This is a genomic window from Rhodopseudomonas sp. BR0G17 (genome assembly GCF_010907025.1).
GTDB lineage: Bacteria > Pseudomonadota > Alphaproteobacteria > Rhizobiales > Xanthobacteraceae > Rhodopseudomonas > Rhodopseudomonas palustris_H.
On record NZ_QUML01000005.1, the window covers coordinates 1 to 115,343 of the forward strand.

94 protein-coding genes and 1 pseudogene (1 of these 95 running past the window's edge) are annotated in these 115,343 nt (G+C 65.5%); 40 read left to right on the plus strand and 55 right to left on the minus strand.

From position 1 onward, the window contains the following. The 5 genes from DY467_RS05780 to DY467_RS05800 all read right to left on the minus strand — a co-directional run. Positions 1-567: DUF2478 domain-containing protein (locus DY467_RS05780; protein ID WP_164634543.1), on the minus strand; the 567-nt coding region annotated here is incomplete at its 3' end. 146 nt (positions 568-713) lie between these two features. After that, entirely contained in the window at positions 714-1,835 is a 1,122-nt protein-coding gene (modC, locus tag DY467_RS05785; RefSeq protein ID WP_164634545.1) for a molybdenum ABC transporter ATP-binding protein, read from the minus strand. After that, on the minus strand, positions 1,832-2,518 hold the full coding sequence (gene modB / locus DY467_RS05790; protein ID WP_107346250.1) for a molybdate ABC transporter permease subunit: 687 nt from the start codon (positions 2,516-2,518) through the stop codon (positions 1,832-1,834). Before modB ends, modC begins: the two co-directional genes overlap by 4 nt. Before the next feature lie 147 nt (positions 2,519-2,665). Beyond that, positions 2,666-3,439, minus strand: a complete 774-nt coding sequence (gene modA / locus DY467_RS05795; RefSeq protein WP_164634547.1) for a molybdate ABC transporter substrate-binding protein — start codon at positions 3,437-3,439, stop codon at positions 2,666-2,668. Between the two features lie 160 nt (positions 3,440-3,599). Next, positions 3,600-4,391 (minus strand): TOBE domain-containing protein, encoded by a 792-nt coding sequence (locus tag DY467_RS05800; protein WP_107346252.1) that lies wholly within the window; start codon positions 4,389-4,391, stop codon positions 3,600-3,602. Between the two features lie 98 nt (positions 4,392-4,489). On the opposite strand from DY467_RS05800, the gene DY467_RS05805 reads away from it, so the two are divergent. Beyond that, positions 4,490-4,699 (plus strand): TOBE domain-containing protein, encoded by a 210-nt coding sequence (locus tag DY467_RS05805; RefSeq protein WP_110786639.1) that lies wholly within the window; start codon positions 4,490-4,492, stop codon positions 4,697-4,699. Between the two features lie 44 nt (positions 4,700-4,743). On the opposite strand, the gene DY467_RS05810 is transcribed toward DY467_RS05805, so the two are convergent. Then, positions 4,744-5,313 (minus strand): DUF2478 domain-containing protein, encoded by a 570-nt coding sequence (locus DY467_RS05810; protein WP_107346254.1) that lies wholly within the window; start codon positions 5,311-5,313, stop codon positions 4,744-4,746. Positions 5,314-5,794: 481 nt separating this feature from the next. Here DY467_RS05810 and DY467_RS05815 point away from each other — a divergent pair, with 481 nt between their 5' ends. The 6 genes from DY467_RS05815 to DY467_RS05840 all read left to right on the plus strand — a co-directional run bounded on the left by DY467_RS05815 (position 5,795) and on the right by DY467_RS05840 (position 19,471). Further along, entirely contained in the window at positions 5,795-10,786 is a 4,992-nt protein-coding gene (locus DY467_RS05815) for a 2-oxoacid:acceptor oxidoreductase family protein (RefSeq protein ID WP_164634549.1), read from the plus strand. Beyond that, complete coding sequence (locus tag DY467_RS05820; protein WP_164634551.1) at positions 10,783-13,617, plus strand: sulfide/dihydroorotate dehydrogenase-like FAD/NAD-binding protein; 2,835 nt, start codon at positions 10,783-10,785, stop codon at positions 13,615-13,617. Before DY467_RS05815 ends, DY467_RS05820 begins: the two co-directional genes overlap by 4 nt. A 218-nt stretch (positions 13,618-13,835) precedes the next feature. After that, positions 13,836-16,916: a DNA polymerase I gene (polA, locus tag DY467_RS05825; protein ID WP_164634553.1), complete on the plus strand. Its 3,081-nt coding sequence runs from the start codon at positions 13,836-13,838 to the stop codon at positions 16,914-16,916. 336 nt (positions 16,917-17,252) lie between these two features. Beyond that, the gene (gene pyrE, locus DY467_RS05830; protein WP_013504533.1) at positions 17,253-17,816 is read left to right on the plus strand and encodes an orotate phosphoribosyltransferase; all 564 of its coding nucleotides are present in this window, start codon (positions 17,253-17,255) and stop codon (positions 17,814-17,816) included. A 158-nt stretch (positions 17,817-17,974) separates the two neighbouring features. Then, on the plus strand, positions 17,975-18,718 hold the full coding sequence (locus tag DY467_RS05835) for a DUF2865 domain-containing protein (protein ID WP_164634555.1): 744 nt from the start codon (positions 17,975-17,977) through the stop codon (positions 18,716-18,718). Positions 18,719-19,006: 288 nt separating this feature from the next. After that, on the plus strand, positions 19,007-19,471 hold the full coding sequence (locus DY467_RS05840) for a hypothetical protein (RefSeq protein WP_164634557.1): 465 nt from the start codon (positions 19,007-19,009) through the stop codon (positions 19,469-19,471). Positions 19,472-19,915: 444 nt separating this feature from the next. Here DY467_RS05840 and DY467_RS05845 read toward each other — a convergent pair whose 3' ends face one another. Next, positions 19,916-20,347, minus strand: coding sequence for a hypothetical protein (locus DY467_RS05845; RefSeq protein WP_107357183.1), 432 nt, complete (start codon positions 20,345-20,347; stop codon positions 19,916-19,918). Between the two features lie 286 nt (positions 20,348-20,633). On the opposite strand from DY467_RS05845, the gene DY467_RS05850 reads away from it, so the two are divergent. From DY467_RS05850 to DY467_RS05865, 4 genes are all read left to right on the plus strand, one after another. Next, positions 20,634-23,180, plus strand: coding sequence for a glycogen/starch/alpha-glucan phosphorylase (locus DY467_RS05850; RefSeq protein ID WP_164573206.1), 2,547 nt, complete (start codon positions 20,634-20,636; stop codon positions 23,178-23,180). A 279-nt stretch (positions 23,181-23,459) separates the two neighbouring features. Further along, positions 23,460-24,293 carry an acyl-CoA thioesterase gene (locus DY467_RS05855; protein ID WP_164634559.1) on the plus strand — a complete coding sequence of 278 codons (834 nt, stop codon included), beginning with the start codon at positions 23,460-23,462 and terminating at the stop codon, positions 24,291-24,293. 55 nt (positions 24,294-24,348) lie between these two features. Further along, entirely contained in the window at positions 24,349-25,332 is a 984-nt protein-coding gene (rocF, locus tag DY467_RS05860) for an arginase (protein ID WP_164634735.1), read from the plus strand. A gap of 249 nt (positions 25,333-25,581) precedes the next feature. Continuing rightward, positions 25,582-27,201, plus strand: a complete 1,620-nt coding sequence (locus DY467_RS05865) for an ABC-F family ATP-binding cassette domain-containing protein (protein ID WP_107346262.1) — start codon at positions 25,582-25,584, stop codon at positions 27,199-27,201. Between the two features lie 204 nt (positions 27,202-27,405). On the opposite strand, the gene DY467_RS05870 is transcribed toward DY467_RS05865, so the two are convergent. Then, positions 27,406-28,266: an ABC transporter ATP-binding protein gene (locus DY467_RS05870; RefSeq protein WP_164634561.1), complete on the minus strand. Its 861-nt coding sequence runs from the start codon at positions 28,264-28,266 to the stop codon at positions 27,406-27,408. A 47-nt stretch (positions 28,267-28,313) separates the two neighbouring features. Here DY467_RS05870 and DY467_RS05875 point away from each other — a divergent pair, with 47 nt between their 5' ends. Both DY467_RS05875 and DY467_RS05880 read left to right on the plus strand, forming a co-directional pair. After that, positions 28,314-29,108: an ATP-binding cassette domain-containing protein gene (locus tag DY467_RS05875; RefSeq protein WP_246701466.1), complete on the plus strand. Its 795-nt coding sequence runs from the start codon at positions 28,314-28,316 to the stop codon at positions 29,106-29,108. Then, entirely contained in the window at positions 29,105-30,652 is a 1,548-nt protein-coding gene (locus DY467_RS05880) for an ABC transporter permease/substrate-binding protein (RefSeq protein WP_164634563.1), read from the plus strand. Before DY467_RS05875 ends, DY467_RS05880 begins: the two co-directional genes overlap by 4 nt. A gap of 21 nt (positions 30,653-30,673) precedes the next feature. On the opposite strand, the gene DY467_RS05885 is transcribed toward DY467_RS05880, so the two are convergent. From DY467_RS05885 to DY467_RS05905, 5 genes are all read right to left on the minus strand, one after another. Continuing rightward, positions 30,674-31,525: an SDR family oxidoreductase gene (locus DY467_RS05885; RefSeq protein WP_164634565.1), complete on the minus strand. Its 852-nt coding sequence runs from the start codon at positions 31,523-31,525 to the stop codon at positions 30,674-30,676. A 124-nt stretch (positions 31,526-31,649) separates the two neighbouring features. Next, a complete protein-coding gene (locus tag DY467_RS05890; protein ID WP_164634566.1) occupies positions 31,650-32,882 on the minus strand; it encodes an ABC transporter substrate-binding protein in 1,233 nt (410 codons plus the stop codon). 98 nt (positions 32,883-32,980) lie between these two features. Then, positions 32,981-33,709: a FadR/GntR family transcriptional regulator gene (locus tag DY467_RS05895; RefSeq protein ID WP_164634568.1), complete on the minus strand. Its 729-nt coding sequence runs from the start codon at positions 33,707-33,709 to the stop codon at positions 32,981-32,983. Positions 33,710-33,948: 239 nt separating this feature from the next. Beyond that, the gene (ilvC, locus tag DY467_RS05900) at positions 33,949-34,968 is read right to left on the minus strand and encodes a ketol-acid reductoisomerase (protein ID WP_107343984.1); all 1,020 of its coding nucleotides are present in this window, start codon (positions 34,966-34,968) and stop codon (positions 33,949-33,951) included. 192 nt (positions 34,969-35,160) lie between these two features. Further along, positions 35,161-36,036, minus strand: a complete 876-nt coding sequence (locus DY467_RS05905) for an EamA family transporter (protein ID WP_164634570.1) — start codon at positions 36,034-36,036, stop codon at positions 35,161-35,163. Between the two features lie 211 nt (positions 36,037-36,247). On the opposite strand from DY467_RS05905, the gene DY467_RS05910 reads away from it, so the two are divergent. After that, positions 36,248-36,646, plus strand: coding sequence for a host attachment family protein (locus DY467_RS05910; RefSeq protein WP_107346539.1), 399 nt, complete (start codon positions 36,248-36,250; stop codon positions 36,644-36,646). A gap of 3 nt (positions 36,647-36,649) precedes the next feature. Here DY467_RS05910 and ilvN read toward each other — a convergent pair whose 3' ends face one another. The 3 genes from ilvN to miaA all read right to left on the minus strand — a co-directional run bounded on the left by ilvN (position 36,650) and on the right by miaA (position 40,499). Beyond that, positions 36,650-37,192 carry an acetolactate synthase small subunit gene (gene ilvN / locus DY467_RS05915; RefSeq protein ID WP_107343983.1) on the minus strand — a complete coding sequence of 181 codons (543 nt, stop codon included), beginning with the start codon at positions 37,190-37,192 and terminating at the stop codon, positions 36,650-36,652. A 140-nt stretch (positions 37,193-37,332) separates the two neighbouring features. After that, positions 37,333-39,111, minus strand: a complete 1,779-nt coding sequence (locus tag DY467_RS05920; RefSeq protein ID WP_164572139.1) for an acetolactate synthase 3 large subunit — start codon at positions 39,109-39,111, stop codon at positions 37,333-37,335. A gap of 437 nt (positions 39,112-39,548) precedes the next feature. Then, a complete protein-coding gene (gene miaA / locus DY467_RS05925) occupies positions 39,549-40,499 on the minus strand; it encodes a tRNA (adenosine(37)-N6)-dimethylallyltransferase MiaA (RefSeq protein WP_164634739.1) in 951 nt (316 codons plus the stop codon). On the opposite strand from miaA, the gene serB reads away from it, so the two are divergent. Further along, the gene (gene serB / locus DY467_RS05930; protein WP_107343980.1) at positions 40,498-41,391 is read left to right on the plus strand and encodes a phosphoserine phosphatase SerB; all 894 of its coding nucleotides are present in this window, start codon (positions 40,498-40,500) and stop codon (positions 41,389-41,391) included. The two genes, miaA and serB, sit on opposite strands and share 2 nt — an antisense overlap. 24 nt (positions 41,392-41,415) lie before the next feature. Here serB and DY467_RS05935 read toward each other — a convergent pair whose 3' ends face one another. Next, complete coding sequence (locus DY467_RS05935) at positions 41,416-41,958, minus strand: hypothetical protein (protein WP_349627612.1); 543 nt, start codon at positions 41,956-41,958, stop codon at positions 41,416-41,418. Positions 41,959-42,343: 385 nt separating this feature from the next. Between DY467_RS05935 and DY467_RS05940 the strand changes: the two genes are divergently transcribed. After that, the gene (locus tag DY467_RS05940; protein WP_107343977.1) at positions 42,344-44,095 is read left to right on the plus strand and encodes an ATP-binding protein; all 1,752 of its coding nucleotides are present in this window, start codon (positions 42,344-42,346) and stop codon (positions 44,093-44,095) included. A gap of 4 nt (positions 44,096-44,099) precedes the next feature. Here DY467_RS05940 and DY467_RS05945 read toward each other — a convergent pair whose 3' ends face one another. Continuing rightward, positions 44,100-46,493 (minus strand): TonB-dependent receptor, encoded by a 2,394-nt coding sequence (locus DY467_RS05945; RefSeq protein WP_246701467.1) that lies wholly within the window; start codon positions 46,491-46,493, stop codon positions 44,100-44,102. 301 nt (positions 46,494-46,794) lie between these two features. Between DY467_RS05945 and DY467_RS05950 the strand changes: the two genes are divergently transcribed. Beyond that, on the plus strand, positions 46,795-47,274 hold the full coding sequence (locus tag DY467_RS05950) for an MgtC/SapB family protein (protein ID WP_107343975.1): 480 nt from the start codon (positions 46,795-46,797) through the stop codon (positions 47,272-47,274). Positions 47,275-47,282: 8 nt separating this feature from the next. On the opposite strand, the gene DY467_RS05955 is transcribed toward DY467_RS05950, so the two are convergent. Further along, complete coding sequence (locus DY467_RS05955; RefSeq protein WP_164571417.1) at positions 47,283-47,906, minus strand: ParB-like protein; 624 nt, start codon at positions 47,904-47,906, stop codon at positions 47,283-47,285. 193 nt (positions 47,907-48,099) lie between these two features. Between DY467_RS05955 and DY467_RS05960 the strand changes: the two genes are divergently transcribed. The 8 genes from DY467_RS05960 (at position 48,100) to DY467_RS05995 (ending at position 56,185) form a co-directional block, all read left to right on the plus strand. Further along, the gene (locus DY467_RS05960; RefSeq protein WP_164571418.1) at positions 48,100-48,453 is read left to right on the plus strand and encodes a hypothetical protein; all 354 of its coding nucleotides are present in this window, start codon (positions 48,100-48,102) and stop codon (positions 48,451-48,453) included. A gap of 166 nt (positions 48,454-48,619) precedes the next feature. Further along, entirely contained in the window at positions 48,620-48,901 is a 282-nt protein-coding gene (locus DY467_RS05965; RefSeq protein WP_011157577.1) for an acyl carrier protein, read from the plus strand. Positions 48,902-48,928: 27 nt separating this feature from the next. Further along, positions 48,929-49,399 carry a 3-hydroxyacyl-ACP dehydratase FabZ family protein gene (locus DY467_RS05970; RefSeq protein ID WP_107343972.1) on the plus strand — a complete coding sequence of 157 codons (471 nt, stop codon included), beginning with the start codon at positions 48,929-48,931 and terminating at the stop codon, positions 49,397-49,399. Further along, positions 49,392-50,600: a beta-ketoacyl-ACP synthase gene (locus tag DY467_RS05975; protein WP_164634574.1), complete on the plus strand. Its 1,209-nt coding sequence runs from the start codon at positions 49,392-49,394 to the stop codon at positions 50,598-50,600. The genes DY467_RS05970 and DY467_RS05975 overlap by 8 nt, the downstream gene beginning before the upstream one ends. Positions 50,601-50,610: 10 nt before the next feature. Continuing rightward, positions 50,611-51,891: a beta-ketoacyl-ACP synthase gene (locus tag DY467_RS05980; RefSeq protein WP_164634576.1), complete on the plus strand. Its 1,281-nt coding sequence runs from the start codon at positions 50,611-50,613 to the stop codon at positions 51,889-51,891. A 96-nt stretch (positions 51,892-51,987) separates the two neighbouring features. Beyond that, on the plus strand, positions 51,988-53,010 hold the full coding sequence (locus tag DY467_RS05985) for a zinc-binding dehydrogenase (RefSeq protein ID WP_164634578.1): 1,023 nt from the start codon (positions 51,988-51,990) through the stop codon (positions 53,008-53,010). Then, positions 53,010-53,942 carry a lipid A biosynthesis lauroyl acyltransferase gene (locus DY467_RS05990; protein ID WP_164634580.1) on the plus strand — a complete coding sequence of 311 codons (933 nt, stop codon included), beginning with the start codon at positions 53,010-53,012 and terminating at the stop codon, positions 53,940-53,942. The genes DY467_RS05985 and DY467_RS05990 overlap by 1 nt, the downstream gene beginning before the upstream one ends. A 338-nt stretch (positions 53,943-54,280) precedes the next feature. Then, a complete protein-coding gene (locus tag DY467_RS05995; protein ID WP_246701468.1) occupies positions 54,281-56,185 on the plus strand; it encodes a B12-binding domain-containing radical SAM protein in 1,905 nt (634 codons plus the stop codon). A gap of 14 nt (positions 56,186-56,199) precedes the next feature. Here DY467_RS05995 and DY467_RS06000 read toward each other — a convergent pair whose 3' ends face one another. From DY467_RS06000 to DY467_RS06050, 11 genes and pseudogenes are all read right to left on the minus strand, one after another. Then, positions 56,200-57,333 (minus strand): hypothetical protein, encoded by a 1,134-nt coding sequence (locus tag DY467_RS06000; RefSeq protein ID WP_246701469.1) that lies wholly within the window; start codon positions 57,331-57,333, stop codon positions 56,200-56,202. 119 nt (positions 57,334-57,452) lie between these two features. Next, the gene (locus DY467_RS06005) at positions 57,453-58,568 is read right to left on the minus strand and encodes a polyamine ABC transporter substrate-binding protein (protein WP_164571423.1); all 1,116 of its coding nucleotides are present in this window, start codon (positions 58,566-58,568) and stop codon (positions 57,453-57,455) included. 7 nt (positions 58,569-58,575) lie between these two features. Beyond that, positions 58,576-59,733, minus strand: coding sequence for an aminotransferase (locus DY467_RS06010; protein WP_164634585.1), 1,158 nt, complete (start codon positions 59,731-59,733; stop codon positions 58,576-58,578). Between the two features lie 22 nt (positions 59,734-59,755). Then, positions 59,756-60,082 carry a rhodanese-like domain-containing protein gene (locus DY467_RS06015; RefSeq protein WP_164634743.1) on the minus strand — a complete coding sequence of 109 codons (327 nt, stop codon included), beginning with the start codon at positions 60,080-60,082 and terminating at the stop codon, positions 59,756-59,758. A 210-nt stretch (positions 60,083-60,292) separates the two neighbouring features. After that, on the minus strand, positions 60,293-62,182 hold the full coding sequence (locus DY467_RS06020) for a potassium transporter Kup (RefSeq protein WP_164634587.1): 1,890 nt from the start codon (positions 62,180-62,182) through the stop codon (positions 60,293-60,295). A 236-nt stretch (positions 62,183-62,418) separates the two neighbouring features. Further along, positions 62,419-63,243, minus strand: coding sequence for an OmpA/MotB family protein (locus tag DY467_RS06025; protein WP_011157565.1), 825 nt, complete (start codon positions 63,241-63,243; stop codon positions 62,419-62,421). Positions 63,244-63,273: 30 nt separating this feature from the next. After that, a complete protein-coding gene (locus tag DY467_RS06030; RefSeq protein ID WP_107343961.1) occupies positions 63,274-64,047 on the minus strand; it encodes a motility protein A in 774 nt (257 codons plus the stop codon). 224 nt (positions 64,048-64,271) lie between these two features. Continuing rightward, entirely contained in the window at positions 64,272-64,991 is a 720-nt protein-coding gene (locus DY467_RS06035) for an RraA family protein (RefSeq protein WP_164634588.1), read from the minus strand. A 135-nt stretch (positions 64,992-65,126) separates the two neighbouring features. Next, positions 65,127-65,999, minus strand: coding sequence for a CDP-diacylglycerol--serine O-phosphatidyltransferase (gene pssA, locus DY467_RS06040; RefSeq protein WP_164634590.1), 873 nt, complete (start codon positions 65,997-65,999; stop codon positions 65,127-65,129). Between the two features lie 73 nt (positions 66,000-66,072). After that, positions 66,073-66,774: pseudogene (locus DY467_RS06045) on the minus strand (phosphatidylserine decarboxylase); the annotation flags it as partial. A gap of 45 nt (positions 66,775-66,819) precedes the next feature. Continuing rightward, positions 66,820-68,775: an ABCB family ABC transporter ATP-binding protein/permease gene (locus DY467_RS06050; protein WP_164634591.1), complete on the minus strand. Its 1,956-nt coding sequence runs from the start codon at positions 68,773-68,775 to the stop codon at positions 66,820-66,822. A gap of 194 nt (positions 68,776-68,969) precedes the next feature. On the opposite strand from DY467_RS06050, the gene DY467_RS06055 reads away from it, so the two are divergent. After that, positions 68,970-69,569, plus strand: coding sequence for an LOG family protein (locus tag DY467_RS06055; protein WP_164634745.1), 600 nt, complete (start codon positions 68,970-68,972; stop codon positions 69,567-69,569). Between the two features lie 183 nt (positions 69,570-69,752). Continuing rightward, on the plus strand, positions 69,753-71,822 hold the full coding sequence (locus DY467_RS06060; protein WP_164634593.1) for a c-type cytochrome: 2,070 nt from the start codon (positions 69,753-69,755) through the stop codon (positions 71,820-71,822). Between the two features lie 24 nt (positions 71,823-71,846). Here the strand turns inward: DY467_RS06060 and DY467_RS06065 are convergent, their stop codons facing one another. The 6 genes from DY467_RS06065 to cysS form a co-directional block, all read right to left on the minus strand. Continuing rightward, complete coding sequence (locus DY467_RS06065; protein ID WP_164634595.1) at positions 71,847-73,256, minus strand: FAD-binding oxidoreductase; 1,410 nt, start codon at positions 73,254-73,256, stop codon at positions 71,847-71,849. 11 nt (positions 73,257-73,267) lie between these two features. After that, positions 73,268-74,827, minus strand: a complete 1,560-nt coding sequence (locus tag DY467_RS06070; RefSeq protein ID WP_164634597.1) for an acetolactate synthase large subunit — start codon at positions 74,825-74,827, stop codon at positions 73,268-73,270. A gap of 241 nt (positions 74,828-75,068) precedes the next feature. Next, positions 75,069-76,667 (minus strand): citramalate synthase, encoded by a 1,599-nt coding sequence (cimA, locus tag DY467_RS06075; RefSeq protein ID WP_164571944.1) that lies wholly within the window; start codon positions 76,665-76,667, stop codon positions 75,069-75,071. Next, a complete protein-coding gene (locus DY467_RS06080; RefSeq protein WP_164634599.1) occupies positions 76,664-77,173 on the minus strand; it encodes a GNAT family N-acetyltransferase in 510 nt (169 codons plus the stop codon). Before DY467_RS06080 ends, cimA begins: the two co-directional genes overlap by 4 nt. Next, the gene (locus DY467_RS26695) at positions 77,173-77,304 is read right to left on the minus strand and encodes a hypothetical protein (protein ID WP_011157553.1); all 132 of its coding nucleotides are present in this window, start codon (positions 77,302-77,304) and stop codon (positions 77,173-77,175) included. Before DY467_RS26695 ends, DY467_RS06080 begins: the two co-directional genes overlap by 1 nt. Before the next feature lie 184 nt (positions 77,305-77,488). Beyond that, entirely contained in the window at positions 77,489-78,880 is a 1,392-nt protein-coding gene (gene cysS / locus DY467_RS06085) for a cysteine--tRNA ligase (protein ID WP_164634600.1), read from the minus strand. Positions 78,881-79,279: 399 nt separating this feature from the next. Between cysS and DY467_RS06090 the strand changes: the two genes are divergently transcribed. Continuing rightward, positions 79,280-79,588, plus strand: coding sequence for a hypothetical protein (locus DY467_RS06090; RefSeq protein WP_164634602.1), 309 nt, complete (start codon positions 79,280-79,282; stop codon positions 79,586-79,588). A 185-nt stretch (positions 79,589-79,773) separates the two neighbouring features. Continuing rightward, entirely contained in the window at positions 79,774-80,946 is a 1,173-nt protein-coding gene (locus DY467_RS06095; protein ID WP_164634604.1) for a DUF2865 domain-containing protein, read from the plus strand. A 96-nt stretch (positions 80,947-81,042) separates the two neighbouring features. Here DY467_RS06095 and DY467_RS06100 read toward each other — a convergent pair whose 3' ends face one another. The 8 genes from DY467_RS06100 to rpiA all read right to left on the minus strand — a co-directional run bounded on the left by DY467_RS06100 (position 81,043) and on the right by rpiA (position 88,846). Next, positions 81,043-81,339 (minus strand): cupin domain-containing protein, encoded by a 297-nt coding sequence (locus tag DY467_RS06100; protein WP_246701470.1) that lies wholly within the window; start codon positions 81,337-81,339, stop codon positions 81,043-81,045. A 376-nt stretch (positions 81,340-81,715) separates the two neighbouring features. Further along, positions 81,716-82,276, minus strand: a complete 561-nt coding sequence (locus DY467_RS06105; protein ID WP_164634606.1) for a hypothetical protein — start codon at positions 82,274-82,276, stop codon at positions 81,716-81,718. A 94-nt stretch (positions 82,277-82,370) separates the two neighbouring features. Further along, positions 82,371-84,128 (minus strand): NAD+ synthase, encoded by a 1,758-nt coding sequence (locus tag DY467_RS06110; protein WP_164634608.1) that lies wholly within the window; start codon positions 84,126-84,128, stop codon positions 82,371-82,373. 43 nt (positions 84,129-84,171) lie between these two features. After that, positions 84,172-84,525 carry a diacylglycerol kinase gene (locus DY467_RS06115; protein ID WP_164634747.1) on the minus strand — a complete coding sequence of 118 codons (354 nt, stop codon included), beginning with the start codon at positions 84,523-84,525 and terminating at the stop codon, positions 84,172-84,174. 107 nt (positions 84,526-84,632) lie between these two features. After that, positions 84,633-86,021 (minus strand): class II 3-deoxy-7-phosphoheptulonate synthase, encoded by a 1,389-nt coding sequence (locus DY467_RS06120; protein WP_107343946.1) that lies wholly within the window; start codon positions 86,019-86,021, stop codon positions 84,633-84,635. A gap of 187 nt (positions 86,022-86,208) precedes the next feature. Next, positions 86,209-87,594 (minus strand): glutathione-disulfide reductase, encoded by a 1,386-nt coding sequence (gor, locus tag DY467_RS06125; protein ID WP_164634610.1) that lies wholly within the window; start codon positions 87,592-87,594, stop codon positions 86,209-86,211. A gap of 17 nt (positions 87,595-87,611) precedes the next feature. Next, complete coding sequence (locus DY467_RS06130) at positions 87,612-88,121, minus strand: DUF2059 domain-containing protein (RefSeq protein ID WP_164573587.1); 510 nt, start codon at positions 88,119-88,121, stop codon at positions 87,612-87,614. 26 nt (positions 88,122-88,147) lie between these two features. Then, on the minus strand, positions 88,148-88,846 hold the full coding sequence (rpiA, locus tag DY467_RS06135; protein WP_164573586.1) for a ribose-5-phosphate isomerase RpiA: 699 nt from the start codon (positions 88,844-88,846) through the stop codon (positions 88,148-88,150). Positions 88,847-88,993: 147 nt separating this feature from the next. Between rpiA and DY467_RS06140 the strand changes: the two genes are divergently transcribed. From DY467_RS06140 to DY467_RS06160, 5 genes are all read left to right on the plus strand, one after another. Continuing rightward, entirely contained in the window at positions 88,994-89,671 is a 678-nt protein-coding gene (locus DY467_RS06140; RefSeq protein WP_107355164.1) for an HAD-IA family hydrolase, read from the plus strand. Positions 89,672-89,834: 163 nt separating this feature from the next. Further along, positions 89,835-90,287: a hypothetical protein gene (locus tag DY467_RS06145; protein ID WP_107355163.1), complete on the plus strand. Its 453-nt coding sequence runs from the start codon at positions 89,835-89,837 to the stop codon at positions 90,285-90,287. Between the two features lie 106 nt (positions 90,288-90,393). Beyond that, positions 90,394-91,428, plus strand: a complete 1,035-nt coding sequence (gene moaA, locus DY467_RS06150; protein ID WP_164634612.1) for a GTP 3',8-cyclase MoaA — start codon at positions 90,394-90,396, stop codon at positions 91,426-91,428. Between the two features lie 173 nt (positions 91,429-91,601). Next, positions 91,602-92,198: a TRAP transporter small permease subunit gene (locus DY467_RS06155; RefSeq protein WP_107355161.1), complete on the plus strand. Its 597-nt coding sequence runs from the start codon at positions 91,602-91,604 to the stop codon at positions 92,196-92,198. A gap of 37 nt (positions 92,199-92,235) precedes the next feature. Next, complete coding sequence (locus DY467_RS06160) at positions 92,236-94,077, plus strand: TRAP transporter large permease (protein ID WP_107343938.1); 1,842 nt, start codon at positions 92,236-92,238, stop codon at positions 94,075-94,077. Positions 94,078-94,275: 198 nt separating this feature from the next. On the opposite strand, the gene DY467_RS06165 is transcribed toward DY467_RS06160, so the two are convergent. After that, on the minus strand, positions 94,276-95,367 hold the full coding sequence (locus tag DY467_RS06165; protein WP_107343937.1) for a TRAP transporter substrate-binding protein: 1,092 nt from the start codon (positions 95,365-95,367) through the stop codon (positions 94,276-94,278). Between the two features lie 249 nt (positions 95,368-95,616). After that, positions 95,617-96,729 (minus strand): Mrp/NBP35 family ATP-binding protein, encoded by a 1,113-nt coding sequence (locus DY467_RS06170; RefSeq protein ID WP_164634613.1) that lies wholly within the window; start codon positions 96,727-96,729, stop codon positions 95,617-95,619. 283 nt (positions 96,730-97,012) lie between these two features. Between DY467_RS06170 and DY467_RS06175 the strand changes: the two genes are divergently transcribed. From DY467_RS06175 to DY467_RS06190, 4 genes are all read left to right on the plus strand, one after another. Beyond that, a complete protein-coding gene (locus DY467_RS06175) occupies positions 97,013-97,882 on the plus strand; it encodes an NAD(P)-dependent oxidoreductase (protein ID WP_107343935.1) in 870 nt (289 codons plus the stop codon). Positions 97,883-98,050: 168 nt separating this feature from the next. Continuing rightward, positions 98,051-99,646, plus strand: a complete 1,596-nt coding sequence (locus DY467_RS06180; protein ID WP_107343934.1) for a sensor histidine kinase — start codon at positions 98,051-98,053, stop codon at positions 99,644-99,646. A 44-nt stretch (positions 99,647-99,690) separates the two neighbouring features. Then, on the plus strand, positions 99,691-99,915 hold the full coding sequence (locus DY467_RS06185; protein ID WP_164634614.1) for a DUF1289 domain-containing protein: 225 nt from the start codon (positions 99,691-99,693) through the stop codon (positions 99,913-99,915). Positions 99,916-99,937: 22 nt separating this feature from the next. Then, positions 99,938-100,474 carry a TIGR02281 family clan AA aspartic protease gene (locus DY467_RS06190; protein WP_164634615.1) on the plus strand — a complete coding sequence of 179 codons (537 nt, stop codon included), beginning with the start codon at positions 99,938-99,940 and terminating at the stop codon, positions 100,472-100,474. Positions 100,475-100,485: 11 nt separating this feature from the next. On the opposite strand, the gene dusA is transcribed toward DY467_RS06190, so the two are convergent. From dusA to DY467_RS06205, 3 genes are all read right to left on the minus strand, one after another. Next, the gene (dusA, locus tag DY467_RS06195; RefSeq protein ID WP_164634616.1) at positions 100,486-101,481 is read right to left on the minus strand and encodes a tRNA dihydrouridine(20/20a) synthase DusA; all 996 of its coding nucleotides are present in this window, start codon (positions 101,479-101,481) and stop codon (positions 100,486-100,488) included. A 111-nt stretch (positions 101,482-101,592) separates the two neighbouring features. Next, positions 101,593-104,748 (minus strand): efflux RND transporter permease subunit, encoded by a 3,156-nt coding sequence (locus DY467_RS06200; RefSeq protein WP_164634617.1) that lies wholly within the window; start codon positions 104,746-104,748, stop codon positions 101,593-101,595. Then, the gene (locus tag DY467_RS06205; RefSeq protein ID WP_164634618.1) at positions 104,748-105,866 is read right to left on the minus strand and encodes an efflux RND transporter periplasmic adaptor subunit; all 1,119 of its coding nucleotides are present in this window, start codon (positions 105,864-105,866) and stop codon (positions 104,748-104,750) included. Before DY467_RS06205 ends, DY467_RS06200 begins: the two co-directional genes overlap by 1 nt. A gap of 158 nt (positions 105,867-106,024) precedes the next feature. Here DY467_RS06205 and DY467_RS06210 point away from each other — a divergent pair, with 158 nt between their 5' ends. Both DY467_RS06210 and DY467_RS06215 read left to right on the plus strand, forming a co-directional pair. Continuing rightward, complete coding sequence (locus DY467_RS06210) at positions 106,025-106,657, plus strand: TetR/AcrR family transcriptional regulator (RefSeq protein ID WP_164634619.1); 633 nt, start codon at positions 106,025-106,027, stop codon at positions 106,655-106,657. A 280-nt stretch (positions 106,658-106,937) separates the two neighbouring features. Then, complete coding sequence (locus tag DY467_RS06215; protein ID WP_164634621.1) at positions 106,938-108,926, plus strand: adenylate/guanylate cyclase domain-containing protein; 1,989 nt, start codon at positions 106,938-106,940, stop codon at positions 108,924-108,926. 25 nt (positions 108,927-108,951) lie between these two features. Here the strand turns inward: DY467_RS06215 and DY467_RS06220 are convergent, their stop codons facing one another. The 6 genes in view from DY467_RS06220 to DY467_RS06245 are tightly spaced (at most 59 nt apart) and all read right to left on the minus strand, a layout consistent with a single transcriptional unit that may run on beyond the window. Continuing rightward, on the minus strand, positions 108,952-109,509 hold the full coding sequence (locus DY467_RS06220; RefSeq protein ID WP_164634622.1) for a hypothetical protein: 558 nt from the start codon (positions 109,507-109,509) through the stop codon (positions 108,952-108,954). A 59-nt stretch (positions 109,510-109,568) separates the two neighbouring features. Next, the gene (locus tag DY467_RS06225; RefSeq protein WP_107343925.1) at positions 109,569-110,762 is read right to left on the minus strand and encodes a patatin-like phospholipase family protein; all 1,194 of its coding nucleotides are present in this window, start codon (positions 110,760-110,762) and stop codon (positions 109,569-109,571) included. A 31-nt stretch (positions 110,763-110,793) separates the two neighbouring features. Continuing rightward, entirely contained in the window at positions 110,794-111,075 is a 282-nt protein-coding gene (locus tag DY467_RS06230) for a hypothetical protein (protein ID WP_107343924.1), read from the minus strand. A 1-nt stretch (position 111,076) separates the two neighbouring features. Continuing rightward, the gene (locus DY467_RS06235; protein ID WP_164634624.1) at positions 111,077-114,127 is read right to left on the minus strand and encodes an efflux RND transporter permease subunit; all 3,051 of its coding nucleotides are present in this window, start codon (positions 114,125-114,127) and stop codon (positions 111,077-111,079) included. Then, complete coding sequence (locus tag DY467_RS06240) at positions 114,124-115,197, minus strand: efflux RND transporter periplasmic adaptor subunit (protein WP_164634626.1); 1,074 nt, start codon at positions 115,195-115,197, stop codon at positions 114,124-114,126. Before DY467_RS06240 ends, DY467_RS06235 begins: the two co-directional genes overlap by 4 nt. Further along, positions 115,194-115,343 carry the final stretch of an efflux RND transporter periplasmic adaptor subunit gene (locus tag DY467_RS06245; protein WP_164634628.1) on the minus strand. Its footprint extends 939 nt past the window's final position, so 150 of the gene's 1,089 nt are visible here — the last part of the coding sequence; its start codon lies beyond the right edge, outside the window; the stop codon is at positions 115,194-115,196. Before DY467_RS06245 ends, DY467_RS06240 begins: the two co-directional genes overlap by 4 nt.

The following is a 115,343-nucleotide window of genomic DNA, read 5'->3' on the forward strand; positions in this document are numbered from 1 at the left end:
CCACGCTTCCAGCGCATCCGCCTCCGGCGGCAGCGACACCGACAGCCCCTGGGCGAAATCGTTCCAGACGTCCTCGGCCTTCGGCGTCACCACGCACGCCACCGGCACGCCGGCCGCGATCGCCGCCTGGAACGCCGACATCAACCCGCCGCGCACCGCCTCCTGGCCGCCGAACCGGCTCAGCACCACCAGCGCCGGCTTGCGCGCCACCGCGCGTTCGACCGCCCCCGCCGCCAAAGCCAGCGATGACGAATTGAGATTGCAGGCCTGCGATCCGGAGCCGAGATCCTGATGCATCGCGTAGCGGTCGCCGGTCGCGATATCGATCAGCTCGCTGCGGCACTCGCAGCCTTCGTGACCGCCGCCATGGCCTTCACCGTGACCATGCCCATGCCCGTGTCCCTGATGGCCGCGGCCGGTATCTTCCGGGGGCACGATCACGCCGACGACATCGATGCCCTCGGCCTTGCGGCGCAGCGCAAACGCGGTGAGCACGTCGGCGGCCGGGGTCCCCGGACCGCCGCGCAGCGCCGCGATCGGCATCAGTTGGTTGCTTTCGAACGACATTGTCGATTCTCCTCCATGAGATACGGACGTACGCCGTCGCTGACCCGACACGACAGGTAGTCGCGTAGTCGTCAGCGCCGCCGTTGCAGCGATCAGCAAAGAGAATGCGAAGTTCGTGCCGGCTCGCGGCACATCATCGCCGCCAACTACGCGTGGCCGTCGCGTCCCGGCGCGAGCGCCACGCCCTTGATCTGCGCGTACACGTCGACCCCTTCGGCGAGCCGGAGCAGATCCCACGACCGCCGGCTGAGCCGCGCCAACAGCCGGCCGCCGTCGCCTTCGCGGCCGAGAGCCAGCACCACCAGCATCTCGTTGGCACCGACCGGCGAGGTGGTGACGATCCGCGCCGCCACCGCATTGAGGATCGAGCTCGCCTGCGGCAGCTCGCGCGCCAAGCTGACGTCGCTGGCGGCGATCCGAACCCGGCGGAGCTCGCCGCTCGCCGCCGGCGCCGACGGCACCAGCAGCCGCCCGCCGTCGATCTGCAGCGTCACCAGACCATAGTTGGAGTCGTAGCTTTCGACCTCGGCGTCGAAATTCACCGCGGCGTCCCGCGCAATCGCCAGCGGCAGCTTCGGATCGCTCTGCAGCTCGGCGAGCGGCCCGACCGCCAGCACCTTGCCGGCCTGCATCAGCACCAGATGATCGGCGAGCCGTTCGATCTCGGTGATGTCGTGACTGACGTAGATCACCGGCAGCGACAGCCGCGCATGCAGCCGCTCGAGGAACGGCAGGATCTCGTCCTTGGTGAGCCGATCGAGCGCCGACAGCGGCTCGTCCATCAGCAAGAGTTTCGGCTGCGACAGCAGCGCCCGTCCGATCGCGACGCGCTGACGCTCGCCGCCGGACAGATTGCGCGGCGAGCGTTCCAGCAGCTTCGCCAGCCCGAGCAGTTCGATCACTTCGTCGAACTCGACCGCATCGGCATGGGTCTTAACCGACTCGTGCGGCGCGCCGTACAGCAGGTTGGCTCTTACCGAGAGATGCTGAAACAGGCTGGCTTCCTGAAACACATAGCCGATCGGGCGATGATGCGGTTTCAGGAAGGTCGTGTCGTCCTGCCACACCTCGCCGCTGACTTCGCAGCTACTTCCGGGCAGATGCTGCAGGCCGGCGAGGCAGCGCAGCACGCTGGACTTGCCGCAGCCGGAGGGCCCGAACAGGCCGGTGATTCCGGTGGCCGGCACCGTGAAAGCGGCATCCAGATTGAAGCCGCCGAGCCGGCCGCGAAACGCCGCCCGAATGGTGGGGGGTGACAGCGCCCTCATGCCCGGATCCGCGCAGTTCGTTTTTCCAGCATCATCATGGTGAGGATCACCACGAAGGCGAATGCCGCCATGCCGCCGGCCAGGATGTTGGCCTCACGCCACTGCGAGGTCTCGACGTAGTCGTAGATCGCCACCGACAGCACTTTGGTGCTGCCCGGAATGTTGCCGCCGATCATCAGCACGATGCCGAACTCGCCGACGGTGTGGGCGAAGCCGAGCACCGCGCCGGCCAGAAAGCCCGGCCGCGCCAGCGGCACCGCCACCGTCCAGAATGCCTTCAGCGGCGACGCGCGCAGCGTCGCGGCGACTTCCAGCGGACGATCGCCGATCGCATCGAACGCATTGCGGATCGGCTGCACGACGAACGGCATCGAATAGATCACCGAGCCGAACACCAGGCCGCCGAAGGTGAACGCCACGGTGCGACCACCCCACAGCGCCGCCAGCGCGCCGCCCGGCCCGTCCGGCCCCATCAGCACCAACAGATAAAACCCGAGCACGGTCGGCGGCAGCACCAGCGGCAGCGCCACCACTGCCGCGATGCCTTCCTTCCACCACGCCCTGGAGCGCGCCAGCCACCACGCGATCGGCGTGCCGACGATCAGCAGGATCACCGTAGTAATCGCCGCCAGCTCGATGGTGAGCCACACCGGCTGCCAGATGTCGGGGGGGAGGCTATGCATACGTCCTCAGGACTGAGGTGGTGAAGGAAACGAGGCCTTCCTCCGTCATTGCGAGCGAAGCGAAGCAATCCATGCGGCGAGCACCGGACTGGATTGCTTCGTCGCTACGGTCCTCGCAATGACGGAGAGGCTTCAGCATTGCGAACGTCAGCTCGCCTTCGGCGTGGTGACTTCGTAGCCGAACTTCTCGATGATGGCGCGCGACTCCGGGCCCTTCAGAAAGTCGAGGAACGCCTTGGCGGCGGCGTTGGCTTCGCCCTTCTTCAGCAGTACCGCGTCCTGGGTGATCGGCTTGTACAGGTTCTGCGGCACCATCCAGCGCGAGCCGTCCTTGTCGCCGATCACCTGCGACAGCGCCACGAAGCCGATTTCGGCGTTGCCGGTCTGCACGAACTGATAGGCCTGGGTGATGTTGGCACCTTCAACCAGCTTCGGCTTGAGGTCGTCGTACAGTTTCAGCGCCTGCATGGTCTCGACCGCGGCGGCGCCGTAGGGCGCGGCGGCCGGATTGCAGATCGACACCTTGGCGATCGACGCCTGCTTCAGGGTCTCTTCGCCCTTCACCACGCCCGGCGACTTGCTCCACAGCACCAGCTTGCCGACCGCGTAGGTGAACACGCTGTCCTTCACGCCGAGGCCTTCTTCGGCGAGCTTCTTCGGCCGCGCCGAGTCGGCCGACAGGAATACTTCGAACGGCGCGTCCTGAGTGATCTGGGTGTAGAACTGACCGCTGGCGCCGAACGACAGCACCACCTCGTGCCCGGTCTTGGCCTTGAACGCCGCAGCGATCTCCTTCACCGGCTCGGTGAAATTCGCCGCGACCGCGACCTTGGCGGAATCGGCGAGCGCCGGCACAGAGGCAAGGCCGGTGGCAAAAGCTGCGCCGAACAGGGCGAGCTTGAGAGTGTCAATGGCTTTCAAGGGAAGTCTCCTACTGGTTGAAGTCCGCATTGATGGTGATGGCGACAAGGCGAACGGCACGACGCGGCCCAAGCCTCGTTTGGTGATCAAGCCTCGTTTGGTGATGATGTCGCTCCGCTCGGAATGATGAGATCGGGACGAACATCGTCGCTGCATCGCGTCAGTCGATCGCGACGATGACGTGAGCGGCGTCGAACACCGCGCAGGCCGGATCACCGGGGGCCAGCTTGAGGTCGTCGGCGCTGCGCGCCGTGACGGAGGCGGCCAGCGTCTTGTCGCCGCCGATGTCGAGCACGATCTCGGCGTTGACGGCCGAGACGTCCGCGCGGCGCACGATGCCGCGCACACAATTGCGCGCCGAGACCAGCGGCGGCTGATGGCCCGGCGCGATCATCACGAACGGCGCCTTGATCAGCACGATCGCCTCGCGGCCGACCACGAGGCCGAGGCTGCGCACGCTCTCGGCGGTCAGCAGCGCGTAGATCGTGGTCTCGGGCGACACCGTCACGGCGACTTCGGCGCTGAGCGTATCGGCCTTGATGTCCGTGATGACGCCGCGAAGGGCGTTGCGGGCACTTGTCTTCATGAAGAATCCGGAGACGAGATTGATCGGGGTGATGCCGCTGCCGGCGAGTTCGGGCTCGAGGTTGCGGAACACCCGTGCCATCTCGGCCTCGAGCCGGCCGAAAGCCTCGATCACCTTGACGCCGGTCGGGGTCAGTTGCGCGCCGCCGCCGGCCTTGCCGCCGGTGCGGGTCTCCAACAGCGGCCGACCAAACAGGTTGGTCATCGCGTCGAGCGCGTCCCAGGCGGCCTTGTAGCTGAGGCCCGCCGCCTTGGCGCCGGCGGTAATGCTGCCCTCGCGCGCCACCGCCTGGAGCAACCGGATGCGGTCGCGGCCGACCCCGGAAATCTCCTTCGTTTTCAGTGTGACGGTTGCCTCTATGGACATCCAGGCAGCCTCGTCATTTGGTCGGACTGGTCGTCATGTGCAGGAACTATATAACGGTAAACCCGATCCGGCCAACCTCAACGAAGGAGACGAGAGCCATGAAAATCAGCGCCCGCAATCAGCTCAAGGGCACCATTGTCGACGTCATCAAAGGTGCGACTACTTCGCATGTACGCATCGACATCGGCGGCGGAGCGATCGTAACTGCTTCGATTACCAACGAATCCGCCGAAGAACTGAAGCTCGCCAAGGGCCAGCCGGCGATGGCCGTGATCAAGGCTTCGGACGTGCTGGTCGCCGTCGACTAAGCCCGTCGCGATCGCTTCAAGCGACAACAGGTCGCGCCCACCCATTACTTCAGTGCCTCGCAGATGCTGACGTGAGGGTGGGCGGGACGGCGGAAGCTGCGGCCATGCAGCTTGCCCCACCATTGATCGAGCGCGCGCCGCTCGCATTTCAGCCGGACGCTCATGCCGTCGGCGAATTTGATCCAGGCGTCGAAGCGATGGCTCGGCACCGCGATCACCAGCGGGACGTCGGCGCTGAGCGCCTCGACGATCAGATGCAGCAAGCCTTTGCCTTCGGTCTCCTGCTGGCCGAACCGATTGATGATCAAAAGGTCCGCGCCCTGCGCCAGGGCGCACGCGACCCGCGCGCCGGCATCGAGCAGGCGGCTCGGATCGAGCCGGCAGCCTTCGGCCATCGGGCCGAGATCCTGATACAGCGAAATCTGCTCGCCGGAATGCACCAGCCTGGCGGACAGCCCGCGGGTCTCGTCACCGCGCGGCCCGACCTGCACCAGGCCGACGGCGCGGTATCCCTGTGAATTGAGGTCGGCGGCGAATTCGCCTAGCAGCCGATCCGGGTCCTCGCCGCGTTCATAGACCAGAGCAGCCAGATCGCATTGGGAGTCGAAGGTCATCGGCCCATCGCCGCGGTCTGGCGGCGCTCCGCTGTCGAGAGAGCACGAGCGGCGGGCAGATACCCCTGCGCTCGCCATCGTCATATATGACAGTATATAACGACCCCGCGCCAGCAGAAATTCTGCTTTTGGACCAATGGAAAAGATGCGACCGAGGGGCGGATGCAAACGCAACTGGCACCGCCTGTTGTTTGGGCGATGCGTAATTTTATTGCTCTCTGATCCATATTTTTTGCGCTTTGATGCGCGTCAAATCAGGGGTTTCCCCTGCGTGCTACTGCACCGCACACAACGCAACATCTCTGCCAGCGAGGCCCTGATACCTCGCGAGCAGTCAATCTAAAGGCCACGAGGAGGTTCTGCCCGGCCGCTGCCTCAGCAGCCGCCCGGCATCGATACACCTTTCCCAAAAAATGGCCGACGCAACACGGCGGGTTCGCTCCGCCGATCCAACGCAGACACGCAAAAACGGACGGACCCCATGAACGCAAAATATCCTGGCATTCCCTCAGTGATCCACGGCAACGGCGCGGTCGCGCAGGTGATGGGGCATGTCTGCGGCGGCGTCATCGGCTACCCGATCACGCCTTCGACCGAGATCTCGGAAATCTATGAGGCGTTCCGCTCGTCCGGCGGCTGCAACGTCTGGGGCAAGCATCCGTTCTTCTTCGAACCGGAAGGCGAACACTCGGCGCAGTCCGGCGCGCTCGGCGCGGCGCTGACCGGCGGCAAGTTCATCTCCAACGCTTCGTCGTCTCAGGGCATCCTGTACGGCCTGGAGTCGCACTACGTCACCGTCGGCAAGAAGGTCGGCGGTTTCGTGCTGCAGGTCGCCGCGCGCGTGGTGTCGAAGCACTCGCTGAACGTGATGGCCGGCCATGACGACGTCTATGCGCTGCTGTCGTCGGGCTACACCATCCTGTTCGGCTCCAATCCGCAGGAAGCCGCCGACCTCGCCGCGATCTCTTATAAGGTCGCCGCGATGTCGCTGATCCCGGTCGCCAACGCGATGGACGGCTTTGCGACCTCGCACATGCTGTCCGAAGCCCTGATGCCGGAGCCGGACCTGCTGCGCGAATTCCTCGGCGACCCGGCCGGCCGCATCAAGTGCCCGACCGTGGCGCAGGAGATGCTGTTCGGCGCCAAGGGCCGCGTGTTCCAGCTCAAGCAGTATCTGCTGCGGCACGAATCCGACTTCATGCCGTCCGACCTCGCCTCGCTCAGGAAATTCCTCGACGACAACGCCGACACGATCGAGACCGATAACGCCGGCACCATCGTGGTCGAGACCCTCGCTTACGTGCCGGAAGAACTGCGCGGCCAGTGGAAGCGGCAGTGGATCAACGCGCCCGAGAAGGGCACCCGCCAGCTGGTGCCGGCGCTGGTCGACATCGACAATCCGGGCCTGACCGGCGGCGTGCAGAACCAGCCCGACTTCCAGGCCGGCGCGGTCGACCACCGCACGCACTTCGCCAATTCGGTGCCGCGCTTCGTCACCGAAGCGATGGCCGAATACGCCGCGCTGACCGGCCGCGAATACAAGCCGGTGATGACCTATATGTGCGACGACGCCGAGCACGTCGTGGTCGGCCTCGGCTCGGTCACCGACGACGCCGAAGCGGTCGCGGCTTATCTGCGCTCGCAGGGCAAGAAGGTCGGCGTGGTGTCGGTCAAGATGCTGCAGCCGTTCCCGGAAGCCGAACTGGTCGAAGCGCTGAAGGGCAAGACCGCCGTCACCGTGCTGGAGCGCTCGGAAGTCACCGCGCTGACCCAGCTCGTCACCCAGGCGCTGTGCAAGGCCCGCGAGAACGGCGACGCCGGCGTGCGTCACGCCGGCATCCCGGCGCTGACCAAGCTGCCGAAGATCACCACCGCGATCTTCGGCCTCGGCGGCCACGATCTGCAGCCGCGCGACCTGATCGCCTGCTACGCCAATATGGAGAAGCAGGACTCGGCGCCGTTCGTGTATCTCGGCACCAAGTTCTTCACCGAGAACCCGTCGCCGCGGATGGAAGCGCTGCAGAACCGGCTGAAGGCGGCGTATCCGGAAACCCAGTTCATGGCGCTGCCGACGGGGCAGAACCCGAACCTGCTGCCGCCCTCCGCGTTCCGCATCCGCTTCCACTCGATCGGCGGCTACGGCACCATCGCGTCCGGCAAGCTGCTCACCGACATCCTGGCCGGCGCGCTCGACATGCATTCGAAGTCGGCGCCGAAATACGGCTCGGAAAAGAGCGGCGCGCCGACCAACTACTACATCACGCTGTCGCCGGAGCCGGTGAAGATCACCAACGCCGAGCTGGAAGACGTCGAGATCGTGATCTCGCCGGACCACAAGGTGTTCGTGCACACCAACCCGCTGCGCGGCCTGGTGGCGGGCGGCACCTTCATCCTGCAGACCAACCTGTCGCCGCTCGAAGTGTGGCGTGATCTGCCGGCCAAGGCGCGCCAGACCATCCGCGACAAGAAGATCAAGTTCTACGTGATCGACGCGTTCGCGGTGGCCAAGCGCCACGCACCGACCGCCGAACTCGAAACCCGCATGATGGGCATCGCCTTCATCGGCGCGGTGTGCGGCAACGTCGACCGCGTGGTCGCCGACGCCTCGCAGGACGCGATGCTCAACAAGATCCGTCAGCAGATCTCGAAGAAGTTCGGCGCCAAGGGCGGCGACATCGTCGAGGGCAACATGGCGGTGATCCGCGAGGGTCTCGAGGCCACCCACAAGGTCGATTACGACACCGCCGAATTCGGGGAGGACGCCATCAAGGCCGCCCCGAAGGCCAAGCGCGACGCCTCGATCTCGGCCTCGATGTGCCGCGTCGCGGCGCCGGCTTCGGCCGCGGGCTTCCTCGATCCGGAGTACTATGACGACGTGCTCGCCGCGCCGTTCCGCGACGGTACCATCGCCGAAGCGCCGGTGCTGCCGGGCATCGGCATGTTCATGCCGGCCGGCTCCGCCGCCGCCAAGGACAAGGGCCTGTTCCGCCGCAACGTGCCGGAGTTCAAGGCCGACCTCTGCACCGGTTGTATGGAATGCGCGCTGGTCTGCCCCGACGCTGCGATCCCGAACGCGGTGCATGACATCCACGAACTGTTGCTGACCGCGATCAAGCAGCTCGACATCGCTCCCGCCCAGCAAGACAGCTTGCGCGAGAAGGTGCCGGCGCTGACCGAGGCGATCCGCGACGTGTATCGCTCCGGCAAGGACGACAAGCCATTCCACGACATCGTGGCGCAGGCAGCCGAAGCGCTGAAGCTCGACAACGCCACGCTGAACCGCAACTTCGGCAAGCTGTCGGCGGCGCTGTCGGTGTATCCGGTGGCCCGCACCCGGCCGTTCTTCGACGCAATGGAGAAGAGCCAGCCGGGCACCGGCGGCCTGTATTCGGTGAGCGTCGACCCGTGGAAGTGCTCGGGCTGTCTCGAATGTATCGACGTCTGCGGCCCCGGCGCGCTGGTCGATCGTGAGCAGGACGAGCCGATGCTGGAGCAGCTCCAGGCCCGGTTCGAATTCCTCAGCCGCACCCCGAACACCCCGGCGCGGTTCACCGAGAGCGCTACCAAGCCGGAAGGCGAGACCAAGCGCCTGATGCTGGATCGCGCCAATTACTACGCGACCACCGGCGGCCATGGCGCCTGCCGCGGCTGCGGCGAAGTCACCGCGATCCGTCTGGTCACCTCGACCAACCACGCGATCCACGACAAGCGCCGCAAGGACCACATCCGCGAGCTGGAGACCCTGATCGACCAGCTCAACGCCAAGCGGGCGCTGGTCGCCGGCGACGACGCGCGCGCCGCCCGGATCGACCAGACCCTGAAGACGCTGGAGAAGCGGCTGTATCTCTATGAGAGCGGCCCGACCGGCAACGGCCCGTCCGGCATGGTGATCGCCAACGCCACCGGCTGCTCGAGCGTGTATGCGTCGACCTTCCCGTTCAACCCCTACACCGATCCGTGGGTGAACAGCCTGTTCCAGGACACCCCTGCCGTCGCCAAGGGCATCTTCGAAGGTCTCACCGCCAAGGCGTCGGAAGACTTCCGGGCGCTGCGCATCGCCAAGCTCGAACTGGCCGACGCCTATGATGCGGCCAAGCACGACGGTTACTTCCGCTACTTCGGCTGGAGCGAATTCACGCCGGAAGAGCGCTCGATGCTGCCGACCGTGCTGAGCATGGGCGGCGACGGCGCCACCTACGACATCGGCTTCGGTGCGCTGTCGCGTCTGCTCGCCACCAAGACCCCGATCAAGGTCGTGGTGCTGAACACCGGCGCCTATTCCAACACCGGCGGCCAGACCTCGACGGCGAGCCTCACCGGCCAGGACAGCGACCTGTCGCGGTTCGGCATCGCCCAGCACGGCAAGCAGGAATCCCGCAAGGAGCTCGGCCTGATCGCCTCGTTCCATCCGAACGTGTTCGTGGTGCAGACCGCGACCGCGCTGCAGGGCCACTTCCTGAAGAACGTGATGGAGTTCCTGAACCACACCTCGTCGCCGGCGGTGCTCGACGTCTATACGCCGTGCCAGGCCGAGCACGGCATCGGCGACGCCGTCGCCAACCGTCAGGCGCGTCTTGCGGTCGAAAGCCGGATGAATCCGGTGTTCGTCCACGACCCGCGCAAGGGCAGCAAGCTCAACAACTGGTTCTCGCTCGACGGCAATCCCGAGGCCGACCAGGACTGGGCCACCAAGACGATCGAGTACGTCGATGAGAGCGGCAAGCCGCAGCTTCTCAAGGCCAAGCTGACGCCGGCCGACTTCGCCCATACCGAAGTCCGCTTCCGCAAGCAGTTCAAGCCGCTGAAGAAGGACGATGGCGCCCTGCCGATCGACGAATATGTCGCGCTCGATCCGGCCGCGCGCGCCGGCAAGACGCCGTTCATCTACGCCACCGATGCCGACAAGAAGCTGATCAAGCTTTCGGTCGGCGAGACCGTGGTGGCGCTGGTGGAAGAACGGCGGAAGTACTGGCGCACGCTGCAATATCTCGGCGGCTTCGACGTCCGTGCGCTCGACGAAGCGCACAGCGCCGAACTGGCCGCGCTGCAGCACCAGTACGACGAACAGGTCAAGGCCCGCGAAAGCTCGCTCGATCAGATCGCGCGCGGCATGAGCGAGCTGGCGGCCTCTTCGAACGCGCCGGCCGCCGGCGGGCTCGCCGGCCTGATGGCCGGGCTGGCGCCCGCACCGGCCGCCGCCGCGGCGCAGACCAACGGCGCCAAGCAGGCCAACGGCAACGGCGCCGAGCCGATCCACATCGACGATGCGGACCTCGGCAAGTGCACCAACTGCAAGAGCTGCTACCAGGACGTGCCGGAAGTGTTCGAACTCACCAAGATCGTCGTCGACGGCGCCCCGAAGGACGTCGCCCACGTCATCCCGGGCGTGTTCAGCAAGCTCAAGGTCACGCCTGAACTGTCGGCCAAACTGAGCCGCGCAGCGGCCAACTGCGATGCGGAGATCATTCGATGAGCGACGTCACCGGAACGGTCTCCAGCGACGTGCTGCGCTACCAACAGGCGCGCAGCACGCTGGAAAGCTCCAAGAGCGAGCTAGAGGAGCTGCAGAACAGCGAAGCTGTCGGCATCTTCCAGAAGCAGCTCGCGCTCTTGCAGAAGCGCCTGGTCAACGACCCGGCGTCGCTGCGCAACATGTTCATCGCGGACGGCACTCAGGCGATCATCTGGGAATTCCAGCAGCCGGAGCTCGGTGAAGCCTTCACCACCACGCTGTGGAACCTGCTCGCCCGCGGCGACGACATGTCGACGATCCTGCAGCGCTTCATCTGGGCGCTGCCGCTGAAGTTCAAACGCAAGTTCATCAAGGCGATCGACGTGCACCTGCGCGGTCGCTACCCGATGTTCGAGAACCTGTCGGAAGGCTGGCCGGGCGAAGCGTTCATCCCGCCCTACATCCGTCCGGCGGAAGAGCGCGCGATCGACTTCGAACTCGTGAACCAGGGCTATCTCGGCTACCAGTCGATCGGCTACTCGCTGCGCGAGTGCGAGCTGTTCGTCTGGTTAGAGGTGATGCGCGACAAGCAATGCGACGACAAGCCGTGCGAGCTCGGCGTGCTGATTCAGGGCCGGAAGGAAGCCAAGGGCGGCTGCCCGGTGAAGATCCACATCCCCGAGATGCTGGATCTGCTCGGCAACGGCAAGCATCGCGAAGCCTTGGAGCTGATCGAGAGCTGCAACCCGCTGCCGAACGTCACCGGCCGCGTCTGCCCGCAGGAACTGCAGTGCCAGGGCGTCTGCACCCATACCAAGCGGCCGATCGAAATCGGCCAGCTCGAATGGTACCTGCCCGAGCATCAGAAGCTCACCAACCCGAACGCCAATGAGCGGTTCGCCGGCCGGATCTCGCCGTGGGCCGCGGCGGTGAAGCCGCCGATCGCGGTGGTGGGCTCCGGTCCGTCCGGTCTGATCAACGCGTACTTGCTGGCGGTCGAGGGTTTCCCGGTCACGATCTTCGAGGCGTTCCATGACCTCGGCGGCGTGCTGCGCTACGGCATTCCGGAATTCCGCCTGCCCAATACGCTGATCGACGACGTCGTCGAAAAGATCATCCTGCTCGGCGGCCGTTTCGTGAAGAATTTCGTGGTCGGCAAGACCGCGACGCTCGAAGACCTCAAGGCCGAAGGCTTCTGGAAGATCTTCGTCGGCACCGGCGCAGGCCTGCCGACCTTCATGAACGTGCCCGGCGAGCACCTGCTCGGCGTGATGTCGGCCAACGAGTTCCTGACCCGCGTCAACCTGATGCGCGGCCTGGACGATCGCTACGAGACGCCGCTGCCCGAAGTGAAGGGCAAGAACGTGTTCGTGATCGGCGGCGGCAACACCGCGATGGACGCGGCGCGCACCGCCAAGCGGCTCGGCGGCAACGTCACCATCGTGTATCGCCGCACCAAGAGCGAGATGCCGGCCCGCGTCGAGGAGCTGCATCACGCGCTGGAAGAAGAGATCAATCTCGCGGTACTGCGCGCGCCGCGCGAATTCATCGGCGACGACCACACCCACTTCGTCACCCACGCGCTGCTCGACGTCAACGAGCTCGGCGAGCCCGACAAGTCCGGCCGCCGCAGCCCGAAGCCGACCGGGCAGATCGAACGGGTGCCGGTCGATCTCGTGATCATGGCGCTGGGCAACACCGCCAACCCAATCATGAAGGACGCCGAGCCGGGCCTGAAGACCAACAAATGGGGCACCATCGAGGTCGAAGAAGGCTCGCAGCGGACTTCGATCAAGGACGTCTACACCGGCGGCGACGCCGCCCGCGGCGGCTCCACCGCGATCCGTGCGGCCGGCGACGGCCAGGCGGCGGCGCGCGAGATCGTCGGCGAGATTCCGTTCACGCCGGCCGAGATCAAGGACCGGGTCGAACGCGCCGCGAAGTACACCGAACTCGGCCAGGTGGCGCAGACCATCGTCAACAAGGTGCCGCTCGCCGGTGGCATCGTCGAGTTCACCGTGCGGGCCCCGATGGTGGCGCGCTCGGCGCAGGCCGGACAGTTCGTCCGCGTGCTGCCGTGGGAGAAGGGCGAACTGATCCCGCTGACGCTGGCCGATTGGGACGCCGAGAAAGGCACCATCGATCTGGTGGTGCAGGGCATGGGCACCTCGTCGCTGGAGATCAACCGGATGGCGATCGGCGATGCGTTCTCCGGCATCGCCGGCCCGCTCGGCCGCGCCAGTGAGCTGCACCGCTATGAGGGCAACCAGACCGTGGTGTTCTGCGCCGGCGGCGTCGGCCTGCCGCCGGTGTATCCGATCATGCGCGAGCACCTGCGGCTCGGCAACCACGTGACGCTGATCTCCGGCTTCCGCGCCAAGGAGTTCCTGTTCTGGACCGGCGACGACGAGCGCGTCGGCAAGCTGAAGCAGGAGTTCGGCGACCAGCTGTCGCTGATCTACACGACGAACGACGGCTCCTACGGCGTCAAAGGCTTCGTCACCGGCCCGCTCGAGGAGATGATGAAGGCCAACCAGGAAGGCAAAGGCCGCACCATCACCGAGGTGGTGGCGATCGGCCCGCCGCTGATGATGCGGGCGGTCTCCGACCTCACCAAGCCGTATGGCGTGAAGACCGTGGCCAGCCTCAACTCGATCATGGTCGACGCCACCGGCATGTGCGGCGCCTGCATGGTGCCGGTGACCATCGACGGCAAGATGGTCCGCAAGCACGCCTGCATCGACGGCCCGGAAATCGACGCCCACATCATCGACTGGGACAAGTTCCTGCCCCGCTTCAACCAGTTCAAGGCGCAGGAGCTGGAGAGCAAGAAGAAGCACGGGTTCGTGTAGGGCATCAACTCTCGCGACATCGTCATTGCGAGCGAAGCGAAGCAATCCAGCTCCGTGCACCGAGCTGGATTGCTTCGTCGCTCCGCTCCTCGCAATGACGGACGAGAGGCTTTCGCTGAAATGGCCGGGTTCGCCCGGCCTTTTTCGTTGGCGTCCCCGGCAGATCTGGTGGCTTGGAAAGGGGTGCCAAACGCCTCCGGACGCCTTAAGTTGCGGCCATGCCGAAAACGACCAAATCCGTCGCTGCGACGCCTGCCGCTTCCTCCGCCACGTCCCCTGCCCCGGCCGGCGTCAAGCCGCCCGGCAAGGGCGACCATGTGTTCCTGGTCGACGGCTCCTCCTACATTTTCCGCGCCTATCACGCGCTGCCGCCGCTGAACCGCAAATCCGACGGGCTGCAGGTCAATGCCGTGCTCGGCTTCTGCAACATGCTGTGGAAGCTGCTGCGCGACATGCCGCCGGAGAACCGGCCGACGCATCTGGCCATCATCTTCGACAAGTCGGAAGTCACCTTCCGCAACGCGCTCTACCCCGAATACAAGGCGCACCGGCCGCCGGCGCCTGAGGATCTGATCCCGCAATTCGGCCTGATCCGTGAGGCGGTGCGGGCATTCGATCTGCCGTGCCTGGAACAGTCCGGCTTCGAGGCCGACGATTTGATCGCCACTTACGTGCGCGAGGCCTGCGAGGCCGGGGCGACGGCGACGATCGTGTCGTCCGACAAGGACCTGATGCAGCTCGTGACCGACTGCGTGGTGATGTACGACACCATGAAGGACCATCGCATCGGCGTGCCCGAGGTGATCGAGAAGTTCGGCGTACCGCCGGCCAAGGTCGTCGAGGTCCAGGCGCTCGCCGGCGACAGCGTCGACAACGTGCCGGGAGTGCCGGGCATCGGCATCAAAACCGCGGCGCAGCTGATCAATGAATATGGCGACCTCGACACCCTGCTGGCGCGCGCCGCCGAGATCAAGCAGCCGAAGCGGCGCGAGGCGCTGATCGAGAACGCCGAGAAGGCGCGGATCTCGCGCAAGCTGGTGCTGCTCGACGACCATGTGAAACTCGACGTGCCGCTCGCCGAGCTCGCGGTGCACGAGCCGGACGCCCGCAAGCTGGTGGCGTTCCTCAAGGCGATGGAATTCACCACACTGACGCGGCGCGTTGCCGAATATGCCCAGATCGACCCGTCGGATGTCGAGGCGGAGACGGCGCTCAAGTCGGCCGTTCCGCCGCTGGCGAGGAGCGGCGTTGCCGCGAGCGGCGATTTGTTTGCGGGGCAAGAGCCCTCACCCCAGACCTCCCCCGCAAGCGGGGGAGGAAGCGCGCCGCAAGCGGGGCCAGGTGGTCCTTTCAATGCGGGCCGCGGCCGCGACGGCAAACCGGGCGTCGTGCTGTCGCCGGAGGCGCTGGTGGCCGCGCGGGCCGAGGCCGCCCGCAAGGTCCCGGTCGATCGCACCGCCTACAAGACGCTGCGCACGCTGGACGAGCTGCACGCTGTCATCGCCCGCATCCACGACACCGGCGTGGTGGCGGTGGAAGCGGTCGCGACCTCGATCGATCCGATGCAGGCGGAGCTGACCGGCGTTGCGCTGGCGCTCGGCCCGAATGATGCCTGCTACATCCCGCTCGGCCACAAGCAGGCCGGCGATGGCGACGGCCTGTTCGCTGCCGGCCTCGCGCCCGATCAGCTCGGCACCCGCGACGCGCTCGATGCGCTGAAGCCGGTCCTCGAATCCGCAGGAATCGCCAAGGTCGGCTTCGCGATCAAGTTTGCCGCAGTGCTGCTGGCGCAGCATGGCCTGACCTTGCGCAACATCGACGATCCGCAACTGATGTCCTACGCGCTCGATGCCGGCCGCGGCAGCCATGGGCTCGACGCGCTGTCCGAGAGCAATCTCGGCCATACGCTGCACACGCTGACTGAGCTGACCGGCACCGGCAAAAACAAGATCGGCTTCGATCAGGTCGGAATCGACCGCGCCACCGCCTATGCGGCCGAACGCGCCGACGTGAGCTTGCGGCTTGCGCGCGTGCTGAAGCCACGCCTTGTCGCAGGCAGCATGACCGCGGTGTACGAGACGCTCGAACGTCCGCTGGTCGGCGTGCTGGCACGGATGGAGCGGCGCGGCATCTCGATCGACCGCCAGGTGCTGTCGCGGCTGTCGTCCGATTTCGCCCAGACCGCGGCGCGGATCGAGGCCGAGATCCGCGAGCTCGCCGGCGAGGACATCAACATCGGCAGCCCGAAGCAGCTCGGCGACATCCTGTTCGGCAAGATGGGCCTGCCGGGCGGCAGCAAGACCAAGACCGGCGCGTGGTCGACTTCGGCACAGGTGCTCGACGAACTCGCCGAGCAGGGCCACGAATTCCCGAAGAAGATTCTGGAGTGGCGGCAGGTCAGCAAGCTGCGCTCGACCTACACCGACGCGCTGCCGACTTACGTGCATCCGCAGACCCATCGCGTCCACACCACCTACGCGCTCGCCGCGACGACGACGGGCCGGCTGTCGTCGAACGAGCCGAACCTGCAGAACATCCCGGTGCGCACCGAGGACGGCCGCAAGATCCGCCGCGCTTTCGTGGCGACGCCGGGCCACAAACTGGTGTCGGCGGACTACTCGCAGATCGAACTGCGGCTGCTATCGGAAGTCGCCGACGTCCCGGCGCTACGCAAGGCGTTTCAGGACGGCATCGACATTCACGCGATGACCGCGTCGGAGATGTTCGGCGTCCCGGTCGAAGGCATGCCGTCGGAAATCCGCCGCCGGGCGAAAGCGATCAACTTCGGCATCATCTACGGCATCTCGGCGTTCGGCCTCGCCAATCAGCTCGGCATCCCGCGCGAGGAAGCCGGCGCCTACATCAAGCGCTACTTCGAGCGCTTCCCCGGCATCCGCGCCTATATGGACGAGACCCGCGATTTCTGCCGCACGCATGGCTACGTTACCACGCTGTTCGGCCGCAAATGCCACTACCCGGACATCAAGGCCTCGAACCCGTCGATCCGCGCCTTCAACGAACGCGCCGCGATCAATGCCCGGCTGCAGGGCTCCGCCGCCGATATCATCCGCCGCGCCATGGTGCGGATGGAAGACGCGCTCGCCGAGAAAAAGCTGTCGGCGCAGATGCTGCTGCAGGTCCACGACGAACTGATCTTCGAAGTGCCGGAAGCCGAGGTCGAGGCGACGCTGCCGGTGGTCCGCTCGGTGATGCAGGACGCGCCGTTCCCGGCGGTGATCCTCAACGTCCCGCTGCAGGTGGACGCCCGGGCGGCGGACAATTGGGACGAGGCGCATTAGCGGCGCTGATCGCTGTGGATCGCAGATCCGCGGCGGGCACTGCGCACCTCTCCCGCCTGCGGGAGAGGTCGGCCCGGCGTAGCGCAGCGAAGCCGGGACGGGTGAGGGCACTCCGTTCCGCAGATCGCGAACTCACTGCTCGGGGCGCCCTCACCCCAACCCTCTCCCGCAAGCGGGAGAGGGGGCGCGCTGTGCTTGGTGGCGCTGTCGTGGTCCACTTAGCCGGTGACCGAAGCTCTTCACCGTTGATACCTCCCCTCGCGCCGCTGGCATCGGCGCGGTCTCGGGGCTAGATTGCGGCGTTTTTCGCAAAGCCAAAGCCCAGAGAGTCCGCCCGTGTCCAAATCCGCGTCCCGCGCCCGCCTTGCCGACATCATCCGCACCCGCTCATTCGGCCGGGGGGAGATCACGCTCGCGTCGGGGCGCAAGAGCGACTTCTACTTCAACCTGAAGCCGACGATGCTCGATCCCGAGGGCGCGGCGCTGCTCGCCGAATTGACCTACGAGGCGCTGCGCGACGAGAAGGTCGACTATGTCGGCGGGCTGGAGATGGGCGCGGTGCCGCTGGCCGGCGCGATCGCGCAGCTGTCATGGCTGAAGAACCATCCGATCGCGGCGTTCTTCGTCCGCAAGAAGCCGAAGGAGCACGGCGCGCGGCTGTCGGTCGAAGGCCTGGCCAAGGGCGAAAGCCTGGCCGGCAAGCGCTGCGTCATCGTCGAGGACGTCACCACCACCGGCGGTTCGGCCATCAAGGCGGTCGAAGCGGTGAAGGAATCCGGCGCCGAGATCGTGCTGGTGCTGACCATGGTGGACCGCGAGGAAGGCGCCACCGAAGCCTTCGCCGAGGCCGGGCTGCCGTTCCGGTCGCTGTACAAGGCCAGCGAGTTCCTCAACACCTGAGCGCCGCGGACGCCGCCGGAAACCCGGCGTTTACCATCCCATCCTAAAGTCGCGACCAACAGCGGCCTTGCCGCGGGTGGTTGCGTCGGTGGAGTGGGCGTTTGCGTCAATTGCTTACCAGTTCACGCCTGCGGCGCCGCGTTTTCGCTCTTGGCGCGATGCTTGCGCTGCCGCTGCTCGCCGCTCCTGAGATCGCCTCTGCGCAGAATCTGCTGGAGTTCCTGTTCGGCGGCGCCGGCCCGCAACGGCCGCAGCACGGCGCCCCGGCCCAGGCCAACTTTTTCGCCGATCCGTTCGGCCTCAATCAGCCAAACCAGCCGCCGCAACCGCAGCGCCAGGCCTCCGCCGGCGGCGGTCCGGCGTTCTGCGTGCGCAGCTGCGACGGCAAGTACTTCCCGCTGCAGCTCCGCGCCGGCGCCAGCCCGGCACAGATGTGCCAGGCGTTCTGCCCGGCCGGCAATGCCAAGGTTTACTATGGCAGCCAGATCGACGGCGCCCGCTCGGCGAGCGGCGAGCGCTATGCCGACTCGCCGAATGCGTTCGCCTATCGCAAGGCGCTGAAAGCGGACTGCACCTGCAACGGCCGCGATCCGGCCGGCCTCGCCCAGATCGACCTGTCGCAGGACACCTCGCTGCGCGCCGGCGACATCGTCGCCACCGCCGATGGCCTCGCCGCCTATACGGGCGTGCGTCTCGGCGTCGAGCAGACGCCGGACTTCACCCCGGTCGCCGACTATCCGGGCCTGACCCCGAGCCTGCGCGCCCGCCTCGGCGAGATGAAGGTCGCGCCGGTCAACGAGCAGATCGCCGAACAAGCGCCCCCGGCACTCGGCCGCGACGTCTCACTGCCGGTCGAGACCCCGAAGCCAGTCCCCCACGGCCGCCGCGCCGGGATTGATTGAGCCTCTCTCAAGACCCACCGTCCTGACGCATCCACCGTCATTTCGGGACGCTCGCGCCAGCGAGCGGACCCGGAAACCCTTAGTATTACGCAACAAACTCGCCATGCACTTATGACAGCCAAGTTGTTATAACCGGCACAACTGCGTCGCATTGGTTGATCGCCAGGCGCGTGCTCATCGAAATTCTACGTAACAATTTGATACGCGGGATGAACGGTGAACGCCACCCATGATAAAAATCATGGACCATCTTGACGGGAAGGATGACTCTCGCTTAAGGTTATCTCTATGATCACCGATTCATTCACCATGTTGCGCGCACGCCGCAGGGAGATCGCCGAGGAGGCGCAGGATTTGCGCGCCCGGCTAGAAAAGCTCGCAATTGAAGATGCGGAGCTAGAGTCGGCGGAAAAAGTTCTGATGCGCTTCGGGGCCGTTCCAAACGAGCCTCCGGCTCGTCCGGCCTCAGAGTTGGCCTCAGGCAAACCTGAGGGCACCCCGACCACGCCAAACATGATCTTGGCTCTTCTGAAGGAGGCTAAGGCACAAGGTAAGACCGGCCTAGAGCCTCGCGAGATGCAGATGCTAATCTCGAAACGGTGGTGGCCGACCGTCAAGTCAGAAGACGTAGGCCCGACGGCTTGGCGTATGTGGAAGGCAAACCGTCTTGCGAAGCAGGGTTCGCTTTACATGCTTAAACAATCAGAGGCCGCAGGCTTCCCTTGGGCGGATGAGCCTACGGCCTCTAAGTGAACTGGGGGTGCACAGTGCAGGGGCAAGGTTGTCGAGCCACGTCCCCGGCGGGTGCAAGTCCCGCTACCTCCACCTGGGCCCCTTCCATAAGGGCCCTACGTCCCGCCCCTTCCACAAGGGCAGGGACGACTACCAGAATCCCCGCGCTGTCGAGAGGTCCAATCCTCGGCAGCGCGGCCTTGATACGCTTATAGAATCACAGCTAGCGAGGCGCAGCAATACCTAGCTGGCGATGACCTTCAACGAACGAAACCTCACCTTTTTCCAACGCAGCTTTCGTTGCCGCGATGATGCGCATAAAATCTCGTGGCGCGAGAACAACCGCCTAGCCGGCAATGACGAACAATATCATGATGGCGGCTGCGGCTTTGGCGCCTCCCCGGTCCCGACGCCCGAATAACGTCTGTTGATCGAGCGGCCCTGCTGCTCCGAAAAGCCTATCCCCTACCTGCCGACGATCACGCCGATCACATTCGGGGCGGCGCGGTAGGATTCTTCGAGGTGGGCGCGGGCGGCGGCGCGGTTTTCGGCAGTCAGCAGGCCGCGGGCTTCGGCGAGGATCATCCAGCAATAGCCCCACCAGTCGCTGAGCATGCCGGTGTCGTCGACCAGATCGTAGCCGTGCTCGGCCGCGAAGATCCGCGCGGTGCCCTCATCGAGGGTGTCGAGCCAGCTCAGATCAGCAGGATCGAACATCTCGTCGACCAGATCGTCCGGGCAATAACCCCAGATCGACACGCACACCGCGTTGAACTCGCGGTCGAGCTGATCGTCATCGACCCATTGCCGGCGGGCGAGCTGATGCAGCCGCGACAGGGACCGGGCGAAGTCGGCGATCCGGGTGAGCGCCGTCTGATCGAAGGCGATGGTGGACATCTCGTCCTCGGAAGCTTGCTGAGACCATAGATATAGACGACGCACCGCGCCGAATCGCGATGATAACTCAAGACCTTGCAGAATGTTCTAAATTTGTTCTTATCGCTTGGCGCGTTGGGCCGCAACCTTGGCCCCCGCCCTCCGGCTCATCAGGCGTGTTCCCGCCTTGAAACCTGCACCACGCCTGCAGAGCAGGCAGCCCGAGTCGCGGGATTTTGCACAAAAGCCGGGCATCCCGCCGCAACGATGCCCTCGTCATGGGTTTCGATCCGGGACTATTGTTTGTATGGTCGTGGTCTCATCCGCTTGGAATGGTCACTTGCCCGTGCAGTCGTTACCAGAAAAAAATTCCTCCCAGTCGGCGCCTCTGGATGAGCTGGCGCTCGCGGAGATCAAGAGCGCGATCCTCGCCAAGCTGACCCTGGCGATCGGCAAGGAAGCCGCGCACGCCACCAAGCACGACTGGTACAAGGCCTCCGCCTTGGCGCTGCGTGACCGGATCGTGCACCGCTGGCTGGTGTCCGAGAAGGAGAGCTACGACGCCGGCCGCAAGCGGGTGTATTACCTGTCGCTCGAATTCCTGATCGGCCGGCTGTTCACCGACTCGCTGAACAATATGGGCCTGCTGGCGCAGTTCGACGCCGCGCTCGGCGATCTCGGCGTCGGCCTCAACGACCTGCGCAAATGCGAGCCCGACGCCGCGCTCGGCAATGGCGGCCTCGGCCGGCTCGCCGCCTGCTTCATGGAAAGCATGGCGACGCTGGAGATCCCGGCCTACGGCTACGGCATCCGCTACGACTACGGCCTGTTCCGCCAGATCATCAATCACGGCTGGCAGCAGGAATTCCCCGACGAGTGGCTGAGCTTCGGCAACCCGTGGGAATTGCAGCGGCCCGAGGTGGTCTATCAGGTCAAGTTCGGCGGCCATGTCGACCAGGTCACCGACGCCAAGGGCTACACCCGCGCGGTGTGGACGCCGGGCGAGACGGTGCAGGCGATCGCCTATGACACCCCGATCGTCGGCTGGCGCGGCGAGCACGTCAACGCGCTGCGGCTGTGGTCGGCGCGCGCGCCCGACCCGCTGCTGATCGACGTGTTCAACACCGGCGACTATCTCGGCGCCACCGCGCACGAGGCGCGCGCCGAGGCGATCTGCAAATTCCTGTATCCGAACGACGAGAGCCCGGCGGGCCGCGAGCTGCGGCTGCGACAGGAGTATTTCTTCGTCTCCGCCTCGCTGCAGGACCTGATCAAGCGGCACCTGGATTCCGACGGCCAGATCCGCAACCTCGCCAAGAAGGCCGCGATCCAGCTCAACGACACCCATCCGTCGCTGGCGGTCGCCGAGCTGATGCGGCTTCTGGTCGACGTCCACGCGCTGCGCTGGGACGACGCCTGGAACATCACGGTCGCGACGCTGAGCTACACCAACCACACCCTGCTGCCCGAAGCGCTGGAGACCTGGCCGCTCGACCTGTTTCAGCGCACGCTGCCGCGCCACCTCGAAATCATCTACCGGATCAACGAGGCGCATCTCGGCCTCGCCGAGGCGCGCAGCCCGGGCGATATCGAATTCCGCGCCTCGGTGTCGCTGATCGACGAGAAGGCCGGCCGCCGGGTGCGGATGGGCCACCTCGCCTTCATCGGCTCGCATCGGGTCAACGGCGTCTCGGCGATGCATTCCGACCTGATGAAAGAGACCGTGTTTCACGATCTCAACTTCCTCTACCCCGGCCGCATCACCAACAAGACCAACGGCATCACCTTCCGGCGCTGGCTGACGCTGGCCAATCCGGGCCTGACCGATCTGGTTCGCTCGGTGGCCGGCGACGAGGTGCTGGACGATCCGACCCGGCTGGAGCGGCTCGAAGCCTTCGCCGGCGACAGCGCGTTCCAGCAGCAGTTCCGCTCCGTCAAGCATCGCAACAAGGTGGCGCTGGCGCGGCTGATCGGCGAACGCAACAACATCCGGATCGATCCGAGTGCGCTGTTCGACGTCCAGATCAAGCGCATCCACGAATACAAGCGGCAGCTGCTCAACGTGCTCGAGACCATCGCGCTGTATCAGGCGATCAAGGACGAGCCGAACCGCGACTGGGTGCCGCGCGTCAAAATCTTCGCCGGCAAGGCCGCGGCGAGCTATCGCTACGCCAAGCTGATCATCAAGCTGATCAACGACGTCGCCGAAGTGGTGAACAACGACGCTTCGATCGGCGGCAAGCTGAAGGTGGTGTTCCTCGCCGACTACAATGTCAGCCTCGCCGAAGTGATCATTCCGGCCGCCGACCTGTCGGAGCAGATCTCGACCGCCGGCATGGAAGCCTCCGGCACCGGCAACATGAAGCTGGCGCTGAACGGCGCGCTGACGATCGGCACGCTCGACGGCGCCAATATCGAAATCCGCGATCTGGTCGGCCCGGAAAACATCGCGATCTTCGGCATGGAAGCGCTCGAAGTGGTGGCGCGCCGCGCTCAGGGGCTCGACGCCACCGACGTCATCAACCGCTCGCCGCAGCTCGCCAACGCGATCCGCGCGATCGACTCCGGCGTGTTCTCGCCCGACGACCGCGCCCGGTTCGCCTCGGTGGCGCACGCGCTGCGCCACCTCGACCACTACATGGTCAGCGCCGACTTCGACAGCTACTACGAGGCCCAGCGCGGCATCGACGCACGCTGGCGCGCCGGCTCGGCCTGGACCCGCGCCGGCATCCTCAACGTCGCCCGGATGGCGTGGTTCTCGTCCGACCGCACCATCCGCGAATACGCCGAAGAGATCTGGAACGTACCGACGAAGCCCGCCACCCAGCCCTCCCCGGCGCGGCAGGCTGGATAGCCGACGTACTGCGGAGCGCGCGCACTCCGACCCAAGCCCGTCATTCCGGGGCGCGAGCGCAGCTCGCGAACCCGGAATCCCGAGATTCAGGGCACTGTTTTCCAACACCTCCGAGATTCCGGGTTCGCGCGTTTCACGCGCGCCCCGGAATGACGTGCGTGTGGCACGCCCGCCGCCGCAACCCTGCCCTCATCACATGATGACCGACAGCCATTGCGCCCGGCTCCGCCGCGGTGCAAGCTGGTGCCACAACAAGAGCAACAACACGGGAAGCGCACCATGGACGCCAAGGTCGAGCACACGCCGCATCCGTTCGATGCCGCGACGCGCGTGGATTTCGAAAGCGGGCGCTGGCAGGGCGCGACCAGCGACGATTACCACGCCTTCGTCGGCCAATTCGGCGGCGCGACCGCGGCGACGCTGCTGCGCGCCCTGATGCAGCAGCCGGAGCGCGCCGGCGATCCGCTGGCTTTCACGGTGAACTTCTGCGCGCCGATCAGCGCCGGCAGCTTCGAGCTGACGCCGAGGCTGATCAAGGCGACGCGCTCGACCCAGCATTGGGGCATCGAACTCAGCCAAGGCGACGCCGGCGTCGAAGTTTTCGCCACCGCGGTGTTCGCGCAGCGCCGGGAGACCTGGACGCACCGCCCGGCCGAAATGCCGAAGACCGCCGCCTATGACGAGGCTCCGGTGTATGAGCGCGGCGGCGCGGCGGCGTCGTGGATCCGTCAGTTCGAATTTCGCTTCGTCGAGAACGAGCCGAACTTCGGCGACGGCCCGCTGCCGGAGCCGGCGAGCCCGCACACCAAGGCATGGATCGGCCATGCCGTGCCGCGCACGCTCGATCTGTTGTCGCTGTCGGCGATCGCCGATGCGTTCTTCGCGCGGATCTTCCACGTCCGCGGCGAATTGTTGCCGATCGGTACGGTGTCGATGACGACGTATTTCCATGTCGACGCCGCCGATCTCGCCGCCGAGCCGATCACCGCGGTGCTCGGCGTCGCCGACGCCAACGTGTTTCACAAAAGCTTCTCCGACCAGACCGGCGAATTGTGGTCGCCGAGCGGGCGGCTGCTGGCGACCACGCATCAGATCACCTATTTCAAAGCCTGAGTTGGCGCAGCGCTCCGGCGCGCGTCGCGCGCGCATTTGAAGGGGCGTCATGGCGATGTCGCAGACCGAAGTCGCTCACAGCGAGCTCGCGCGGCGCGTCGCGCTGCTCGGCGTGCCGATCGAGATCGGCGCCGGCTTGCGCGGCACGCTGATGGGACCGGCCGCGCTCCGCACCGCCGGCATCGGCCGCGTACTCGATCAGCTCGGCTTTGCGGTCGAAGATCACGGCGACATGACGCGCCCCGCAGCCGGTGGTGGCAACGATCCGGTGCCCGCCAACGCCAATTACTACACCGAGGTGAAGAGCTGGGTCGGGGCGATCTCGGCGCGCGCCTATGAGCTGGCGAGATCGGGCGCGGTGCCGCTGTTCATGGGCGGCGACCACAGCCTGTCGATGGGCTCGGTCAACGGCGTGGCGCGCTATTGGCAAGAGCAGAACAAGCCGCTGTTCGTGCTGTGGTTCGACGCCCATGCCGACTACAACACGCCGGCGACGACGCTGACCGCCAACATGCACGGCATGTCGGCGGCGTTCCTGTGCGGCGAGCCGGGGCTCGACCATCTGCTCGGCGACGAGCCGCGGGTGTCTGTTCCGCCGAGCCGGCTCGACCTGTTCGGCATCCGCTCGATCGATCCGTTGGAGAAGGAGCTGGTGCGCGCCCGCGCTATCCCGGTGGTCGACATGCGGGCGATCGACGAATTCGGCGTCGGCGTGCTGATCCGCCGCGTCATCGACCGCGTCCGTGCCGCCGGCGGCGTGCTGCATCTGTCGTTCGACGTCGACGTGCTCGATCCCTCGGTCGCGCCAGGCGTCGGCACCACCGTGCCGGGCGGGGCCACCTATCGCGAGGCGCATCTGGTGATGGAGCTGCTGCACGACTCAGGGGTGGTCCGCTCGGTCGACATCGTCGAGCTCAACCCGTTCCTCGACGAACGCGGCCGCACCGCCCGCGTCGCGGTCGAACTCATCGGCAGCCTGTTCGGCATGCAGATCACCGACCGGGTGACCCCGACCAACGCGGTGCTGCCGGAGGGGTGAGTGCCCTCCCGCGCGGGAGTCATTCCGGGGTGAGAGCCCTCCCCGCGTTCGTCATTCCGGGGCGCTTGCGCTAGCAAGCGAACCCGGAATCTTGCAGTTTTGGAACGACAGAATCGCAGAACTCTTCGGGATTCCGGGCTCGCGAGCTGCGCTCGCGCCCCGGAATGACGCCGCGTTGGGCCGTCGAACTGGCATCGCTCGGCCATATCGGCTAAACGCGCCGCAGCATTTCTCCCCCCGCGTGAGCCCATGATCCGTCTCGACAACATCTCCAAGCAGAACGGCCACCAGATCCTCTACATCGAAGCCTCCGCGACGCTGCTGCGGGGCGAGAAGATCGGGCTGGTCGGGCCGAACGGCTCCGGCAAGACCACGCTGTTCCGGATGATCACCGGCCAGGAACAGCCGGACGAGGGCCAGGTGTCGGTCGATCGCGGCCTGACCATCGGCTATTTCAGCCAGGACGTCGGCGAGATGAGCGGCCGCAGCGCGGTCGCCGAGACCATGGAGGGCGCCGGCCCGGTCAGCGAGGTCGCGGCCGAGCTGAAGGAGCTCGAACATGCGCTCGCGGATCCCGACCGCGCCGACGAGATGGAGCAGATCCTCGAACGCTACGGCGAGGTGCAGCATCGTTTCGAGGAGCTCGACGGCTATGCGCTCGAAGGCCGCGCCCGCGAGGTGCTGGCAGGTCTCTCCTTCTCGCAGGAGATGATGGACGGCGACGTCGGCAATCTGTCGGGCGGCTGGAAGATGCGCGTGGCGCTCGCCCGCATCCTGTTGATGCGCCCCGACGTGATGCTGCTCGACGAACCGTCGAACCATCTCGACATCGAAAGCCTGATCTGGCTGGAGCAGTTCCTCAAGGGCTTCGAGGGCGCGCTGTTGATGACCTCGCACGACCGCGCCTTCATGAACCGCATCGTCAACAAGATCGTCGAGATCGATGCCGGCACGCTGACCAGCTACACCGGCGACTACGAATTCTACGAGGGCCAGCGCGCGCTCGCCGACAAGCAGCAGCAGGCGCAGTTCGAGCGCCAGCAGGCGATGCTCGCCAAGGAAGTGGCATTCATCGAGCGCTTCAAGGCGCGCGCCTCGCACGCCGCCCAGGTGCAGAGCCGGGTCAAGAAGCTGGAGAAAATCGAGAAGGTCGAGCCGCCGCGCCGCCGCCAGATCATCGCGTTCGACTTCCCGCCGGCGCCGCGCTCGGGTGAAGACGTCGCCAGCCTCAGCCACGTCCGCAAGGCTTACGGCAGTCACGTCATCTATGACGATCTCGACTTTGCGATCCGCCGCCGCGAGCGCTGGTGCGTGATGGGCATCAACGGCGCCGGCAAGTCGACGCTGCTCAAGCTGGTCGCCGGCACCACCGCGCCGGACGACGGCAGCGTCACCATCGGCGGCAGCGTCAAGATGGGTTACTTCGCCCAGCACGCGATGGATCTGATCGACGGCGAACTCACCGTGTTCCAGTCGCTGGAAGAGTGGTTTCCGCAGGCCGGCCAGGGCTCATTGCGCGCGCTCGCCGGCTGCTTCGGCTTCTCCGGCGACGACGTCGAGAAGCGCTGCCGCGTGTTGTCCGGCGGCGAGAAGGCGCGGCTGGTGATGGCCAAGATGCTGTACGATCCGCCGAACTTCCTGGTGCTGGACGAGCCGACCAACCACCTCGACATCGCCACCAAGGAAATGCTGATCAAGGCGCTCGCCGACTTCGAAGGCACCATGCTGTTCGTCTCGCACGACCGCCACTTCCTGGCCGCGCTGTCGAACCGCGTGCTGGAGCTGACCCCCGAAGGCGTCCACAAATACGGCGGCGGCTACACCGAATACGTCGCCCGCACCGGGCACGAAGCGCCGGGGCTGCATTAGCCTAGTTAGTTATTGGCAGGGCAGCGCGTCTGTCACCTCTCCCGCTTGCGGGAGAGGTCGGATCGCGTAGCGATCCGGGTGAGGGCACTCCTCTCCGCGATTAACCGACTCACTGCCTGAGGCGCCCTCACCCCAACCCTCCCCCGCAAGCGGGAGAGGGAGCGCGCTGTGCTCGGGGCAAGTCAGCGGCCAAAATCAAATGCATCACGCCACCTGCCCATATGCCTTCATCACCTGCTCGCGCAGCACGCTCCAGATCTCACGATGCAGCGCGTGAAATTCGTGGGTCAGGCGGATTTCGAAGATGTCGCGCGGGCGCGGCAGTTCGATGCGCCAGTCGCCGACGATGCGCGAGGATGGACCGGCCGACATGATCACCACCCGGTCGGCGAGCGCGATCGCCTCTTCCAGATCGTGGGTGACGAACAGCACCGCCTTCTTGTGCGCGCTCCACAGCTGCAGCAGCAGATTGCCCATGATCTGCCGGGTCTGCGCATCGAGCGGGCCGAACGGCTCGTCCATCAGCAGGATCTTGGGATCGCGGATCAGCACCTGCGCCAGACCGACGCGCTTGCGCTGGCCGCCTGACAGCATATGCGGATAGCGCTGCGCGAACACGCCGAGCCCGACCGTCTCCAGCCAGCCCTGCGCGCGGGTCAGCGCCTCGCTGCGCGGCGTGCCGGCGATCTCCAGCCCGATCGCGACGTTATCGATCGCGGTCTTCCATGGAAACAGCGCATCGGCCTGAAACAGATAGCCGGCCTGCGGATTGAGGCCGTCGAGCGGCGCTCCGAATATCCGCACCGCGCCGGCGGCGGGACGCAGCAGCCCGGCCGCCACGTTGAGCAACGTCGACTTGCCGCAGCCGGTCGGCCCGACGATGGCAACGAACTCACCATCGGCCACCGTCAGCGTCGCATGCTCCACTGCCGTATAGGTCCGCGCATCGGCGAGGCGGAACGCCACTGTGGCGTCCTGCAGCGCCACCGCCGCATTGTCCGTCTGATTCACGCCCTCTCCCCGCTTGCCTGCTCGCCGCGACCATTCAACGCCGCGCGCCGACATGCAAGTCTGGCTTGCGCCCTGCCGTCTTCGGCGGCCATGCTGCGACCATGACGAGCTCTGCTTCGCCGATGATCGCCTATGACCGGATCACCAAGAGTTTCGGCGGCGGCCGGATCAAAGCGATCGACGACGTCTCGCTCGCGGTGCAGCGCGGCGAATTGCTCGCCATCGTCGGCGGCTCGGGCTCCGGCAAAACCACGCTGCTGCGGCTGACCAATCGGCTGATCGACGCCGATGCCGGCGCAATTGCGATCGAGGGCCGCGACATCCAAACCACCGACCCGATCGCGCTCCGCCGCGGCATTGGCATGGTGTTCCAGAATGGCGGGCTATTCCCCCACCTCACCGTGGCACGCAATATCGGGATCACGCCGAAGCTGTTGAACTGGTCGAAGACCGAGATCGCCGCTCGGATCGATGAGCTGCTGGAGCTGGTGCGGCTCGATCCGGCGCAGCATCGGGACCGCTTCCCGCACGAACTCTCCGGCGGCCAGCGCCAGCGCGTCGGCGTCGCCCGCGCGCTCGCAGCCGGACCGGAGATCGTACTGATGGACGAGCCATTCGGCGCGCTCGATCCGCTGACCCGCGATGCGCTCGGCGAAGACTTTCGCGCGCTGCACGACCGGCTGAAGCTCACCACCGTGCTGATCACCCATGACATTACCGAGGCGCTGCTACTCGCAGACCGGATCGCGGTGATGCATCGCGGACGGCTGCTGGCGCTCGGCAGCGCAACCGAACTTGCGGCTAGCCGAGATGCCTACGTCGCCGAACTCTTGCAGACGCCACGTCGGCAGGCGCAGCGGCTCGGCGCGTTGCTGCCGCGGGACGGCGCGGCATGAGCCTGTTCGCCGATCCGCGCTGGCATGACGCGCTGAGCAACCTACCCGTCTATCTCGGCGCGCATGTTCGCGTCAGCCTCGCGGCCCTCGCGCTCGGGCTGATCATCAGCTTGCCGCTGGCGATCTTCGCCCGGCATCGGCCGGTGCTCCGCGGCGTCCTGCTCGGGTTTGCCGGCGTGGTGCAGACCATCCCTGGCCTTGCGCTGCTGGCGCTGTTCTATCCGCTGCTGCTGGCACTCGCGGCGTTGTCGATGAGCGCGTTCGGCGTCGGCTTTTCCGCCTTCGGCTTCCTACCGGCGGTGCTGGCGCTGGCGCTGTATTCCATGCTGCCGGTGCTGCGCAACACCATCACCGGGCTCGATGGTGTCGATCCGACGTTGGTCGAAGCGGCCGAGGGCGTCGGCATGACCGAGCGTCAGGTGCTGACCATGGTCGAGCTGCCGCTGGCGCTTCCGGTGACCATGGCTGGAATCCGCACCGCCGCGGTGTGGGTGATCGGCACGGCGACGCTGTCGACCCCGATCGGCCAGACCAGTCTCGGCAACTACATCTTTGCCGGTCTGCAGACTCAGAATTGGATTCTGGTGCTGTTCGGCTGCGCCGCCGCCGCCGTGCTGGCGCTCACGGTCGATCAGTTGCTGGCACTGGTGGAAACAGGGCTGCGGCGCGGCAGCCGCTGGCGGATCGGACTGGGGTCAGCAGGCATCGCCGCGATCGTGATCATGACGTTGCTGCCGGCCACCGCGGCGCGCAGCTCCTACGTGATCGGCGCCAAGACCTTCACCGAGCAATACGTGCTCGCCGCGTTGCTGCAGCAGCGCCTCGAGGCCAGCGGCCTGACCGCGACGAAGCGCGCCGGCCTTGGCTCCAGCGTGATCTACGACGCGCTCAGAAGCGGCGACATCGACGCCTATGTGGATTACTCCGGCACGCTGTGGGCCAACCAGTTCAAGCATCCCGGCATCGCCGCGCGCGATCAGGTGCTTGCCGAGCTGAAACAGGATCTCGCCAAAGACGGCGTCACCCTGCTCGGCGAACTGGGCTTCGCCAATGCGTATGCTCTGGTGATGCCGCGCGCCAAAGCCGAGGCGATGAAGATCCGTTCGATCGACGACCTCACCGCCCGCGCGCCGTCGATGACGATCGCCGGCGACTACGAGTTCTTCTCGCGGCCGGAATGGGCCAACCTGCGCAGCGCCTATGGGCTCGCTTTCAAGACCGAACGGCAGATGCAGCCGGATTTCATGTACGCCGCCGTCGCCTCCGGCGACGTCGATCTCATCGCCGGCTATACCTCCGACGGGCTGATCGCGAAATACGACCTCGTCGTGCTCGACGATCCGAAACAGGCGATCCCGCCCTACGACGCGGTGCTGTTGCTCGCGCCGAAGCGCGCAAACGACACTAAACTACGCACCGCCCTGCAGCCCCTGCTCGATCGTATCGATATCGAAGCGATGCGCGCCGCTAACCTGCAAGCGGGATCAGGCAGCACACCGGACGCGGCGGCGCGCGCGTTGTGGGAGCGCGTAAAACCACGCTGATCAACTCGCCGAATGTCGGCGCTACGTCTTCGGCTTCAGTCCCAGCCGTTTGGCGGCGATCTTGTCGATCCAGCGCGGCGGCAGTTTGGTCGACAGCCAGAACTGCAGCGGACCCGGAGTGATCACGTCGTGCGCCTTGGGGGACGGCGCGGTCAGCGCGTCATAGACGCGCTGCGCGATCGTCTCCGGCGGCAGACCGCTTTCGTCCATCTCCGGCAAGAGCGCGCGCAGCTTCTGCAGCGCCGGATAGAACGGTGAATTCGCAAACCGCGACACGTCCTCCCGCTCGGCCTTGCCCCAGATCGGCGTTTTCACCGCGCCCGGCATGATCACCACCACGTCGATACCGAACAGCATCAGCTCGCGGCGCAGCCCGTCCGACAGGCCGTTCAGCGCGTGCTTGGAGGCGGAGTATGCAGCCATCAAGGGATTGCCGAACTTGGCGGCGATCGACGACATCATAACAATCCGGCCAGGCGCGCCGCGCAGCGACCGGTCAGCGCCGAGCAGCGGGCCGAACGCCTGGGTCGCGAGGATCGGCCCGATCACATTGACCTCGAACTGGCGGCGGAATTCATCGGCCGGCAGATCGAGCACCGGGCCCGCCACCGCGATGCCGGCATTGTTGACGAGCCCGGCAAGCGTCTCGCCGTCGAGCGCCGCGCGCACCTCGTCCGCCGCGGCCCGGACCGCGGCTTCATCCGTAACGTCGAACACCAGCGGGGTGAAGCCGGACCCCAACTCGACAATCAGCCGCTCGGCATCGCTGTGCTTCCGCACGCTGCCGAATACCCGGAATCCCTTGTCCAGCAGCATCCGCGCAATGGCATGACCGATCCCGGTGGACACGCCGGTGATGACGATAGACTTCATGGCTTGCTCCGTTCGAACGCCGGGCATTCTACCACAGCAAAACGGGACCGCGTCACCGCGATCCCGTTTATGACAGTTGGTAGAGCGCGCCGCGAGGCTAAGCGCGCGGCGCGCTGAAGCTGCGTTACCTTCCCGCTTCCGCGACCTCGCCCTTGATGACATCGCCGAAGCGCTGCCAGCGTTCGCCCTTGAAGGTCATCATCTGGAACTGATCGATCGGCGCGAAATCGGTCGGCGAGGTGTTGACAGTGACGCCCGGCAACAGGCCGTCGAGCTGCACACCCTTCATATTGGCCGCCTGCTTCATCAGGTTCTCGCGGGACAGATCGTCGCCGCACATCCTGAGCGCCTGCTCCATGGTCTGGGCGATGCTGTAGCCGGACAGCACGGTGCTTTCCATCGCCTTGCCTTCGGGAATGTATTTTTCGACAAAAGCATGGAATTTCTTCATGCCTGGGTCGTCGTTCCACTGCGGATCGGTCGGATCCTTGGCGAAAGTGGCAGACACCAGATCCTGTGCGTTCTCGAGGCCGGCCGGCTTCAGCACGGTGCCGAGCGACGACGAGGCGTTCGGCACGATGTGCAGCGGCTTCCAGCCGAGTTCGGCGACCTTTTTGATCGACTGCGCGGCAAACTTGCCGGTGGCGAACGAGAACAGCGTATCGGCGCCGGACGCCTTCAGCTTGACAATCTGCGAGTCGATGGTGGGCTCTGCGACTTCGTAGCTGGCCTCGGCGATGAGCATCGACGCGGCCTTGTCGCCCAGTCCTTCCTTCAGGCCACGAATGTAGTCCTTGCCGAAATCGTCGTTCTGATAGAGCACGCCGATCTTGGCGTTCGGCTTCTCCTTCAACAGATACTTGGCGTAGGCGGTGGCTTCTGCCTGGTAGCTAGGCAGCCACCCCATGGTCCACGGAAACTGTTTCGGATCGTTCCAGCGCGTGGCGCCGGTGGCGAGGAATAGCTGCGGCACCTTGCGGGCGTTCAGATACTTCTGAATCGCGACGTTCGACGCAGTGCCGACGTTACCAACGATCGCCATCACCTCGTCGCTCTCGACCAGCTTGCGGGTCTGCTCGACCGTCTTCGGCGGCGAGTACGCATCGTCGTAGGAAATCACGTTGATCTTGCGGCCGTTGATGCCGCCTTCTTCGTTGATCTTCTTGAAGTACGCCGCATAGGTCTTGCCGAGGATGCCGTAAGCCGAAGCCGGACCGCTATACGGCACGGTGTTGCCGAGCTTGATCTCGGTATCGCTGGCACCGGGGCCGTACTTCTTCTGAGCAAGCGCCGGCCCTGCAGCCAGCATCGCGATCGCGGCCGCCAGGGCAGCCACGGAAGTCGTCGTCATACGCATTTTTGATCCTTCTTCTTGCGTTTCCTCGATACGGCAGACGCCGCGCGAAGCTCTCCCGTTGACCGGGGCTGTTGTGGCGCGTCAGGGACGCGGGTGTTTCAGGTTGTATTCGCCGCGGCAGAGCCGCCCAGCTCCGCCAGTGCACGGACGTCGGCCGCGGCGGTTTCGACGTGGCGGCGCACCAGGGTCGCGGCCACCGTTTCGTCACGCGCCTCGATCGCAGCGACGAAAGCGCGATGATCCTCGAGCGACCGGCGGCGGATCGCGTCGGACTCGAAGTAGCGCTCCCGCCAGCGGCGGCTCATCAGCATCAGCGGCGTCAGCGTCCGCACCAGAATGCGGTTCTGGCCGGCGGCCACCAACGCGAGATGGAATTCGACATCCGCTTCGGCCATGTCGCCGCCGGCCTGGATTGTCGCCGCGTAGGCTTGCAGTGTCTGGTGGAGCTTGGAGAGATCGGCGTCGGTCCGCCGCCGGCAGGCCAGCCGCAGCGCCTGCTCCTCGCAGATGATCCGGGCCTCGGTGACGTCGCGGGTAACCTGCGGATCGAAGGTGAGCCCTAGGTCCGCCTGCAGCACCAGCGCCTCGAGCCCGCCATCCTCGACGGCGTTGCGCAGATAGATGCCCGATTTCGGTCGGCGTTCGGTGATGCGCATCGCGTCCAGCACCGCCAGCGCCTCGCGCACCGAGCTGCGCGCCACCCCGAACCGCTCCGACAGTTCCCGCTCCGACGGCAGCCGATCGCCCTTCGCCAGCCGATGATGCTGCACGAACTCCAACGTCTTGCGGACCGTATGCGAAGTCTCGGAGTTGAGAGGGGCGGCCATAAGTGACCCTACCAATCTGGTCAGACCAGATCAAGCAGGTGGAGCTGCGGCGGATTGCACCGGCGCCAAACGAAAAACGGGACCGCGTCGCCGCGATCCCGTTTGATGATCTGTCATTGCGAGGAGCGAAGCGACGAAGCATCCAGTCTTTGCTGGAGCTTCTGGATTGCTTCGCGGAGCCTGTCCTCGGGCCGGCCAGAGGCCGGACCCGTTGGCTCGCAATGAGCAGCAGAGGCTGCTTAGTTCTTCGACTTGTCGACCAGCGCGCCCTTCTTGATCCAGGGCATCATGTCGCGCAGCTTGGCGCCGACTTCCTCGATCGGGTGCTGCGCCAGCTTGGCGCGGGTCGCCTTGAACGAGGTCTGGTTGACCTTGTTCTCGAGCATCCAGTTGCGGGTAAAGATGCCGTTCTGAATGTCTTCCAGCACCCGCTTCATCTCCGCCTTGGTCTCGGCGGTGATGATGCGCGGACCGGTGACGTACTCGCCATACTCCGCGGTGTTGGAGATCGAGTAGTTCATGTTGGCGATGCCGCCTTCATAGATCAGGTCGACGATCAGCTTCACTTCGTGCAGGCACTCGAAGTAGGCCATTTCCGGCGCGTAGCCGGCTTCGACCAGGGTCTCGAAGCCGCCCTTGATCAGCTCGACCAGACCGCCGCACAGCACCACCTGCTCGCCGAACAGGTCGGTCTCGCATTCCTCGCGGAAGGTGGTTTCGATGATGCCGGCGCGGCCGCCGCCGATCGCCGACGCGTACGACAGGCCGAGGTCATGGGCGTTGCCCGAAGCGTCCTTGTGGATCGCGATCAGGCAGGGCACGCCGCCGCCGCGCTGATATTCGGAGCGCACGGTGTGGCCCGGGCCCTTCGGCGCGACCATCAGCACGTCGAGGTCGGCGCGCGGCTCGATCAGGTTGAAGTGGACGTTGAGGCCATGGGCGAACAGCAGCGCCGCGCCCTGCTTCATGTTGTCGTGCAGATGTTCGCGATAGATGTCGGCCTGCAATTCGTCCGGCGTCAGCATCATCATCACGTCGGCCCACTTGGCGGCCTCGGCGACGTCCATGACCTTGAAGCCGGCGTTCTCGGCCTTCTTGGCCGACGCCGAGCCCTTGCGCAGCGCGATCGCGACGTCCTTGACGCCCGAATCCTTCAGGTTCAGCGCGTGGGCATGGCCCTGGCTGCCATAGCCGATGACGGCGACCTTCTTGCCCTTGATCAGGTTCAGATCGGCGTCGCGATCGTAGTAAACTCGCATCCTCGTTCCTCTTTCTCGGCGGCCCGTCCCGCCCGTGCTGGTATGATCGGGCCATGCCGGCCGACCGTTGAATTGCCGCTGGTTTTTAGGGGTCCGGGTGCCCGGACACAAGCCCGCGGCGGCGATTTGTGGCGGTTAGGACAGCATGGCTGCCGCGATGCGGAAAACCGCCAATCCTACGACTTTCGGCGTTCAACCCACCTCCGGCAGCGGCGGCCTGGCGCGGCCGAACAGCAGCATGATCGCAAGGCCCGCGACCACGATCAGCATCCCCGTGAGCCGCAGCGGCCCGAACGTCTCCCCGAACACCAGGCTCGACGCCCCTGCCCCGATGAACGGCACCAGCAATGCAAAAGGCACAACCTGCGCGGCGCTATAGGCGTGCAGCAGCCGCCCCCAGATCCAATAGCCGATGGTGGTCGAGCCGACCGACAGCGCCAGCATCGCGCCCATCACGCCGGGCGACAGATGCGTCAGCGACTCGACGATGGCCGGGCCGCCATCGCTGACCCAGGCCGCCAAGGCGAGCGGCGGCAGCGACGCCAGGCTGATCCAGGCAAACAGATCGAGCATCGGCACGTCGCGGGCGCGGCGCAGCAACAGATTGGTGAAGGCGAAGCTGATCGGGGCGGTCATCGTCACGGCGAACGCCAGCACGGTGAAGTCGTAGCCCACCGTCAAACAGATCATCAGCAGACCGCAGGCGGCCACCGCAATGCCGGCCAATTGCGCTCCGGTCGGCCGCTCGCCCAGCAACAGCGCCGCGAACCCCACCGTAAACAGCGCCTGGCTCTGCACGATCACCGCGGTCAATCCGGCCGGCACGCCGTGGGCGATGCCATAGGTCTGGGTGAGATACTGCCAAACCAACAGCAGGCTGATGCCGATCCACACCGGCCACGCCAGTTTCGGTCGCGGCAGCAGCAGGCACGGCAGCGCCGTGATGGCGAAACGCAGCAGATTGAGCAGCGACGGAGACATTTCGGTCAGCGCGTAGCGCGTGAACACGAAGCCGAGGCCCCAGATCACCGCCACCAGAACGGCGAGCGCCGTATCGGCGGGCTTCATCGTCGTTTCCGTCCCCTCGTCCGGCACCAACCGCGCCGCGTTCCCTGGGTCGTAGCTGATCCGTTCGCACCCGGTAACCCGCCCCGCACGCGGAGCTGTATCCCGCGCAACGATGCCGCAGCCGGGAACGAAACACCGGGAGATCCGGTTGGCGATTGGACGCCCGGCCAACACCCACGCCGGGCGCTGCTATCGAAAGGACGATCCGGATATGACGCTGATTCCGCACAACACGCTCGTCGTCGTCGCTGATGGCCGCGGCGCCTTGCTGCTGCGCAACACCGGCAAACCGGCCGACGTGACGCTGCGCCAGGAGCGCAAGCTCGAGCCGACCAATTTGGACGACGACGGCCCGTCGGGCTCGCGCCCCGAGGAGCAGAGCCAGAGCCAAACCGACGAAGCGACCTTCGCCAAGCAGCTCACCAACACGCTGAACAAGATGAAGCTCGACGGCGAGTTCGACCAGCTGGTGCTGGTCGCCGACCCGCAGACGCTCGGTCAGATGCGCCCGATCCTGCACAAGACCGTCGAAGCCTCGCTGATCCGCTCGCTGGCGAAGGATCTCACCAACCATCCGCTCGATCAGATCGCCGAAGCGATCGCGGCGTAGCGGTTACATCCCCTCCGCGCCGCGGCCGATCGCAGCGACGCCGGTGCGCACCACTTCGACCAGGCCGAGCGGGCGCATCAGCTCGATGAACTGATTGATCTTCGACGAGTTGCCGGTGATCTCGAACACGAAGCTCTCGGTCGAGGCGTCGATCACCCGGGCGCGGAAGGCCTCGGCGAGCCGCAGCGATTCAACGCGATGCTCGCCGACGCCGCGCAGCTTCACCATCGCAAGCTCGCGCTCGATCGAACGGCCGCTCAGCGTCATGTCGACGACCCGATACACCGGGACCATGCGGTCGAGCTGGTTCTTGATCTGCTGGATCACCATCGGCGTGCCGGTGGTGACGATGGTGATCCGGGACAGGTGCTTCTGCGCCTCGGTCTCCGACACCGTGAGGCTTTCGATGTTGTAGCCGCGGCCCGAGAACAACCCGATCACTCGGGCCAGAACGCCGGGCTCGTTCTGCACGATCACCGACAGCGTGTGAGTCTCGTTCGGATCGTGGCGCTCTTCCATGAAGTAAGCGGATGCGGGCTGGGTCATGTCTGTTCTCAGGTTTGAGCCGAATTATCAGTGAGCGTCATTGCCGGGCTTGACCCGCCAATCCATCATTCTTGCGAAGATCGATGGATGCGCGGGTCAAGCCCGCGCATGACGTCGTTGTTGAAGCGAAGCGCCTTGGATCACACCAGCGCCTTGCCGCCGGCGAAGGCGGCTGCGGTGGCTTCGTCGGTGGCTTCGGCCGGCAGCAGCATTTCGTTGTGCGCCTTGCCCGACGGGATCATCGGGAAGCAGTTCTCCAGCGCGGCGACGCGGCAGTCGAACAGCACCGGCTTGTTCACCTTGATCATGTCCTGGATCGCGCCGTCGAGATCGGACGGCTTGATCACCTGCATGCCGACTGCGCCGTAAGCTTCAGCGAGCTTGACGAAGTCCGGCATCGCTTCGGTGTAGGAGTGCGACAGCCGGTTGCCGTGCAATAGCTGCTGCCACTGCCGCACCATGCCCATGTACTGGTTGTTCAAGATGAAGATCTTGATCGGCAGTTCGTACTGCACCGCCGTCGCCATCTCCTGGATCGTCATCTGCACCGAGGCATCGCCAGCGATGTCGACGACGAGGCTGTCGCGATGCGCCACCTGCACGCCGAGGGCTGCCGGCAGGCCGTAGCCCATGGTGCCGAGACCGCCCGAGGTCATCCAGCGCTTCGGCTGTTCGAAGCCATAGAACTGCGCCGCCCACATCTGATGCTGACCGACTTCGGTCGTGATGTAGGTATCACGGCCGCGGGTCGCCTCGTACAGCCGCTGGATCGCGTATTGCGGCATAATGACGTCGTTGTTCTTCTTGTAGGCGAGCGAATTGCGCGCGCGCCAGGTCGCGACCTGCTGCCACCACTGCTTGATGTCGGGCTTCTTGGCCTCGGCCTTGAAGACGCCGAGCAGATCCTCGAGCACCGTGGCGACGTCGCCGATGATCGGCACGTCGACCCGGATGTTCTTGTTGATCGACGACGGATCGATGTCGATGTGGATCTTCTTGGCGTTCGGCGCGAACGCGTCGGTACGGCCGGTGATCCGGTCGTCGAACCGCGCGCCGATGCACAGCATGACGTCGCAACCATGCATCGTCATGTTGGCTTCGTAGGTGCCGTGCATGCCCAGCATGCCGAGCCAGTTCTTGCCCGAGGCCGGATAGGCGCCGAGGCCCATCAGCGTCGAGGTGATCGGGAAGTCGGTGATCTCGACCAGCTCACGCAGCAGTCGCGACGCTTCGGGGCCGGAATTGACCACGCCGCCGCCGGAATAAATCACCGGGCGCTTGGCGTTCGCCAGCAGCGCAACCGCCTTGCGGATCTGAGCGGGATCGCCCTTCTTGTTCGGCACGTAGGAGACGTGGACGTCGGCCTTGCGCGGCGGATGATAGGTGCCGGTGGCGAACTGCACGTCCTTCGGCACGTCGACCACAACCGGCCCCGGACGGCCGCTGGTCGCGACGTAGAACGCCTCGTGCAGCACCTTCGGCAGATCCTCGATCCGGCGCACCAGCCAGTTATGCTTGGTGCACGGCCGGGTGATGCCGACGGTGTCGCATTCCTGGAAGGCGTCGTTGCCGATCAGATGGGTCGGCACCTGGCCGGTGATGCACACCAGCGGGATCGAATCCATCAGCGCGTCGGCGAGCGGGGTCACCATGTTGGTAGCGCCGGGGCCCGAGGTCACCAGCACCACGCCCGGCTTGCCGGTCGAGCGCGCATAGCCTTCGGCCGCATGGCCGGCGCCCTGCTCGTGGCGGACCAGAATGTGTTGGACGTCCGACTGCTGGAAGATCTCGTCGTAGATCGGAAGTACTGCGCCGCCCGGATAGCCGAAGATGTGCTCGACACCGTGATCCTTCATCGCGCGGACGATCATCGCCGCACCGGTCATCTGGTTCGGATCGTGGCTATTGCTGTCGCTCATGGTTGGCTCCGGATGCGCCTTCGGGCGCTGTCGTTCGTGGTTCGGGATGGTTCAGGCAATAAAAAAGGGCCCGTCGAAGGCCCTCAGCGCACCGTCCGTTCGCGGGGTGGAGTCTATCCACCCCCGGCGGTGCGCCTGGGTACGATGACGAGAAGCAGGTCGGAAATTTTGTGTCGCATGTGGCCGGCTCGGCTTCCCAAAGGTTGCGCGGGACCATACCCCTCAAACCTTGAATGTCAAGGCGGGGGAAGACCCGTACGGATCAAACCTTAGCCGGATTTTGGGGTGGTCGCGAGCGGTAATAACAGGCAGTCGGCATGCTGCAGAGTAAGATGCGCGGGTCCGGGACGCTCCGGCTGCAGCCGTCTGCGCAAGCGGTGTTGCCTGAACCTCCACGCCAGCCCTCCCCTACCCCAAACGCGTCTTTCCAGATCGCGCTACGCACGCCCCGGAATGAACGAAGTCAGGAATACGTCCGCCTCCTCCGGCCTCACCCATTTGAATTCCGGCAGCTGGTGCCGAAACCAGGTGAACTGCCGTTTGGCATAATGCCGAGTGTCGGCGGCGCCGATCGCCGCGGCCTCGTCGAGGCCGATTTCGCCGCGCAGGTGCCGGATCAGCGCTGGCACGCCATGGGCTTTCATCGCCGGCAGCAGCGGATCGAGCCGGCGCTCAGCCAAGGCGGCAACCTCGTCCAGTGCGCCGGCCTGCAGCATCGCGGCGAATCGGGAGTCGATCCGCGCGTACAGCGCTTCGCGATCCGGGGCCAGGAATACCGCCACTACGTCGTCCGGCGGCAGCAGCGGCGGCGAAGCCTGCTGGTGCCAGTCGGCCAATGGCCGACCGGTCGCCAACACGACCTCCAGCGCCCGCGCGATTCGGGTCCGGTCGGCCGGCGCCAGCCGCGCTGCAGCCTCGGGATCGTGGCCCGCCAGCTCCGCGTGCAGCGCCTGCACCCCGTCCCGGTCGAGCCGCAGCCGCACCGCGTCGCGAACTTCGGCCGGCACCGGCGGCACCGCCGAAAGCCCCCGCGTCAAAGCCTTGAAATACAGCCCGGTCCCGCCGATCAGGATCGGCAGCCGCCCGGACGCGCGCGTTTCCGCCAGCGCCGCAGCGGCGGCCTCGACATAGGCCCCGGCTGAGAAATTCACCGCGGCATCGACCGTGCCGTAAAGGCGATGCGGCGCCAGCGCCTCCTCGTCCAGTGTCGGCCGGGCGGTGATGATGCGAAGGTCGCGATACACCTGCATCGAATCGGTGTTGATGACGGTGCCGCCGCTCGCTTGTGCCAGCTTCAGCGCCAAGGCCGACTTGCCGCTGGCGGTCGGCCCTGCGATAAGCACGGCCGCCGGCCGCCGGCCGCGCCGTTCCGGACCTTCCGCTGTCATGTCGCTCGTCGCCACGCTCATCTGCAATCCGAACAATCCCGCGCTGGATTCGACCGTGATCGAGGGGGCGCGTGCGGTGCTGCCTCAGCCCAACGAAGCGGTCTGGCTGCACGACGAGATCGCCGCTGACATCTTCTTTGCCAGCACCGAAGATCCCCTGGTGCTCGCCGCCCGGCTCCGCGCCGCCCGCGGCGATCTGCCGATCGACGTCGTGGTGCAGCCTGCCGCGACCCGGCGCAAGAAACTTTTTCTCGCCGACATGGATTCGACCATGATCGGCCAGGAATGCATCGACGAACTCGCCGGCTTCGTCGGGCTGAAGGACCATGTCGCTGCGATCACCGAGCGGGCGATGCGCGGCGAGATCGAATTCGAGCCGGCGCTGCGCGAGCGCGTCGCGCTGCTCAAGGGCCTGCCGCTCGAGGTGATCGGCCAGGTGCTGGACACCCGCATCACGCTGACGCCGGGCGGCCGCGCGGTGGTGCAGACGATGCGCGCCCACGGCGCCTACACCTGCCTGGTGTCCGGCGGCTTCACTCAGTTCACCCATGTGGTGGCCGAACGGCTCGGCTTTGCAGAACACCGCGCCAATGAGCTTCTCAGTCAGGACGGCAAGCTGACAGGCACGGTCGCCGAGCCGATCCTCGGCCGCGACGCCAAGCTGGCGACGCTGCTGGAGCTGCGCGAAGCCGACGATCTCGATGCGATCGACACCCTGGTGGTCGGCGATGGCGCCAATGATCTCGGCATGATCCAGGCGGCCGGTCTCGGGATCGCCTATCACGCCAAGCCTGCGGTCGCCGCAGCAGCCCACGGCCGTATCGATTTCGGCGACCTCACCGCGCTGCTCTATGCGCAGGGCTATCGGCGGGACGAATTCGTCGCCGACTGATCCCTTCCCTGTCTTGGTCCCAGGCTAACGCAGCAGCTCCCGCCGGTAGTGCTCGCGCAAGTCGGCCAGCACGATTCCCGACGTCATCATCACCGCGTGGATGTGCAGCATGAAAGCCTCGGGCGGCGAGAAGCCCTCGGTGCGGGCCAACTGCGCCAGAACCGCTTCAGCTTGAGCCTCATTCTCGCCGGCCTTATCGGCGCGCAGCGCAATCGTGGTGATCCGCTGCGGGCGCAGGCTCGCGACCACCGCGCCATAAGGCCGAACACCATCGGCAATCGCATCACGCATGGCCGGCGGCAGCCGCTCCGGCACATACCAGTTCTCGGCTTCCGACAGCACACGGTCGCCCCAGCGCAGCCAGACCCGGCGGCGGCGTAGCGTTTCGCCGGCCCGCGGCTGCAACGGTCCATCGTAGCAATCCGCCGCCACCGTCTCGTCAGCCAGCAGCGTGATCGCGATCGCCTCGGCCTCATAAGGATGATGGCGCCGGCACCACGCGATCAGCGCCGCAGTCGCGGTGTCATGCTCCCGCATGACCTTCAGGAACTTGTCGACGCTGCTCACGAACTCGGCCCAGCTTTCAACGAACGCGCCACGCAACACGCCGTGGCATCAGCCGGGTATCGGTCTGTGGCGGCGATTCCACCATTCACCGATCCTCCAATGCGGCATCACGTCCTCTCGCCAAAACCTGCTCGCCAAGATCCGACGCATTTGCTCGTCGCCGCCTCGTGTCATCGTCAACAGCGCGTTAATCCGGATCGCGCGAACATCGTTCAAATGACGTACTTTGGCGTGCGCGATTACCTCAAAACCGCACCGATGTGGCTGCGCCACGCACCGAACTTGATCAATTGTCGAAAGGATCGGGGAGCGCTCACTTAACAGTTTGTCCAGCAACGCTGCCCATAGTCACGCTCGAAATTCCTCATCTGTGAGTTTGCGAGACATGGCAGAAGCTGTTGCTCTAGGGGCGTTCGGCAAGGTGATCTCGGTGCGCGGTTCCGGTGCGCGCGTCGGGCTGTTGCCGTCGAGCCGGCTGGTGCCCTCTGCCGTACGCGCCACCGTGGGCCGCTTTGTCAGCATCCGGACCGCAAGCTCCACCATCATCGCGATCATCACCGAGGTGTCGAGCGAGAACCTCGCCGAGACCGACGAGCATATCGCGGTCGCGTCGGTCGACCTGCTCGGCGAGATCCTGCCGGGGCCGCTTCGACCGAAGTTCCAACGCGGCGTCACCAACTACCCGACCATCGGCGACTCGGTAGACCTGATCTCCAGCGACGACCTGCGCATCGTCTATGAGCCGAGCGGCTCCGACCAGATCGATGTCGGAACCCTGCAGCAGGATCCCTCGGTGATCGCCTATGTCGACATCGAAGAAATGCTGTCGAAGCATTTCGCCGTGCTCGGCTCGACCGGCGTCGGCAAATCCACCGGCGTGTCACTGCTGCTCAACGAAATCCTGAAGTCGCGCCCGGCGCTGCGCATCTTCCTGCTCGACGTCCACAACGAATACGGCCGCAGCTTCGGCGACAAGGCGCTGGTGCTCAATCCGCGCAACCTGAAGCTACCGTTTTGGCTGTTCAACTTCGAGGAAATCGTCGACGTGCTGTTCGCCGGCCGCCCCGGCGTGCCCGAAGAACTCGACATCCTGGCCGAGGTGATCCCCGTCGCCAAAGGTCTTTACGTGCAATACACCAGCACCGATCGGCTTGGCCTCAAGCGGGTCGATCCGAAGTCGATCGGCTACACCGCCGACACGCCGGTGCCGTATCGCCTCGTCGACCTGATCTCGCTGATCGACGAGCGGATGGGCAAGCTGGAAAACCGCTCCTCGCGCATCATCTATCACAAGCTGATCTCGCGCATCGAGACGGTGCGCAACGACCCCCGCTACGCCTTCATGTTCGACAACGCCAATGTCGGCGGCGACACCATGGCGGAAGTGATCAGCCATCTGTTCCGCCTGCCCGCCAACGGCAAGCCGATGACGATCATGCAGCTCGCCGGCTTCCCGGCCGAGGTGGTCGACTCGGTGGTGTCGGTGCTGTGCCGGATGGCATTCGACTTCGGCCTGTGGAGCGATGGCGTGTCGCCGCTGCTGTTCGTCTGCGAAGAAGCCCACCGCTACGCTGCGGCCGACCGCGCCATCGGCTTCGGCCCGACCCGCAAGGCGGTGTCACGCATCGCCAAGGAAGGCCGCAAATACGGCGTCTATCTCGGCCTCGTCACCCAGCGCCCGGCCGAGCTCGACGCGACGATCCTGTCCCAGTGCAACACGCTGTTCGCGATGCGGCTGGCCAACGACCGCGACCAGTCGCTGCTGCGGTCTGCGGTGTCCGACGCCGCCGCCAACCTGCTCTCCTTCGTGCCCTCGCTCGGCACCCGCGAAGTGCTGGCGTTCGGCGAAGGCGTGGCGCTGCCGACCCGCCTGCGCTTCAAGGAAGTGCCGGCACATCAGCTGCCGCGCAGCGAGGCTGCGATCTCGACCGTGCCGTCGGCGGCCGCCGGCAACGACATGCACTTCGTCAGCGCGGTGCTGGAGCGCTGGCGCGGCGCGACCTCGCATCGCGACGTGCCGAACGATCCGGGCATCACCGAGCGCCCGCTCGCACGGACGATGGATGCTCCGATGCTGCAGCCCTCGCTCGGGCTCGATCCGGACCGCTTCTCGCTGCTGAAGAAGCCGCTGCGCTGAGACTTCAGAAGTCGAAGCTCGCCGAGACCAGATAGGTCCGCGGCGCGCCGGGGCTGAGGATCCCGCGGCCGGTCGTGGCCCAGTAGTTCTCGCCGGTGACGTTCTGGACATTGGCCCGCAGGGTCACAGGAACTCGGTCGATCTTAGTGGTATAGCGAACGCCGAGATCGAGCGTGGTCCAGGCCGGAATGCTCTGAGTGTTGGCCTGGTCGTAGAACTGCGACGCGGTGTGGATCACCCGGCCGGTGATCGTCACACCCCGGGCAGGCCCCGGCAGATCGTATTCGCCGTACAGATTGAGCTGCATCGTCGGGACGCCAACCGCCGTATTGCCGTTGAACGCGGGGTTCGCAGCTTTCGTCAGCACGCCTTCGATCCAGCTCACGCCGCCGACGACTCGCAATCCCGCGACCGGTTGCCCGAACACATTGAGTTCGACGCCGCGATTGCGTTGCTCGCCATTGAGCGCAAACACCCGGGTGGTCGGATCGAGGAAGCCGCTCGGTTGCTTGATTTCGAATCCGGCGACTGAGACGCCGACTGGGCCGAAGTCATACTTCGCGCCGGCCTCGACTTGCTTTGACACCGTCGCGGGGAAGCTCTGGTTGAGGTTGACCGCATTGGTCGGCGGCGCCGTCGAAGTCAGGCCTTCGATGTAGTTGGCATACAGCGACAGCCGCTCGATCGGCTTGATGACCAGGCCTGCGCCCGGAGAAAACGCATCGTTGCGCGCGTCGGACGTCACCAGGCCGGTCACCGGGCTCAGCGTCTTGGCATCGATCCCCTGCCAGCGGCCACCGATCGTCAGCTCGACGCGATCGTTCAGCACCGACATCGTGTCGGCGATCGCAATGCTGCGGTTGAAGCGCTCTGCGGTCGTGGGCGAGGTCCGCGGCAGTCCGGCATCGCTGCGCGGCGGCGCGTACACCGGATTGTAGATGTTCGAGGTAATGGTCGCACCTACCGGAATGTTGGTCAGACCGGTGTCCTGCCAGAGGCCGGATGCCGCGACGCCGACCCGGTGCTTCACCGGTCCGGTGTCGAACTGACCGCGCACGCCGACCTCGCCGGTGTTGCTGTTGGTCTGGAACGGGGTCAGTTGGATCGTATCGCGGTAGTCGCCACGCGCGTTGATGATCGACGGCAGACCGCCGAAATAGACCTGATGGAATTCGCTGTGGCCGTAAGCGGCATAGACGGTGAGTTGATCGGTCAGATCATACTCGGCTCGGATCGCGGCCGATTTGTTGTTGCTGTCGCGATATTCCCACGGCTGCTGCTGATTGATCCGCAGATCCGGCGCTTGCGGGATAGGAAAGCCCGGCAGCACCGAGCGATTGCGCAGCGGCGAATTGAAGTCGACCTTCTGATAGCCAAGGTCGAGGCCGACCCGCAGGCGTTCGCCGCGATAATCGAGGGCCAGCGACGTGACGCCGTATTCCTGTTTCTGGTTGTCGATCGGCGTACTGCCGGACTGATACGCGCCGTTGAAGCGGATTCCCCACTCGCCATTGGTCCCGTAACGTCGGCCGACATCGATTGCATTGTAGCTCTGGGCGTTCGATATGAATCCGGTCGTGAACCGCGTCAGCGGCACGTCACCGGCGCGTTTCGGAATCAGGTTGATCGTTCCGCCGATCGTGCCGAACGGCGGCATGCCGCTCAGCATTGTGCTGGGGCCGTGCTGCACTTCGACGCGTTCGATCGGCTCGAGCGCAGGATTGAAGGAGTCGGCGACGCCATACAGGCCGTTGAAGGCGATGTCCTGGGCGAACACCGGGAAGCCGCGAATGAAGAAGCCCTGGATGCCGCTATAGGCCGGCACGTTGGAGCGCACGGAGGGATCGTTGCCGAGCACGTCGAGCAGCGTTCGCGACTGCTGATCCCGGATGAGCTTCTCAGTGAAGCTGGTGAGGCTGAACGGCGTCGACATCACGTCGCGGTTGCCGAGCAGACCGACGCCGGCACCGCGCGCAACCTGATCGCCCGGAAAGCCAGCCGGCAAGGTTGCCTGCAGAGCGCCTGCCGAAACCGGACGGGGCTGCGTTGCCACGCTGGCCGGGTTGGGAGCCCGTCGGCTCGCTGTCGATCGGGATGCTTGCGACGGCCTGCGCTGCGGGGACGTCGCGGCGGCGCGGCGGCGTGACGTCTCGACGACGATGGCAGGTAGTGAACGTCCTGTCGCGCTCGCCGGAGATTCCGTTGAAGCACCCGGAGCGGAAGCCGGCGCAGGAGCTTCCTGTGCAGCGGCCGCATGAGAGAGGAGGAGAACCGACGCACAGACAAACGACAGCGCTCCCGCTGCCGGGAAATTCAGGTCCTTCAACATGCCCCCCAAAAGATCTTCAGTCGGTGATGCCGCCTTGTGCTCGGCTATGCAGATCACCAACGGCACCATCCGATAAGCAAACGGCGGTAACGGGCACCACTAGAACCGTTCTAGCGTGCTGTTGAAGAAACCTGCGGCATGCGTCCCAACGTGATTTTCCTTTGATCCGAGCACAGGCTTGCCCCCGAGATGCGAAGAAGTGTCGCATCTGCGCGCACACTGATCGTCGTCTCAGATTGAGCCCAACGCGCGCGTGCTGGATCCGCCCATGACAACCTGATCGGCTCGAAGAACAGATCGGCAATCCTCGCGTTATTCGGAGCGGCACGACGCAAGCGACACGGAGCTTCGACACGAGGGAGGATTGGCGTTGCTACCCTGGTGGGACATCCTGCTGCGTCTTGGCGTTGCCGCGATGGCCGGCGGGCTGATCGGGCTCAACCGCGACCTCAAGAACAAGCCGATCGGGATGCGCACGCTGGCGCTGGTCGCGCTCGCGTCCGCGCTGTTAGTGGCGCATGCCGACCATTCGGCGACGAGCGATCAATTGTCCGATCCGACCAGCCGTGTGATCCAGGGCATTCTCACCGGCATCGGCTTTCTCGGTGCCGGCGTGATCGTTCGAAGCGGCAACCGGCTGGAAATCCACGGCCTCACCACCGCGGCATGCACCTGGCTCGCCGCCGGCATCGGCATCGTCTGCGGTGCGGGACAGTGGTTGATCGTCGGCGTGGCGCTGGTGATCACCTTCGCGGTGCTGATCGGCGGACATCCGGCCGAGCGGCTGCTGCATCGCCTGCTCGGCGGCGCCAAGGACGAACGCGGCCATAGCGCCGCGCCCGAAGACTAAGGCCGAGATCAATCGTCCGCAGCGGGCCCGCACCAGCCGGGCAGATAGATCGCGTCTTTGCTCTTGGCGAGCGCCAGCGCTTTCTCAGCCGCGTTCTGGAAGTCGGCGGTGACGCTCTTGCGTGACAAGCGCCGGCGCAGGAAATCGGCCCACAGAAATTCGCTGAACGGCGTGGTGTCCTTGGCATAGCCGCCAACGCGGCGCAGTTCGCCGGCAAGACTCCGGAATGGATCATCCTTCAGGTCCGCAACCGTTTTGGGAATCTCGCGGTAATGATGCCGCTCGCCTTTGGCGTCGTACGGATAAACCCAGCGCCGGCTATCGAGCACCACCCAGAACGCATCGCGATCCACCATGGTGAGGTCGGCGATCACCGTGACCAACACTTCCTTGACGCCCTCGTCGTGGAGCGCCCGGGCCAAATGGTGATGATCGATCACGTAGTGCGTCTTGCCGGGACCAAGCACCACCGGGATCATGTGATTGCCGAGCAGTTCGGCCTGCTTCTTCGGCTTGTGCTGGCGCCAGCGCAGCCGCTTCTCCTTCACCTCGCGCATCCCGACCGTCATCTGAGTCGGACGCAGCGACAGGATCGGGATCGTATGCAGCAACGGTTCACGCGGGTTGGTCATCGCTGGGCCTCCTGAATTGCCAGGTTCCTGCGGAGTATGGCACGGCCCTCCCCGCCGGCAACGCGGCGCACCGGAGGGCCAGACACGCCCGGCCGGCATGTTCCATCCGGTCTATTGCGGAGTTTTCCCGAAATCGTATCCTCACTAGGATGATCGGGTCGAACCCGTTCCGGGCGACGGCTGGACGGCAGCGATGAAGAATCAGCGCATCTCCCTCCCCGATGACGACCACCGCGTATTGCCGTTTCGGCCGCGCGACGCCGTTCCTGTGCCGGCCCCAGAAGATGGCGGTCGCCCCTCCGCAACCATTCTGCCCTTCCGGAGAGAGATGCCGCAGCTCGAGCACGATCCCGACGAGTCCGGCCGCGACAACGCCCCCGACGATTTCCGCCACCGGATGCTGACCAACATCGCCGCTTTGGCGCTGACCATCACGCTGACAGTGGTCGGCATCTGGCTCGCGACCAGCATCGCCGATATGCGGCGGACTCAGGACTGCGTGCTGATGGGCCGGCACGACTGCGCCGCCATCGCAGCGCCGCGCTAGATTCGCCAGAGCTTCCCGCTAGTTGCCCAAAACCCGCGCAATGCGTGGATTTGCCCGCCATTGAACTCGGAGCAACGCTCCGTTATACGGGCAATCGCCTGTCACCAGGATGACGGCTGAAGCCGCCGTAAATCGGCCATTTCCGACATAATATCAAAGGCTTAAAATGACTTCCACATTCGATCGGGTGGCCACCATCATCGCGGAAACCTGCGACATTCCGCGTGAGACGATCACCCCGGAGAGCCATGCGATCGATGACCTGGGGATCGACAGCCTCGATTTCCTCGACATCGCGTTCGCGATCGACAAAGCTTTCGGTATCAAGCTGCCGCTGGAGAAGTGGACCCAGGAGGTCAACGACGGCAAGGCGACCACCGAGCAGTATTTCGTTCTCAAGAATCTCGCCGCCCGCATCGACGAACTGGTTGCCGCCAAGGGCGCGTAGTGGCGCGGTTCGGAAGCCGCCCACGCCATGAACCTTGAATATTTCCACCTGATCGACCGAATCGCCGAGCTTCGCCTCGCTGACCGCAGCATCACGGTCGAGGCTCGGGTGCCCGAGACCAGCACGATCTTCGAAGGCCACTTCCCCGGCTACCCGCTGATGCCGGGCGTGCTCTTGATCGAGACCATGGCCCAGAGCTCGGGCTGGCTCTTGATCGCGCTGATGCAATTTCAGCGCATGCCGTTCCTGGCCGCGGTCAAGGAAGCCAAGATGCGTACCTTCGTGACGCCCGGCGAGACCTTGTCGATCGACGTCTCGGTGGTGCACGAGGGCTCCGGCTTCACGATGACCGAAGCGAAGATCAAGAGCGGCGGTAAGCTCGCGTGCAATGCCACGCTGACGTTCCGCCACGTCCCGTTTCCGCATCCCGACCTGCGCGGGCATATGGAAGCGATGGCGAAGCAAATCGGATTTCCGGAGCAGATGATCCATGGCTGACACCAACACGTCCCGCGCCGAACCGATCGAAGCCTGGATTACCGGCATCGGCCTCGCCAGCTCGCTGGCCGAGGGGCTCGACGCCCATTGGGATGCGCTGACCGAGCGCCGCGTCAACGTCGATACCAGCGGTTTTGCGCCCTACGTCGTGCACCCGCTGGCGCCGCTCAGCTTCGACAAGCAGATTCCCAAGAAGGGCGATCAGCGCCAGATGGAAGCCTGGCAGCGGATCGGCACCTATGCGGCCGGTCTGGCGCTCGAGTCCGCCGGCATCAAAGGCAACACCGAGATCCTGTCGCGGATGGACATGATCGTCGCCGCCGGCGGCGGTGAACGCGACCTTGCGGTCGATTCCGCCGTGCTCAATGGCGAAGGTTACGGCACCGTGCCGCCCAATGCGCTCAACGAGCGCCTCATGAATGACCTGCGCCCCACCCTCTTCCTCGCCCAGCTCTCCAATCTGCTCGCCGGCAACATCGCGATCGTGCATGGCGTCACCGGCTCGTCGCGCACCTTCATGGGTGAAGAGGAAGCCGGCGTCGACGCCGCGCGAATTGCGCTGGCGCGGATTGCTGCCGGCCAGAGCGACATCGCGCTGATCGGCGCCGCCCAGAACGGCGAGCGCAAAGATCTGCTGATGCTGTATGAGTTCGGCGACTTCAATCTGAAGGACAACTACGCGCCGGTGTTCGCACGCGGTCCCAAGGGCGGCTTCGCGCTCGGCTCGGGCGCGGCGTTCCTGGTGATCGAGTCGAAGGCGCATGCGCAGGCGCGCGGCGCCAAGCCGTATGCGCGGCTAAAGAACGTCGTCGCCGACCAGTCTCGCCGCCGCAACGCCGGCGACGTCACTGCGTCCCTGGAGAAGCTGTGGTCGCAGCTCGGCCCGCGCGATGGCGCCACCGCGATCATCACCGGCGCAACCGGTGCCGAGCCGGCGACCGCGGAGGAAACTGCATTCCTGCGCAATCACTCCGGCACGCCGGTGCGCGGCACCGCGACGCCGTTCGGCCATGTGATGGAAGCGCAATTCCCGCTCGGTATCGCGCTCGCGGCGCTGTCGCTGTCGCGCGGCGCGCTGTATCCGCCGAACGACCCGACCGGTCTCGAAGTTGAAATGAGCAAGACCCCCGACCAGATTGTCGTGATCGGGGCGGGCCACTGGCGCGGCGAAGGCATGGCGCTGGTCGAGGCCGTTCGGTAAGGGGGACGCAATGACCGTGACGCGGGACAAATTCGGCAGACCGATCGTGGTCGTCACCGGCATGGGCGTGGTCACCTCGCTCGGCGCCGGCAAGACCGACAATTGGGCCAGGCTCACCGCCGGCGAATCCGGCATCCGCACCATCACCCGCTTTCCGATTGACGGGCTGAAGAGCACAATGGCCGGCACCGTGGACTTCGTCCCGGTCGAGCCGTTCTCCTCGGTCGTGCTCGGTGAAAAGCTCGCCGACCTCGCCACCGAAGAGGCGATCGCGCAGTCCGGCATCGGCCGCAAGGGCGACTTCCCGGGCCCGCTGTTTCTCGCGGTCGCGCCGGTCGAGCTGGAGTGGCTGCCGCGCCAGGAATTGGCGCGCGCCACCGGCGCCAATACCGCGATCGATTACGATGCCCTGCTCCGCGTCAGCGGCGGCGGTGCATTTACGCAGTATCATCGGCGCTTCCTGTTTGGCTCGGTCGCCGATCATCTCGCCGACACCTTCGGCACCAAGGGCTCGCCGATCTCGCTGTCGACCGCTTGCGCGTCCGGCGCGAGCGCAATCCAGCTCGGCGTCGAAGCGATCCGGCGCGGTGAAGCGGATGCGGCGCTGTGCGTCGCGACTGACGGCTCGGTCAACGCCGAAGCGCTGATCCGGTTCTCGCTGCTGTCGGCGCTGTCGACCCAGAACGATCCCCCGCAAGCGTCCTCGAAGCCGTTCGCCAAGAACCGCGACGGCTTCGTGATGGCCGAAGGCGCCGGCGCGCTGGTGCTGGAGAGCTATGAATCGGCAGTGGCGCGCGGCGCCTCGATCCTCGGGGTGATCGCCGGCTGCGGCGAACTCGCCGACAACTTCCACCGCACCCGCTCGAGCCCGGACGGCAAGCCGATCATCGGCTGCATCAACAAGACGCTCGCCGACGCCGGCATGAGCGTCGATCAAATCGACTACATCAACGCCCACGGCACCGGCACGCCCGAGAACGACAAGATGGAGTATCTCGGCATCTCCAGCGTATTCGGCGAGCGCGCTTCGTCGCTGCCGGTGTCGTCGAACAAATCGATGGTCGGCCACACCCTGTCGGCCGCCGGCGCGGTCGAAGCGATCTTCTCGCTGCTGACGCTGGAGCATCAGCGGATTCCGCCGACCATCAACTACGACGTGCCGGATCCGGCGATCCCGCTGGATGTGGTGCCCAATCAGGCCCGCGACGCCCGCGTCACCAGCGTGATGTCGAACTCGTTCGGGTTCGGCGGCCAGAACGCCTCGCTGATCCTGACCCGCGAACCGGCCTAACCGCCTGTGAGTCGCAGTTCCGGCTGCCGCGGTTGACGCCGCGGCCGCCAACGGCGATACGCAGGGCGCAAGCCTCCAACCGTTCGGACGAACCCCATGCGCGCGCTCACCCTCGTTGCCGACCGCAATCTCGTGGTCGCCGACCTGCCGTCTCCCCCGCCCCCGGCGGCTGGCGAGGTGCAGGTCCGCATCGCCGCGGTGGCGCTGAACCACATCGACGTGTGGGGCTATCGCGGTATGGCCTTCGTCAAGCGCAAGCTGCCGATCGTGGTCGGCGCCGAAGCCTCCGGCACGATCGAAGCGGTCGGTGACGGCGTCACCGCGTTCAAGCCCGGGCAGAAGGTCGTGATGTACGGCGCGCTGACCTGCGGCCGCTGCAAAGCGTGCCAGGAAGGCCGCGACAATCTCTGCGAAAACGTCGGCGGCCTGATCGGCTTCCATGTCGACGGCTTTGCGCGCGAGCTGATGAACATCGCAGCACGGCTGGTGATCCCGGTGCCGGATGGCGTCGACCTGCGCGACGCCGCCTGCGCGCCGATCGCGTTCTCGACCGTGCAGCACATGCTGTTCGACAACGCCAAGCTGCAGCCTGGCGAAACCGTGCTGGTCCATGCTGGAGGCTCCGGCATCGGCACCGTCGCGATCATGATGGCCAAGGCGATCGGCTGCACGGTGATCACCACCGTTGGCGACGATTCCAAGATCGAAGGCGTCAAGAAGCTCGGCGCCGATCACGTCATCAACTATCGCCAGGACCGCTTCGAGCACGAGTGCCGCAAGATCACCAAGAAGAAGGGTGTCGACGTGGTGTTCGAACACGTCGGCGCCGACACCTTCAACGGCTCGCTGCTCAGCTTGAAGCGCGGCGGCCGGCTGGTGACCTGCGGCTCGACCTCGGGCCCGACCACCACCCTTAACCTGATGCAGCTGTTCCAGCAGCAGTATAAAATCTTCGGTTCGTTCGGCGCGACGATGAAGAACATCGCCGAAAGCCTCGACAAGATGGCGGCCGGCATGCTGCCGGTGATCGACACCGAAGTGCCGCTCGACGACGTCGGCGCCGCACTGAAGCGGATGGAAAGCCGTCAGGTGTTCGGCAAGATCATCGTCCGGTTCTGATGAAGGTCGCCCTGTATCGCGCCAAGCTGCGCGCCCAGCGCGCGGCCAAGGACGTCGTCGGCAAGGTCGTCGGGCCGGTGGCGATCGGCGCGCTGCATTTGGCGCGGAAGTTCGATCCCGACAAGAGCGCCCGGCTGTTCGGCGCGGTTGCTCGCAAATTCGGCCCGCGTTTTCCGGAGCAGCGGATCGGCCGCGACAACCTCACCGCGGCATTTCCGGAGAAGTCGCCGGACGAGATCGAGGCCATCCTCAGCGGCGTCTGGGACAATCTCGGCCGATCGGCGGCAGAGTTCGCGCATCTCGACTCGGTGTGGGACTACGACGTCGAGCATCCCGAGCGCAGCCGCATCCAGGTGACCGGCCGCTCCCTCGAGCTTTTCGAAAAGCTCCGTGACGATGGCAAGCCGGCGCTGATTTTCGCCAGCCATCTCGGCAACTGGGAGTTGCCGGCGGTCGCCGCCGTCGCGCACGGCCTCGACACTGCGGTGCTGTATCGCCGGCCGAATATCGAAGCCGCCGACCGCATCGTCGAAGAAATCCGCTCGGTGAAGATGGGGCAGCTCGTCGCCGCCGGATCGAGCGCGCCGTTCAAGCTGGCGCAAGCGCTGCAGGACGGCAAGCACGTCGGCATGCTGATCGATCAGCACTTCACCAAGGGTGTCGACGTCACCTTCTTCGGCCGCACCGCGAAGGCCAACCCGCTGCTGGCAAAGCTGCTGCGGCAGATCGAGTGTCCGCTGCACGGCGCCCGCGTCATCCGCCTCCCCGATGGCCGTTTCCGCGCCGAGTTGACCGAAGAGATCGAGCCGGTCCGCGATGCCGACGGCCGGATCGACATCCAGGGCACGATGCAGGCGTGCACCTCGGTGATCGAAAGCTGGATCCGCGAAACGCCCGAGCAATGGCTGTGGCTGCACCGCCGCTGGCGTTGATGGTCCGCTTAGTCAGCGCTTAGTCGCGTCGAAGCGCGTCCGTGTCTCCAAAATCCGCTTAGTTCGCTCAGGATCCGAGTAAGTTTAGACTCGGCCTGCGTGACGTCTTGAAGACGAGCTGCGCCGCTTGGCCAATCTGCTCCGTGCTCAGACACATCGGAGTCCGCGTGGAACCATGCGGAACCTGCTGCGCTGCGGCGGGCCGTCAACTTGACCGATTCGGGTATTAACCTCACAGTGGCGCTCGCAAATCACTTTGCGGCCGTCCATCTGGATCGAGGGAATACATGGAACTTCCAAGGCGTGCCCGCGGTGATGAGCTTCTGGTTCCCGGCAAGATGGCGAGCCTCCGCGCGCGCCTCCGCCGGCTATCGGGGCAGCATGATCTGACGACCGTCATCGTCAGCGCGTTCGATCATCGCACCCGCGTTCTGCCCTTTGTTCTCGCCGACACCCGCATGGCACCCGGCGGAGTCCGGTCGATCGGTTCCGCGATGGCCGACGTCGGCTTCGACAAGACCCGGATCGTGCTGCAGCAGTGGAACCGCAATTTCAGCCCGTTGCAAATGCGACTCGACGGCCGGATTCCCGACCTGTTCCTGGTCTCGAGCATGCATTTGCATTCCGCCGAATGCGATCGTCTGATCCGGGAAGCCTGCCAGATCGAGCCTGACAAACGCCCCCTGATCATGGTCGGCGGACCTCGGATTCGCTACGAGCCGTGGCACGTGTTCGGCGGCGGCGATCCGTCCTGGGCGGCCGATGTCGCCGTCACCGGCGAAGAATACGTCTTCCTCGAATTGCTCGATGTGCTGCTGTCGATGCGCGCGGCCGGCGAGTCGATGCGCTCGGTATTCCAGCGTGCTCGCGATGGCGGCGCGCTCGATGAGGTGGCGGGCATTGTCTACGCACGCCGCGCCTCGCGTAGCGGTCCGATCGAGGAGCTGATCGACACCGGCGTGCAGCGCCTGCTCGGTGATCTCGATGAGCTGCCCGATCCGGTGCACGGCTACAAGCTGCTGGAGGCGCCGAGCAACAGCGCGACGCTGGCCAGCCAGGCGTTGCCGATCAACCGCGTGAAGCGATACAGCCCGATCGCCAGCATCGTGATGACCGCCGGCTGCAAGTTCAGGTGCTCGTACTGCCCGATCCCCGCCTACAACCAGTCGCAGTTCCGCGCCAAGAGCGGTGAACGCATTGCCGAGGAGATCGGGCAGATCGCCAGCACCTTCGGCATCTATCACTTCTTCGGTGCCGACGATAACTTCTTCAACGATACCAAGCGCACGCTGGACATCGCCGGTACGCTCGCGCGCAAGCGCTCCGAACGGCCGTTCTGCAAGGTGCGGCTCGGCACCGAGGTTACGGTGCACGACACCGTCGGGATGCGAGATCACCTACCGCTGATCCGCGATGCGGGCTTTGCGGCGGTGTGGCTCGGCGTCGAGGACATGACCGCAACGCTGGTGAAGAAGGCGCAGGACAAGGACAAGACCCAACTCGCCTTCAAGCTGCTGCGCGAGAACAACATCCTGCCGATGCCGATGATGATGCACCACGACAGCCAGCCGCTGGTGACGTGGAAGTCGAACTACGGCTTGATCAACCAGATCAGGCTGCTGCGGCAGGCCGGCTCGATCAGCACGCAGGTGATGATGCTGACCCCTGCCCCCGGTTCGAAGTGGTACGAGAACGTGTTCGAATCCGGGATGGCGTTCAGCCGCGCCGGCGATATCCAGGTCGAGCCGCACATCATGGACGGCAACTACGTCGTCGCATCGAAGCACCCGCGGCCGTGGCTGAAGCAGCTCAATCTGCTGATCGCCTATACTTACTTCTTCAACCCGATCCGCTTCGTGAGCGCGCTGGTGTTCTCGAAGTCGGCAGACGTGTTCTCCAGTGCGGAGACTCGTCCCGCGCACGAGGTCGCGCATTTCTCGCCCGCCAAACGGATGCGGCGTCGGGCCTGGCTGAAATTCCGCGCCCACATCGTCGATGCCGGGGCGCAGATCTACGGCATGATCGGGCTTGCACACACCTATCGTCGAACCGCCGGCTGGGCGTGGCGGCTGCTGCGCGGCGACATCGAGCGGCATGACCGCGCCCCGGTCAGTCCGATCCCAATGCGGGGCGTCGGCGACAAGCCATCCGACCACGCGTTGCCAGGGACGGTCGATCTACGGGATCTCGACCAGGTTACTCTCCACGGCGCGCCAGCACCGAAACTGGCGAAGACCGCCTGATCGCTGGCCCCGCGCTAAAACGAGTACTCCATGCCGACCGTGACGCCTTGAAGAAGCGTCGAGGAGCGACAATCGACGCCGACCGCCGTCACGCTGCTGGACGTGGTTGAGGTCGCCTGAACTTGGGCCGGCGCCAACGCCACGCGGCCGAGCCACAACGCTTCGTATCCAAGCTTGACGGCGACGTGATCGCTCAGCCGATATTTTGCCGCGATGCCGCCCTGTCCAACGAAGGCGGCCGCGTCGGTGGCCGCGTATGTCGGGTAGAGCTGCTTCTGCATGCTGACCTGCGCGGCTTGCGTCGCATGGTTGTCGAACACGCCGGCCTTCAGCACCGCGTCGACCGAGACGCGTTCGATCTCCCACAAGGTCGCTCGCACGCCGACTTGAACGCCGTAGAGGTTGTTCGTCGTCGAACTCGTCCAGAACGGCGGATTGATCACGACCGGGCTGCCGGGGACCGGAACGGCATCGGACAGCCGGCTCGGCACTCTGAACTTCCACATCGGCTGGCCGAGATCGGCCGGATCCAGCGTCCCTTGCAACTGATCGTGCAGTTGCAGCCAGCGAACACCTGCCAGCAGCGTCACGCGCGGCGTCATCTCCAGCCGCGCGTTGGCCTCCAGGCTGTGCAGCCGGGTATCGTCCTGCCACACCATTGCTTGATAGGCATAGTCCTGCGTCTGCCAGAACGTACCGGGCGCTTTCATCACCAGCCATTGTCCTGGCGTCTCGGGGCCGACGCTTTTTGATGCCTTCAGGCCGAGCACATTGAAGTAGGACAATTCGACGCCGTAACCCGACGGGTCTTGGTAGCTGACGCCGATCCTCGGACCGGCGGCCAAGCGCTGATTGAGCTGATTGCTGTTCAGCACCTCGGCACCGGGGACGTTGGTAGTGTTCGGGCCGACCGGTGTCCACCACGGCACATCGCCCGGCACGAGCGAAACAAGCGATTGATTACCCGTCCCGGCGCGGCCAAGCACCAAAGCTTCAGCCGAAACGGTCCAGCGCGGAGCCCCGCGCTCGCGAGGCGGCTCGCCCGCGCTGGCTGTCTCCGTGACGCCGGTGAGGACAGCAAGACTGCACAGCCAAAGGATGGCCAGAGAACAGCCGCCACGAAGTCGCGCGAAGGATCGGATCGCCATTGGCATAAACCGATCCTGCGCCCGCTGGGGCCGATTCGGGCACTCGTGCGCCTACGCAGTTTGTTGAGGTATCGAGGCTCCGAACTACTCCCGTACCCGCAGGCGATCGATACGGAGCGTCAGCGCCCCGTCTTCACCCGCGTCCACAGCCGGTTGATCGTGCGCTGCGTCGCAGGATCGCGCGCGGTGATCACGAACAATCGCCCCTGGGTGTCAGCGTCCGGATAGATCGCCTTGTCGTTCAGCACCCTTGGATTGATGAAGTCCTGACTCGTCTTGTTGCCGTTGGCGTAGGACAGGAAATCCGAATTACGCGCGGCGATGTCCGGCCGGTACAGGAAGTTGATCAGTTCGTGCGCCTCGGCGACGTTCTTGGCGTCGGCCGGGATCGCCAGATTGTCGAAGAACATCTGCGCGCCCTCCTTCGGGATCGCGTAGCCGATTTCGACTCCGTTATGAGCTTCGGCCGCGCGCGATTGCGCCTGCTTGATGTCGCCCGACCACGCCACCACCAGGCAGATCTCGCCTGTGGCAAGCGCGTTGAGATATTCGGACGAATGGAACTTGCGCACCGAAGGCTGGACCTTGCCGACAACCTCGGCGGCCTTTTCCAGATCGTCTTTGTTGGTCGAATTCGGATCACGGCCGAGATAGGTCAGCGCTGCCGGCAGGATGTCGTCGGCGGAATCCAGCATGTGGACGCCGCAGTCCTTGAACTTCGCCAGGTTCTCCGGCTTGAAGATCATCTCCCAGCTATCGATCACGGCGCCCTCGCCGAGAATCCGCTTCACCGCAGCAACGTTGTAGCCGATGCCGGTGGTGCCCCACATGTAGTTGACGGCGAACTGATTGCCGGGATCGTAAAGCGCCAGCTTGTCAGTGACGAAGTCCCAGGCGTTCTTCAGGTTCGGCAGCTTCGACTTGTCGAGCTTCTGGAATACGCCGGCGGTGATCTGACGCTGCAGGAAATAAGCGGTCGGCACCACGAGGTCGTAGCCGGACTTGCCGGCGAGCAGCTTGGTCTCCAGCGTCTCGTTGGCATCGAAGGTGTCGTACACCACCTTGATGCCGGTCTCGCGGGTGAAATCCTCGAGCACGCCCGGCGCGACGTAGTTCGACCAGTTGTAGAAATTGACGGTGCGGTCCTGCGCCCAGCCAGGCAGCGTGAGCGACACCGACAGAGCGATCCCCGCGCCCAGAGTCAGCAGTCGCCGCCGCATCGTATCCCGCATCATGACATCCCTAGCGCCCGTGAACCGCATCCGACAGGCGCTCGAGGGCGGTGTCGAGCGTCTGATCCTTCTTGGCGAAACAGAACCGCACCACCGAGGTGACCGGCTCTTCCTCATAGAACGCCGACACCGGGATCGCCGCGACCTTGTAGTCGGTGACGATGCGTTTGCAGAACGCCTCGTCGGTTTCGTTGAGGCCGAGCGGCGAGAGATCGACGGTGAGGAAATAGGTGCCCTGCGAGCGGATCACCGGAAAGCCGATGCTGGACAGCCCCTGCGCCAGCCGGTCGCGGCTGCGGGCCAGGTCCGTGCGCATCTGCAGGAAGTAATCGTCGCTCTTGCCGAGGCCGTAGGCGACGGCCGCCTGCAGGTTCGGTGCCGTGGTGAACGCCAGGAACTGGTGCACCTTGGCGGCAACGCGCAGCAACTTCGGTGCGGCACAGACGAAGCCGACCTTCCAGCCGGTGAGCGAAAAGATCTTACCGGCAGATCCGATCTTGATGGTGCGGTCACGCATCCCGGGGATGGTGATCAGCGGGATGTGGCTGAGGCCGTCGAACGTGACGTGCTCCCACACCTCGTCGCAGATCGCCACCGCATCGAACTCCTGGCAGAACCGTGCCAACAATTCGAGGTCTTCGCGCGGATACACCACCGCGGCCGGGTTCAGCGGGTTGTTGAAGACGATCGCCTTGGTCTTGGCGTTGAACACACGCCGCAGCGACTCTTCGGTGATGCGCCAATGCGGCGGTTCGAGACGAACGAGTCGCGGAATGCCGCCAGCCTGCCGGATGATCGGCAGATACGAGTCATACACCGGCTGGAACACGATCACTTCGTCGCCGGGTTCGACCACCGACAGGATTGCACTCGCCAGCGCTTCGGTCGCGCCGGAGGTCACCATCACCTCCGTCATCGGATCGAGCTGGACGCCGTGCCAGTGCGCATAGTGGGTCGAAATCGCCTGCCGCAGCTCCGGCAGCCCCATCATCGACGGGTACTGGTTGTAGCCGTTGAGAACGGCATCCGCGGCGGTGCGACGGATATCCTCCGGCCCCGGATCGTCGGGAAAGCCTTGTCCCAGATTGATCGCGTCGTTGTCGCGCGCGAGCTGCGACATCGCCTCGAACACGGTGACCGGGAGATCGGCGAAGACCTTGTTGCTCATCGGATGGCGGTCATCGTACGGATCAACGGCCCGGCTTGGTCGGCAGACCGGCCGCCTTCCAGCCGAGGATGCCACCGGCGAGGTGCCTGGTGTAGGCGAGACCCGCGGCCTGGGCGGCCATCGACGCCGTCACCGAGCGCTTGCCGGAACGGCAAGCGAACACGACCTGCTTGCCGGCCGGATCGGGGATCGCCTTAGGGTCGAAGGTCGAGAGCGGAACAACCACGGCGTCCGGATAGGCTTCGGCGGCGACCTCGTTCGGCTCGCGAACGTCCACCAGCAGATAGCGCCCGTCGGCGATGCCCTGAGCGACCTCTTGCGGCGTCAAATCTTCAACCTGGCCTGCCACTTTCTTCTCTCCCGCGATCGCACTGCCCGGATCCATGAGCGCAACAACGAGAACGAGGCTCGGCCATTGCGGCGCCAAGGTTGCGCCTAGCGCGAGGAAAATCAAGCTTCTCAACGAGATCATCGGCATGTTTGCTGGATAGGCGCAGCGGGCCGCGAAAGCACTGCCGCTTTTGGTCGAAGCCGGTCGCCCTGCCCTCGCGGCCGGCAGCTAGATGGTGACCTGGGCACCGACCTCGACGACCCGGCCGGTCGGGATCTGGAAGTAGTCGGTGGCGTCGTTGGCCGACTTGGCGAGAGCGACGAACAGCTTCGTCTGCCACCGCCACATCCCGGATTGCGCGGCCGGCTTCAGCGAGCGCCGCGATACGAAGAACGAGGTCGACATGATGTCGAACTCCCAGCCAAGCTTGCGCGCCAGCACCAGCGCCTTCGGCACGTTCGGCGTCTCCATGAAGCCGAACCGCAACGCCACCTTGCTGAACTTCTCGCTGACCTTCACCAGCCTGATCCGGTCGGCCGCGTCGACCCGCGGAGTGTGAACGGTCTCGATCGTCAGGATCACATTGTGCTCGTGCAGCACCTTGTTGTGCTTGAGATTGTGCAGCAGCGCCGGCGGGACGAATTCGGCATCAGCGGTCAGAAACACCGCGGTGCCCTTGACGATGTGCGGCGGGTGTTTCTCCAGGCTGCCGATCAGATCGTCGAGCGGCACCTCGGCCCGGCGCGACTTGATCATCAGCAGCGCGACGCCGCGCCGCCACGTCCAGATCACCACCGCCATCGACAGGCCGAACAGCAGCGGCACCCAGGCGCCGTCGAGCAGCTTCAGCAGATTGGCGCTGAAGAACATCGCATCGACCAGCACCAGCGGCACGATCACCAGCGCCGCAGCTGGCCAGCTCCAGCGCCACAGCTTCCAGATCACCACGAAGCCCATGATGCCGTCGACCACCATCGTGGTGGAGACCGCGATGCCATAGGCAGAGGCGAGCCGGCTCGAGGTCTGAAACAGCAGCACCAGCAGCAAGACGCCGATCAGCAGCAACGCGTTGACACGCGGCAGGTAAATCTGACCGGCATTGGTCTCGGAGGTGTAGCGCACCTCGAACCGCGGCAGCAGCCCGAGCTGCACCGCCTGGCTGATCAGCGAGAATGCGCCGGTGATCACCGCCTGGCTGGCGATCACGGTCGCTGCGGTCGCCATCAGCGTCAGCGGCAGCACCAGCGCCTCGGGCACCATCTTGTAGAACGGATTTTCCAACGCAGCCGGATTCGACAGTACCAGCGCGCCCTGCCCGAAGTAATTGATCAGCAACGCCGGCAGCACGAAACCAAGCCAGGCAGTCTGGATCGGGCGGCGGCCGAAATGGCCGAGATCGGCGTACAGCGCCTCGCCGCCGGTGACCGCCAGAAACACCGCGCCCAGCGTCACCAGTCCGATGGTGCCGTGGCTGGCGAGGAATTGCGCCGCGTACCATGGGTTGATGGCGGCCAGCACTGACGGATCGTCCATGATGTGCATCGCGCCCATCGCCGCCAGCGTGGCGAACCACACCAGCATCACCGGGCCGAAGAACCGCGCGACAATCGCGGTGCCATGGCTCTGCACGCCGAACAGCAGCACCAGGACCAGCACCGTCAGCGGCACGACGTAGTGTTCGAGTGCGGGAGCCGCGATCTTCAGGCCCTCGATCGCTGACAGCACTGAGATCGCCGGCGTGATCATCGAATCGCCGATGAACATCGAGGCGCCGATCACGCCGAGCACCAGGAGAAACAGACTGCGGCGCCCGAGCGCGCGGCGGCCGAGCGCCATCAGCGACAGCGTGCCACCCTCGCCGTTGTTATCGGCGCGCAGCAGCAACAGCACGTACTTGGCGGTGACGACGATCAGCAGCGCCCACAGGATCAGCGACAGCACCCCGAGCACCAGCACCCGGCTGGCCGGTGCGCCGCCAGCCGCGCCGGCGACCGCCTCGCGGAATGCGTACAAGGGAGATGTGCCGATATCGCCGAAAACAACGCCGATCCCGCCGAGCGTGAGCGCCCAAAAGCTGGTTTGTTCAGGCGCTTCGGTGGTTGCCGCGCTGAGGGCCATGGCTGCCGTAGAACGCTCGATCGCTGGATTTGATCCAAGAGCCGCGACGCCACGCCGGCAAGCCTTTCAAAGATAGCGCGCCTGCCGGCGAGACGTGCCTCAGGCTAGCGGGCCGACCGCGACCGATGCAACCACGGGATGCCGAATACCGAACCCATCGGATTCGGATGACACGCGATGAAGCGGAGGTCTGGCCTGCAGTCGAGGTGGCCGCCACAAGCGGCCGAGCAAAACGCTTACGGCTTCATGCCGGGCGGCAGCGCCGGGCTCTCGCGCATCAGCGTGATGGTCACGCGGCGATTGGCGGCGATCGACGGATCGTCGGGAAACAGCGGCTGGCTGTCGGCTTTGCCGGTCACGGCGAAGATGTGCGAACCGGGCAGCCCTTCCCGCTCCAGGATCTGGCGCACCGAATTGGCGCGGTCCGACGACAGGTCCCAGCCGTTATAGTCGCTGCGCTCCGGCATCAGACCGGACGAGGTATGGCCCACAATGGTGACCCGCAGCGGCGTTGCGCGCAGCGGCACCGCAAGCCGCTGCAGCAGCAAACGGGTGCGTTCGAACGGCACCTTGGAGCCGTCGGCGAACATCGAACGGCCGTCCTGATCCATGATCTCGAGGTTGAGACCCTGCTTGGTCTCCTCGAACATGATGTTCTTCGACAGCTCGGAGATCTCCGGCATGTTCTGCAGCGCCTGCCGCAGCGACGCCGAGGCGAGCGCGAATTCGCGGTCCTCTTTGGTATTGATGCCTTCGTCGCGCGTCACCTCGCCCGGTGACGGCTTCGCGGTCGACAGCTCCGGATTGACGTGCTCGGTGTTCTTGACCTTGCCCCGGGTCGGTAGACCGTCGTTCTCGATGATGCCGGAGTAGCGCGCGTCGTTCTGCACGCCGAACGCCTCGCGCATCGAGCCGGCGACGATCATCAGCTTGGCTTTGTCCTGGGTCGAAAACGCGACGAGCATCACGAAGAAGCTCATCAGCAGGCCCATCAGGTCGGCGAACGTGACGAACCAGCCGTGGCCACCGGCATGCTCTTCGGCTTTCTTCTTTTTGGCCATGGCGCCTTCCGACGATCGACTGAGGTCGGGTTAAGCCGGGACCGCTTCGTCTTCTTCCGAACGGTGCTTCTCGGGCAGGTAAGCCAGCAGCATTTCACGCACCAGCGCCGGGCTCTTGGAGTCACGGATCATCAGGATGCCGTCGATGATCAGCGTGCGGTTGGTTTCTTCGTCGATCTTCTTGGTGTGCAGCTTGTCGGCGATCGGCAGACAGAACAGGTTCGCCACCAGAGCGCCGTACAGCGTCGCCAGAAGCGCGGTCGCCATGAACGGCCCCAGCTTCGACGGGTCGGACATGTTGGAGAACATCTGCACCATGCCGATCAGCGTGCCGATCATGCCGAACGCCGGTGCGCAGTCGCCGATCGCGCGGTAGATCTTGCTGCCCTCGTCGAGGTGCATCAGGAAGTTATCGCGGTCGCGCTCGAGGTTATCGCGGATGAATTCGATGTCGTAACCGTCGGCCACGTAGCGAATGCCCTTGGCCAGAAACGGATCTTCGGCCTCGACCTTTTCCAGGCCGACGGGGCCGGACTTGCGGGCGATCTCGGCGATGCTGGCGAGCTCATCGACCAGATCACGCGCCGACAGCCGGCTCATCGTGAAGGCGAATTTGGCGCCGAGCGGCAGGCCGTGCAGGATCACGTTGAGCGGGAAGCGGATCATCGTGGCGGTCAACGAACCGCCGAAGATGATGATCATGGCATGTTCGGAGATGAACATATGGACGTCGCCGCCCATCAGCATCATCACGGCAATGACTGCGATGCCGCCGACCAGGCCGGCTGACGTCATGATGTCCATTATTCACTCCGACGCGCACACACCAGCCGCGCGGCGCGAGCCGTCGGCACTGATCGTTCTGAGCAGCGGTTCCGAAACTATGCATTCGCCATTAAAGACGGGTAAAGTATTCGGCGCTGCGCGATCGCTGATGCGGCGAGCAACCCCGTAATATTACCAAGCATCTGTCTTCTGGGCGCGCCGCCGCGGCGGTGACAGCCGCGGTCGAGCGTCCTCGCCCGAACTCAGTGAATCTCCGAGGCCTTCGCGAGCGCCTGCTTCAGCTTGTCGAGGGAGAACTCGGCGCTGCGGGCGACTTCCAGAATCGGGACCTCGCGCCGGCCGCAGAGTTCGGCCGCCTCCGGCAATTGCGCGGCCAAATGGTGCGGGATCACCACCGCGCCATGACTGTCGGCATGAATCAGGTCGCCATCGCACACCGTCATGCCGGCCACCCGGATCTCGGCGCCGAAGCCGGTGACGTGAACGTGAGCATGCGAGGGGCCGATCGAGCCGGCCAGCGCCTGGAAGCCCGGCGCCCATTGCGGCACGTCGCGGATCGAGCCGTCGGTGATCACGCCGAGGCAGCCGAGCGCCTTGTGCACGGCGCTGTTGACTTCGCCCCAGAACGCTCCGAACCCGGCATCCGGCCCGTCGATGTCCTGGATCACGCTGATGCGGGGGCCGGCGCCGGCGCCGACATATTCGTAATAGGCCATCTGCTTGGCCCTCCGCTCAGCCGGCGGCAGGCTGGACGGCACGGTGGCGCGGATGGTCGCGGTGCGGGCATAGCCGACGATCGGCGGAAGCTGCGGGAACGGGCAGACCAGCGGCCGGGTGGTGAAGCCGATCGCGCGCCGCTCGGGCGCGACCACTTCCATCGCATTGCAGATCGTGGGGGTGTCGTTGCGGGCCAGGGCTTCGAGCACGGCGGTCGGCACGGGACCGGAATCAGGTTGGCTCACGGGCGTCCTACAGCGTCGCCAGACCCGGCCGTCCGTTGGCGGCGGCCGTTCAACCCCGGCGACAGCCCCTGCCCTATAGCAAGTTTCAGAATACCGCCCAAGGGGCAGCGCGTGACGCCACTGACCGTCCTGCGGTCAGTTCAGCCGCGCCGGGCGGTCGTCGTCGCGCGGAACGGGATCGTTAACGACCAGGGTCGGCTTCTGCCCCGAAGGCGCGGCTTTGCCCTGCTGGGCTGTTGCGGCATTGCGCTGATGGTCGCGATACGACCGCCAGCCGACCGGCAGGCTGAGCAAATACAGCACCGAGCAGGCCGACAGGATGTGCCAGGGGTAGCCGATCAGCAGCGCGATGAACAACACCACCGAAACGAACAGCGGTAGCACCATCTCGGGCGCCACCCGCATCTTCACCGTCTTGCCGGAGAACACCGGCAGCCGCGACACCATCAGGAAGGCGATCAGCAGCGTGTAGACGGCGGTCAGCACCGCCGGCGGCGTCGGCGCGCCGAGGAAGCCCATATAGACCGGCAACAGCACGGTGATGGCGCCGGCCGGCGCCGGTACGCCGGTAAAGAAGTTGGCGGCGAACGCCGGCTTGTTGGGATCGTCCATGGTGGCGTTGAACCGCGCCAGCCGCAGGCCGCCGCTGATCGCGAACACCATGGCGGCGATCCAGCCGACATTGCTGAGGAAGTGCAGCTGCCAGAAGTACAGGATCAGGCCCGGCGCGACGCCGAAATTGACGAAATCCGCCAGGCTGTCGAGCTCGGCACCGAATTTCGACTGGCCCTTGATCATCCGGGCGACGCGGCCGTCGATCCCGTCGAGCACCGCCGCGAACACGATCGCCGCGACCGCCAGCTCCATCCGCCCCTCGGTCGCCAGCCGGATCGCCGTCAGGCCGGCGCAGATCGCCAGCAGGGTGATGACGTTCGGCACCAGCAGACGCACCGGAATCGGCCCGAACCGGCGACGCGGCGTCTCAGGGGAATTCAGATCGAAAGGCATCGGTTTCGCTCTCGTCTCGGAACCACCATCCTGCTCGGCCATCATGGCAACCTTCGGGCCGGCGGCCCCGATGTTAGTCGGTCCGGTACGTCCGTCCAGCGTCGCCGCCCTTGAGGTCGGCCAGGATGGTCTCGCCGGCGATCGCGGTCTGGCCTTCGGCGACCAGCGGCTTGGTGCCCTCGGGCAGATAGACGTCGAGCCGCGAGCCGAACCGGATCAGGCCGAAACGCTCGCCGGCGACCAGCGGCTGGCCCTCACGGACGAACGACACGATCCGGCGGGCGATCAGGCCGGCGATCTGGATCACGCCGATCTGGCCGTGCTCGGTCGACAGCACCATCGAATTGCGCTCGTTGTCTTCGCTGGCCTTGTCGAGCTCGGCGTTGATGAACTTGCCGGGCGAATACACGATCCGCTCGATCCGGCCTGCCACCGGGCTGCGATTCACGTGGCAGTTGAACACGCTCATGAAGATCGAGACGCGCGGCAGAGGCTTGGCGCCCAGCCCTAGCTCCGGCGGCGGGATGATGTCGACCACCATCGAGACGCGGCCATCGGCCGGCGACACCACCAGACCGTCGCGCACCGGGGTCGTCCGGGCCGGGTTACGGAAGAAATAGGCGCACCAGATCGTCAGCACGGTGCCGATCCAGCCGAGCGGCGACCAGATCCAGAACAGAATCAGCGTCACCAGCGCAAAGGCGCCGACGAACGGATAGCCCTCCCGATGGATCGGCGGGATCTGGGCGCGAACGGAATTGACGATGGACATCGGACGTCCCCTAACTTCGAAAGCCTGTTGCGTGGCGCTGCAACACGATTACTCCGCCGCCGCCGAAGTTGCCAGATCGTCGTCGATTTCCGGCTTACGAACCGGTGAATCATCGTCGCCGATCAGCGCCAGCCGCTCGCGCGCCTCTTCGGCCTCGCGCTGCCTGTTCCACATGCTGGCGTAAAGCCCGCCAGCGGCCAACAGCTGCGCATGCGTGCCGCGTTCGGCGATCCGGCCCTGATCGAGCACGATAATCTCATCGGCTCCGACGATGGTCGAAAGCCGGTGCGCGATCACCAGCGAGGTGCGGTTTTGTGCCACACGCTCCAGGGCGCCCTGGATTTCATGTTCGGTGTGGCTGTCGAGCGCCGAGGTCGCCTCGTCGAGCACGAGAATCGGCGGGGCCTTGAGAACCGTTCGCGCAATCGCCACCCGCTGCTTCTCACCGCCCGAGAGCTTCAGCCCGCGCTCGCCGACTTCGGTGTCGTAGCCCTTCGGCGATGCCTTGATGAAGGCGTCGATCTGCGCGGTCCTGGCCGCCTCCTCCACCTCGGCGTCGGTGGCGTCCCAGCGGCCGTAGCGGATGTTGTAGCGGATGGTGTCGTTGAACAGCACGGTATCCTGCGGCACCATGCCGATCGCCGCGCGCAGCGAGGTCTGGGTGACGCTGCGGATGTCCTGACCGTCGATCAGGATGCGGCCGCCCGAGACGTCGTACAGCCGGAACAGCAGCCGCGAGATCGTCGACTTGCCGGCGCCCGACGGGCCGACGATCGCCACCGTCTTGCCGGCCGGGACTTCGAAATTGAGGCCCTTCAGGATCGGCCGCGCCGGATCATAAGCGAACTTCACGTCCTCGAACCGCACGGTGCCGGCTTCGACCGCCAGCGGCTTGGCGCCGGCGCGATCCTCGACCTCCGGCTTGCGCGACAGCACCGCGAACATCTTCTCGATGTCGATGATCGCCTGCTTGATCTCGCGATACACCATGCCCATGAAGTTCAGCGGCTGATACAGCTGAATCATCATCGCATTGATCATCACGAAGTCGCCGACGGTGTTGGTGCCGTTGCGGACGCCCGAGGCGCACATCAGCATCGTCGCGGTCAGGCCGAAGGTGAAGATCACCGCCTGCCCGGCATTGAGGACCGCCAATGAGGTGTAGGTTGCGACGCTGGCGTCCTCGTAGTGCCGCATCGACTTGTCGTAGCGGTTCGCCTCGCGCTCCTCGGCGCCGAAATACTTCACCGTCTCGTAGTTGAGCAGCGAGTCGATCGCCTTCTGGTTGGCGTCGCTGTCGGAATCGTTCATGCGGCGGCGGATGCCGATCCGCCACTCGGTCGCCTTGTAGGTGTACAGCATGTAGAACACCACGGTGACCATCACGACCGCGACGTAGCGCCAGTCGAACTGCCACAGCAGCACCGCCATCACCAGCGACAGCTCGATGATCGTCGGCACCAGCTGCAGGATCACCATCCTGACGATCACTTCGATGCCGAGCCGGCCGCGCTCCAGCACGCGGGTCAGACCGCCGGTCTTGCGCTCGAGGTGAAACCGCAGCGACAGATCGTGCATGTGCACGAAAGTCCGGTACGCCAGCTTGCGCACCGCGTGCATCGCGACCTTGGCGAAGATGCCATCACGCCATTGCGTCAGCACCGCCATCAAGGCACGGACCAGGCCGTAGCTCGCAGTCAGCGCCAGCGGCGACGCGATCAGCCACAGCGTCCAGTTCGACGGCTCGATCGGTGCGGTATCGGCACCGGTGAGCGCGTCGGTCGCCCATTTGAAGGTGAACGGGACGATCAGCGTCGCCGCCTTGGCGGCGATCAGCAGCACGATCGACCACACCACCCGCATCTTCAGATCGGACCGGTCACCGGGCCAGATATACGGCCACAGATGCATCAGGGTGCCGCCGAGCGTCGCTTTCTGTGCGATCTTGTCTTCTGGAATCGCGACAGGAGAGCCGCTGCTCGAATGCGAGTGTGGGTGAGCCATCAAAGCTGCCTGAAAAGGTCCGCAGAGCCGAATCCATGCTCGCGAACGACATCGTCCATCGGGTCCGCCTTCATATAGTGTTTCGTTCCCGCCGTGCACCCTGAGATGCGATTCTTTGCGTCATAACAGACTGTTGCAACGGCATGGCGGTGGTCGTCTTGACGCTGTCATCCCGCGGTGCCACATCCGCCACCATGAGCAAGATCAAGACCGTCTGCGTCTATTGCGGCTCCGGCCCCGGCAGTAACCCCCGATTTCTCGAAGCGGCGACAGCGTTCGGCAAGGAACTCGCCGAGCACGGCGTCGGGCTGGTTTACGGCGGCGGCGCGATCGGTCTGATGGGCGCGGTGGCCAACGCAGTCCTCGATCACGGCGGTACGGTCACCGGCATCATTCCCGGCTTTCTCAGCTCTAAAGAGATCGCGCTCGACCGCGTCTCGGAGCTGATCGTCACCGAGGACATGCACGAGCGGAAGCGGCTGATGTTCGAGCGCTCGGACGCCTTCGTAGCATTACCAGGCGGCATCGGAACGCTCGAAGAACTCGTCGAGCAGATGACTTGGCAACAGCTCGGCCGTCACACCAAGCCGATCCTGATCGCTGACATCGACGGCTTCTGGCAGCCGTTGCTCGAACTGCTGGCGCATATGCGAACCACCGCCTTCATCCGCCCCAACCTCGCGGTCGAGATACTGAAGGCCGACAGGGTCGAAGACATCCTGCCGAAGCTGCAAGCCGCCTCGGCGCCGCAGCCCACGCGTGCGATGCCGCCCGAGATTGCCGATCGGCTCTAGCTTTCGCACTGCTGTTTTGAGCCGTTGCTAACCATAGCCGCAGCCGTTCACGCTGCCGGTGCGCGCAAGGCGATCATTCGCTTCGTCTGATAAACCTTCACGATCTAAGTGGTAGGCCCGAGTTGAGGCGGCGCAGGGTCGCGCCTAGCGTCGCACCGCAACAAACCTCGAGTCGAGTCTGCCATGTCTCATTCCCGCGGCCGCGCCGCCAAGACCCTCGCTGTTCTCGCCGCGTCCGCGCTGGTCGTGATCGGAGGCGCGGCGCTCTGGATCATCCAGCCGCCCGCCGTCGACGCCAAGCTCAAGGCGCTCGACGCCAAGGCCGATCCCGACTTGATCAAGCGTGGCGAGTACATCGCGCGCGCCGGCGACTGCGTCGCCTGTCACACCGCGCCAGGCGGCACGCCAATGGCCGGCGGCTTGAAACTCGACACACCGTTCGGCAGCCTGTGGTCGACCAACATCACGCCCGATCGCGCGACCGGAATCGGCAGCTGGTCGTTCGGCGAGTTCGACCGCGCGATGCGCAAGGGCGTCGCGGCGGATGGCCACAATCTGTATCCGGCGATGCCGTATCCGTCCTACGCCAAGATCAGCAGCGACGACATGGTGGCGCTGTGGGCGTATCTGACCCAGGGCCTCGCGCCGGTCGCGCAGGCCAATCGCGCGCCGGAGATGAGCTTCCCGTTCAACATGCGGATCGGGCTGGCGTTCTGGAACGTCGTCTTCCTCGATGTGTCGCCGTTCAAGCCGGAGCCGAACCAGGACGCGGTGTGGAATCGCGGCGCCTATCTGGTGCAGGGCCTCGGTCATTGCGGCGCCTGCCACACCCCGCGCGGCATCGCCTTCCAGGAAAAGGCGATGAGCGATGCCGGGGCGAACGGCCGCGACTATCTCGCCGGCGCCAAGGTCGAACACTGGAATGCGCTGAACCTGCGCGGACTGTGGACCGTGCCTGACACCGTGCAAATGCTGAAGACCGGCCAGAACCGTTTCGCCACGGCGGCCGGCGGCATGACCGACGTGATCCGGCATTCAACCCAGCACATGACCGATCAGGATCTCACCGCGATCGCCACTTACCTGAAGGCGCTGCCGACCGATCGGCCGACGCCCGCGGCCGCCGTGGCTAAAGTGCCGGCGTCGACCTACTCCACGGCCGGCGGCCTCGGTTACACGCAGTTCTGCGCCGACTGCCATCGCGCCGACGGCGCCGGTGTCCCGGGCGTATTCCCGCCGCTCGCGGGCAACCCGACGATCGCCGCCAAGGATCCGGCGACGCTGGTGCACATCACCCTCACCGGCTGGGAGACGACAGCGACCACCGCGCATCCGCGGGTGTGGACGATGCCGTCGTTTGCACGCCTGAATGATCGCGAGATCGCCGACATCCTCAGCTTCGTGCGCGCCAATTGGGGCGGCAACGCCAGCGCTGTCACCGCCGAGCAGATCACGGCAGCTCGCGCCGCGCTCGATCCCAAGATCGATAGCTCGCGGTTCGAGACGCCGCGGATCGCCGATATCCTGTCGCAACCGAACGCCGAGCAGCTGGTGCGCGGCATGCGGCTGAACGCCGAAACCCACACGCTGCTGCCGAACAATGTCGGCAACGACCTGAATTGCAGCTCGTGTCACCTCAACGCCGGCACCGTCGCCGACGGCAGCCCCTATGTCGGTGTCGCGGCGTTCTTCCCCAGCTACGCGCCGCGCGCCGGCCGCGTCATCACGCTGGAGGACCGCATTAATGGCTGCTTCCTACGTTCGATGAACGGCAAGCCGCTGCCGGTCGACGGTCCCGACATGAAGGCGATGGTGGCGTATTTCGACTGGATGCAAGGCTCGACCAAGCCGGAAGACAAGGTCGCCGGCCGCGGCGTCGGCAAGGTCGATCAGTCGCTGCTGCCGAACCTCGACCACGGCAAGGAGATCTACACGGCGCGCTGCGCGGTGTGTCACGGCGACAACGGCGAAGGGCTGAAGGACGCCGCCGGCCGCGTGGTGTATCCGCCGCTGTGGGGACCGCGCTCGTTCAACATCGGCGCCGGCATGGCGCGGACCTACACGGCGGCAGCCTTCGTCAAGCGCAACATGCCGATCGCGAGCCACAACAAATTCCCGCTCGGCCAGGGTGAGCTGTCCGATCAGGAAGCCGTCGATGTCGCGGCGTACTTCACCCAGATGGAACGGCCGGACTTCCCCGGCAAGGTGAAGGACTGGCCGAAGGACCCGAAGCCGAAGGACGCGCGCTACTGATCGCGGCGACGCAACGGCCTCCCATCAACGTCCCCCGGCCACCGGGCCGGGGTCGAAGATCTTGCCGGGGTTGAGAATGCCCTTGGGATCGAGCGCCTGTTTCAGCGTCCGCATCAGCGCGATCTCGTTGGCGCTGCGGCTGACGTAGAGATACGGCTTCTTTTCCAGGCCGATGCCGTGCTCGGCCGACACCGAGCCGTTGCAGGCGGCAAGCGGCCGATACACCAAGGCTTCCACCTTGGGCCGCAGCGCCAGATACTCCATCGGCTTGACCTGCACGACGACATGCAGATTGCCGTCGCCGAGATGGCCGAAGATCCACAGCCGGTGCTCGCCGATCTCGCTTTCCAGCATCTCCCGAAGCGTTTCGGCATAGCCCTCCATCGCTGCGATCGGCAGCGAAACGTCGAACACGATCGGCAGGCCGCCTTGCAGCACCTGACCGACATCGTCGCGCAGCGCCCAGAACGAGCGGCAATCCTCGTCCGACTGAGCGATCGCCGCATCCGCGATCAGGCCGGATTCCAGCGCGGCCTCCATCGCCGCGGTGAAACGCTGGCTGTCGAGGTCGAGATCGGAGCCCTGGCTCTCGACCAGCACGTAGTAAGCGTGGTCCTGCCCGATCGGCGGCCGCCCCTTGGCTGGCGGCCTGGTGACCAGTCGATAGAACGATTGCCACATCACCTCGTACGCCGACAGCGTGCCGCCAAGCGCGCGGTCGCAGTGCTTCAGGAACTTCGCCACCGCATCGAAGCTGTCGAGGCCGACGAACGCCATGTTGGTGGCGAGCGGCTTTTCGCGCAGCCGCAGCACCAGCCGCGTGATGACGCCGAGCGTACCTTCCGAGCCGATGAACAGCTGCTTGAGGTCGTAGCCGGCGTTGTTCTTGATCAGATGATTGAGCGACGACAGCACGGTGCCGTCGGCGAGCACCACTTCAAGACCGAGGATCATCTCGCGCGTCATGCCGTAGCGGATCACACGGTTGCCGCCCGCGTTGGTGGCGGCATTGCCGCCGAGCGTGGCGGTGCCGCGCGAGCCGAGATCGAGCGGAAACGCCAGATCGTGCTTGTCGACCTCTTCCTGCAGCGCCTGCAGCGGCACGCCGGCCTGAACTACGGCAGTGCGCTGCTTCGGGTCGATCTCCTCGATCGTGCGCATCCGCTCCAGCGACAGGATCACTTCGCTGGGTTCGGCATCGGCGCCATGCACGAGGCCGGTCAAGCCGCCATGGGTGACGACGTGAACGCCATTGGCATGGCACCAGCGCAGGATCTCGGACACCTGCTGGGTCGAGGTCGGTCGCACCAGCGCCGCGGCCTTCAACGTATCGAACCGATAGGTGCCGGCGGAGCGCTTCGACAGCTCGGCAGCCTCGAGCACGCCGCCGTCGCCGACGATGGTGCGGAGTGTGCCGACGATATCCAGGGTCATCGGCCGCTCCCTCAGATCAAGGCTTCGATCAGCCGCGGGCCGCGCTGACTCATCGCCGAAGCGTATTGCGCGGAGAATTCCTCGGCGGTGGTGGCGCGGCTGGCTTCGACGCCGAGACCTTCGGCGATCTTCATCCAGTTCATTTCCGGATTGTGCAGATCGAGCATCGACAGCGCATTGGCGCCGGCGCCGGAGGCACCGACCCGCTGCAGCTCGATGTTGAGGATCGCGTAGGACCGGTTGGCATAGATCACCACGGTGACGTCGAGCTTCTCGCGCGCCATCGTCCACAGCGCCTGCATCGTATAGGCGGCGCCGCCGTCGCCATGCGGACACACCACCTTGCGGTCGGGCGCCGCGATCGCCGCGCCGATGGCGAGCGGCAGCCCCTGCCCGATCGAGCCGCCGGTCAGCGGCAGATGAGTGTGCGGCCGCGCCTTCGGCAGGATCATCTGAAACGGCAGGCCGGAGGTGTTGGCCTCCTCAGCGTAGATCGCGTGGTCGGGCGTGAGATGCGCGATCGCCTGCGCGACGCCGAGCGAATTGAGCTTGCCCTTCGGCAGATCGGGCAACACCAGTTGCGTCCGTGCGGCGGGCTCGGCCGGCGCGTCGACCGCGGCGGCGAGATCCTTCACCGCCTGCGCGCCATCTTCATGCGGCTGCGCCAGATAATCGATCAGGCAACCTTCCGGCGCGCCCCAGCTCGGCTTGCCGGGATAGGCGAAGAACGACACCGGCGGCTTCGAGCCGACCAGGATCAGTTGCTCGACGTCTTTCAGGAACGCGGTGATCTGCTCCGAGAAATACGGAATGCGTTCGAGCGGCACGCGGCCGGCGCCGAGTTCGGTTTGCGGCGCGAAGGTGTCGCATAGCAGCCGGACGCCGGTCTTGGCGGCGACCCGGCCGGCCGCCCCCAGCGCCTCGCCGAGCAGCGCCTGACCGCGCAGCAGCAAGGCTGACTTCTTGCCGTTCGAGAGCAGCTTGGCGATCGCCTCGACGGTGTCGGCCGCAACCTTGGCCGGACCGATCTCCGGCAGCTTGTGCGCCGCGCGTGCGGCCGGATTCCAGGCGACGTCCGCCGGCATGATCAGCGTGGCGATGCCGCCCGGCGCCGCGCTAGCCGCCTGCACCGCGCGCGCCGTATCGCTCGCCACCGCTCCGGCGCTCTTGGACTCGTGGATCCAGCTCGACACCGGCCGGGCGAAGCCGGCGATGTCGGAGGTCAGCGGCGCGTCGTATTGCAGGTGGTAAGCGGCGTGGTCGCCGACGATGTTGACGATCGGCGTCGCGGCGCGGCGGGCGTTGTGCAGATTGGCAAGGCCATTGGCGAGGCCGGGGCCGAGATGCAGCAGGTTCACCGCCGGCTTGCCGGCGATCCGGCCGTAGCCATCGGCGGCGCCGGTGACCACGCCTTCGAACAGGCACAGCACAGGCCGCATCCCGCTGACCGAATCCAGCGCCGCGACGAAGTGCATTTCCGAGGTGCCAGGATTGGCGAAACATACTTCGACGCCGCAATTTACCAGCGTCTGAACGACCGATTGCGCCCCATTGATCCCGTCCACGAGCATTCCCCCTACGGCCGGCGTGAATCCGCCGGGCTACGACCTGTTTGGGGGATATGTTGTCAGCGCGGCGCGGCGATGACAACCGCGCTCAGGGCATTGTTTTCTCGTCATTGCGAGGAGCGAAGCGACGAAGCAATCCAGCTCGGTGCACGGAGCTGGATTGCTTCGCCTTCGGCTCGCAATGACGGGGAACGGTACCTAATTCCCAGTCAACGTTGTTCAGGCGGAAGACGCCGTCTAGGCATCACACCGGCGCGTTCGACTGCACCAGCTTGTAGACGACCGAATCCATCAGCGCCTGGAACGACGCGTCGATGATGTTCGGCGACACGCCGATCGTGGTCCAGCGCCGACCGTCCTCGTCCTCGCTCTCGATCAGCACCCGAGTGACGGCCTCGGTGCCGCCATTGAGGATACGGACGCGGTAGTCGACCAGCTTCAGGCCCTCGATGTACTTCTGGTACTTGCCGAGATCCTTACGCAGCGCGACGTCGAGCGCGTTGACCGGGCCGTTGCCTTCGGCGGCCGAGATCAGCGTCTCGCCGTCGACCTCGACCTTGATCACCGCCATCGCCACGGTCACGCGCTGGCCGTGCGAATTGTAGCGCTGCTCGACATTGACGTCGAACTTATCGACCCGGAAGAACTCCGGCACGGTGCCGAGCGTGCCGCGGGCGAGCAGATCGAACGAAGCGTTGGCCGACTCGTAAGCGTAGCCGGCCGCTTCCCGCTCCTTCAGCTTCTCGACCAGTCGCGACAGGCGCGGATCATCGCGGTCGAACTGGATGTTGGTGCGCGCCAGCTCGGCCAGCACGTTGGACTTGCCGGCCTGATCCGACACCAGCACCTTGCGATGGTTACCGATCGACTCCGGCGGCACGTGCTCATAGGTCTGCGGATCCTTCAGCACCGCCGACGCGTGGATGCCGGTCTTGGTAACGAAGGCGCTGCCGCCGACGTAAGGCGCGTGCGGATTGGGGGCGCGGTCGAGGATGTTGTCGAGCGCGCGCGACACCTGCACCAGGCTCGCCAGCTTGTCGTCGGAGACGCCGATCTCGAACTTGTCGGCGAATTCCTTCTTCAGCTTCAGCGTCGGGATCATCGAGCATAGATTGGCGTTGCCGCAACGCTCGCCGAGGCCGTTCAGCGTGCCCTGGATCTGCCGCGCACCGGCCCGCACCGCGGCGAACGAGTTCGCCACCGCCTGCTCGGTGTCGTTATGGGCGTGGATGCCGACATGCGCGCCCGGGATGTGCTTGACCACCTCGCCGACGATCGCCTCGACCTCGTCCGGCATGGTGCCGCCATTGGTGTCGCACAGCACGACCCAGCGTGCGCCGGACTCATACGCCGCCTTGGCACACTGCAGCGCGAATTCCGGATTGGCCTTGTAGCCGTCGAAGAAGTGCTCGCAATCGACCAGCACCTCGCGTCCCTTCTCCTTGGCGAGCGAAACGCTGTCGCGGATCGAGGCGATGTTCTCGTCGTTGGTGGTCTCGAGCGCGACCCGGACCTGATACTCCGACGACTTGGCGACGAAACAGATCGCATCCGCCTTCGCATCGAGCAGCATCGCGATGCCGGGATCGTTCGACGCCGAGCGGCCGGGCCGCCGGGTCATGCCGAACGCCGCGAAGGTGGCGCGCTCGAGGTTCTGCTCCGCGCCGAAGAATTCGGTATCGAGCGGATTGGCGCCCGGATAGCCTCCTTCGACATAATCGATGCCGAGATCGTCGAGCAGCGAAGCGATCAGCTTCTTGTCGTGCAAGGTGAAGTCGACGCCGTTGGTCTGGGCGCCGTCGCGCAGCGTGGTGTCGTACAGATAGAGACGTTCGCGGCTCATGTGGAGGCTCCGGGCGCGGCGGCATCCGCCAGCGACTTTGTCATCGTGGTGTTGGCGAGCCATTCGCCATTGATCGAAACGGTGTTGCGCTGCTTGGCGATGTAGCCGCGCTTGGCGAAGAACTCGGCGGCGTTGTCGCTGGCGTCGACGGTGAGGATCAGCGCCCCGCGCGCGCCGGCGAGTTTCTCCAGCGCGTCGATCAGCGTCGCGCCGACGTCGCGGCCGATGTAGTCGGGATGCACGAACAGCATGTCGATGTGATCGGGCACCTTCAGCGAAGCAAAGCCGACCGGCACGCCCTGCAGCGTCGCGATCAGCGTCAGCTGGCCGGCCAGGCGCGCGGCGAACTTGGCTTCGTCGTCGGCCGCCGAGGCCCATGCCTCCCGCTGCTCCTCGCTGTAGTCATCGGCGGCGAGCTGCTCGATCGACGCCGCGAAGATGGCAGCAGTAACCGCGGCATCCTCGGGCAGATACGGCCGCAGCGCGGGCCCTGCGCGCGTGCTCATCACCAGAACCCGTACAGCTTCAGCACCAGCGCGGTGGCGCCGGCCAGCAGCGCGATCTTGATCGCGATGTAGTACAGCCAATGCTTCGGAAACGGCGTATCAGGCCGCCCCGTCGGCTTCTGCTCGGTCATCGTGAAGACTCCTTATCCGCCGACGCAAGGACCCTATCGTTAGTCATTCCGGGCTCGCCAAGCGCTGTCATTCCGGGATGCGCTGCGTCAGCAGCGCAGACCCGGAATCCCGAGGTTGTGGCGACGAGATTCCGGGTTCGCCCGCTGCGCGGGCGCCCCGGAATGACGTTGAGACGTGTGTGCCTCACCGCGCGATCTCCCACGTCGTCACCGGCTTGCCGTCAGCGTCCTTGCCGTCCTTCAGCACCACGCCCATCGCGGCGAGTTCGTCGCGGATGCGGTCGGACTCTTTCCAGTCCTTGTTGGCACGGGCGGCGGTGCGGGCTTCGATCAGCGACTTCGCGGTCGCATCGAGATCGACCGGAGCGCGGACCACCGGATTGATCCCCAACAGCTGCATCGCGCCGCGGAGTTCATCGGCCTTGCCGGCGCGGCGCAGCGCGTGCAGCTCGGCGATCATCTTCGGCGTGTTGAGGTCGTCGGTCAGCGCGGCGATGACTTCGTCGCATCGCGCGGGCGTCGCATCCTTGGTGAACTCCGACCAGTCGAGGATCGCCTTCTCCGCTTCGTTAAGCGCGTCGGCAGTCCAGTCGATCGGCTGCCGATAATGCGTCTTCAGCATCGCCAACCGCAGCGTCGCGCCGTCCCACGACCGGCCGCCGAACTTATTCGTCGCCAGCAGCTCACGGATGGTGATGAAGTTGCCGAGGCTTTTCGACATCTTCTCGCCTTCGACCTGCAGGAAGCCGTTGTGCATCCAGGTCTGCGCCATGCGCGAGGTGTGGAAGGCGCAGCAGCTTTGCGCGACTTCATTCTCGTGGTGCGGAAAGACCAGATCGATGCCGCCGCCATGGATGTCGAAGGTCTCGCCCAAGTGCTTCCACGACATCGCCGAGCACTCGATGTGCCAGCCGGGACGGCCCGGCGTGGCGATACCGGCCGGCGACGGCCATGACGGCTCACCGGGCTTCGACGGCTTCCACAGCACGAAGTCGGTAGCGTCGCGCTTATAGGGCGCGACGTCGACGCGGGCGCCGGCGATCATCTCGTCGAGCGAGCGGTTGGCGAGCGATCCGTAGCGCGGCAACACGCCATTGGCGGCGTTCATCGCGCTCGGCGAGAACAGTACGTGGTCCTGCTCGACATAGGCGAAGCCGCCGGCGACCAGCTTTTCGATGATGCTGCGCATCTCGCCGATATGTTCGGTGGCGCGCGGCTCGACGGTCGGCCGCAGGCAGCCCAGCGCATCGACGTCGTCGTGGAATTGCCGCTCGGTCTGCTCGGTGACCTTGCGGATCGCCTCGTTCAGCGGCAGGCCGGGATAGTCGCGCGCGGCGCGGTCGTTGATCTTGTCGTCGACGTCGGTGATGTTGCGGACGTATTTGACGTGGGCCTCGCCATAGAGATGGCGCAGCAGCCGAAACAGCACGTCGAACACGATCACCGGCCGGGCGTTGCCGATATGGGCGAAGTCGTAGACCGTCGGGCCGCAGACATACATCCGCACATTGGCCGGATCGAGCGGCGTGAACGGCCGCTTGTCCCGCGTCAGCGTATCGTAAAGGCGTAATTCCATGGATACCCGTCCCCTGCGGCCGGGCGTCCAGTGCTCTCGATAGGAGAAAAGACGGCCTCAGCCAGCGTGTCAGCTAGCTAATAATCTCGCAGCGAATGCAAATGGCGAGGAAACCGTTCATCGCCGCACCATGGCGACCGCCCTCGAATCCGTCAAGTCCGTCGATCGCCGGAGGACATCGTTCTTTCCGGCGGCGAATCGAAGGATCGTCCGCGCGGGTCCACCGAAGGCGAGCTACGCTCGCGTCATCCAAGCGCCGCCCCCAGCCCCCACAAACCGCCCTGCTCGGCCGATTTTGGCCATGATCGGCGCCTAGCCCACGCTCCGGCCACTATGGTTAACGTTTTTTAACCCTTTTCAGGGTACGGACGGGGGTCATCCCCTCGTTCCTGGTGCACCATGAAACTGATTCCTGCCCTCTTTGCCGGCGCAGCGCTGCTTGCGGCGACGGCGGCTTATGCCGACAGCCGGGTCTTCATCGTCGCCAACCAGCCGGACGGCTACGGCATCGACCTGTGCCTCGCCCGCGGCGAAAAATGCGGCGCCCCGGCGGCTGCGGCCTACTGCCAGTCGCGCGAATTCGCCCAGGCGGTCGCCTATCGCCGGGTCGACCCGGACGAAATCACCGGCGCGGTGCCGAAAGCGAGCAGCTCGGCGTGCGCCCACGGGGTCTGCAACGAATACGTCGCGATCACCTGCCAGCGCTGAAAAGCCACGCCGGATCAGCGGGGATCGCCACAGTGACGCCCCGGAAACGACGTGACCCTGCCGAAAGAAGCGGCTAAGAAATGGTCAACGTCGCGGTTACAACGGGATCGTTCCGCGGCCCCGATCGCGCGGATTTGCTGGATGTGATTCGGCGGATCGCCGGCATCACCCGCTCGGATTCCTGAATGCCCGACATGTTCGATAACGCCACCCGTTTCCGCTGGCTGGCCGGTGCCTTGATCGTCGCCGCCACGTCGCTGACCTCCGCAGCGTTCGCCCAGCAAGGCTATCCGTCGTCGCAAGGCTACAATCCGCCGGGCTATCAGCAGGCGCCCGCCGCCGGCCAACCGGGCAGCCCCGCCGCCAATCCGATGTGCCCGCGGCTGGAAGCGCAGCTCGCCTCGATCGACCGCGGCAGCATGGACCCGGCCCGCGCCGACCAGATCCGCCGCTTCGAAGACGCCGCCGCCCGCCAGCAGGCCGAGCTCGACCGCGTCAGCATGCAGGCGAAGCGGATGGGCTGCGAAAGCTCCGGCTTCTTCTCGCTGTTCAGCGGCCAGTCGGCGCAATGCGGTCCGGTCAACAGCCAGATCCAGCAGATGCGCGGCAATCTCGACCAGATGAACTCGTCGCTGGAGCGGCTGCGCAGCGGCGGCCCGGGCGGCAACGACCGCGAGAACCAGCGCCGCTCGGTGATCCTGGCGCTGGCGCAGAACAATTGCGGCCCGCAATACGCCGCGGCCGCGCAGCAGAGCGGCGGCCTGCTCAACAACCTGTTCAACGGCGGCAACGCCGGGGCCCCCGGCGTCGGCGTGCCGGGCACCGACTACGGCACCACCGAGGGCGGCACCTACCGCACCGTCTGCGTCCGCACCTGCGACGGCTATTACTTCCCGATTTCGTTCGCCACCGTGCCGAGCCGGTTCGGCGACGACGAGCGCACCTGCAAGAGCCTGTGCCCGGCGTCCGAAGCGTCGCTGTATGCCTACCGCAATCCCGGCCAGGACATGAACCAGGCGGTGTCGATCAACGGCCAGCCCTACAGCTCGCTGCCGAACGCCTTCCGCTATCGCCAGGAGTTCAACCCGTCCTGCACCTGCAAGCCGGCCAACCAGACCTGGGCCGATGCGATGAAGGGCGTCGACGACCGATCGGCCGCCGAGCACGGCGACATCATCGTCACCGAAGAGAGCGCCAAGCGCATGGCGCTGCCGCCGGCTCAGCGCGCCGCCGCCAAGAACGGCGCCAAGGCTGCCCCGGCGACCAACAACACGCCCGCCTCCCCGCCCGCGGCCGCGTCGAACGACCCCGGCAAGATCCGCAGCGTCGGCCCGACCTTCCTGCCGAAGGCGCAGTAACAGCCGTTCCACTCGATCACGCGTAGTCGCGCTTGGCGCGTCGCTTGTCCAAGCCAAAAGAGGCCGCCGAAATGGCGGCCTCTTTTGCGTGACGTCTCAGGCCGGACTGGCCAGCGGCTTGCCCTTTTCGACGATGTAGTTGACCATCAGCCGCGTTTTGCTCGACGACGGCTTGCCGCCGGCATGCGGGGTATTGGGCGGCACCTGGAACGCATCGCCGGCCTTCGCCGTCTTGGTCGGCTGCCCTTCGATCGGAAGTTCGATTTCGCCCTCCATCACATAGGTCGACTCGATACCAGGATGGGTATGGCGGCCGACGGTCGCTCCGGCATCGAGCGTTACGTCCATGATGATGGTCTCATAGCCCGCCGCCGGGCCATCGGTGCGACTCAAGATCTTGCGCGTAACGCCGTTTGCCGTAGTCGCGGCCGCACCTTGCGCGAACGCTTCGGTCGCCCCGAACCCCGCAATGCTGCAGATCGCACAGCCTGCGACTGCCGCAAATCCTCTCCGTGTCAGCATGACGTTCCTCCATTATCCACCCGTCTGCGCGGGCGTGGGGAAAGTCTGGCAGAATGACTTGGCATTGGAAAGAGATGCAATGACTATCAGGTCACTTGGCGCGGGTATCACGCCCAACTGAATTGGAGGGACCCGAGCGCTGTTCGATTTGTTGCAGCGCAGCTACCCTAGGCGACAACCTTGAGGCGCTTAATCCGGCTGCATCCGCCTCAAGCCGGAGTCGCGCTTACTTCATCCCACTCGTGCATTAGTCCTCGATGGGATCGCCCCGCTCTACTCTTTCGATAAATTTACGAGTGTACTCCACGACAAATTCGTCCTTGATTCCGAGATGCGCCCGCAGAGGAGCAGCAGCAGCGTCGATATCCCGATCGAGTCTCGCGAACATCTCGGCGTCTGCATTCAACTCATCTCGCATTCGCTTCCGCCCGGCCGATGTAGCAAAATCGATACTTCGTTCTCGCCAGTAATGATGCGCCAAAAAATCTCGCCGCTTCTTTGCATCGGCGATTCGATGTTTGAGGGACGCATCAAGGTCAGCAAATTTTTCGACCCGTTTCATTAGGTTTCCCATCGTCTGGGAAAACTGGTCGCTCATGAAGCGATCAAAGTCGCGCTCATACTGACTCCGATCAAACTTCGTCCCTATTTTAGAAACAAACTCGTCGCGAACCTCTTTCATGAACTGCGAATACAAAAGAACGTGCGCGAGCGCGACTTCAACAACGGAGGCCATGTAAAGAGCCCGGCCGTAGTAGGCAAAAGTCTCCCTGATTTCCCAACCCTGGCGATCTAAGTCCTCGTCCATGACTTAGCTCCCTAGCCTCAAAGAAATCGAACCTCGCAACCAGATGTCCCGACTACCAAGCAGTGCTACGGACGAGGTCTAAGAACTCTATACCCTACCCCTCAAACGCCTCACTCGACGCCCGTCCACTCCGCGTCACCAACGTCTCGTCCGGCTTCGCCAACGCTTCCGCCTTGTCGCGAAACCGGTTGGTGATCGGATAGCGCCTGTCCCGCCCGAAGTTCTTGCGCGTCACCTTCACGCCCGGCGCCGCTTGGCGCCGCTTGTACTCCGCGATGTTCAGGAGGCGGTCGATGCGGACGACGGTGTCCTTGTCGAAGCCTTCGGCGACAATGCTCGCGAGCGGCTTCTCACGTTCGACTAGACGCTCCAGGATGGCATCGAGCACGTCGTAAGGCGGCAGCGAATCCTGGTCGGTCTGGTTTTCGCGCAGCTCCGCGGTCGGCGGGCGGATGATGATGCTTTCGGGGATCACCTCGCCGTCAGGGCCGAGCGCGTCGTCCGGCTTCCAGCGGTTGCGCAACGATGACAGCCGGAACACCTGCGTCTTGTAGATGTCCTTGATCGGGTTGAAGCCGCCGTTCATGTCGCCGTACAGCGTGGCGTAGCCGACGCTCATCTCCGACTTGTTGCCGGTGGTCACCACCATCGCGCCGGTCTTGTTGGAGATCGCCATCAACAGCGTGCCGCGGGTGCGCGCCTGCAGGTTCTCCTCGGTGATGTCGCGCTCCAACCCAGCGAACGGTTTCGCCAGGATCGCCTCGAAGCCTTCGACCGCCTGCGCGATCGGCAGCACCTCGTAGCCGAAGCCGAGCGCGCTCGCGAGCCGGCCAGCGTCCTCGAGCGAGATCTCCGCCGTGTAGCGGAACGGCAGCATCACGCCGCGGACCTTGTCGGCGCCGAGCGCATCGACCGCAATTGCCGCGCACAGCGCCGAGTCGATGCCGCCGGAGATGCCGAGCAGCACGCCGGGGAAGCCGTTCTTGCGGACATAGTCGCGCAGGCCCAGCACGCAGGCCGCGTAGTCCGCCTCGTCGCCCTCGATCACCGGCGCGACCGGGCCGTCGCAGCGCCAGCCCGCCGTACCTTTGACGAAGCTCAGCGTGGTGATGCTCTCGACGAAGCCGGGCAACTGCGCCGCCAATGTGCGGTCGGCGTTGAGCACGAACGAGGCGCCGTCGAACACCAATTCGTCCTGGCCGCCGACCTGATTGACATAGACCAGCGGCAGATCGCTCTCGGTGACCCGCGCCACCGACACCGACATCCGCATGTCGTTCTTGCCGCGCGCGTAAGGCGAGCCGTTCGGCACGACCAGCAGTTCCGCACCGGTTTCGGCAAGGCACTCCACCACGTTCTCGTAGTCTTCGGATTCTTCGAGCCAGGTGTCTTCGCAGATCGGCACGCCGATCCGGACGCCGCGGATCGTCACCGGACCCGAGACCGGCCCGCGTGCGAACACCCGCTTCTCGTCGAACACGCCGTAGTTCGGCAGGTTGACCTTATAGCGGATCGCCGCGATCCGGCCGCCGTCGAGCAGCGCGCAGGCATTGTACAGCTTGCCGTTATCGACCCAGGGCGAGCCGATCAGCATCGCCGGCCCGCCGTCGGCGGTCTCGCGCGCCAGATCCTCGATCGCGGCGCGGCAGGCTGCCTGGAACGCCGGCTTCAGCACCAGATCTTCCGGCGGGTAGCCGGCGATGAACAGTTCCGGATAGACGATGAGGTCGGCACCATCGGCCGCCGCGCGTCGGCGCGCCGCGCGCGCCTTGTCGGCATTGCCGGCGATATCGCCGACCGTCGGGTTGAGCTGGGCGAGCGAGATCGTCAGGCGGGCGGCATTTTCGGTCATAGCCGAGATGTAGCGAGAGCCGGCAGGCTTCGCAATCGGCCGGTCAGAGCAGCCCGATCCGCTCGGCGAGCGCGAACAGCCAGAACAGGCCGGCGATTCCCAGCGCGACGCCGACGGCTGCTGAGCCCATGTCCTTGACCCGGCCGATCTGCGGATCGTGTTCCGTGGTGAGCCGGTCGCTGAGCTTCTCGATCGCGGTATTGAGCAGTTCGACCACGATCACCAGCGCGACCACCGCAATGAGTTCGACGCGGCGCGCCGCCGTGGTGCCGATCAGCCAGGCGGCCGGAACGGCGAGCGCCAGCGCGACCAGCTCTTCGCGGATCGCCTGCTCGGAGCGGGTCGCGAATTTCAGCCCGCGCCACGAATTGATCGTCGCCCGCCAGAACCTCAGCACCTGATCCACAGCCCCGGTTTGCCCGTCATGCCGAAGGCATCAAGGTTTAGATGCTCAGAAACGTAGATGGCCGGGACGAGCCCGGCCATGACGGTGGAGAGGTGGCGTTAAAGCCCGGCCGCCGCCTGCAGCGGGCTGGCCTTGCCGGCCCGGCCCTGCTTGAGCAGATCCGCGATCAGGAACGCCATGTCGATCGACTGTTCGGCGTTGAGCCGCGGATCGCAGGCGGTGTGATAGCGGTTGTTGAGGTCTTCGTCGGTGATGGCGCGGGCGCCGCCGAGGCACTCGGTGACGTTCTGGCCGGTCATCTCCAGATGCACGCCGCCGGCATGCGTCCCCTCCGCGGCGTGGACCGCGAAGAACGACCGGACTTCCGACAGGATGCGGTCGAACGGCCGGGTCTTGTAGCCGGAGTTCGAGGTGATGGTGTTGCCGTGCATCGGATCGCACGACCACACCACGGTGCGGCCCTCGCGCTGCACCGCGCGGACCATCGCCGGCAGATGCTCGCCGATCTTGTCGGCGCCGAACCGGCCGATCAGCGTCAGCCGCCCCGGCTCGTTCTCGGGATTGAGGATGTCGATCAGCTTGAGCAGTTCGTCGGTCTTCAGCGACGGACCGCACTTCAGGCCGATCGGATTCTTGATGCCGCGGAAGTACTCGACATGGGCGTGATCGAGCTGACGGGTGCGGTCGCCGATCCACAGCATGTGGCCGCTGGTCGCGTACCAGTCGCCGGTGGTCGAGTCGACGCGGGTCATCGCCTGCTCGTAGCCGAGCAGCAGCGCTTCATGGCTGGTGTAGAAATCGGTGGTGCCGAGCGAGGAATCGACCGCAAAGGTCAGGCCGCAGGCGCGCATAAAATCGAGCGCACCGGAGACGCGGTCGGCGAGATCCGCATAGGCCTTCGACTGCGGACTATCGCTGACCGACTGCAGCATCCAGCGATGCACGTTCTCGACGCTGGCGTAGCCGCCCTTGGCGAAGGCGCGCAGCAGGTTCAGCGTCGCGGCCGACTGGCGGTACGCTTCGATCTGCCGGCGCGGATCGGGCACGCGGGCTTCTTCGGTGAACGCCACGTCGTTGATAATGTCGCCGCGATAGCTGGGCAGCTCGACGCCGTCGCGCTTCTCGACCGGGGCCGAACGCGGCTTGGCGAACTGGCCGGCGATGCGGCCGACCTTCACCACCGGCGAGGCGCCGGCGTAGGTCAGGACGATCGCCATCTGCAGGAAGACGCGGAACAGGTCGCGGATGTTGTTGGCGCCGTGCTCGGCGAAGCTCTCGGCGCAGTCGCCGCCCTGGAGCAGGAAAGCGTCGCCGGCCGCCACCGTGGCCAGCGCCTTCTTCAGGTTGCGCGCCTCGCCGGCAAACACCAGCGGCGGAAAGCTCGCGAGCTGCGCCTCGACATCCGCGAGCGCTTTCACGTCGGGATATTGCGGCATCTGCTGCACCGGCTTGGCGCGCCAGCTATCGGGTGTCCAGCGTTCGGACATAGGCCACTCCTGAAGAAACAAGCCGCCAGTTAAAAATGGGTCGCGGCGGGCGCGTTATACACAGCAGCCCTGCCAACCGCTAGTTGGAAATCAGGGGGCAGAATACAACCCCTTGCGGGAAAAGCCTATTTTGTTGGCGGCCCCGGCCAGCCTGAAATTTCGGCAAGGCCCGGGACGCCGCAGCCGGCTATTCGGCGGCTTCACGCTGGTAGCGCGCGGTCCGGGTGCGCATCGTCACCAGCTCCTCGGCGGCGGTGGGGTGCAGCGCCATGGTGCCGTCGAAGTCGGCCTTGGTGGCCTTCATCTTCATCGCGACCGCCACCACCTGAACCAGTTCGGCGGCGTCCGGCCCGACGATATGGCAGCCGAGCAGACGATCGGTGGTGCCGTCGACGATCAGCTTCATCAGCACGCGCGACTGGCTGCCCGACATCGTCCCCTTCATCGGGCGGAAATCGGTCTTGTAGATGTCGACGACGCCGTACTGCGCCCGCGCCTGGGCCTCGGTCAGCCCGACGGTGCCGACCTGCGGCTGCGAGAACACCGCGGTCGGAACGCAGGAATAGTCGACCTGCACCTGCTTGCCGCCGAACACATTGTCGGCGAAGGCATGGCCCTCGCGGATCGCCACCGGGGTCAGGTTGGTGCGATGGGTGACATCGCCGACCGCGTAGATGTGCGGCACCGAGGTGCGGCAGTGGTCGTCGACAGCGATGCCGCCATTGTCCGGATTGATGGCGACGCCGGCCTTCTCGAGGCCGAGATTGGCGACCGCCGGATGCCGGCCGATCGCGAACATCACCTGGTCCGACGCCACGCTGGAGCCGCTCGACAGATGCGAGGTGTATTCCTCGCCGAGCTTCTCGACAGCCGTCACAGTGCAGCCGGTGATGATGGTGATCCCTGCCCGCTCCATCTCGGTGCGAACATGAGTGCGCACGTCCTCGTCGAAGCCGCGCAGGATGTTGTCGCCGCGATACACCACGGTGACGTCCGAGCCGAGGCCGGCGAAGATGCAGGCGAATTCGAGTGCGATATAGCCGCCGCCCTGGATCAGGATGCGCTTCGGCTGCTCGTTGAGGTGAAACACCTCGTTGGACGAAATCACGTGCTCGATGCCGGGAATCGCCTTGCCGTGATTGGGCGCGCCGCCGGTCGCGATCAGGATCGTCTTGGCCCGCACCTTCTCGCCGGTCGACAGCAGCAGCGTATGCGGATCTTCGAACACCGCGCGCCCCTTGATGGTGCGGGCGCCGGCCTTCTCGACGTTGGTCGCGTAGATCTGCTCGAGCCGCGCGATCTCCTTGTCCTTGTTGGCGATCAGCGTCGACCAGTTGAATTCCGCGGTCGGGATGCTCCAGCCGAAGCCGGCCGCATCCCGGATCTCCTCGTGCACCTGGGAGGCGTAGACCATCAGCTTCTTCGGCACGCAGCCGCGGATCACGCAGGTGCCGCCGAACCGATACTCTTCGGCGACGACGACGCGGGCGCCGTAGCCGGCGGCGATTCGTGCGGCTCTCACGCCGCCAGAGCCACCGCCGATAACAAACAGGTCCGCGTCGAAGTCTGCCATTTCGCCTCTCTGGTCGATCAGATGTTCTTGCCGCGCTTACGCATCTCGGCGCGGAATTCGCCGTTCACTTCCTCGGCGAACTTCTGCGCCCACTGATTCATGAACTGCATGCTTTCGGCAATCGACTTCGGCTCCTGGCTGAGCAGCTTCTGGCCGAGCGGCGACTTGTAGAAGGTGACGAGGTCCTTGAGCTCCTGCTCGGTGAAATCGGTGGCGTAGATCTTCGCCATGCCGTCGCCGATTTCCTTCTCGCGGCCCGCCATCTTCTTGGCGATCACCACCGCGACCTCCTTGAGGTCCTGCTGATAGTTCAGGTTGCTCTGCATCAGCGTGTCCATGGTGCGCTGAATGATGTTCGGCACCGCCTGGGCGTAGATGCCGCCGGCCCGCTTCAGCTCCAGGATCTCCTTGGCGGACGCGATCGCCGCCGGCGACGGCTGCTTGGTTTGCGCCTGCGCCTGATGGCCGGCCAGAGCGACGCCGAACACCAAAGCGGCGGCCAGCAATGCCTTCGACAGATATTTCATTCCAATTCTCCTGAGATGATCGGCGCTCACGCGCGTTCGATGGTTCGAATTCCGTCGGCCCCTGCCAGCACGACGGTGCTCGCCATCCCGACAAACAACCCATGCTCGACTACGCCCGGAATCACGGACAGCAAATGGGCCAGACGAGGAGCATCGGGTATGCGCCCGAGCTGGGCGTCGAGGATCCAGTGGCCACCATCGGTGACGAAAGCATGGCCGTCTTTGCCGGGCCGGAGCTTTAATTCGCCGTCACAGCCGGCGGCGGTGAAAGCATTCTGCAGCGCGCGGCGGGTGGCGCCGAGGCCGAACGGGATCACCTCGATCGGCAGCGGGAAGCGGCCGAGCGTGCCGACCAGCTTGGATTCGTCTGCGATCACGATCATGCGATCCGAGGCCGCCGCGACGATCTTTTCGCGCAACAGCGCGCCGCCGCCGCCCTTGATCAGGTCGAGATTGTGATCGACCTCGTCGGCGCCGTCGATGGTGATGTCGAGGCGGTCGATTTCATCCAAAGTCGTCAGCCGGATACCGCAACGTTCGGCATCGGCGCGCGTCACTTCCGACGTCGGCACGCCGATCACGTCGAGCCCGACCCGCACTCTTTCGCCAAGTAGTTCAACGAAATGCTTCGCCGTCGAACCGGTCCCGAGGCCGAGCTTCATGCCGCCCCGCACCTCTTCCAGCGCCCGCGCCGCAGCCCGCCGCTTCAACTCTTCCTTGTCCATGACCCGGCCTACCCCGTTTCCGCCCCTGATGTCCCCGGCGCGGCGCGGCATATCTAGCGGCGTTTGGGCGCGGCGAACAGCACGGATTCTGGGGTTGAGCATCGCCAGACGGTTGCAGAAAGCCGCGGAGAAGGTTAGCGGTCGAACATGACCGCATCTCCCATTGTTGTCTTCGATCTGGACGGCACGCTGGTCGATACCGCGCCCGACCTGATCAACGCCCTGAATTTCATCCTCGTTCGCGAAGGCATGCCGGCCGTTCCGATGGCCGTCGCGCGCAATATGATCGGACAAGGCGCCCGCCGCCTGCTCGAACGTGGCCTCGAACTCGACGGCCGTGTGATCGCGCAGGACGACGTCAATCGCCTCACCGTCGATTTCATCGACTATTACGCCGCCCACATCGCCGACGAGTCGCGCCCGTTCGAAGGGCTGGAAGCGACGCTCGACGAGCTGTCGGAGAGCGGCTACCGCTTTGCGGTCTGCACCAACAAGCTGGAATGGCTGTCGAAGCTGCTGCTCGACCGGCTCGGGCTCAGCCCGCGCTTTGCGGCGATCTGCGGCGCGGACACCTTCGGCGTCGCCAAGCCCGACCCTGCGATCCTGCGCGAGACCGTGGCCAAGGCCGGCGGCGACCTCGCTGCCACCATCATGGTCGGCGACGCAGGGCCGGATGTCGGCGTCGCGCGGCGGGCCGGCGTGCCGGTGATCGGGGTCGAATTCGGCTACACCGAAGTGCCGATCGCCGAGCTCGAACCGGACCTTTTGGTCGGCCATATGCGCGAGCTGCCGAACGCCGTGGGACGGCTGCTGCCGCGGCGCTGACCTGAAGGCGATACCTTTGAAATTGTGGCGAAATTCAGTTCGCTAACAGGTCGCGTTAACTAACTCTTAAGTTTGTTGGACGCGCAGTTGCCAGCGTTACAGCAGGCTCCTATGGTCCGCGCGGGACTGTGGCCGTTGGCCGCACTGAACGGATGGGAGTATCATGCGTCATCTTGTTGTCATCGCCCTGGCAGGGCTCTCGCTGGGGGGCTGCGCGTCGATGTCCGACGCCTTCAAGTCGACCCCGCCCGACGTCACTGTTCAGCTCGATTCGGTGCCGCCGGGTGCGGACGCCGTCGCCTCCACCGGGCAGAGCTGTAAGACCCCGTGCTCGATCAAGGTGCCGCCGGCCGATTTCACCGTGACCTTCTCGCTGGACAAGTTCCAGACCACGACGGTTCCGGTGCAGGTCTCGGTCGCACAAGGCGGCTTCATGTCGGAAGGCACCACGACGGTGACGCCGAACCCGGTGACCGCCGAGTTGCAGGCCGCCAAGCCGTCGCGCAAGGCGCGTCAGGTCCGCAAGCCGCGTAAGCCGAAGCCCGCCGCAGCCGCGCCGGCCGCCGAGGCTCCGGCAGAGTCGTCGTCGCCGTTCCCTGCCCCGGCAGCGCGCTAACATATTGCAGCGCATCACGGCGCGTGATTGTGCGCGCCGCTGATCGTGCCTAGATAGTGCGGAGACATTTGCCGCGACTGGCGGCGACCGCGACAGGGCACGCCGCATGACCAGCGCCGCGATCACTCCGCCAACCACCGTGGATCGGCCGATGACCGATCCGTTCGGGCGAACCATCGACTACCTGCGCGTCTCCATCACCGACCGTTGTGACTTCCGCTGTGTGTACTGCATGGCCGAGGACATGACCTTCCTGCCCCGCGCCGACCTGCTGACGCTGGAAGAACTCGACCGGCTGTGCTCGGCCTTCATCGCCAAGGGCGTGCGCAAGCTGCGCCTAACCGGCGGTGAGCCGCTGGTCCGCCGCAACATGATGTCGCTGGTGCGGTCGCTGTCCCGACATCTCAAGAGCGGCGCGCTCGACGAACTCACCCTCACCACCAACGGCTCGCAGCTCGCCCGTTTCGCCGCGGAGCTGGCGGATTGCGGCGTCCGCCGCGTCAACGTTTCGCTCGACACGCTCGACCCGGACGAGTTCCGCCGGATCACCCGCTGGGGCGATCTCGACCGCGTGCTCGCCGGCATCGACGCCGCCCGCGCCGCAGGCCTTGCGGTGAAGATCAACACCGTAGTGCTGAAGGGCTGCAACGAGGACGAGATCCCGTCGCTGATGCGCTGGGCGCATGGCCTCGGCATGGGGCTGACGCTGATCGAAGTTATGCCGCTCGGCGAAATTGGCGAAGGCCGGATCGATCAGTACGTCCCGCTGTCGCTGGTCCGCGCCCGGCTCGCCAACAACTACACGCTGACCGACCTGCCCGACTCCACCGGCGGCCCGGCGCGCTACGTCCGCGTCGAGGAGACCGGCGGCCGGCTCGGCTTCATTACTCCACTCACGCACAATTTTTGCGAATCCTGCAATCGGGTGCGGATTACCTGCACCGGGACAATCCACACCTGCCTCGGCCACGAGGACGCTTCCGACCTGCGGCGGCCGCTGCGCGCTTCCGCCGACGACGCCCTGCTCAGCGCCGCGATCGATCAGGCGATCGGCTCGAAGCCGAAGGGCCACGACTTCATCATCGACCGCCGCCATAACCGGCCGAGCGTCAGCCGGCACATGAGCGTCACCGGCGGCTAAGCGCTCCCACCTGCGACTAATCATTCCGCTGAACAGCGCTCCTGATTGCCATTTTCCAATTGACGGAACGGTGACGCGCTGGTTTGGTGCGCACGCTTCGCGAGCCCTCGGCTACAAAAAGCCGCTTCGCGTTGTAATCGCGCAGGCCGGACGAACCGGGAGGAGACCGAGCGTTGCGAGCATTGCTTGGACTGAGCAGGACGATCGACGCCTTCAACACGGTTGTGGGCCGTTGGGTGTCCTGGCTGATCGTGGCGGCGGTGGCGATTTCGGCAGTCAACGCCGTGGTCCGCAAGATCTTCGATATGTCGTCGAACTCGTTCCTCGAATTGCAGTGGGTGCTGTTCAGCGTGGTGTTCATGCTGTGCTCGCCCTGGACCCTGCTCAGCAACGAACACATCCGCATCGACATCATCAATCACAGCCTCCCGCTCAAGCTGCGCGGCTGGATCGACATGATCGGCCACGTGTTCTTCCTGATGCCGTTCGCGATCATCCTGCTGTGGTGGTCGATCCCGTTCTTCCTGGTCTCGTATCACCAGAACGAGCAGTCGTTCAGCGCCGGCGGCCTGCCGCAATGGCCGGCCAAGGCGCTGATCATGATCATGTGCGTGCTGCTGATCATTCAGGGCATCTCGGAGATCATCAAGCGCCTCGCGATGATGGTCGGCGCGATCCCGGACAGCAACGCTTCCGCACAATCCGCACACAGTTCCGCCGAGCTCGAAGCCGAGCGGCTGTTGCTCAACATCGGCGGCGACAAAAAGTAAGCCGCTTCGTGGTCATCGCATTGGGGGGCCGGTCCGCATGACCGCACTGTTGATCCACTACATGGCGCCGATCATGTTCGCGTCGTTGGTGGTATTTCTGCTGCTGGGGTATCCGGTGGCGTTTTCGCTCGCCGCCAACGGCCTTCTCTTCGCCTTCCTCGGCATCGAACTCGGCCTGTTCCGTCCCGACTTCCTGCAGGCGCTGCCCGATCGCGTCTACGGGGTGATGAACAACGAAACGCTGCTGGCGATTCCATTCTTCACCTTCATGGGGTTGGTGCTGGAGAGATCCGGCATGGCCGAGGATCTGCTCGAGACCATCGGCCAGTTGTTCGGCTCGATCCGCGGCGGCATCGCCTACGCGGTGGTGTTCGTCGGCGCCCTGCTCGCCGCCACCACCGGCGTGGTCGCTGCCTCGGTGATCTCGATGGGCCTGATCTCGCTGCCGATCATGCTGCGCTACGGCTACGACCGCCGCGTCGCCACCGGCATCATTGCCGCGTCCGGCACGCTGGCCCAGATCATCCCGCCGTCGCTGGTGCTGATCGTGATGGCCGACCAGCTCGGCCGTTCGGTCGGCGACATGTACGAAGGCGCCTTCATTCCGGGCATCGTGCTGTCGCTGCTGTATGCGCTCTACATCTTCCTGGTGACGGTCTTCGCCCCGAAGGCGGCGCCCGGCCTGCCGCTCGAAGCGCAGACGCTGCGTGAGCCGGAGACCGCCAAGCACCCGCTGATCATGCCGCTGGCGGCGCTGTCGGCCGGCGGTGCGGCCTATCTGTTCACGGTGCATTGGGGCGCGTTCGACTGGAGCAAGCCGGCGTTCGACAAGGTCGGCCTGTCGCAGCTGGTGATGCAGGGCTTCTGGTTCGTGATCCTCACGGCCGTGCTGTTCCGCCCGTTCATCGGCATCATCCGCACCATGACGATGTCGCTTTATCTGGTGGTCGCTGCCTCGACCGCCGCCGGCATCGTGGCGATGAGCTTCACCGACGTGAAGTCGGGCGCCGACTACATCGTGCTGACGATGTCGGTCACCGTCGCGCTGTCGTTCGTGATCGCGGTGCTGAACCGGCTGCTGCGGCTGAAGCTGCTGTCCAAGCTCGCCGAGCAGGTCGTGTTCGTGATGGTGCCGCCGCTCGGCCTGATCTTCCTGGTGCTCGGCACCATCTTCATCGGCGTCGCAACGCCGACCGAAGGTGGCGCGATGGGTGCGGCCGGCGCGATGATTCTGGCGTTGATGAAGGGCCGGCTGAGCTTCGACCTAACCCGGCAGGCCACCGAGTCGACCGCCAAGCTGACCGCCTTCGTGGTGATGATCTTGGTCGGCGCCCGCGTGTTCTCGCTCACCTTCTACGGCGTCGACGGCCATCGCTGGGTCGAGGAGCTGCTGGTGTCGCTGCCCGGCGGGCAGCTCGGCTTCCTGATCTTCGTCAACGCCTTCGTGTTCGTGCTGGCGTTCTTCCTCGACTTCTTCGAGCTCGCCTTCATCGTCATCCCGCTGCTCGGGCCGGCGGCTGAGAAGCTCGGTATCGACCTGATCTGGTTCGGCGTCATGCTCGGCGTCAACATGCAGACCTCGTTCATGCATCCGCCGTTCGGCTTCGCCCTGTTCTACCTGCGCTCGGTGGCGCCGAAGCTGCCATATATCGACCGCGTCAGCGGCAAGCAGATGGCGCCGGTCACCACCGGCCAGATCTACTGGGGCTCGGTGCCGTTCGTGATCATCCAGCTGATCATGGTCGCCATGGTGATCGCCTTCCCTGGAATGGTGATGCACTACAAGGGCGTCGCAGGGGACATCGACCCATCCAAGGTCAAGATCGACATCCCGCAAATCGAGATGCCGCAGATCGATCTCGGCCCGCCGAAGTTCTGATCGAGGACGGCTTCCACTTCCCGTCATTGCGAGGAGCGCAGCGACGAAGCAATCCAGTACAGTGCACTGAGCTGGATTGCTTCGCTTCGCTCGCAATGACGGTGAAGCTGGACCGCCCGTCTCACCAGGAAGACTGGTAACAACAAAAAAGCCCGACCTCCTCGCGGAGGCCGGGCCTTTTCGTTTCAGGCGTTCAGATCAGCCGCGGGTGCGCGAGCGGATCATGAAGCTGTCGAAGGTGTACTCCGCGACCTGCCACCACAGGTACTGGTCGGAGCGATACGCCTGCATGGCGTCGATCGCCTTCTTGAAGTCCGGGTTCTTCGCCGAGATTTCGCCCCACAGCTCGTTGGTGGCTTTGAGGCAGGCGTCGAGGATTTCGTTCGAGAACGGACGCAGCTGCGTGCCGCCGGCCACCAGCCGCTTCAGCGCGGTCGGGTTGAGCAGGTCGTAGCGGGCGTTCATCCAGGTGTTGGTGTTCACCGCCGCGTTGGCGAGGATCGCCTGATAGTTCTTCGGCAGCTGGTTGAACTTCTCGAGGTTGGTGAAGGCGTGCACGGTCGGGCCGCCTTCCCAGAAGCCCGGATAGTAGTAGTACTTTGCGACCTTCTGGAAGCCGAGCTTTTCGTCGTCGTACGGGCCGACCCACTCGGCGGCGTCGATGGTGCCCTTTTCCAGCGCCGGATAGATGTCGCCGCCGGCGATCTGCTGCGGCACCACGCCGACCTTCTGCAGCACCTGACCGGCAATGCCGCCGATACGCATCTTCAGGCCGCTCATGTCGGCAACGGTCTTGATCTCCTTACGGAACCAGCCGCCCATCTGGGTGCCGGTGTTGCCGCAGGGGAAGCCGACCAGGCCGTACTTCTTGTAGAATTCGTTGGCGAGCTCGTTGCCGCCGCCCTGATACAGCCAGGAGTTCTGCTGACGGGCGTTGAGGCCGAACGGCACCGACGCGAACACCGCGAAGGTCGGGTCCTTGCCGACGTAGTAGTACGACACGGTGTGGCACATCTCGACGGTGCCGTTGGACGTGGCATCCAGCGCCTGCAGGCCGGGGACGACTTCACCCGCCGCGAACACCTGGATCTGGAACTTGTTGTCGGTCATCTCGGCGACCTGCTTCGCCAGATATTCGGCGCCGCCATAGATGGTGTCGAGCGACTTCGGGAAGCTGGAGGTCAGCCGCCACTTCACCTCGGGCGAGGACTGCGCGATCGCCGGGGAAGCCACCGCGGCCGCTGCCGCAGCGCCGGTAGCTGACACTTTCAGAAAGTCACGACGTTTCATAAGGCATCTCCTTGTTGCCGGCGTTTTCCCGGATTCCATGCGCGCCCGACCAAAAGAAGGCGAACCGCGGAGCCGTTTGTGGCGAAGCGTCTCTAACACGGATGGTGATCCGCATAAAACGCCGCGACCGAGTAGATAACTGAGATTCAACCAAAGTCGAAGACGGAAATTTCCGTGATCACCACGCCGCGTCGACGATCACTCCTGAGTGGTCGATCATCGACGCCGGTACGATCACTTCGCAGCGCATCAATTCGTCGCGAGGCTGTTGATCCGGTCGCGCACCTTGCCGGCGATCGCGCGATAGATCGTCGCATGCGGCCCGTTCGGCTCGCTCTCGACCACCGGCCGGCCGGCGTCCGAAGTGGCTCGAATCTCCATATGCAGCGGGATTTCGCCGAGGAACGGGACGCCGAGTCGCTCGGCCTCGTGCCGCGCTCCGCCATGCCCGAACACGTCGGACCGGGTGCCGCATTCCGGGCAGAGGAAGTAACTCATGTTCTCGATGATGCCGATCACCGGGACATTCACCTTGGTGAACATCGCAAGGCCGCGGCGGGCATCGATCAGCGCCAAATCCTGCGGCGTCGACACGATCACCGCGCCCTTCAGCGGCACGGTCTGCGCCAGCGTCAGTTGCGCGTCACCGGTGCCGGGCGGCATGTCGACCACCAGCACGTCGAGCTTGCCCCAGTCGACATCGCGCAGCATCTGCGTGATCGCCGACATCACCATCGGACCGCGCCAGATCATCGCCGCCTCTTCGTCGACCAGGAAGCCGATCGACATGATCGACAGGCCGAACCGCGCGATCGGAATCATCCGGCGGCTGTCGTCGAGCCGCGGCTTCTCGTTGATGCCGGTCAGGCGCGGCACCGACGGACCATAGATGTCGGCGTCGAGCAGCCCGACCTTGAGGCCGAGGTCGCGCAGGCCGAGCGCGAGATTGAGCGCAGTGGTCGATTTGCCGACGCCGCCTTTGCCGGATGCGACGGCGATGATCGCGCCGACACCGGGAATGCCCGCCTGTTTCGGCAGACCGGCTCCGGGCGCACCGGCGGGACGATGCGCCGACACCGGCGCCACGCCGGGCCGCTGCGCCGGAGCGCTGCCCGGCTGACGCTCGGCAGTCAGCGCCACCAGCGCGCTCTTCACGCCGGACGTGCCGCGCACGGCTGCCTCAGCATCGCTGCGCACGCTCTCCCAAGCCCGCGCCTCGGCCGCATCGACGTTGATCGAGAAGTACACCTTGCCGTCGGTGATGGCGATCTCCGACAGCACGCCGGCTTTGGTCAGCGGCACGCCACGCGGCGTCGCCACCTTGGCCAGGCTGTCGAGAATCTGTTGCTGGGTCACGCTCACTGGAAGTCTCCTGCCGCTTCGCGTGCCCACCGATCACATGCCATCGCTCGGTTCAAGCCGGGAATTAGCCATCGGCCCTCGCTTCTGAAACGGCCAAGCGCGGAACCATGCTGCACTGCAAGATGATCGCTTCGGCTTACGTTCCAGAGAGATCGCAGACTTGCTCCGCTAAGCTCCTCGCCTATGCTGACGCCTCCTCCTCGCGTGCCCCGCAGCGGGCCGCCCTCACCTCCACTCGATCAGGCGCGACCGGCTCGCGCCCTCGCAACCGAAGGGTCCAGACATGGCCAAAGTCGCTTTCATCGGTCTCGGCGTCATGGGGTTTCCGATGGCCGGACATCTCGTGACGAAAGGCGGCCATGAGGTGACGGTCTACAATCGCACGGCGGCGAAGGCGCAGGCCTGGGCCGAGAAGTTCGGAGGCCGCGCCGCGCCGACCCCGGCCGAGGCTGCGGCGGGCCAGGACTTCGTGATGGCCTGCGTCGGCAACGACGACGACCTCCGCGCCGTCACCACCGGCGCCGACGGCGCGTTCGGTGCGATGAGCAAGGGCGCGATCTTCGTCGACCACACCACCGCCTCCGCCGAAGTCGCGCGCGAGCTCGACGCTGCTGCAAGCAAGGCGGGCTTCCACTTCATCGACGCGCCGGTGTCGGGTGGCCAGGCCGGCGCCGAGAACGGCGTGCTGACGGTGATGTGCGGTGGCCGGCCGGAAGACTTCGCCAAGGCCGAGCCGGTGATCGCTGCGTACGCGCGGATGTGCAAGCTGCTGGGTCCCGCCGGCAGCGGTCAGCTCACCAAGATGGTCAATCAGATCTGCATCGCCGGGCTGGTCGAAGGCCTGTCGGAAGGCATCCACTTCGCCAAGAAGGCCGGCCTCGACGTCAATGCCGTGATCGACACCATCTCCAAGGGCGCCGCGCAGTCGTGGCAGATGGAGAACCGCCACAAGACCATGAACGACGGCAAATACGATTTCGGCTTCGCGGTCGAATGGATGCGCAAGGATCTGTCGATCTGTCTTTCCGAAGCGCGCCGCAACGGCGCCAGCCTGCCGGTCACCGCGCTGGTCGACACCTTCTACGCCGAGGTCGAGAAGATGGGCGGCCGCCGCTGGGACACCTCCAGCCTGCTGGCACGACTGGAGCGCTGAGCCAGCGCGGAACAGGGCTGCAATCGCGGTTTTCACGGCTCGTTCACCGCGATTGTTAGCCAGCTGTTAACCGGAATAATTTTCCCTCTAAGGCTGCTCTTAAGGATTTGTGGCCAGATATAGGCTGGGGAAACCGCGCGCGTTCTCGCGCAGGATTTGTGTTGGTTGATGAGTGAGTCCGCCGAAAAGCCTGAAGTCTTCCAGCTTCCGGCTGAGCCTCCGGTGGCCGCGCCGGCGCGCAACCGGCGCGCGGCGGCACAGCGGGTGCGCGAGGCGCGCGACCGCCTGACCTCGACCAGCGGCACCCGCCCCGCCTTCGACCACGAACTGGTCCGGCAATATGCCGAGACCCGGCTGTCCGCCTCTTACGTGGTGATGCTGCTGGTGGTCGTCACCGGCGTGCTGTTCGGGATCTGGATGGACCCGCTGCCGGCGGGTGCCTGGACGGTGGCGATGCTCAGCATCCACGCCGTGGTGATCCGCAACTGCAACCGCTTCCTCCAGGAGCCGGCCTCGGTGCCGCGCACCCGCACCTGGCGGCGACGCTTTATCCTGCTCGACCTGCTGTACGGCCTGGCGTGGACCGCGATCCTGATCCACCCGACCGAACTCAACGTCGTCTCCAGCACGCTTCTGATGTTCCTGATGCTGCTGGTGGTGGCGGTGTCGTCGATGCTGGCGGCGAGCCTGCCGATCGCCGCGCTGGCTGCCACCATGCCGGTGACCGCCGCGATCGCGGTCAACTTTGCGCTCAGCGGATCTTTCGACAAATACGTGCTGGCGGCGCTCACCGTCGCGGCGGAAGGCTACTTCGCCTTGCTCGCGCACCGGCTGCACTCGACCACGCTGGCGACGCTGCAGGCGCGTGCCGAGAAGGACGTGCTGATCGCCGAGCTCGAACAATCCAAGGCGATCTCCGACGAGGCCCGGCATCGCGCCGAAGCCGCCAACGTCGCCAAGTCGCGCTTTCTGGCACAGATGAGCCACGAGCTGCGCACGCCGCTCAACGCCATTCTGGGCTTTTCGGAAGTGATGAAGAGCGAGATCTTCGGCGCCCATGCGGTGCCGGCCTACAAGGACTACTCGGCCGACATCCACAATTCCGGCGTCCACCTGCTCAACCTGATCAACGAGATCCTCGACCTGTCGCGGATCGAAGCCGGCCGTTACGAGCTGAACGAGGAAGCGATCTCGCTGGTGCATGTGGTGACCGACTGTCATCACCTGCTCAAGCTGCGCGCGTCCAGCCGCGGCATCACCATCCACGAAGTGTTCGAACAGGGCATGCCGCGGATCTGGGGCGACGAGCGCGCGGTGCGTCAGGTGGTGCTCAACCTGTTGTCGAACGCGATCAAGTTCACCCCGCAGGGCGGCGAGATCTGGCTGAAGGCCGGCTGGACGGCATCCGGCGGCCAGTATCTCAGCGTCAAGGACACCGGCTCCGGCATTCCCGAGGAGGAGATCCCGATCGTGCTGGCCTCGTTCGGCCAGGGTTCCAACTCGATCAAATCCGCCGAACAGGGCGCCGGCCTCGGCCTGCCGATCGCTAAGAGCCTGATCGACATGCACGGCGGCACCTTCACGCTGAAATCCAAACTGCGGATCGGCACCGAAGTGATCGTCACCTTCCCGCCCGAGCGGGTGATGTCGGCACTGGCGCCGCTCGCCGATGAGGCGCCGCCGCTGCAGCCGGACTCGGTCACCACCTCCGAGACCGCCCGCGCGCGCCGGCAGCCGATCATGAACGCCGGCACCGGATTGTAAGATCGGGACTTGCGGGAGGCGACCAATGTCAGCCACCATCCGACATGAGCATCGAAACGCCCTGCATCGCGGTCTGCATGATCAATCCGCAGACCAACCTCTGCTACGGCTGTGGCCGCACCATGCCGGAGATCGCGCGCTGGCCGCGGATGGCCAGTGCCGAACGGCTCACCATTATGGCCGGCCTGCCGCAGCGGATGGCCGACGCCGGCATGGATGTGCCGCAGCCACGGCGGCGGCGCGCCTCGGCGACGGACACGCCCGCGTAACGCGCTTTAACTCAGGTGCGTCATGAGCCGCATTCTGCTCGTGCTCATGGTGCTGATCGGGACCGCCGGCGCGGTGGTCGCCTATGGCGACCCGAAGCGGATTTCCGCGGCCGGTGATGCGATGTCGACGATGCTGAAGAAGCGCGTCGCTGCTGCCACCGCGGCGGCCGAAGCGGCCAGTTCGCGCATGGTCGAAATCCCGCGCGGCACCGGCGGCGAGTTCGCGGTCAGCGCCAAGGTCAATGGCGTTTCGGCGCCGATGGTGATCGACACCGGTGCGACTTCGGTGGTGCTGACCTACGAGACCGCCAAGGCGGCGGGCCTGCCGCTGGAGCTGCTGAACTTCAACGTCGAACTGGAAACCGCCGGCGGCCACACCCGCGCCGCGCGGCTGTCGCTCGACAGTCTGGCGATCGGCAAACTGGTCGAGCGCTCGGTCCCGGCCCTGGTGGTGCCGCGCGGCCAGATGAAGACCAACTTGCTCGGCATGAGCTTCCTCGACCGCCTCGAAAGCTGGGAAGTCCGTTCCGACCAGCTCCGGCTGCGCGGGTATCCCTGATCGCACGGGCCTTAAGCGGCCGCGACCTCCGCCCGCTCCGTCACCGCCACCATCGCCTTCAACAGCACGCTGGCGTCGGCATCGGGTTTGACGCCGAATTCGGACAGATAGCGGCGGAACGCGCGGGCGCCGGGCACGCCCTGATACGCGCCGATGACGTGGCGGGTGATCGCGTGGAGCCGCAGGCCTTGCGCGAGCTGGCGCTCGATATACGGGATCAGCGCTTCGAGCGCCTCCTTCATCGAGGGATATTGCGCAGGCTCGCCGAACAGCTCCGGATCGACCTCGAGCAGACGCCACGGCTCCTGATAGGCGGCGCGGCCGAGCATCACGCCGTCGACGTGCTCGAGATGCCGCTTGGCTTCCGCGATGCTGCCAATGCCGCCGTTGATGATGATCGGCACCTGCGGCATCGCCTGCTTCAGCCGATACACCCGGTCGTAATCGAGCGGCGGGATATGGCGGTTCTCTTTCGGCGACAGCCCGTTCAGCCACGCCTTGCGGGCGTGCACGATCAGCGCGTCCGCGCCGGCTGCGACCACCGCCCGCGCCAGCGCATCGAGCGCGACTTCGGGATCCTGATCGTCGATCCCGATCCGGCACTTCACCGTCACCGGCACAGAGACGGCGCGCTTCATCGCGGCGACGCCCTCGGCAACCAGCTCCGGCTCCGCCATCAGGCAGGCGCCGAACCGGCCCTCCTTCACCCGATCGGACGGGCAGCCGACGTTGATGTTGATCTCGTCGTAGCCGAAGTCCTCGCCGATCTTCGCCGAGGTGGCGAGGTCGTTCGGATTGGAGCCGCCGAGCTGTAGCGCCAGCGGATGTTCGCTCGCATCGAAGCCGAGCAGCCGCTGCCGATCACCGTGGATCACCGCTCCGGTGGTGACCATCTCGGTGTAGAGCAACGCACGCTTGGTCAGCAGCCGATGGAAGACCCGACAGGGGCTGTCGGTCCACTCCATCATCGGCGCGACGGAGAAGCGATGTGGCTGATGAAGCTGCATATTTCAGTATGTCGGCGGATTAGCAGGCGGCGTCAAGGCTGCTGGTAGCCCGGGAATCCGGCGATTTCCAGCCCGTTCTGGCACTGCCCTCCCCTCGCGGCGGGGGAGCGATCAGCGTCCAGATTCCGCGCGCCGGCGCAGGATCGCCGGAAGCGATGAGCTGAACCGGGCGCGGGCCGCCTCCAGGAGCCCGCCGAGACGTTGCCGCAGCGATGATGTCGAGGCCGGATCGCGGCAGAACCAGGCAGCGTACAGCGCCGGGAGGAACAGCAGCGTCAGCACGGTGGCGACCAGCAGTCCGCCCATGATCGCGACCGCCATCGGGCCCCAGAAGCTCGAACGCGTCAGCGGGATCATCGCCAGCACGGCACTGAGTGCGGTCAGGACCACCGGTCGCGCGCGGCGGACGGTGGCGCCGACGATCGCCTCCTCGCGCGGATGCCCCGCCGCGATGTCCTGCTCGATCTGGTCGACCAAAATCACCGAGTTGCGAATGATCATGCCGGCGAGCGCGATCAGTCCGAGCAGCGCGACGAAGCCGAACGGCTTGCCGAACAGCAGCAGCCCGGCGCACGCGCCGATCAGGCCGAGCGGCGCCGTCAGCAACACCAGCGCCAGCTTGGCGAAGCTCTGCAACTGGAGCATCAGCACCGTCAGCATCACCACCAGCATCGCCGGCACCACCGCGAACAACGCACCGTTGGCTTTCGACGAATCCTCAATCGCACCGCCGAGTTCGATCCGGTAGCCGGCCGGCAGGTGCTGGCGCAGATCGGCCAGCGCGCCCCACACCGCCGAGGAGACGAACGGCGCCTGCACGCCGTCGCGCACATCGCTGCGCACGGTGATCGCCATGTCGCGGTCGCGCCGCCACTGAATCGCCTCCTCGTGGCCTTCGCGGATCTCGGCGATCTGCGACAGCGGCACCGGCACGCCATTGCGCGACAGCACGGTGAGATCGTCGATGGCGCCGAGATCGTTGCGCTGCGCCGCGATCGCCCGCGCCACCACCACGACCTTCTCGGTCCGATCACGCACGGTGGTCACCGGCGCGCCGGTCATCAGCATCTGCAACGTCTGCGAGATCGTCTGCGGATCGAGCCCGAGCGCCCGCGCCCGATCCTGATCGACCACCAGACGCACCGAGGGCATCTGCTCGTTCCAATCGAGCTGCGGCTCGATCACGTTCGGATTGCCGCGCATGATATCGCGGACCTGGTAGGCGATCGACCGCACCGTGTTCGGGTCCTCGCCGATCACCCGGAACTGCACCGGAAACTTGATCGGAGGACCATAGGCCAGCCGCTTCACCCGCACCCGCGCGCCGGCGATCGCGCCATCGGCGACGGCCTGCTCGATCTTGCGCTTCACCCGCTCGCGCGCGGCGCTGTCCTTGGTGACAATGACGAGTTCTCCGTAGGACTCGTTCGGCAGTTCGGGATTGACGTTGAGCAGGAAGCGCGGCGGCCCTTTGCCCACATAGGTGCTCCAGGTGACGACGTCGTCATCACCTGCGACCAGCGCCTCGGCCTGCTGAGCATTGGCGAGCGTCGCCTCGATCCCGCTGCCGCCCGGCAGCCGCAATTCGACGAACAGTTCGGTGCGGTCGGAGGTCGGGAAGAACTGCCGCTGAATCTTGCCGAAGCCGACGATCGAGATCGCGAAGGCCGCGATGGAGATGCCGATCACGATCAGACGGTGATGGATGCACCAGGTGACGACGCTGCGAAAGCGGCGATACAGGCCGTTGTCATAGACCGCGTGCGCGGTACCGGTGCTCAGCGAGTGCGGCAGCAACACGAAGCCGAGATACGGCGTCAGGATCACCGCCACAGCCCACGACGCCAGCAGCGCAATGCCGACCACCCAGAAGATGCTGCCGGCATATTCGCCGGTGCCGCTCGCCGCCATGCCAACCGGCAGAAAGCCCGCCGCGGTGACCAGCGTGCCGGTGAGCATCGGAAACGCCGTCGACTCCCAGGCGAACGAGGCGGCGCGGGCGCGATCGAAGCCCTGCTCCATCTTCACCACCATCATCTCGACCGCGATGATGGCGTCGTCGACGAGCAGGCCGAGCGCGATGATCAGCGCGCCGAGCGAAATCCGGTGCAGATCGATGCCCATCGTCAACATCAGCGTGAACACGATGCCGAGCACCAGCGGCACCGAGGTCGCAACCACGATGCCGACGCGCCAGCCGAGCGAAACGAAACTGACGAGAAGCACGATCGCCAGGGCCTCGACGAACGAACGCATGAAGTCGCCGACCGCATCGCGGACAACCGCCGGCTGATTAGCGATCCGCTCGAAGGTGACGCCGACCGGCGTGGCGCGTTCCACCTCGGCCATCGACGCTTCGACGTCCGCACCGAGCTCCAGGATGTTGGCGCCTTTGCGCATCACGATGCCGATCGCCAGCGCCGGAACGCCGCGCTGCCGGACCAGAAACTGCGGCGGATCGACGAAGCCGCGCGACACGGTGGCGATGTCGCCGAGCCTGATCACCGTGCCGTTGGATGCGATCGGGGTTTCTTCCACCGCACGAACGCCGTCGAACGCACCGGAGACGCGCAGCGGAATCCGGGTCGACTGGGTCTGCACCATGCCGACCGGCGCAAGATCGTTCTGCTTGGCGAGGCTGTCGAAGATCGTGCGCGGCGCGATGCCGAGATTGGCGAGCTTGACGTGGTCGAAATCGACGAAGATGCGCTCGTCCTGGGTGCCGTAGATCGTCACCTTGGAGACGTTCGGCACTTTCAGCAGCCGCTGCCGCACCTGCTCCGCCATCCGCTTCAACACCGCGTAGTCGGCGCTGTCGGAGCGCAGCGTGTAGACGATCGAGTCGACGTCGCCGTATTCGTCGTTGACCTCCGGCCCGGCCACACCGTCGGGCAGGTCCGGCTTCACGTCGGCCATCTTCTTGCGGATCAGATAGAACAGCCAAGGGGTTTGCGCCGGCGGTGTGGTGTCGCGAAACTCCATCTGCGCCGCGGTGAAGCCGGGCTTGGAATAGGTCGTGACCTTGTCGAACCAGGGCAGCTCCTGCAGCTTCTTCTCGATCCGGTCCGCGACCTGCAGCTGCATCTCTTCGGCCGTCGCGCCGGGCCATGTTGCCGTCACCACCGCGACCTTGATGGTGTAGGACGGATCCTCGGCGCGGCCGAGACGCTGATACGACAGCAGGCCGGCGACGCTGATCATCAGGATCAGAAACAGCATCAAGGACGGATGCGCCACCGCCCAGGCGGAGAGATTGGGTCGCTGCATCACTTGCCCGCCGAGCTGAGCGAGAGGGTGGAGATCGGCCGCACCGTCAAGGCCGGATCGAGCTTTTCGACACCGAGCGCGACGACGGTTTCGCCGTCGCTGACGCCGGAGGTCACCAGCACATCGCGATCCTCATAGCGCTCGATCGTCACCGGCCGCTCGCGCAGTTCGCCGCCGTCGCCGACCACGAACACCGCGGCGCCGCGGCCGTGATTGTAGATCGCCGTCAGCGGCAGCCGTGCGAAGCGCCGCTCGTCCTGCTCGCGCAACGTCAACGTGGCGCTCATCCCGATCCGCACCTTGTCGTCCGCGCGGGGGATCACGAAACGCGCCGCGAAGGTCCGCGTCGCCGGATCGGCCGCGAAGGATAGTTCGCGCAGCCGCACCTCGTAGCTCTTGCCGGGCAGCGACCACAGCGTCAGCGAGGCAGAGGCGCGACCGACCCGCTCGACGTAACTCTCCGGCAGCGCGACCACCGCCTCCAGCTCCGACAGCCGCGCCAGACGCACCGCGGCCTGTCCGGCGCTGATGACTTGTCCCGGCTCGATCGGCGTCGCGGTGATCACCCCGTCCGCATCGGCTTCGAGGGTCGCGTAGTCGAGCGCATGCCCGGCGAGATCGAGCGCACGCTGCGCGCGGACGAGACGGCTGCGCGCCTCCTCGGCGGTGGCGTGCGCCTTCTGCAGCGCGGCATTCGCCATCCAGCCCTTGCTCTGCAGATCGGTCGCACGGCCTTCATCGGCCTCGGCCTGAATCAGGTTGGACTGCGCCGCCTTCACTTCGGCTTCGGCCTGCTCGCGCTGCAGGCGGAGATCATTGGTATCGAGCGTCAGCAGCGGCTGGCCGCTACGCACGAAATCGCCGGTCCGCACCAGCCGCCGCGCCACCTTGCCGCTGATCCGAAAGCCGAGGTCGCTCTCGATGCTGGGGCGGATGGTGGCGGCGAAGGTACGCGTCCGGGCGCCCTCCTCTAACCGCACCGGCACCACCATCACCGGCTGCGGCAGCTTGGTCGGCTCCGCGGCGCCATGATCGGGCTTCGGAGCTGCGGAGTCGCAAGCTCCGAGGATCAGCGCCATCGCGATGATGGCGGCACGAAGCCCCATGATCTCTCTCATCGCCGTCTCGTCTTTTTCCCGGCCGGGCCGGAAGCACCGCCCGCCCATAATAAAACCAAACGTACGGTTATTATTCGGGCGCGAGGCTGTCAATATGACCGTACGTTCAGTATGATTGCGGAGAACGCCGGCGAATTGACGAGAGGTGACGGAGAGCGATGGTCAGGGTTCGGACGGAAGCCAAGCGGGACGCGATCCTCGACACCGCGGTCGAGGTGTTCAAAGAACGCGGTCTCGACGGCGCCTCGATGTCGGAAATCGCCAGCAGGCTCGGAGGCTCGAAGGCGACGCTGTATGGCTACTTCCCGTCCAAGGAAGAGCTGTTCGTGCACGTCGCGCTGCGCGTCGCCGGCAAGCAGATCCGCGGCATGTACGAAGATCTCGAGGCGCGCGCCACCGACGATCCGCAGCGTGTGCTCACCGAGTTCGGCAAGAAACTACTGCATCGCGTGCTGGCCGAGGACGCCACCACTGCCCACCGCCTTGCGGTGGCGCACGGCCGGATCGGCAATCTCGGGCGGATTTTCTACGACGCGGGTCCTGGCAAAGCGGTCGAGGCGTTCACCCGCTATATCGACGCCGCAACCAAAGCTGGCCGCCTGCATGCAGCCAATCCGGGGGTGGCAGCGCATCACCTGTTGGCGCTGCTCGAATCCGAAATCGCTTATCGCCGCTCGCTGCAATTTGGCGACGCCATCTCCGCCGGCGAGATCGATCAATGCGTCGACCGTGCCGTGCCGGTGTTCCTGGCTGCTTACGCGGCGCCGCGGACAAGCGACAAAGCAACCTGAGTTTCAGTCGAGACCTGCGATCCCTCGCCTTCGATTCAAAGGCCGCCGACGGATTGACGGGTCACAATGCCGGCGCACGGCGGAGTTGCTACGAGGTCAGCACCATCAAGCGTGCTTGGCACGCGACGTGGTGGCGCATCTGAGGCGATTTGACAGTGCCATCCGTCCGCATGGATAGTCCGCCGGTCGCAGCGCGCGGACTGTTTTGCGATGTTTGCAGCGCCTCGCGCGCCTCTCCGCTGGCGGGAACACATCGCCGGCGGCAAGCACAGGTTCTTTCATGAAATTTACCACACGGTTGGTCCTGCTGGTCACGGTGCTGACGGTCGGCGCCACGCTCGTAACCGCCGCCTTGCTGACCTGGACCACACGGCGCGCGATCATCACCGAGGCCGAAGCATCGGGTGAGAAGGTCGCCCGGTTGCTGGCGCGCAGCGCCAGTCTCGCCGCGTCGATCCCGACCGAAGTCGAGGGGATCATTGCCGAGGAGATGACCGCCGAAGGCACCCTGCTCGGCCATTTCGTCGAAGCCGCCGAGCGCGCCGGCATGACGCCGACCGAGATCAATCGCCGGCTGAAGTCGATCACCGACGACACCGTTCTCGACGAAATCTGGATCACCGACGAGAAAGGCCACGCCTATCTGCACAGCCTGCCGGACGTGAATTTCACCTTCAGCAATTCGCCGCAGATGCAGCCGCAGGCCTACGCCTTCCACGATCTGCTCACTGGCCAGAAGAAGGTGGTCAATCAGGACGCCCGCAAGCGCGACATCGACAATCAGCATTTCAAATATGTCGGCGTCGGCGGCATCGACAAACCGCGCATCATCCAGGTCGGGCGCAGTGCCAAATTCCTGCAGCAGCTGACGATGAAGATCGGCCTGCCGCGCACGGTCGAGAATCTGCTGGCCGACGGCGACATCGACGCGGTGTGGGTGTTCGACCGCAAGCTCGACGCGCTGGTCGGCCCCGGCGTGTACGGCGCCGATCGCCGCGACGGTCCCAACGAGAAAGAACTCGGCCCGGTGCGTCTGGTGATCGCCGACGGCCAGACCCGGCACGTCGAGAGTCGCCAGAACCTCAGCGTGATCGCACCGGTGCGCAACGAGCAGAAAGAGATCGTCGGTGCCGCGCTGGTTCGCCTGCCGATGAACCGTGTCTGGGCGACGGTGCAGAGCCAGGCCGAGATCGCGGCCGTCACCGCGTCGGCGATTGCCGCGCTCGGCATCCTGCTGTCGATCGGCGTCGCCCGCTATCAGGCGGCCCCGCTGCGCCAGATCACCCGCGCAGCGGCCGCGCTGGAGTCGCAGAAGTTCGATCCGAATTCGCTGACGCCCGTCGCGACCCGCCACGACGAGCTCGGCCAACTGGCCCGGGTGTTCACCGGCATGGCCGGACAGGTCGCCGCGCGCGAGGAATATCTCGACTCGATGGTGAAGCAGCGCACCGAGGAACTGGAGACGCGTAACCGCAGTCTTGAAGGGCTGTCGGCCGCGCTGTCGAAGTATCTGTCACCGCAAGTGTACTCGTCGATTTTCAGCGGCCATCAGGACGCCGAGATCGCCTCCAAGCGCAAGAAGCTGACGATCTTCCTGTCCGACATCGCCAACTTCACGGCCACCACCGACAAGCTGGAATCGGAAGACCTCACCGCGATGCTCAACCGCTATCTGGCCGAGATGGCGCAGATCGCGCTCAAGCACGGCGCCACGATCGACAAATATGTCGGCGATGCCGTGCTCGCGTTCTTCGGCGATCCGGAGAGCCGCGGCGTCAAGGAGGACGCAGTCGCCTGCGTGATGATGGCGATCGAGATGCAGGAGAAGCTGAAGCAGCTGGAGATGGAGTGGATCGACGCCGGCGCCGAGCGCCCGTTCCGGGTCCGCATCGGCATCAACACCGGCTTCTGCACCGTCGGCAATTTCGGCAGCCCGGACCGGATGGACTACACCATCGTCGGCGGCGCCGTGAACCTCACCTCGCGCCTGGAGCAGAACTGCGAGCCCGGCTCGATCCTGATCTCGCACGTCACCTGGTCGCTTGTGAACGATGTGATCGAGGCCGAGGAGCGTCCTGCCCTTACGGTGAAAGGCTTCAGCGAGCCGGTGCGCGCCTATGAGGTGCGCGGATTGAAGATCTCAGGATCGACCGACGTGATCCGCAAGGAACTGCCCGGGATGCGGCTGTTCATCGACACCGTCACGGCGGATCGCACCGAGGTGAAGCAAACGCTGGTGCAGGTGGTCGAGGATCTCGACAAGAGCTGAAGCAGCCAAGCGCGGCGAGACGGCGCTACTTGTCCGGCTCCACGGTGACTTCTTTCAGCGCGCCGTCTGCCACCACCACGACCACGAACACCAGCTTGTTATCGCCGCGGTGCAGCCCGGCGCTGATCGCGCGCCCGCCACTGAGCTGCTCGGCGATCACCACCGCCTCGGACAGCTTCATCTTGATCCGCCGGAAATCGCCGAGGTCACGCTGGGTCTCGGCGTCGAGATCGGAGGCCGGCTTGGCCTCAGAGGAACGAACGATCCGCCGGGTGGCGACGTCGATCATGGTGCTCCACACCTGATCTCCCCGATACGACTTGACCTCGAACCACGGCACCGAGCCTTCGTCGGTGAGGTTGAGATCGAAGACCCGCACGCCGGGCAGCTTCTTCTCCACCATCCGGATCAGATCGGCGCCACTACTGCGCGCGATCGTCACTGAACCAGTAGGCTCGTCGGTAGACGTCGCCGGCGGCGGCTGCACCGTCGGCTCGTGGCCACGATCGGACACCGCGGCCGAAGCCGGACAAAACAACAGCACCGCGGCCGTCAGGGCCGTCGTGAACCGGATTGCAGACATCTTCGCCTCACTCGTCCACCGCAGGTCGAAGCGGTGGACGCCGCGCTCACAGCGCGTCGTTATTGGACACCGGCGACGTGGCGCGCCGGGGTGGTGGCCGCAACGGGCGCCGGTGCGGAATCATCCGCCGGCGGTGCGCTCGACCAGACATGGCCGCTGCGCGCGCGGTCGTAGCCGTATTGATACAGCGAGCGCATGTAGGCGGTGTCGAAGCCGGGCGGCGACGGCGGCCGGTCGCTCTCGATATAGGACAGATTGAAACCGTATTTGTTGCGGCGGGCGAACGCGTAGGTGCTGTAGAGGATCGACCGGGTCTGCGCCTTGATCATCGACGACGAGGCCCGCGCGGCGATGTCCAGCGCACGATCGCGCACCAGCTGGAACTCCGGTTCAATGGTATTATTCATCAGGATGTAGAGTTGCAGGTTGAGCGACTTGTCCCACGAGGCACTACGCATCAGATACGCCTCGGGCAAGGTCAGCACCGGCGACATCACGCCGCCATCCACATGCATCTCCTGGAACCGGACGCCATCGGCTTCGGCATTGACCAGCATCGGCGGGAACACGGCCGGAATGCTGGCCGAAGCCGCGACGACATCCCTGAACAGATTGAGACTCTCCGGCGTTCGCAGCGCGGCGATCCGGCCCATGTCCCAGATCACCGAGCGCTGCGAATCCAGATTGGTGGTGACGACGAACAGCCTCCGCCCCTTGGCGTACTGCTCGGCCACCTCCTCCATGAAATTGGCATCGATGTACCGGGCAACCAGTTCGCGCAGGCGCTTGTTGCCGAACAGGCCTGAGCCGAAGATCGCGTTGAACGGGTTCGGATCCTCCAGCAGGCTTTCAGCCACGCCGCTGGTGTAGAGCTCCCGCAGCGTGTCGTCGTAGCGCGGGCCGATATAGGCGAATGGCGCGATCAGCGCGCCGGTGCTGACGCCGGACACGATCGAAAACGACGGCCGGCTTCCTGCGGCCGTCCATCCCGCCAGCACGCCCGCACCATAGGCGCCGTCGGCGCCACCGCCGGACAGCGCGAGGTAGGTCTGCGGTCCGGAAATCCGGCGACCATCCACAAAGGCGGACGGCGGATCGTCGGCGTAGCGCCGCAGATCGTCGCGATCGAGGATCCGCGCCTTGGCGGCTTCGGCGGCCGTGTAGGGCTGGCGCGGCAGGCTTGCACAGGCGGCGAGCAAGCAGCTCGACGCCAGCGCGACAACGACGACAAACGAGCGGGGCACGCGGGACATCAGGACACCAGAAGGAACGAGGGACGCGCGACTACGGGGTCGCCGGCGGATCGTCGCGCCAACGGCTCCAGGGCTCGGACGTGTCGAAGCGCGGCGCCTGCCCCGGAACGCGCTCGAGATAGTCCTGATGGATCGCCTGGATGGTCTTGCGGTCGTCGAACTTAACCCGCCAACTGCTCGGCGAGCCCTGCCCGACGATGACGCCCTCACGGGTGCCGTAGCGCGGATGCCGCTCGCGGCCGAGCGGACTCATCCGAACGCGGTCGCCGCGGCACAGCGGAAGATCGGGCGGTGTTTCACTCGAACTAGCCATCCTAAGCCTCTTGTGTCGGCGCCTTGATGCGGAACCACGCAATGTACAGCGCAGGCAGGAACAACAGGGTGAGCACCGTGCCGACGATGATGCCGCCCATCATCGCGTAGGCCATCGGTCCCCAGAACACTTCACGCGCGATCGGGATCAGCGCCAAGCTCGCCGCCGCCGCCGTCAGCATGATCGGCCGCATCCGGTGCTCGGTTGCTTCCGTCACCGCATCCCAAGGTGGACGTCCCTCGCTGCGCAACTGTTCGATTTGCACGATCAGGATCACCGAGTTTCGGATCAGAATGCCGATCAGCGCCAGCACGCCGAGGATCGCAACGAAGCCGAGCGGCGCACGGCTCGGCAGCAGCGCCGCGACCACGCCGATCAGCGCCAGCGGCGCCACCGCGAACACCAGGAACAGTCGCTGGAAGCTCTGCAGCTGGATCATCAGCACGGTGGCCATCACGAACAGCATGATCGGCACCACCGCGACGATCGGCGCTTGCGACTTGCCGCTCTCTTCCACCGCGCCGCCGACGGTCACCGAATAGCCGACCGGCAGCTTGGCGGTGAACTCGCCGACCGAGTGCTTCAGCTGCTCGACCACCGTCGCCGGCTGCACCTCGTCGATCACGCTGGCCTTGACCGTGACGGTCGGCAGCCGCGCGCGGCGCCAAATCGTCGGCTGCTCCAGTTCGTAGCGGAAGGTCGCGACCGCAGCGAGCGGCACCGTCTGGCCGCTGCCGCCGGATAGTTGCAGGTTGCGTAGCGTCTCGATCGAGCCGCGCTCGGCGTCATTGGCGCGGCCGAGCACGTTGACCAGATAGATGTCGTCACGCACCTGGGTGATGGTCGCGCCGTCCAGAATGCCGTTCAGCGTCGAGGCAATGTCTTCCGACGTGACGCCGAGCTGCCGCGCCTTGTCTTGCAGCACGTCGACCTTGATCACCCGCGCCGGCTCCATCCAGTCGAACACCACTTCGCCGAGATGCGGATTGGCGGCGACGATGCCGGCGAGCTGCTGCGCGAAGCCGCGCACCTTGGCGATATCCGGCCCGCTGACGCGATACTGCACCGGCCGCCCCACCGGCGGGCCGATGTCGAGCAATTTCACCAGCGCGTCGGTGCCCGGGAAGGTCTTGCGCAAGTAAGCCTGCAGCTCCTGCCGCAGCCGGTCGCGGTCGGCGAGGCTCTTGGTCACGATCACCATCTGGCCGAAGGTGGCGTTCGACGGCTCGACGTCGAACGACAGCACGAAGCGCGGAGCGCCCTGCCCCACATAGGTCGACCAGTGGTCGATGCCGGGCCGTCCCGTCAGCGCCTCGCGCTCGAACTTGGCCATCTGCGCATTGGTCTCGGCGATCGAGCTGTTCTGCGGCAGGTTCCAGTCGACGATCAGTTCCTTACGGTCCGAATTCGGGAAGAACTGCTGCTGCACGAAGCCCATGCCGACGATCGACAGCGCGAAGGCGGCCAGCGTCAGTCCGATCGTCAGCCAGCGGTGCTGCATGCAGAAGCCGAGCATCCGGCTGAACATCGTCGCGAACCGGCCCTTGGTCTCGTGGTGGTTCTTCATCTTGTCGGGCAGGATGGTGACGCCGAGCAGCGGCGTGAACAGCACCGCGACGATCCACGACGTCAGCAGCGACACCGCGATCACCACGAACAGCGTGAAGGTGAACTCGCCCGCCGCGCTGTTGTTGAGGCCGATCGGAATGAAGCCCGCCACCGTCACCAGCGTGCCGGTCAGCATCGGGAACGCAGTCGAGGTGTAGACATGGGTCGCGGCCTTGGCGAGCGAGTCGCCGACCTCGAGCCGCGCCACCATCATCTCGACCGCAATCATCGCGTCGTCGACCAACAGGCCGAGCGCGATGATCAGCGCACCGAGCGAAATCCGCTGCAGCGAGATCCCCGAATAGGACATCACCATGAAGGTGATCGCCAGCACCAGCGGGATCGAAATCGCCACCACCAGGCCGGCGCGCATGCCGAGGCTGATGAAGCTGATCACCAGCACGATCGCCACCGCCTCGAACAGCGCCCGGGTAAAGCCCGACACCGCCTCGTCGACGATCTGCGGCTGGTCCGACACCAGATGCACTTCGGCGCCGACCGGCAGATCGGCAGAGATCCGCTTCATCTCCTCTTTCAGCGCTTCGCCGAACTGCAGCAGATTGGCGCCGGCTTTCATGCCGATCGTCAGTGCAATCGCCGGCTCGCCGTTGAAGCGGAACAGCGAGGTCGGCGGATCGACGTAGCCGCGCCGGATGGTGGCGACATCGGTCAGCGGGAAAAAGCGGTCGTTGACCCGGAGATTGATCGCCTTGAGGCTTTCTTCGGACGTGAACTGACCGCTGACGCGGACACTGATCCGCTCCGGCCCGGCCTGCAGCACGCCCGACGGCGTGATCGCGTTCTGCGCCTGCAGCGAGCTGACGATGGTGCGCTGGTCGAGGCCGAGCGCCGCGACTTTGCGCGGCGAGAATTCGAGGAAGATCACTTCGTCCTGGGCGCCGACGATGTCGACACGGCCGACATTCGGCACCTGCAGCACCTTGGCGCGGACTTCTTCGACCTTGTCGCGAAGCTGGCGCTGGGTCAGGCCGTCGCTGGTGAAAGCGTAGATATTGCCGAACACGTCGCCGAAGCGATCGTTGAAGGCGGGGCCGACCACGCCCTGCGGGAAGTCGCCCTTGATGTCGTTGATCATGTTGCGCACGCGCACCCAAGTGGGCTGCACGTCGCGTGCCTTGGTGGTGTCGCGTAGATTGACGAACACCGTGGTCTCGCCGGGCGTGGTGATGCTCTTGGTGTAGTCGAGCGACTCCAGCTCCTCGAGCTTCTTCTCGATCCGGTCGGTGACCTGTCGGGTGGTCTCCTCGGCCGAGGCGCCGGGCCACTTCGCCTGGATCACCATGGTCTTGATGGTGAACGCCGGGTCTTCCTCGCGGCCGAGGTCGAGATACGAAAACAGACCGGCCGCCATGAAGGCGATCATGAAGTACCAGACGAGCGAACGGTGCTGCAGCGCCCAGTCGGAGAGATTGAACGACTTCACGGCGTGACTTCCCGTTCGAACCGGACCATTTGGCCTTCCTGCAGATGATGGACGCCGGCGGTAACGATCCGCATGCCGGCCTCGAGTCCATCGGTGACCTGAGCCGTGCCGTTGTCGCTCGGTGCGACCTGCACGCTGCGCTTACTGACCGATCCCTTGGCGGTGTCGATCACCCACACGCTGGCCTGATCGCCCTGGCGCAGGATCGCGGTCGCCGGCAGGCGGAAGCCGCGGCTCGGCTTGCCCGGGATCAGCGTGGTGATGGTGGTGCCGAGCCGGAATGTCTCGGGCGGATTTTCCAGCGTGATACGGACCCGGCGCGCGCGGGTGACCTGATCGGCCTGCGGCGCGATCTCGCGCACCTTGCCGTCGACCCGGACGCGCGGATCGAGCTGCAGCGCCACGGTCAGCGGCGTGCCGATCTTCAGCACGCCGACCAGATCGTCGGCGACGTCGATCACCGCCTCACGAATGTCGGGACGCGCGACGGTCGCAACCATCTGGCCGGGATTGACCACCTGACCGACCTGCGCGCCGACCGCGGTGACGACGCCGGCATATTGCGCCTCGATCTTGGTGTAGCTCAATTGCTCGCGCGCCTTGGTCAGCGCCGACTGGGCGCGGACCACCGCAGCCTGCGCGGCGGCATCGCCCTGCTCGGCGCTGTCGAGTGTCGCCTTGGTGGTCGCGCCGGTCTCGATCAGCGCTCGCTGCCGGTTGGCGGTGCCGCTGGCATTGACGAGTTGCGCCTGCGCGGTCGCCAGATCGGCCTGCGCCGAACGCACCGCGAGTTCAGCCGCGAACGGATCGACCGCGGCCAGCGTCTGCCCCTTCTCCACGACGTCGCCGATATTGACCGGACGGGCGATCAGCCGGCCGAGCATGCGAAAGCCGTAGTCGGTTTTGAACTGCGGCTCGACCGTGCCGACGACGGCGAGATTGGTCGCCTGCAGCGGCGCAATCACCGTCGACATCACCGGCCGCACCGGGGGCTTGGTTTCCGATTTGTCGTTGCAGCCGGTCAGCAGCAGCGCAGCCGCGATCACCGCAACGAAACGTGGTGCGCTCATGCGGCGCCTCCCGCATCGGCAACCACCTGCCCGGGACGCAGCATCTTTCCGCCGTCGACCACGACGCGATCGCCGATCGAGAGGCCGCGACTGACCACGATCGCGTCGGTCTCGTAGCGTTCGATCGCGACGCTCTTGAGGGACAC

Coding starts and splice junctions, on each gene's coding strand:
- modC (WP_164634545.1), bottom strand. CDS start 1,835: ATGAGGGCGCTGTCACCCCCCACCATTCGGGCGGCGTTTCGCGGCCGG.
- modB (WP_107346250.1), bottom strand. CDS start 2,518: ATGCATAGCCTCCCCCCCGACATCTGGCAGCCGGTGTGGCTCACCATC.
- DY467_RS05800 (WP_107346252.1), bottom strand. CDS start 4,391: ATGTCCATAGAGGCAACCGTCACACTGAAAACGAAGGAGATTTCCGGG.
- DY467_RS05805 (WP_110786639.1), top strand. CDS start 4,490: ATGAAAATCAGCGCCCGCAATCAGCTCAAGGGCACCATTGTCGACGTC.
- DY467_RS05810 (WP_107346254.1), bottom strand. CDS start 5,313: ATGACCTTCGACTCCCAATGCGATCTGGCTGCTCTGGTCTATGAACGC.
- DY467_RS05815 (WP_164634549.1), top strand. CDS start 5,795: ATGAACGCAAAATATCCTGGCATTCCCTCAGTGATCCACGGCAACGGC.
- DY467_RS05820 (WP_164634551.1), top strand. CDS start 10,783: ATGAGCGACGTCACCGGAACGGTCTCCAGCGACGTGCTGCGCTACCAA.
- polA (WP_164634553.1), top strand. CDS start 13,836: ATGCCGAAAACGACCAAATCCGTCGCTGCGACGCCTGCCGCTTCCTCC.
- DY467_RS05835 (WP_164634555.1), top strand. CDS start 17,975: ATGCTTGCGCTGCCGCTGCTCGCCGCTCCTGAGATCGCCTCTGCGCAG.
- DY467_RS05840 (WP_164634557.1), top strand. CDS start 19,007: ATGATCACCGATTCATTCACCATGTTGCGCGCACGCCGCAGGGAGATC.
- DY467_RS05845 (WP_107357183.1), bottom strand. CDS start 20,347: ATGTCCACCATCGCCTTCGATCAGACGGCGCTCACCCGGATCGCCGAC.
- DY467_RS05850 (WP_164573206.1), top strand. CDS start 20,634: ATGGTCGTGGTCTCATCCGCTTGGAATGGTCACTTGCCCGTGCAGTCG.
- DY467_RS05855 (WP_164634559.1), top strand. CDS start 23,460: ATGGACGCCAAGGTCGAGCACACGCCGCATCCGTTCGATGCCGCGACG.
- rocF (WP_164634735.1), top strand. CDS start 24,349: ATGTCGCAGACCGAAGTCGCTCACAGCGAGCTCGCGCGGCGCGTCGCG.
- DY467_RS05865 (WP_107346262.1), top strand. CDS start 25,582: ATGATCCGTCTCGACAACATCTCCAAGCAGAACGGCCACCAGATCCTC.
- DY467_RS05870 (WP_164634561.1), bottom strand. CDS start 28,266: ATGTCGGCGCGCGGCGTTGAATGGTCGCGGCGAGCAGGCAAGCGGGGA.
- DY467_RS05875 (WP_246701466.1), top strand. CDS start 28,314: ATGACGAGCTCTGCTTCGCCGATGATCGCCTATGACCGGATCACCAAG.
- DY467_RS05880 (WP_164634563.1), top strand. CDS start 29,105: ATGAGCCTGTTCGCCGATCCGCGCTGGCATGACGCGCTGAGCAACCTA.
- DY467_RS05885 (WP_164634565.1), bottom strand. CDS start 31,525: ATGAAGTCTATCGTCATCACCGGCGTGTCCACCGGGATCGGTCATGCC.
- DY467_RS05890 (WP_164634566.1), bottom strand. CDS start 32,882: ATGCGTATGACGACGACTTCCGTGGCTGCCCTGGCGGCCGCGATCGCG.
- DY467_RS05895 (WP_164634568.1), bottom strand. CDS start 33,709: ATGGCCGCCCCTCTCAACTCCGAGACTTCGCATACGGTCCGCAAGACG.
- ilvC (WP_107343984.1), bottom strand. CDS start 34,968: ATGCGAGTTTACTACGATCGCGACGCCGATCTGAACCTGATCAAGGGC.
- DY467_RS05905 (WP_164634570.1), bottom strand. CDS start 36,036: ATGAAGCCCGCCGATACGGCGCTCGCCGTTCTGGTGGCGGTGATCTGG.
- DY467_RS05910 (WP_107346539.1), top strand. CDS start 36,248: ATGACGCTGATTCCGCACAACACGCTCGTCGTCGTCGCTGATGGCCGC.
- ilvN (WP_107343983.1), bottom strand. CDS start 37,192: ATGACCCAGCCCGCATCCGCTTACTTCATGGAAGAGCGCCACGATCCG.
- DY467_RS05920 (WP_164572139.1), bottom strand. CDS start 39,111: ATGAGCGACAGCAATAGCCACGATCCGAACCAGATGACCGGTGCGGCG.
- serB (WP_107343980.1), top strand. CDS start 40,498: ATGTCGCTCGTCGCCACGCTCATCTGCAATCCGAACAATCCCGCGCTG.
- miaA (WP_164634739.1), bottom strand. CDS start 40,499: ATGACAGCGGAAGGTCCGGAACGGCGCGGCCGGCGGCCGGCGGCCGTG.
- DY467_RS05940 (WP_107343977.1), top strand. CDS start 42,344: ATGGCAGAAGCTGTTGCTCTAGGGGCGTTCGGCAAGGTGATCTCGGTG.
- DY467_RS05945 (WP_246701467.1), bottom strand. CDS start 46,493: ATGGTGCCGTTGGTGATCTGCATAGCCGAGCACAAGGCGGCATCACCG.
- DY467_RS05955 (WP_164571417.1), bottom strand. CDS start 47,906: ATGACCAACCCGCGTGAACCGTTGCTGCATACGATCCCGATCCTGTCG.
- DY467_RS05960 (WP_164571418.1), top strand. CDS start 48,100: ATGAAGAATCAGCGCATCTCCCTCCCCGATGACGACCACCGCGTATTG.
- DY467_RS05965 (WP_011157577.1), top strand. CDS start 48,620: ATGACTTCCACATTCGATCGGGTGGCCACCATCATCGCGGAAACCTGC.
- DY467_RS05970 (WP_107343972.1), top strand. CDS start 48,929: ATGAACCTTGAATATTTCCACCTGATCGACCGAATCGCCGAGCTTCGC.
- DY467_RS05975 (WP_164634574.1), top strand. CDS start 49,392: ATGGCTGACACCAACACGTCCCGCGCCGAACCGATCGAAGCCTGGATT.
- DY467_RS05980 (WP_164634576.1), top strand. CDS start 50,611: ATGACCGTGACGCGGGACAAATTCGGCAGACCGATCGTGGTCGTCACC.
- DY467_RS05985 (WP_164634578.1), top strand. CDS start 51,988: ATGCGCGCGCTCACCCTCGTTGCCGACCGCAATCTCGTGGTCGCCGAC.
- DY467_RS05990 (WP_164634580.1), top strand. CDS start 53,010: ATGAAGGTCGCCCTGTATCGCGCCAAGCTGCGCGCCCAGCGCGCGGCC.
- DY467_RS05995 (WP_246701468.1), top strand. CDS start 54,281: ATGGCGAGCCTCCGCGCGCGCCTCCGCCGGCTATCGGGGCAGCATGAT.
- DY467_RS06000 (WP_246701469.1), bottom strand. CDS start 57,333: ATGGCGATCCGATCCTTCGCGCGACTTCGTGGCGGCTGTTCTCTGGCC.
- DY467_RS06005 (WP_164571423.1), bottom strand. CDS start 58,568: ATGATGCGGGATACGATGCGGCGGCGACTGCTGACTCTGGGCGCGGGG.
- DY467_RS06010 (WP_164634585.1), bottom strand. CDS start 59,733: ATGAGCAACAAGGTCTTCGCCGATCTCCCGGTCACCGTGTTCGAGGCG.
- DY467_RS06020 (WP_164634587.1), bottom strand. CDS start 62,182: ATGGCCCTCAGCGCGGCAACCACCGAAGCGCCTGAACAAACCAGCTTT.
- DY467_RS06025 (WP_011157565.1), bottom strand. CDS start 63,243: ATGGCCAAAAAGAAGAAAGCCGAAGAGCATGCCGGTGGCCACGGCTGG.
- DY467_RS06030 (WP_107343961.1), bottom strand. CDS start 64,047: ATGGACATCATGACGTCAGCCGGCCTGGTCGGCGGCATCGCAGTCATT.
- pssA (WP_164634590.1), bottom strand. CDS start 65,999: ATGCCTTTCGATCTGAATTCCCCTGAGACGCCGCGTCGCCGGTTCGGG.
- DY467_RS06050 (WP_164634591.1), bottom strand. CDS start 68,775: ATGGCTCACCCACACTCGCATTCGAGCAGCGGCTCTCCTGTCGCGATT.
- DY467_RS06055 (WP_164634745.1), top strand. CDS start 68,970: ATGAGCAAGATCAAGACCGTCTGCGTCTATTGCGGCTCCGGCCCCGGC.
- DY467_RS06060 (WP_164634593.1), top strand. CDS start 69,753: ATGTCTCATTCCCGCGGCCGCGCCGCCAAGACCCTCGCTGTTCTCGCC.
- DY467_RS06065 (WP_164634595.1), bottom strand. CDS start 73,256: ATGACCCTGGATATCGTCGGCACACTCCGCACCATCGTCGGCGACGGC.
- DY467_RS06070 (WP_164634597.1), bottom strand. CDS start 74,827: ATGCTCGTGGACGGGATCAATGGGGCGCAATCGGTCGTTCAGACGCTG.
- cimA (WP_164571944.1), bottom strand. CDS start 76,667: ATGAGCCGCGAACGTCTCTATCTGTACGACACCACGCTGCGCGACGGC.
- DY467_RS06080 (WP_164634599.1), bottom strand. CDS start 77,173: ATGAGCACGCGCGCAGGGCCCGCGCTGCGGCCGTATCTGCCCGAGGAT.
- DY467_RS26695 (WP_011157553.1), bottom strand. CDS start 77,304: ATGACCGAGCAGAAGCCGACGGGGCGGCCTGATACGCCGTTTCCGAAG.
- cysS (WP_164634600.1), bottom strand. CDS start 78,880: ATGGAATTACGCCTTTACGATACGCTGACGCGGGACAAGCGGCCGTTC.
- DY467_RS06090 (WP_164634602.1), top strand. CDS start 79,280: ATGAAACTGATTCCTGCCCTCTTTGCCGGCGCAGCGCTGCTTGCGGCG.
- DY467_RS06095 (WP_164634604.1), top strand. CDS start 79,774: ATGCCCGACATGTTCGATAACGCCACCCGTTTCCGCTGGCTGGCCGGT.
- DY467_RS06105 (WP_164634606.1), bottom strand. CDS start 82,276: ATGGACGAGGACTTAGATCGCCAGGGTTGGGAAATCAGGGAGACTTTT.
- DY467_RS06110 (WP_164634608.1), bottom strand. CDS start 84,128: ATGACCGAAAATGCCGCCCGCCTGACGATCTCGCTCGCCCAGCTCAAC.
- DY467_RS06120 (WP_107343946.1), bottom strand. CDS start 86,021: ATGTCCGAACGCTGGACACCCGATAGCTGGCGCGCCAAGCCGGTGCAG.
- gor (WP_164634610.1), bottom strand. CDS start 87,594: ATGGCAGACTTCGACGCGGACCTGTTTGTTATCGGCGGTGGCTCTGGC.
- DY467_RS06130 (WP_164573587.1), bottom strand. CDS start 88,121: ATGAAATATCTGTCGAAGGCATTGCTGGCCGCCGCTTTGGTGTTCGGC.
- rpiA (WP_164573586.1), bottom strand. CDS start 88,846: ATGGACAAGGAAGAGTTGAAGCGGCGGGCTGCGGCGCGGGCGCTGGAA.
- DY467_RS06140 (WP_107355164.1), top strand. CDS start 88,994: ATGACCGCATCTCCCATTGTTGTCTTCGATCTGGACGGCACGCTGGTC.
- DY467_RS06145 (WP_107355163.1), top strand. CDS start 89,835: ATGCGTCATCTTGTTGTCATCGCCCTGGCAGGGCTCTCGCTGGGGGGC.
- moaA (WP_164634612.1), top strand. CDS start 90,394: ATGACCAGCGCCGCGATCACTCCGCCAACCACCGTGGATCGGCCGATG.
- DY467_RS06160 (WP_107343938.1), top strand. CDS start 92,236: ATGACCGCACTGTTGATCCACTACATGGCGCCGATCATGTTCGCGTCG.
- DY467_RS06165 (WP_107343937.1), bottom strand. CDS start 95,367: ATGAAACGTCGTGACTTTCTGAAAGTGTCAGCTACCGGCGCTGCGGCA.
- DY467_RS06175 (WP_107343935.1), top strand. CDS start 97,013: ATGGCCAAAGTCGCTTTCATCGGTCTCGGCGTCATGGGGTTTCCGATG.
- DY467_RS06180 (WP_107343934.1), top strand. CDS start 98,051: ATGAGTGAGTCCGCCGAAAAGCCTGAAGTCTTCCAGCTTCCGGCTGAG.
- DY467_RS06185 (WP_164634614.1), top strand. CDS start 99,691: ATGAGCATCGAAACGCCCTGCATCGCGGTCTGCATGATCAATCCGCAG.
- DY467_RS06190 (WP_164634615.1), top strand. CDS start 99,938: ATGAGCCGCATTCTGCTCGTGCTCATGGTGCTGATCGGGACCGCCGGC.
- dusA (WP_164634616.1), bottom strand. CDS start 101,481: ATGCAGCTTCATCAGCCACATCGCTTCTCCGTCGCGCCGATGATGGAG.
- DY467_RS06200 (WP_164634617.1), bottom strand. CDS start 104,748: ATGCAGCGACCCAATCTCTCCGCCTGGGCGGTGGCGCATCCGTCCTTG.
- DY467_RS06205 (WP_164634618.1), bottom strand. CDS start 105,866: ATGAGAGAGATCATGGGGCTTCGTGCCGCCATCATCGCGATGGCGCTG.
- DY467_RS06210 (WP_164634619.1), top strand. CDS start 106,025: ATGGTCAGGGTTCGGACGGAAGCCAAGCGGGACGCGATCCTCGACACC.
- DY467_RS06215 (WP_164634621.1), top strand. CDS start 106,938: ATGAAATTTACCACACGGTTGGTCCTGCTGGTCACGGTGCTGACGGTC.
- DY467_RS06220 (WP_164634622.1), bottom strand. CDS start 109,509: ATGTCTGCAATCCGGTTCACGACGGCCCTGACGGCCGCGGTGCTGTTG.
- DY467_RS06225 (WP_107343925.1), bottom strand. CDS start 110,762: ATGTCCCGCGTGCCCCGCTCGTTTGTCGTCGTTGTCGCGCTGGCGTCG.
- DY467_RS06230 (WP_107343924.1), bottom strand. CDS start 111,075: ATGGCTAGTTCGAGTGAAACACCGCCCGATCTTCCGCTGTGCCGCGGC.
- DY467_RS06240 (WP_164634626.1), bottom strand. CDS start 115,197: ATGAGCGCACCACGTTTCGTTGCGGTGATCGCGGCTGCGCTGCTGCTG.